This is a genomic window from Martinezella sp. CNPSo 3795 (genome assembly GCF_057784475.1).
In genome coordinates, this window is record NZ_JBXSOQ010000001.1 from 970,976 (window position 1) to 1,078,423 (window position 107,448).

At 58.6% G+C, this 107,448-nt stretch carries 99 protein-coding genes, 1 pseudogene and 1 riboswitch (1 of these 101 running past the window's edge); of the genes and pseudogenes, 43 read left to right on the top strand and 57 right to left on the bottom strand.

Annotated elements, in window-relative coordinates; genetic code table 11:
• From AC13QY_RS04460 to oiaX, 4 genes are all read right to left on the bottom strand, one after another.
• Positions 1-806, bottom strand: the 5' portion of a protein-coding gene (locus AC13QY_RS04460; protein WP_113351124.1) for a D-ribose ABC transporter substrate-binding protein. It extends 136 nt beyond the left edge of the window; 806 of the gene's 942 nt are visible here — the first part of the coding sequence; the start codon lies at positions 804-806; its stop codon lies beyond the left edge, outside the window.
• 80 nt (positions 807-886) lie between these two features.
• On the bottom strand, positions 887-1,714 hold the full coding sequence (locus AC13QY_RS04465) for a phosphogluconate dehydrogenase C-terminal domain-containing protein (protein WP_113351125.1): 828 nt from the start codon (positions 1,712-1,714) through the stop codon (positions 887-889).
• 90 nt (positions 1,715-1,804) lie between these two features.
• Positions 1,805-3,139 (bottom strand): four-carbon acid sugar kinase family protein, encoded by a 1,335-nt coding sequence (locus AC13QY_RS04470; protein WP_113351126.1) that lies wholly within the window; start codon positions 3,137-3,139, stop codon positions 1,805-1,807.
• A gap of 5 nt (positions 3,140-3,144) precedes the next feature.
• Entirely contained in the window at positions 3,145-4,404 is a 1,260-nt protein-coding gene (gene oiaX / locus AC13QY_RS04475; protein ID WP_113390155.1) for a 3-oxo-isoapionate-4-phosphate decarboxylase OiaX, read from the bottom strand.
• A gap of 186 nt (positions 4,405-4,590) precedes the next feature.
• On the opposite strand from oiaX, the gene AC13QY_RS04480 reads away from it, so the two are divergent.
• The 3 genes from AC13QY_RS04480 to AC13QY_RS04490 all read left to right on the top strand — a co-directional run bounded on the left by AC13QY_RS04480 (position 4,591) and on the right by AC13QY_RS04490 (position 6,684).
• Positions 4,591-5,295 (top strand): transcriptional regulator NanR, encoded by a 705-nt coding sequence (locus tag AC13QY_RS04480; protein ID WP_069615499.1) that lies wholly within the window; start codon positions 4,591-4,593, stop codon positions 5,293-5,295.
• Between the two features lie 103 nt (positions 5,296-5,398).
• On the top strand, positions 5,399-5,611 hold the full coding sequence (locus AC13QY_RS04485; RefSeq protein ID WP_113332702.1) for a hypothetical protein: 213 nt from the start codon (positions 5,399-5,401) through the stop codon (positions 5,609-5,611).
• A 200-nt stretch (positions 5,612-5,811) separates the two neighbouring features.
• Positions 5,812-6,684, top strand: a complete 873-nt coding sequence (locus AC13QY_RS04490) for an undecaprenyl-diphosphate phosphatase (RefSeq protein WP_113351128.1) — start codon at positions 5,812-5,814, stop codon at positions 6,682-6,684.
• A 78-nt stretch (positions 6,685-6,762) separates the two neighbouring features.
• Here AC13QY_RS04490 and AC13QY_RS04495 read toward each other — a convergent pair whose 3' ends face one another.
• The 4 genes from AC13QY_RS04495 to thiM are packed head-to-tail and all read right to left on the bottom strand — an operon-like array spanning position 6,763 to position 9,777.
• The gene (locus AC13QY_RS04495; protein ID WP_113351129.1) at positions 6,763-7,527 is read right to left on the bottom strand and encodes a 3-oxoacyl-ACP reductase; all 765 of its coding nucleotides are present in this window, start codon (positions 7,525-7,527) and stop codon (positions 6,763-6,765) included.
• Positions 7,524-8,345, bottom strand: coding sequence for a bifunctional hydroxymethylpyrimidine kinase/phosphomethylpyrimidine kinase (thiD, locus tag AC13QY_RS04500; RefSeq protein WP_113351130.1), 822 nt, complete (start codon positions 8,343-8,345; stop codon positions 7,524-7,526). Before thiD ends, AC13QY_RS04495 begins: the two co-directional genes overlap by 4 nt.
• A complete protein-coding gene (gene thiE, locus AC13QY_RS04505) occupies positions 8,342-8,977 on the bottom strand; it encodes a thiamine phosphate synthase (protein ID WP_113351131.1) in 636 nt (211 codons plus the stop codon). The genes thiD and thiE overlap by 4 nt, the downstream gene beginning before the upstream one ends.
• Positions 8,974-9,777: a hydroxyethylthiazole kinase gene (gene thiM, locus AC13QY_RS04510; RefSeq protein ID WP_113351132.1), complete on the bottom strand. Its 804-nt coding sequence runs from the start codon at positions 9,775-9,777 to the stop codon at positions 8,974-8,976. The genes thiE and thiM overlap by 4 nt, the downstream gene beginning before the upstream one ends.
• 51 nt (positions 9,778-9,828) lie before the next feature.
• Positions 9,829-9,925, bottom strand: a riboswitch (TPP riboswitch).
• Positions 9,926-10,153: 228 nt separating this feature from the next.
• On the opposite strand from thiM, the gene AC13QY_RS04515 reads away from it, so the two are divergent.
• From AC13QY_RS04515 to AC13QY_RS04525, 3 genes are all read left to right on the top strand, one after another.
• Positions 10,154-10,300 (top strand): DUF1127 domain-containing protein, encoded by a 147-nt coding sequence (locus tag AC13QY_RS04515; RefSeq protein ID WP_015342994.1) that lies wholly within the window; start codon positions 10,154-10,156, stop codon positions 10,298-10,300.
• A 563-nt stretch (positions 10,301-10,863) separates the two neighbouring features.
• Positions 10,864-11,739, top strand: coding sequence for a glutathione-dependent disulfide-bond oxidoreductase (gene yghU / locus AC13QY_RS04520; protein WP_113351133.1), 876 nt, complete (start codon positions 10,864-10,866; stop codon positions 11,737-11,739).
• 213 nt (positions 11,740-11,952) lie between these two features.
• Positions 11,953-13,563 (top strand): hypothetical protein, encoded by a 1,611-nt coding sequence (locus tag AC13QY_RS04525; protein ID WP_113395039.1) that lies wholly within the window; start codon positions 11,953-11,955, stop codon positions 13,561-13,563.
• A gap of 52 nt (positions 13,564-13,615) precedes the next feature.
• On the opposite strand, the gene AC13QY_RS04530 is transcribed toward AC13QY_RS04525, so the two are convergent.
• Positions 13,616-14,992, bottom strand: coding sequence for a sigma-54-dependent transcriptional regulator (locus AC13QY_RS04530; RefSeq protein ID WP_113351135.1), 1,377 nt, complete (start codon positions 14,990-14,992; stop codon positions 13,616-13,618).
• Positions 14,989-16,866: a sensor histidine kinase gene (locus tag AC13QY_RS04535; RefSeq protein WP_113351136.1), complete on the bottom strand. Its 1,878-nt coding sequence runs from the start codon at positions 16,864-16,866 to the stop codon at positions 14,989-14,991. The genes AC13QY_RS04530 and AC13QY_RS04535 overlap by 4 nt, the downstream gene beginning before the upstream one ends.
• Positions 16,867-17,085: 219 nt before the next feature.
• Here AC13QY_RS04535 and AC13QY_RS04540 point away from each other — a divergent pair, with 219 nt between their 5' ends.
• From AC13QY_RS04540 to AC13QY_RS04565, 6 genes are all read left to right on the top strand, one after another.
• On the top strand, positions 17,086-18,414 hold the full coding sequence (locus tag AC13QY_RS04540; RefSeq protein ID WP_113351137.1) for a dicarboxylate/amino acid:cation symporter: 1,329 nt from the start codon (positions 17,086-17,088) through the stop codon (positions 18,412-18,414).
• A gap of 294 nt (positions 18,415-18,708) precedes the next feature.
• A complete protein-coding gene (locus tag AC13QY_RS04545; RefSeq protein ID WP_113351138.1) occupies positions 18,709-19,242 on the top strand; it encodes an NUDIX hydrolase in 534 nt (177 codons plus the stop codon).
• A gap of 306 nt (positions 19,243-19,548) precedes the next feature.
• The gene (locus AC13QY_RS04550) at positions 19,549-19,794 is read left to right on the top strand and encodes a helix-turn-helix domain-containing protein (RefSeq protein ID WP_113332692.1); all 246 of its coding nucleotides are present in this window, start codon (positions 19,549-19,551) and stop codon (positions 19,792-19,794) included.
• 516 nt (positions 19,795-20,310) lie between these two features.
• Positions 20,311-20,862, top strand: coding sequence for a DUF982 domain-containing protein (locus tag AC13QY_RS04555; RefSeq protein WP_233790167.1), 552 nt, complete (start codon positions 20,311-20,313; stop codon positions 20,860-20,862).
• Between the two features lie 943 nt (positions 20,863-21,805).
• Positions 21,806-22,498, top strand: coding sequence for an outer membrane protein (locus AC13QY_RS04560; RefSeq protein WP_113351199.1), 693 nt, complete (start codon positions 21,806-21,808; stop codon positions 22,496-22,498).
• Between the two features lie 52 nt (positions 22,499-22,550).
• Entirely contained in the window at positions 22,551-23,741 is a 1,191-nt protein-coding gene (locus AC13QY_RS04565) for a Hint domain-containing protein (protein WP_113351139.1), read from the top strand.
• A gap of 217 nt (positions 23,742-23,958) precedes the next feature.
• On the opposite strand, the gene AC13QY_RS04570 is transcribed toward AC13QY_RS04565, so the two are convergent.
• On the bottom strand, positions 23,959-24,195 hold the full coding sequence (locus AC13QY_RS04570; RefSeq protein WP_488492754.1) for a hypothetical protein: 237 nt from the start codon (positions 24,193-24,195) through the stop codon (positions 23,959-23,961).
• 33 nt (positions 24,196-24,228) lie between these two features.
• On the opposite strand from AC13QY_RS04570, the gene AC13QY_RS04575 reads away from it, so the two are divergent.
• Genes AC13QY_RS04575 through AC13QY_RS04585 form a run of 3 tightly spaced genes read left to right on the top strand, consistent with a single transcriptional unit; the run spans position 24,229 to position 28,014 of the window.
• On the top strand, positions 24,229-26,217 hold the full coding sequence (locus AC13QY_RS04575; RefSeq protein ID WP_488492753.1) for a glycosyltransferase family 4 protein: 1,989 nt from the start codon (positions 24,229-24,231) through the stop codon (positions 26,215-26,217).
• On the top strand, positions 26,195-27,172 hold the full coding sequence (locus AC13QY_RS04580; protein ID WP_113351141.1) for a hypothetical protein: 978 nt from the start codon (positions 26,195-26,197) through the stop codon (positions 27,170-27,172). Before AC13QY_RS04575 ends, AC13QY_RS04580 begins: the two co-directional genes overlap by 23 nt.
• Positions 27,169-28,014: a tetratricopeptide repeat protein gene (locus tag AC13QY_RS04585; RefSeq protein ID WP_113351142.1), complete on the top strand. Its 846-nt coding sequence runs from the start codon at positions 27,169-27,171 to the stop codon at positions 28,012-28,014. The genes AC13QY_RS04580 and AC13QY_RS04585 overlap by 4 nt, the downstream gene beginning before the upstream one ends.
• An 8-nt stretch (positions 28,015-28,022) precedes the next feature.
• On the opposite strand, the gene AC13QY_RS04590 is transcribed toward AC13QY_RS04585, so the two are convergent.
• Positions 28,023-29,234 carry a KpsE/RkpR family capsule polysaccharide export protein gene (locus AC13QY_RS04590; protein WP_488492742.1) on the bottom strand — a complete coding sequence of 404 codons (1,212 nt, stop codon included), beginning with the start codon at positions 29,232-29,234 and terminating at the stop codon, positions 28,023-28,025.
• A 164-nt stretch (positions 29,235-29,398) separates the two neighbouring features.
• Here AC13QY_RS04590 and AC13QY_RS04595 point away from each other — a divergent pair, with 164 nt between their 5' ends.
• Positions 29,399-30,208: an ABC transporter permease gene (locus tag AC13QY_RS04595; RefSeq protein ID WP_113351144.1), complete on the top strand. Its 810-nt coding sequence runs from the start codon at positions 29,399-29,401 to the stop codon at positions 30,206-30,208.
• A gap of 28 nt (positions 30,209-30,236) precedes the next feature.
• Here the strand turns inward: AC13QY_RS04595 and AC13QY_RS04600 are convergent, their stop codons facing one another.
• From AC13QY_RS04600 to AC13QY_RS04615, 4 genes are all read right to left on the bottom strand, one after another.
• Positions 30,237-31,355: a hypothetical protein gene (locus AC13QY_RS04600; RefSeq protein WP_113351145.1), complete on the bottom strand. Its 1,119-nt coding sequence runs from the start codon at positions 31,353-31,355 to the stop codon at positions 30,237-30,239.
• Positions 31,356-31,417: 62 nt separating this feature from the next.
• Positions 31,418-32,530, bottom strand: a complete 1,113-nt coding sequence (locus tag AC13QY_RS04605; protein ID WP_233788764.1) for an FkbM family methyltransferase — start codon at positions 32,528-32,530, stop codon at positions 31,418-31,420.
• A 9-nt stretch (positions 32,531-32,539) separates the two neighbouring features.
• The gene (locus AC13QY_RS04610) at positions 32,540-33,907 is read right to left on the bottom strand and encodes a glycosyltransferase family 4 protein (protein ID WP_488492743.1); all 1,368 of its coding nucleotides are present in this window, start codon (positions 33,905-33,907) and stop codon (positions 32,540-32,542) included.
• Positions 33,904-35,946: a capsule polysaccharide biogenesis protein gene (locus tag AC13QY_RS04615; RefSeq protein ID WP_233788766.1), complete on the bottom strand. Its 2,043-nt coding sequence runs from the start codon at positions 35,944-35,946 to the stop codon at positions 33,904-33,906. Before AC13QY_RS04615 ends, AC13QY_RS04610 begins: the two co-directional genes overlap by 4 nt.
• Before the next feature lie 858 nt (positions 35,947-36,804).
• Here AC13QY_RS04615 and AC13QY_RS04620 point away from each other — a divergent pair.
• The 9 genes from AC13QY_RS04620 to AC13QY_RS04660 all read left to right on the top strand — a co-directional run bounded on the left by AC13QY_RS04620 (position 36,805) and on the right by AC13QY_RS04660 (position 47,154).
• The gene (locus tag AC13QY_RS04620; RefSeq protein WP_233788767.1) at positions 36,805-37,872 is read left to right on the top strand and encodes a KpsE/RkpR family capsule polysaccharide export protein; all 1,068 of its coding nucleotides are present in this window, start codon (positions 36,805-36,807) and stop codon (positions 37,870-37,872) included.
• A 62-nt stretch (positions 37,873-37,934) separates the two neighbouring features.
• A complete protein-coding gene (locus AC13QY_RS04625; protein WP_246661130.1) occupies positions 37,935-38,603 on the top strand; it encodes an ABC transporter ATP-binding protein in 669 nt (222 codons plus the stop codon).
• 734 nt (positions 38,604-39,337) lie between these two features.
• Positions 39,338-40,267 carry a helix-turn-helix transcriptional regulator gene (locus tag AC13QY_RS04630; RefSeq protein WP_229002144.1) on the top strand — a complete coding sequence of 310 codons (930 nt, stop codon included), beginning with the start codon at positions 39,338-39,340 and terminating at the stop codon, positions 40,265-40,267.
• 171 nt (positions 40,268-40,438) lie between these two features.
• Positions 40,439-41,497 (top strand): polysaccharide biosynthesis/export family protein, encoded by a 1,059-nt coding sequence (locus AC13QY_RS04635; RefSeq protein ID WP_488492744.1) that lies wholly within the window; start codon positions 40,439-40,441, stop codon positions 41,495-41,497.
• Between the two features lie 121 nt (positions 41,498-41,618).
• Positions 41,619-42,482, top strand: a complete 864-nt coding sequence (locus AC13QY_RS04640) for an FkbM family methyltransferase (RefSeq protein WP_246661131.1) — start codon at positions 41,619-41,621, stop codon at positions 42,480-42,482.
• Positions 42,483-42,516: 34 nt separating this feature from the next.
• Positions 42,517-43,848 (top strand): glycosyltransferase family 4 protein, encoded by a 1,332-nt coding sequence (locus AC13QY_RS04645; RefSeq protein ID WP_113351152.1) that lies wholly within the window; start codon positions 42,517-42,519, stop codon positions 43,846-43,848.
• An 18-nt stretch (positions 43,849-43,866) separates the two neighbouring features.
• Positions 43,867-44,922 (top strand): hypothetical protein, encoded by a 1,056-nt coding sequence (locus tag AC13QY_RS04650; RefSeq protein ID WP_113332672.1) that lies wholly within the window; start codon positions 43,867-43,869, stop codon positions 44,920-44,922.
• 238 nt (positions 44,923-45,160) lie between these two features.
• Positions 45,161-45,892: a response regulator gene (locus AC13QY_RS04655; RefSeq protein WP_113351201.1), complete on the top strand. Its 732-nt coding sequence runs from the start codon at positions 45,161-45,163 to the stop codon at positions 45,890-45,892.
• A complete protein-coding gene (locus tag AC13QY_RS04660) occupies positions 45,889-47,154 on the top strand; it encodes an ATP-binding protein (protein ID WP_113351153.1) in 1,266 nt (421 codons plus the stop codon). The genes AC13QY_RS04655 and AC13QY_RS04660 overlap by 4 nt, the downstream gene beginning before the upstream one ends.
• Positions 47,155-47,653: 499 nt before the next feature.
• Here the strand turns inward: AC13QY_RS04660 and AC13QY_RS04665 are convergent, their stop codons facing one another.
• The 7 genes from AC13QY_RS04665 to AC13QY_RS04695 form a co-directional block, all read right to left on the bottom strand.
• Complete coding sequence (locus tag AC13QY_RS04665; RefSeq protein WP_113332670.1) at positions 47,654-49,609, bottom strand: MacB family efflux pump subunit; 1,956 nt, start codon at positions 49,607-49,609, stop codon at positions 47,654-47,656.
• A gap of 3 nt (positions 49,610-49,612) precedes the next feature.
• Entirely contained in the window at positions 49,613-50,932 is a 1,320-nt protein-coding gene (locus AC13QY_RS04670; RefSeq protein ID WP_442966486.1) for an efflux RND transporter periplasmic adaptor subunit, read from the bottom strand.
• Between the two features lie 4 nt (positions 50,933-50,936).
• Positions 50,937-52,436, bottom strand: coding sequence for an efflux transporter outer membrane subunit (locus AC13QY_RS04675; protein ID WP_113351155.1), 1,500 nt, complete (start codon positions 52,434-52,436; stop codon positions 50,937-50,939).
• A 284-nt stretch (positions 52,437-52,720) separates the two neighbouring features.
• On the bottom strand, positions 52,721-53,335 hold the full coding sequence (locus AC13QY_RS04680; RefSeq protein WP_113351156.1) for a hypothetical protein: 615 nt from the start codon (positions 53,333-53,335) through the stop codon (positions 52,721-52,723).
• 267 nt (positions 53,336-53,602) lie between these two features.
• Complete coding sequence (locus AC13QY_RS04685) at positions 53,603-53,764, bottom strand: hypothetical protein (protein ID WP_186450319.1); 162 nt, start codon at positions 53,762-53,764, stop codon at positions 53,603-53,605.
• An 82-nt stretch (positions 53,765-53,846) separates the two neighbouring features.
• The gene (locus AC13QY_RS04690) at positions 53,847-54,698 is read right to left on the bottom strand and encodes a helix-turn-helix transcriptional regulator (RefSeq protein ID WP_113351157.1); all 852 of its coding nucleotides are present in this window, start codon (positions 54,696-54,698) and stop codon (positions 53,847-53,849) included.
• Positions 54,699-54,766: 68 nt separating this feature from the next.
• Positions 54,767-54,994 (bottom strand): DUF1127 domain-containing protein, encoded by a 228-nt coding sequence (locus tag AC13QY_RS04695; RefSeq protein ID WP_113351158.1) that lies wholly within the window; start codon positions 54,992-54,994, stop codon positions 54,767-54,769.
• 224 nt (positions 54,995-55,218) lie between these two features.
• Here AC13QY_RS04695 and AC13QY_RS04700 point away from each other — a divergent pair, with 224 nt between their 5' ends.
• Complete coding sequence (locus tag AC13QY_RS04700) at positions 55,219-56,364, top strand: M24 family metallopeptidase (RefSeq protein ID WP_145634143.1); 1,146 nt, start codon at positions 55,219-55,221, stop codon at positions 56,362-56,364.
• Positions 56,365-56,386: 22 nt separating this feature from the next.
• Here the strand turns inward: AC13QY_RS04700 and AC13QY_RS04705 are convergent, their stop codons facing one another.
• The 6 genes from AC13QY_RS04705 to AC13QY_RS04730 all read right to left on the bottom strand — a co-directional run bounded on the left by AC13QY_RS04705 (position 56,387) and on the right by AC13QY_RS04730 (position 62,469).
• Positions 56,387-57,445, bottom strand: a complete 1,059-nt coding sequence (locus tag AC13QY_RS04705; RefSeq protein WP_113351160.1) for an ABC transporter ATP-binding protein — start codon at positions 57,443-57,445, stop codon at positions 56,387-56,389.
• A 4-nt stretch (positions 57,446-57,449) separates the two neighbouring features.
• Entirely contained in the window at positions 57,450-58,280 is an 831-nt protein-coding gene (locus AC13QY_RS04710; protein WP_113351161.1) for a carbohydrate ABC transporter permease, read from the bottom strand.
• Positions 58,281-58,283: 3 nt separating this feature from the next.
• Positions 58,284-59,219 carry a carbohydrate ABC transporter permease gene (locus AC13QY_RS04715; protein WP_113351202.1) on the bottom strand — a complete coding sequence of 312 codons (936 nt, stop codon included), beginning with the start codon at positions 59,217-59,219 and terminating at the stop codon, positions 58,284-58,286.
• 90 nt (positions 59,220-59,309) lie between these two features.
• The gene (locus AC13QY_RS04720) at positions 59,310-60,569 is read right to left on the bottom strand and encodes an ABC transporter substrate-binding protein (protein ID WP_113332662.1); all 1,260 of its coding nucleotides are present in this window, start codon (positions 60,567-60,569) and stop codon (positions 59,310-59,312) included.
• A gap of 41 nt (positions 60,570-60,610) precedes the next feature.
• Positions 60,611-61,777: a PLP-dependent transferase gene (locus AC13QY_RS04725; RefSeq protein ID WP_113351162.1), complete on the bottom strand. Its 1,167-nt coding sequence runs from the start codon at positions 61,775-61,777 to the stop codon at positions 60,611-60,613.
• A complete protein-coding gene (locus tag AC13QY_RS04730) occupies positions 61,774-62,469 on the bottom strand; it encodes a FadR/GntR family transcriptional regulator (RefSeq protein ID WP_113351163.1) in 696 nt (231 codons plus the stop codon). Before AC13QY_RS04730 ends, AC13QY_RS04725 begins: the two co-directional genes overlap by 4 nt.
• A 194-nt stretch (positions 62,470-62,663) precedes the next feature.
• Between AC13QY_RS04730 and AC13QY_RS04735 the strand changes: the two genes are divergently transcribed.
• Both AC13QY_RS04735 and AC13QY_RS04740 read left to right on the top strand, forming a co-directional pair.
• Positions 62,664-62,927, top strand: coding sequence for a hypothetical protein (locus AC13QY_RS04735; RefSeq protein ID WP_113351164.1), 264 nt, complete (start codon positions 62,664-62,666; stop codon positions 62,925-62,927).
• Positions 62,928-63,290: 363 nt separating this feature from the next.
• On the top strand, positions 63,291-63,425 hold the full coding sequence (locus AC13QY_RS04740) for a hypothetical protein (RefSeq protein WP_257714007.1): 135 nt from the start codon (positions 63,291-63,293) through the stop codon (positions 63,423-63,425).
• A 134-nt stretch (positions 63,426-63,559) separates the two neighbouring features.
• Here the strand turns inward: AC13QY_RS04740 and AC13QY_RS04745 are convergent, their stop codons facing one another.
• Both AC13QY_RS04745 and AC13QY_RS04750 read right to left on the bottom strand, forming a co-directional pair.
• The gene (locus AC13QY_RS04745) at positions 63,560-64,762 is read right to left on the bottom strand and encodes an amidohydrolase family protein (protein ID WP_233788769.1); all 1,203 of its coding nucleotides are present in this window, start codon (positions 64,760-64,762) and stop codon (positions 63,560-63,562) included.
• A 60-nt stretch (positions 64,763-64,822) separates the two neighbouring features.
• Positions 64,823-65,536, bottom strand: coding sequence for a GntR family transcriptional regulator (locus tag AC13QY_RS04750; protein ID WP_113351203.1), 714 nt, complete (start codon positions 65,534-65,536; stop codon positions 64,823-64,825).
• A gap of 268 nt (positions 65,537-65,804) precedes the next feature.
• On the opposite strand from AC13QY_RS04750, the gene AC13QY_RS04755 reads away from it, so the two are divergent.
• The 6 genes from AC13QY_RS04755 to AC13QY_RS04780 all read left to right on the top strand — a co-directional run bounded on the left by AC13QY_RS04755 (position 65,805) and on the right by AC13QY_RS04780 (position 72,170).
• Positions 65,805-66,893, top strand: a complete 1,089-nt coding sequence (locus AC13QY_RS04755; protein WP_113351167.1) for an ABC transporter ATP-binding protein — start codon at positions 65,805-65,807, stop codon at positions 66,891-66,893.
• A gap of 31 nt (positions 66,894-66,924) precedes the next feature.
• Positions 66,925-68,223: an ABC transporter substrate-binding protein gene (locus tag AC13QY_RS04760; RefSeq protein ID WP_113332657.1), complete on the top strand. Its 1,299-nt coding sequence runs from the start codon at positions 66,925-66,927 to the stop codon at positions 68,221-68,223.
• A 69-nt stretch (positions 68,224-68,292) separates the two neighbouring features.
• The gene (locus AC13QY_RS04765; RefSeq protein WP_113332656.1) at positions 68,293-69,204 is read left to right on the top strand and encodes an ABC transporter permease; all 912 of its coding nucleotides are present in this window, start codon (positions 68,293-68,295) and stop codon (positions 69,202-69,204) included.
• Between the two features lies 1 nt (position 69,205).
• Positions 69,206-70,027, top strand: coding sequence for an ABC transporter permease (locus AC13QY_RS04770; protein WP_069615545.1), 822 nt, complete (start codon positions 69,206-69,208; stop codon positions 70,025-70,027).
• A gap of 4 nt (positions 70,028-70,031) precedes the next feature.
• Complete coding sequence (locus AC13QY_RS04775) at positions 70,032-70,775, top strand: aspartate/glutamate racemase family protein (protein ID WP_145317753.1); 744 nt, start codon at positions 70,032-70,034, stop codon at positions 70,773-70,775.
• A 108-nt stretch (positions 70,776-70,883) separates the two neighbouring features.
• Positions 70,884-72,170: a DUF763 domain-containing protein gene (locus AC13QY_RS04780; RefSeq protein WP_113351204.1), complete on the top strand. Its 1,287-nt coding sequence runs from the start codon at positions 70,884-70,886 to the stop codon at positions 72,168-72,170.
• Positions 72,171-72,217: 47 nt separating this feature from the next.
• Here AC13QY_RS04780 and AC13QY_RS04785 read toward each other — a convergent pair whose 3' ends face one another.
• On the bottom strand, positions 72,218-74,554 hold the full coding sequence (locus AC13QY_RS04785) for a glucose/quinate/shikimate family membrane-bound PQQ-dependent dehydrogenase (RefSeq protein WP_113351170.1): 2,337 nt from the start codon (positions 74,552-74,554) through the stop codon (positions 72,218-72,220).
• Between the two features lie 354 nt (positions 74,555-74,908).
• On the opposite strand from AC13QY_RS04785, the gene AC13QY_RS04790 reads away from it, so the two are divergent.
• Complete coding sequence (locus tag AC13QY_RS04790; protein ID WP_113332651.1) at positions 74,909-75,097, top strand: hypothetical protein; 189 nt, start codon at positions 74,909-74,911, stop codon at positions 75,095-75,097.
• A gap of 21 nt (positions 75,098-75,118) precedes the next feature.
• Here AC13QY_RS04790 and AC13QY_RS04795 read toward each other — a convergent pair whose 3' ends face one another.
• The 3 genes from AC13QY_RS04795 to AC13QY_RS04805 all read right to left on the bottom strand — a co-directional run bounded on the left by AC13QY_RS04795 (position 75,119) and on the right by AC13QY_RS04805 (position 77,443).
• The gene (locus AC13QY_RS04795) at positions 75,119-75,847 is read right to left on the bottom strand and encodes an esterase family protein (RefSeq protein ID WP_113351171.1); all 729 of its coding nucleotides are present in this window, start codon (positions 75,845-75,847) and stop codon (positions 75,119-75,121) included.
• Complete coding sequence (locus tag AC13QY_RS04800; protein ID WP_113351172.1) at positions 75,844-76,803, bottom strand: acetylxylan esterase; 960 nt, start codon at positions 76,801-76,803, stop codon at positions 75,844-75,846. The genes AC13QY_RS04795 and AC13QY_RS04800 overlap by 4 nt, the downstream gene beginning before the upstream one ends.
• An 82-nt stretch (positions 76,804-76,885) precedes the next feature.
• Complete coding sequence (locus AC13QY_RS04805) at positions 76,886-77,443, bottom strand: GNAT family N-acetyltransferase (RefSeq protein ID WP_113351173.1); 558 nt, start codon at positions 77,441-77,443, stop codon at positions 76,886-76,888.
• Positions 77,444-77,726: 283 nt separating this feature from the next.
• On the opposite strand from AC13QY_RS04805, the gene AC13QY_RS04810 reads away from it, so the two are divergent.
• The 3 genes from AC13QY_RS04810 to AC13QY_RS04820 all read left to right on the top strand — a co-directional run bounded on the left by AC13QY_RS04810 (position 77,727) and on the right by AC13QY_RS04820 (position 80,387).
• On the top strand, positions 77,727-77,948 hold the full coding sequence (locus AC13QY_RS04810) for a hypothetical protein (RefSeq protein ID WP_113332647.1): 222 nt from the start codon (positions 77,727-77,729) through the stop codon (positions 77,946-77,948).
• A 30-nt stretch (positions 77,949-77,978) separates the two neighbouring features.
• Complete coding sequence (locus AC13QY_RS04815) at positions 77,979-78,284, top strand: hypothetical protein (protein WP_113351174.1); 306 nt, start codon at positions 77,979-77,981, stop codon at positions 78,282-78,284.
• Between the two features lie 312 nt (positions 78,285-78,596).
• Positions 78,597-80,387: a GGDEF domain-containing protein gene (locus AC13QY_RS04820; RefSeq protein WP_152096576.1), complete on the top strand. Its 1,791-nt coding sequence runs from the start codon at positions 78,597-78,599 to the stop codon at positions 80,385-80,387.
• A gap of 52 nt (positions 80,388-80,439) precedes the next feature.
• On the opposite strand, the gene AC13QY_RS04825 is transcribed toward AC13QY_RS04820, so the two are convergent.
• From AC13QY_RS04825 to AC13QY_RS04840, 4 genes are read right to left on the bottom strand one after another with little or no spacing between them, the layout of a single operon-like run.
• Positions 80,440-81,402, bottom strand: coding sequence for a Csu type fimbrial protein (locus AC13QY_RS04825; protein WP_113351176.1), 963 nt, complete (start codon positions 81,400-81,402; stop codon positions 80,440-80,442).
• A 15-nt stretch (positions 81,403-81,417) separates the two neighbouring features.
• Positions 81,418-83,781: a fimbria/pilus outer membrane usher protein gene (locus AC13QY_RS04830; protein ID WP_113351205.1), complete on the bottom strand. Its 2,364-nt coding sequence runs from the start codon at positions 83,779-83,781 to the stop codon at positions 81,418-81,420.
• Between the two features lie 22 nt (positions 83,782-83,803).
• Entirely contained in the window at positions 83,804-84,523 is a 720-nt protein-coding gene (locus tag AC13QY_RS04835; RefSeq protein ID WP_113351177.1) for a fimbrial biogenesis chaperone, read from the bottom strand.
• A gap of 25 nt (positions 84,524-84,548) precedes the next feature.
• Entirely contained in the window at positions 84,549-85,046 is a 498-nt protein-coding gene (locus AC13QY_RS04840; RefSeq protein WP_113351178.1) for a Csu type fimbrial protein, read from the bottom strand.
• 705 nt (positions 85,047-85,751) lie between these two features.
• Between AC13QY_RS04840 and AC13QY_RS04845 the strand changes: the two genes are divergently transcribed.
• Complete coding sequence (locus AC13QY_RS04845) at positions 85,752-86,369, top strand: hypothetical protein (RefSeq protein ID WP_113332641.1); 618 nt, start codon at positions 85,752-85,754, stop codon at positions 86,367-86,369.
• A gap of 98 nt (positions 86,370-86,467) precedes the next feature.
• On the opposite strand, the gene AC13QY_RS04850 is transcribed toward AC13QY_RS04845, so the two are convergent.
• The 4 genes from AC13QY_RS04850 to AC13QY_RS04865 form a co-directional block, all read right to left on the bottom strand.
• The gene (locus AC13QY_RS04850; protein ID WP_113351179.1) at positions 86,468-87,241 is read right to left on the bottom strand and encodes a hypothetical protein; all 774 of its coding nucleotides are present in this window, start codon (positions 87,239-87,241) and stop codon (positions 86,468-86,470) included.
• A gap of 273 nt (positions 87,242-87,514) precedes the next feature.
• The gene (gene pepT / locus AC13QY_RS04855) at positions 87,515-88,747 is read right to left on the bottom strand and encodes a peptidase T (protein ID WP_113351180.1); all 1,233 of its coding nucleotides are present in this window, start codon (positions 88,745-88,747) and stop codon (positions 87,515-87,517) included.
• Between the two features lie 185 nt (positions 88,748-88,932).
• Positions 88,933-89,457 (bottom strand): DUF992 domain-containing protein, encoded by a 525-nt coding sequence (locus AC13QY_RS04860; protein ID WP_113332638.1) that lies wholly within the window; start codon positions 89,455-89,457, stop codon positions 88,933-88,935.
• Positions 89,458-89,708: 251 nt separating this feature from the next.
• Positions 89,709-90,956, bottom strand: a complete 1,248-nt coding sequence (locus tag AC13QY_RS04865) for an adenylate/guanylate cyclase domain-containing protein (protein ID WP_113351181.1) — start codon at positions 90,954-90,956, stop codon at positions 89,709-89,711.
• A gap of 223 nt (positions 90,957-91,179) precedes the next feature.
• Here AC13QY_RS04865 and AC13QY_RS04870 point away from each other — a divergent pair, with 223 nt between their 5' ends.
• Positions 91,180-91,761 carry a nucleoside 2-deoxyribosyltransferase gene (locus AC13QY_RS04870; protein ID WP_113332636.1) on the top strand — a complete coding sequence of 194 codons (582 nt, stop codon included), beginning with the start codon at positions 91,180-91,182 and terminating at the stop codon, positions 91,759-91,761.
• Positions 91,762-91,792: 31 nt separating this feature from the next.
• Here the strand turns inward: AC13QY_RS04870 and AC13QY_RS04875 are convergent, their stop codons facing one another.
• From AC13QY_RS04875 to AC13QY_RS04920, 10 genes are all read right to left on the bottom strand, one after another.
• Positions 91,793-92,608, bottom strand: a complete 816-nt coding sequence (locus AC13QY_RS04875) for a phosphate/phosphite/phosphonate ABC transporter substrate-binding protein (RefSeq protein ID WP_233788770.1) — start codon at positions 92,606-92,608, stop codon at positions 91,793-91,795.
• Positions 92,609-92,614: 6 nt separating this feature from the next.
• Positions 92,615-93,619 carry an ornithine cyclodeaminase family protein gene (locus AC13QY_RS04880; RefSeq protein ID WP_113351183.1) on the bottom strand — a complete coding sequence of 335 codons (1,005 nt, stop codon included), beginning with the start codon at positions 93,617-93,619 and terminating at the stop codon, positions 92,615-92,617.
• A gap of 113 nt (positions 93,620-93,732) precedes the next feature.
• Positions 93,733-95,250 (bottom strand): HAL/PAL/TAL family ammonia-lyase, encoded by a 1,518-nt coding sequence (locus AC13QY_RS04885; protein WP_113351184.1) that lies wholly within the window; start codon positions 95,248-95,250, stop codon positions 93,733-93,735.
• A 293-nt stretch (positions 95,251-95,543) separates the two neighbouring features.
• Complete coding sequence (locus tag AC13QY_RS04890) at positions 95,544-95,966, bottom strand: type II toxin-antitoxin system VapC family toxin (RefSeq protein WP_113351185.1); 423 nt, start codon at positions 95,964-95,966, stop codon at positions 95,544-95,546.
• Positions 95,963-96,220, bottom strand: coding sequence for a FitA-like ribbon-helix-helix domain-containing protein (locus tag AC13QY_RS04895; protein ID WP_113351186.1), 258 nt, complete (start codon positions 96,218-96,220; stop codon positions 95,963-95,965). Before AC13QY_RS04895 ends, AC13QY_RS04890 begins: the two co-directional genes overlap by 4 nt.
• A gap of 240 nt (positions 96,221-96,460) precedes the next feature.
• On the bottom strand, positions 96,461-97,207 hold the full coding sequence (locus tag AC13QY_RS04900; RefSeq protein ID WP_069615566.1) for an ATP-binding cassette domain-containing protein: 747 nt from the start codon (positions 97,205-97,207) through the stop codon (positions 96,461-96,463).
• Positions 97,200-98,264, bottom strand: coding sequence for an ABC transporter permease subunit (locus tag AC13QY_RS04905; RefSeq protein WP_113351187.1), 1,065 nt, complete (start codon positions 98,262-98,264; stop codon positions 97,200-97,202). The genes AC13QY_RS04900 and AC13QY_RS04905 overlap by 8 nt, the downstream gene beginning before the upstream one ends.
• A gap of 108 nt (positions 98,265-98,372) precedes the next feature.
• Positions 98,373-99,362 (bottom strand): substrate-binding domain-containing protein, encoded by a 990-nt coding sequence (locus AC13QY_RS04910; protein ID WP_113332629.1) that lies wholly within the window; start codon positions 99,360-99,362, stop codon positions 98,373-98,375.
• A 228-nt stretch (positions 99,363-99,590) separates the two neighbouring features.
• The gene (locus AC13QY_RS04915) at positions 99,591-101,003 is read right to left on the bottom strand and encodes an ROK family protein (protein WP_113351188.1); all 1,413 of its coding nucleotides are present in this window, start codon (positions 101,001-101,003) and stop codon (positions 99,591-99,593) included.
• Complete coding sequence (locus tag AC13QY_RS04920; protein ID WP_113351189.1) at positions 100,996-101,937, bottom strand: tagatose-bisphosphate aldolase; 942 nt, start codon at positions 101,935-101,937, stop codon at positions 100,996-100,998. Before AC13QY_RS04920 ends, AC13QY_RS04915 begins: the two co-directional genes overlap by 8 nt.
• A gap of 228 nt (positions 101,938-102,165) precedes the next feature.
• Between AC13QY_RS04920 and AC13QY_RS04925 the strand changes: the two genes are divergently transcribed.
• Positions 102,166-103,086 carry a sugar-binding transcriptional regulator gene (locus AC13QY_RS04925; protein WP_173004662.1) on the top strand — a complete coding sequence of 307 codons (921 nt, stop codon included), beginning with the start codon at positions 102,166-102,168 and terminating at the stop codon, positions 103,084-103,086.
• The gene (locus AC13QY_RS04930) at positions 103,086-103,748 is read left to right on the top strand and encodes an HAD-IA family hydrolase (RefSeq protein ID WP_113351190.1); all 663 of its coding nucleotides are present in this window, start codon (positions 103,086-103,088) and stop codon (positions 103,746-103,748) included. Before AC13QY_RS04925 ends, AC13QY_RS04930 begins: the two co-directional genes overlap by 1 nt.
• A gap of 7 nt (positions 103,749-103,755) precedes the next feature.
• Here AC13QY_RS04930 and AC13QY_RS04935 read toward each other — a convergent pair whose 3' ends face one another.
• From AC13QY_RS04935 to AC13QY_RS04945, 3 genes are all read right to left on the bottom strand, one after another.
• Positions 103,756-103,989: a tautomerase family protein gene (locus tag AC13QY_RS04935; RefSeq protein WP_113332625.1), complete on the bottom strand. Its 234-nt coding sequence runs from the start codon at positions 103,987-103,989 to the stop codon at positions 103,756-103,758.
• A gap of 460 nt (positions 103,990-104,449) precedes the next feature.
• Positions 104,450-105,691: an NAD(P)/FAD-dependent oxidoreductase gene (locus AC13QY_RS04940; protein ID WP_113351191.1), complete on the bottom strand. Its 1,242-nt coding sequence runs from the start codon at positions 105,689-105,691 to the stop codon at positions 104,450-104,452.
• Positions 105,688-106,005: a MocE family 2Fe-2S type ferredoxin gene (locus AC13QY_RS04945; RefSeq protein ID WP_113351207.1), complete on the bottom strand. Its 318-nt coding sequence runs from the start codon at positions 106,003-106,005 to the stop codon at positions 105,688-105,690. Before AC13QY_RS04945 ends, AC13QY_RS04940 begins: the two co-directional genes overlap by 4 nt.
• A 179-nt stretch (positions 106,006-106,184) precedes the next feature.
• Here AC13QY_RS04945 and AC13QY_RS04950 point away from each other — a divergent pair.
• Positions 106,185-106,899 (top strand): annotated as a pseudogene (locus AC13QY_RS04950) (LacI family DNA-binding transcriptional regulator).
• 181 nt (positions 106,900-107,080) lie between these two features.
• Here the strand turns inward: AC13QY_RS04950 and AC13QY_RS04955 are convergent.
• A partial coding sequence (locus tag AC13QY_RS04955) for a sterol desaturase family protein (RefSeq protein ID WP_488492745.1) occupies positions 107,081-107,448 on the bottom strand: 368 nt, incomplete at its 5' end.

Genomic DNA, 107,448 nt, shown 5'->3' on the forward strand with positions numbered 1-107,448 from the left:
GCCTGGGCGTAAGCCGGCTGCATGACCGTCGCCTTGATGCCGCCCGCCTTGATGGAGTCGCGCACATCGTTCGACCCGTCGAAACCAACGACGATCACGTCCTTGCGGCCGGCGGCCTGCAGAGCGGCAATCGCGCCCATCGCCATAGTGTCGTTGCCCGAGATCACGCCCTTGATATCGGGATTTGCCTGCAGGATGGTTTCCATCTTGGCATAGGCCTCGGTCTGGCTCCAGTTCGCCGACTGCTTGGCGACCAGCTTCAGGTCGGGATAGTCGTCGATGACGTCGTGATAACCCTGAGAGCGGATACCGGCATTGGTATCGGCTTCGCGGCCGACGAGCTCGGCATAATTGCCCTTCTCGCCCATCAGCTTGACGAACTCCTGCGCGCCGAGCTGTGCGCCCTGATAGTTGTTGGAAACGATCTGGGCGACGGCGATGCCGGTGACGTTGATTTCGCGATCGATGAGGAAGGAGGGGATGCCCGCATCCTTGGCCTTCTTCAAGGCGGCGACCGTCGCATCCGCACCAGCATTGTCGAGGATGATGGCCTTGGCGCCACGCCCGATCGCTGTGTCGATGACTTCCGATTGCTTATTGGCATCGTCGTCATGCGTCATGACGAGCGTGTCGTAGCCCAGCTCCTTCGCCTTGGCTTCGGCGCCGACGGCCTCTGCCTTGAAGAATGGATTGTCGAAGGCCGGCGTGATGATGGCGATTAGGTCGGCGGCGAAGGCCGGCATCGCCGTGCCCAGCGCCAGTGCGGCGGTAAAGGCTGCAAGTGTCAGTCTGCGTGTCAGTTTCATGGTCTCCTCCCAGTTATGAAACAGGCCCTGTTCCCGGCAGGGCAGCAAGGGGAGGGCATTGCCCTCCCGGGGGACGTCGATCAGGTGATGCGACGGATGCTTTCTGCGATCTCCTGCGGCTCGAAAACCTTCTTCCAGTCGTCGCGCATGAGGGCAGGAATGCCGAATTCGATCGCCTTGTTGCAGGCGTCGGAGAACACGCCGTCGACTTCCTTGAAGATGACCGCGCCGAGCACGTTCATGTGGCCGAGCAGGAAGTCGCGGGCGGCTTCCGCCGGAACGCCGCGGGCGACGCACTCATCCATAGCCTGACGCATGACGACGAGCAGCGAGGCGCAGACCGTTTCTGAAAGGCCCGGCTCCAGCATCGCCATCTGCTCGACGGTGACCCGGTGCGAACGCATGACCGGCGCCCAGATGACCTTGGCGATTTCCTCGCCGAGCGCATAGGCGCTTTCCGGACCTTGCATCAGTGCCGAAACGATATGCTGCTTGGCAAAGAGGCCGCCGAAATGGTCCTTCTTGGCCTGCATCTCAGTCTCGTCGTTGAAGATCGGCGGATGGCAGGGATGGGTGACGAAATAGGTGAGGTCCTCGCGCTGCGGCAGATGGCCTGCAAAGGGGGCGGCGGCGTCGAGCGCGACAACCATCGTGCCGGGCTTCAGCTTATCGACGATGCCGGTGGCAACCTTGCCGATCGCGGTATCCGGTACTGCAAGGATCACGACCTCTGCGCCGTCCAGCGCGGCATCGACGGGGACGCAATCAATAGAAAGGTCATTCTTCAGGCGGGCCTTGCCGGCATCGCTGACCTCGACATGGCGCACATCGAAGCGCGAGCCTTTCAGGTTCTTGGCGAGCCGGTAGCCCATTTTGCCGCCGGCGCCGAAAAGAGCAATTGCAGTCATCTTAGTACCTCGTTCACTTTCAATGTGTGGTATCGCAAGTGGTATGATGAGTCAATGAGTATGCCAATATCATACCGAAGAATGCCGCAGCTATGATCCCCTCCCGTCGCGGATCTGCGCGAAGTAATCGTCGGTGCCGACCTGCCCGCCTTTCAGCGCGATCTGCAGGCCATTGGTGGGCGCGTAGCTGCCATGGGCGGTGCAAAGCGGCGAGCCGGGGGTTTGCGGCAATGGAAGAAGCGTCGTCAGGGCCTCGACGCGCACTTCCTTGAGCGCGTGGCTCGACGTGTCGCCGCCGGCAATGACGACGCGACCGAGGTTTTCCTGCTCGATTAACTGCCGCAGGATCGTGCCGAGAGCCTGCCCCAGGCGATGGCGGGCGCCGGGAATGCGGTCGATATCGCCGCCGCGGTCGGCGGATGGGCCGAGTGCCGTATGAAGAATGACGCTGCGGCCGGCCTTGAGGCTGGCCACGCCCGCGGCGACGGCTGCGTCCAGAGCACGCTCGACGCTCTCGCCGACAAGCTCTATGGGATCGAGATCGATGCCGTCAAAACCGTCGGCTGTGGCACGCCGGATTTGCCGTTCGGTCGTCGGCGATACGCTGCCGGAGACGACCGCAAGGCGGTCGACCTTGCCGGGGCGGGCGAACTCCGGCTTTTCTCCGATCAAACCTTCGTTGCGCCAAGCATCGAGAAGGGCATATTCGACACCGGATGAGCCTGCGACAAAAGCATTGCCTTTGCCTGCAAGGCGCCACAGCTGATGTCCTGCGGCAGCCTGGGTTTCCGGGCTGTCGACATCAAGCAGCAGGACACCCTCCTTGCCTCTCGCCAGAGCATCGAGCCGCGCATCGGCATCGGCTGCCTGGATCGTGATGAGATCGGCGAGGCTGACGGGGAGGGACGTCTGCCTGCTCAGATGCAAGGTGAGATCGGCCTCATCCATTGGCGTAACGGGATGCCGGCTCATGACTGGATGCCGGTCGATGCGAAAGACTTCGCCTTGGTAGGCCGCGAAAAGGTGGCCGAAAGCGGTGTAGCGTTTCAGCTGCGGCGCTCCGACCACAACGGGCACGACGGGTTGTGCAAAGAGCGCTTTGCCGATCTCGATCGCCTTGCCGATGTTGCCGATGACGGGACTGGAATCGAAGGTCGAGCAGACCTTGTAATGGCATATCGCGGCATTGAGGCTCTTTAGCCATTCGATTGCAGGCGTCAGATGCTCATCCATCCATTGCGGCGTTTCGCTGCGGCTGGTGCCGGCAATGCCGATGGCGCGGCAATCCTTGAACCGCTCCAGCATGGCTTCACCTGGAATGCCGAGGAAGAGAGCCGTCGGCACGCCATTTGAGGCAAGCGCCTCCATGACGTCGGTGGAGCCGGTGAAATCGTCGCCGTAATAGCTGAGAAGAAGGTTGGACATTGCTGCTAGGCGTCCTTGCCATCACTGAATTTTGCGATCGAGGCGGCAAGCTCCGGATGATCCCTCGCATAGTCGGCAAGCGGTATGTCCGAAACCGCTGCCTGCCAGGCCTGCTGGATGGCGCGAACGCCGGCCGCCGGTCCGAAGGGATGGCTGACGATGCCGCCGCCGCAGAGATAGAGAAGGTTCGTTGTCCGGCCGGTGCGCTGGTAGGTTTCCGGCGCCTGGCCGCCCCATTGACCGGAGCCGGCGACAGGAAGCGGACAGTCTGTGGGATCGAAGAGCGGCGTACTGATGGCCTTGAAGGATTCGACGAAGCTATCGTCCGGTTCCCAATATTTGACCCTGATGCCGTTGATTTGGAACTGGTCGACACCGAGCAGGCGCCAGAACTGCTGGTACACCTTGAAATCCATGCCGGCGCCGGGATGGCGCGTCAGCACATCCCAACCATTGCGATGCGCATGCAGGACGAGGCTGGAGCGCTTGCGCAGGAAGCTCATGCCGCCGAACCCGATAGAGTTTATGTTGACAACAGCGCAATTGCCGCCGGCCTTCAGCACGAGATCGTGGTTGCGCATCATCTCGTCGGGATCGGCATGCGAAATGCCGAAGGCATACATGACCTTCTTGCCCGTCTTCTGCTCGTGATCGAGGATCAACGGCATGATGGCTTCGACGCGCTCTTTCAGCGGCGAATAGGCCGGGCTCATCAGCTTCTCGTCATCCTTGATGAAATCGACGCCCGAGCCGATCAGCTCGCCGACAAGCGCGGCCGTTTCCTCTGGCCGAAGACCGAGCGCAGGCTTGACGATCGTGCCGATGATCGGGCGACCGCTGACTCCGGTCAGACGCAAGCTGCCGGCAACCCCGAATTGCGGGCCGGGATGCGCATCACGGAAGGCCTCCGGCAGCTTCATATCGACGATGCGGATGCCGGTCATGCCCTTGATCGAGAAGACGCCACCGATCGCGATCGTCATCAACGCCGCAAGATCGGTGCCGATGGCATCCAGCGGGAAGGCGATGTCGACATCGGCGCGATGGATCGGGCCATGGCCCTCGGCCACCTCCGGCCAGGTTGGACGCTCGGCGTCGGCAAGGGGGCGGATCGCGAGGACACGCGCGGCCACACGCGCCTTGAGCTCTTCCGTCTCGCCCGGCACGGCGACGAAGGTGCCGGTCGATTGATCGCTGGCGATCTTACGAGCCATCGCCTCGATGCTGCCGGGCGTTTCGATACGGTAGGTGATGGTGATGATCATGAGTGGATGAATGCTCCTCTCGCCGACGATTTTTCGCGTGGCGCAAACTGGTGATCTGGTATAATGAGTATTCCAACTTCTGCAACGATTTTTTTGTCCGGTTGCAGATAAGGCGACTCGTATGGGCTTCCGCCATGGCGGCCAAAAATGCATAAGGGAGGAAAAGCTTTGGGAAAGCGGGATTCCATGAGCCAGCCAGTCGAACAAATTGTACGTCGAAAGCTATCCGATGAAGTATTCGACCGATTGGAGCGGTTGATCACGTCGGGAGAGCTCAAGCCTGGCGATGAGATGCCGTCCGAGCGTGTTCTTATGGAGCGCTTCGGTGTCGGGCGTCCGGCGATCCGCGAAGCCATGCAGGCGCTTGCCAATATGGGGCTGGTCAACATTTCCCATGGTGAGCGTGCCAAGGTGCTTCAGTTGACGGCGAAGTCGATCTTCCGGCAGGTCGATCTCACCGCAAAGATCATGTTGTCGCAATCGTCCGATTCGCTCGAACAGCTGAAAAGCGCCCGCATCTTCTTCGAGCGCGGCATGGCCCGCGAGGCGGCCCAGCGCGCGAGCAAGAAAGATGTCGCCGATCTCAATGAGATCATCGAGCGGCAGCGCGCGTCCCTCGGACACGCCGAGGACTTCATTTCTGCCGATATGCAGTTCCACACGCGCATCGCTCAGATTTCCGGCAATCCGATCTTCGCGGCTGTCAGCGAAGCGATGCTCGCATGGCTGAAAGCCTATCACACCGACATGCTGATCTGGACCGGCAAGGAAAAGTTCACCCTAGTCGAACATGAGGAAATCCTTGCGCGCCTGGCTGAAAACGATGCAGATGGCGCCGAGCAGGCAATGCTCAAGCATTTGGAAAGATCGCGCGCGCTCTACACAAAATGAACATCCGTTCTCGCCCCCGCGCCGGCACGGCGCCTGGATGCCCCTGTCGTAATTCCTCCCAAATCCCAATGGAATCTATTGGTACTCAAATGAGGTGTGCGTGATGATTGATTTCTTTCAGCGAAACATGGCGCTTTTCCTGGCCGCCCTGATGACAGCAGTGGCCGTAACACTTTACAATCTGAGCTGCCTTCTGCTCAGGCATCATCATGCGCTGCTGCACAATCTGCATCATGCGGCAGGCGCCCTAGTCCTCCTTGCAGGCTTCTACACCATGATCCGCTACATGCAGGCGCTGCCGGATGATGAAGGCTAGAAATACGCCAAACTCCGAAATTCGAGCCGGCAATTTCAGATAGAGTTCAGCCTGCGCGGCTATATCCTCGCCCTGTCCCGATGCGAAATCGGCGACGCCCTAACCAGGTGTTGCCAATTTCAAACCGGGAACCAGTTTCACAGCTAGTTCGTCGCACCACTCCGGTGCAAAGCCCCATGAACAACTGAGGATATCAAAACGTGGCTGATGTTTGTACGCAAGGCGTGGATACGGGCTTTGTTGCCTTGGGCTATGCCAAGATTGCAATTCTGGGCATCGTGCAGGGATTGACCGAGCTGCTGCCGGTTTCGTCCACTGCCCATATGCGCCTGGTGCCGGCCCTGCTTGGCTGGCAGGACCCCGGTTCTGCCTTCTCGGCTACGATGCAGCTAGCAGCACTCGCCGCGATCGTCTCCTATTTCTGGAGCGACGTTCGTTACGTCACATTTGGGTCGCTCGATGCCATCAGGCAAAGGGACTGGAGCTCTCCTTCCATACGGCTTGCGATCGCCATCGTGATCGCGACCGTACCGATCGTGATCGCCGGTCTGCTGCTGTCATCCTCCCTGAATGCCTGTGGCACCTCGCTCCGCAGCCTTTGGGTGATCGGTATCGCCTGCCTGGTCATGGGCTTGTTGCTGGCGATCGCCGAACTCTACAGCCGCCATCGGAAAGACATTGAGCAGATGACGCTGATCGATGCTCTGTTCGTCGGCATCACGCAGGTCGGTGCGCTTGTCCCCGGCGTTTCTCGCTCTGGTTCGACGCTGACCGGCGCGCTCTTCCTCGGATTGAAGCGTGAGGAAGCCGCCCGATTCTCCTTCCTGCTCGGCTTGCCTGCCATTGCGCTCGCCGGCTTGAAGGAACTGTATGAGCTCCATAAGGCGCATATTCCGATGGAAGCCTGGTCGGTTCTGCTCGTCGGCCTGATCGTCGGCAGCATATCGTCGTTCATCACCATCTGGGGGCTGATGCGCTTCCTGGAGCGCTTTTCGACCTGGCCTTTCGTCATCTACCGAATCGTGCTCGGCGCCGTCATTCTTTTTGGCGTGCTGACCATGGGCTGGGCCTGAGCAAACTGATTTTTAGCGTGCTGCGGACTTAAAAGGTGGCGCTGCTCTGGAGAGCAGCGCCTTTTCGTTGCGGAGCGACTATCCGAAGACCAGGCCGCCATCGACGATCAGGTTCTGTCCGGTAACGGCCCGTGCCCAGGGGCTTGCAAAGAAAAGAACCGCATCGGCAACCTCGTGGGGCGTGGTGACGCGTCGCAGCGGCGTATTCGCGGCTATGATGTCGAATACAGCTTCCGGAGTAGCGCCACTTGCATCCGTCGTGCGCAGAAGGCCGCCGGAGACCATGTTGACGGTGATTCCCAGTGGCCCGAGTTCGGCGGCAGCCGTGCGGGTGAGCGACAGCAATGCCGCCTTGGCGGCTGTATAATCGTGATAGGGCACGACGGGGTTTTGGAAGAGATTGGTACCGATCGTAACAATCCGTCCAAAGCCTGCCTGCGCCATCGCCGGCCGCGCCGCTTGTATGAGGTTCAAGGCGCCCTCCAGCGCGGTTTCCAGCTGCCTGGTCATCTCGGCCCAGCTCAAGGCATCCAGCTTCGAACGTGCGTCACCGTTGAAGCTGAAATCAGCCAATGCATTGTGGACGATGGTCGTCGGTACGCCGAAATGCCCGGTCACCTCGAAGACGAGCCGCTTGGTGTCGTCGAGGTCGCGGATATCGGCTTGAAAGGCCTTGGCATGATCGCCGAGCTTTGCTGCGAGCGCCTCCGCGCTCTCGCGGCTGGCGCGATAGTTGACCGCCACTTTCGCACCTTCCCGGGCGAAGGCCGTCGCTATGGCAGCACCAAGGCCGCGTCCCGCACCGGAAACGATGACAATCTGATCTTTGAGTGAGAGGCTCATTTCTCTGCTCCTTGTCTGTTTGGCCAGAGCGCATGGAAATGCTGCACAGGCCCGTGGCCACTTCCGACGGAAAGCTGGTCTGCGGCAGCAACCGCGGCGGCGAGATAAGTCTTGCCAACAGCGACAGCTTCGGGAAGCGACAGGCCCTTGGCGATCTCTGCCGCGATAGCGCTGGAGAGCGTGCAGCCTGTTCCATGCGTATTCTTGGTCGGCAGCCGCTCCGCCTCGAACCAAGTCACATGATCACCGCTTGCGAGCACATCCGGGCTTTCATCCCCTTCGAGATGACCACCCTTGACGAGGACTGCCGAAGGCCCGAGCATGGCCAAAGCAAGCGCCTGACGCGCCATGTCTTCGCGGCTTTTCGCCTCCACGTCATGCAACAGCGCAGCAGCTTCGGGCAGGTTCGGTGTAACGACGGTAGCCAGCGGCAGCAGCCGCGTGGTCAGCACGTCAACGGCATCGGCAGCCAGTAGGGCGGCGCCACCCTTGGCGATCATGACCGGGTCGAGGACGACGGGTACATCGCGATGTCGCGCCAGAATGTCCGCGACGGCACTGGCGATGGCGGCATTAGCGATCATGCCGATCTTGACGGCATCCACATGGACGTCGGCAAAGATCGCATTGATCTGGTCTGCCACGAAATGTGGAGGCACCGGATGGACGCCGGTGACGCCTTGCGTGTTTTGCGCGGTCAAGGCAGTCAGCGCTGCCATTCCATAAACGCCGCGGGCGGAGAAAGCCTTCAGGTCGGCTTGAATGCCAGCGCCGCCGGAGGGATCGGAGCCAGCGATGGATAAGACATTGCGGATCATTGGCGAGCCTCCTTGATGGCGTTCGCGATGACAGTTGTCGCGGCTTGCGGGTCCGGTTGGTCGCATATGGCCGAGACGACCGCGAGACCATCGGCTCCGGCCGAGTAAACGCTTGCGGCATGCTCTGCCTTGAGGCCGCCGATCGCGACTGATGGAACGGGGCATAGCCTGACGATGCGGGCAAGCCCGTCGAAGCCGATCGGCTGCTTGTGATCGGGCTTGGTGGGCGTGGCAAAGACCGGGCCGATCCCGGCATAGTCGACGATGCCGGGATCTATGGAGGAAGCGAGAGCTTCCGTTTCCACCGAGAGGCCGAGGATCATGTCCGGCCCGATCAGGCGGCGTGCTTCGGCGGCATTCATATCCTCCTGTCCGATGTGGAGGCCATCGGCGCCAATGGCGATGGCAGCCTCGACATTGTCGTTGACGATCAGCCGGACATTTGTTCCCTGCAGGATTTGCTTGAGGGCGCGGCCCGTCTCGATCATGGTGGCTGTCGGTGCATGCTTGTCGCGCAGCTGTACGATGGTTGCGCCGCCGGCAATGGCTGCACGGGTGGTTTCAATCATGCCGAGGTTGGCACATAGCACCGGATCGAGGACGAGATAGAGCGAGAGATCGAAGTCTTTCATGCCGCCGATATCCTTGCATTGCGATCCAGCACTTCCGGGCTAAGGCCGGCGAGGGCGTCGAGGAAGCGCCAGGAAAAGGAGCCCGGCCCGTCTGCAGCCGCTCCGGCCTGTTCGCCGGCGACGGCAAAGACCGCGAGCGCCGCAACGGTTGCATCGAATGGATCATCCGGCATTGCCGCAGCAAAGGCACCGACGAGGCAGGTCAGCGAGCAGCCGAGGGCCGTCACCTGCGGCATGAATGACGAACCGCCGGCGATGCGCTTTGCCCTCCGCCCGTCGGTCACGAAATCCGTAACGCCGGTAACTGCAACGACGCAGCCATGCTTTCCCGCCAATTGCCGGGCGGAATCTTCCGCGTGTTCGACGGCGTCGCGGCTATCGACGCCCTGGCCGCGGCTCGTGCCGCCGGCAAGCGCGATGATCTCGGACGCGTTGCCGCGAATGATCGCCGGCTTTAGCTCGATCAATTGCGCGACCGCCTTGCGGCGGAACGTGGTCGCATAATGGGCGACAGGATCGAGGACCCAGGGCTTGCCCGCCTCGTTTGCCGACCGGGCAGCCTTCAGCATGCCCGCAAGCCAGCCGGACGAGAGCGTGCCGATATTGATCGTCAGCGCGCCGGAGATAGCGGCAAACTCGCCGGCCTCCTCTTCGGCATGTACCATTGCCGGCGATGCCCCGGCGGCAAGCATCACATTGGCCGCGATATTCATGGCGACGAAATTGGTGATGCATTGCACCAGCGGAGGGTTAGCCCGCATGGTGCGAAGCAAATTGCCTGCAGTTGTCTGGTCTTGCATATCGCCCCTTTCAGGCGGGCGAGACGCACAGGGACGACGTGCTGGTGCTTTACGAGGTCCCGAGCGACTCCCTCCGCCAGCATGATCTGGTTCAGGTTCGAAGGGTGCTTCTCAGCCCGCCGGATGGCGGACGCCCCTGTCTCTCATCTCTCTTCTTTTCGCAGACAAAGACGGCGCTGTCACCAGCAAATCACAAAAGCCATGCTGGCGAGTGAGATTGCCTGCTTTCTCGGCGACCCATGCAATGGATGCATAGGTGGAGTGATCCCTTAGCTCTGCAAAAACCTGTGGGCTTCGACTATATGTTTCTCATCGAAGCGACGGGAGCGCCAAGCACGGCCGCTCAGCTTCGAAAGCCCAAGGAAAGGGGATCATCATGAACGTAGCACGCTCTTTCAATAACTGGCGCAAGTATCGTCAGACGGTCGCCGAACTGGGCCGTATGTCCACGCGCGAACTGCATGATCTGGGTATCGATCGCGGCGAAATCCGCAACGTTGCCCGCGCAGCGATCGCTCGCTAACGGCCGCACCGGCTCCTAATAAAGCTGAATTATGTCAGCGCCTGTTCCCCTTGAGCAGGCGCTTTTGCTTTATGAATATCACCGTTCCTTTTCGCCGCGCTTGCTGAAGATTGCATCAATTTAGCTCTCTGCTTTTCGCATGGCGCATAACTGCCTTGCAAAGAAATGCCTATGAACTGAGCAAAAGACTGGTATGTTCCTCTTATCGAAGGGATGCATCTCCTCCCGCATCCCTTCGCTTCGCAGACGTCCTTATCCTCCTCCCAGGGACGGCTGCAGGAATAGCGGAACTCCTCCTCCCATCCGCTGTTCGGTTCTTGTAAAAAGCCTGCCGCTCCTCCTCCCGCGGCAGGCTTTTTCGTTTCATGGACCTCCAGAAGATTGGCAATGACCTAACTCGGTCGAGAAGCTGGCGCTCCAACCCAAGCGGCAAGAGCGCTTCCGCATTAAAGTGTGCGCATTCTCCTCTCGCAAAAATGAAGAGTCGCCCCTATGTGCGACCTATGTAGCGCGCTACATCGAAGACCAACCCCAACGTGATTCCCCGAAACAGGAGGATGCCCATGACCGGTTCTGCCGAATATACGCCGCCGAAAATCTGGACCTGGAACAAGGCCAATGGCGGCCAGTTCGCCAATATCAATCGCCCGATTGCCGGCCCGACTCACGAGAAAGAACTGCCGGTGGGACGTCATCCCCTTCAGCTCTATTCGCTTGGAACGCCGAATGGCGTGAAGGTCACCATTATGCTCGAAGAGCTGCTGGCACTTGGTCACAGCGGCGCGGAATATGATGCCTGGCTGATCAAGATCGGCGAGGGCGATCAGTTCGGCAGCGGTTTCGTCGATGTCAATCCGAACTCGAAAATCCCGGCTTTGCTCGACCGCAGCGGTCCGAAGCCGGTCCGCGTTTTCGAATCGGCCTCGATTTTGATGTATCTCGCCGAGAAATTCGGCGCCTTCCTGCCTACCGAGCAGCCGGCTCGGGCCGAATGCATCTCCTGGCTGTTCTGGCAGATGGGCAGCGCGCCCTATCTCGGCGGCGGCTTCGGTCATTTCTACGCCTATGCTCCGACAAAGATCGAATATGCGATCGATCGCTTCGCCATGGAAGTGAAGCGTCAGCTCGACGTGCTCGACCGTCGGCTGGCCGAAAGCGAATATATCGCCGGCAGCGACTATACGATCGCCGATATTGCCATCTGGCCGTGGTACGGCGGCTTGGTCAAAGGCTGGCAATATGGCGCGGCCGAGTTCCTGCAGGTGCAGGATTACAAGAATGTTCAGCGCTGGGCAGAGCAAATCTACGCGCGTCCTACCGTCAAGCGCGGCCGCATGGTGAACCGCATGTCGGGCGATCCATCCGAGCAGCTGCGTGAGCGCCACGATGCCAGCGACTTCGAGACGAAGACGCAGGATAAGCTGGAAGCCGCTGGCTGATACGACAATTCCCTTTTGCTGAAATGAGCTCGCGTTCCTCCGGATCGCGAGCTTTTTATTGCTCTTGCCACCGGCGTTGCCGGTCTCGACAAGTCAGCCTCGCTCCACCTTGCGAAGCATAAAGTTCGGCTGCCGAGGGTCCGCCGCTCGGCATAGAGCGCGGCGCGATCCTGCGAAGCGTTTTCGAGTTCGGCGAAAGAGGAATGCTTCTCCATGCAGCAAATTGCTGACGACTGTACCCTGGATGAGAACGTGACCGCGGGTGCGTCGTCGCAGCAGCGAGGCGAGGCGAGGGGTGCGCTTCTGAAACATCTGGTGTCGGGCGGCGACGAACGGCTGGATTGCGATCCGGTCAGCGGGCTCAACATGTATGGCTATGGCCCCTCGCCCCGACCCGAAGATCTCGCTTTCGGTTCGTCGACGGCATCGACCATCTCCGCCGCCGCCTTTGTCGCGGTCGAATCCTATTACGCGGATTTGACGCAGGAGATGGAAACAAGCTCGCCGAAGGCTATCTACGACCGCGAAATCGGGCGCGTGCGTGACGATCTGCTGCGCTTGCTTGGCCTCAGCCAATCGTCGCAGCCGCGGATCGATGCCATCCTGGCCACATCGGGCACGGACATCCATCTTTTTTCGGCCTCGCTGTTGGCAGGCGAGGACGAACGTGCCCTGATGACCATCACGCTGATGGGGAACGAGACAGGCAGCGGCGTCATGACGGCGTCGGCCGGGCGGCATTTCATGAGCCGCGTCAGCAGCGAGCGAGCTGTCGTCAAGGGTGAGGAATTGCGGGCGGGCAACGCAACGCGCAACGCCACCATTGCTGTGCGCAACAAGGATGGTTCCCTCCGCGCCGAGAGCGAGGTGGAGGAGGAGTTGCGCGGCCTCATCGAACTTGCCCGCGCAGCCGGCCTCAGATGCCTGCTTGTGGTCACGGACGTTTCGAAAACCAGCCTGCTGGCCCCGGGCCTCGGGACCGTTCTGCGTCTGAAGCAGCGCTTCGGTACGTTGCTGGATATCATGATCGACGCCTGCCAGTTTCGCCTGTCGGCGGCGACGATCCACGCCTATCTCGCCCATGGCTTCATGGTTGCGCTCACGGGTTCGAAATTCCTTGCCGGACCGATTTTCAGCGGGGCGCTTCTCTGCCCGCCACAAATGTCGGAACGCTTCAAATCGTGCGCACTGCCGGCGGCCTTGGCGGATTATTGCGGAAAGGCAGAGTGGCCAGAGGGCTGGGCCGCCCGCGATATATTGCCGGAGCGTGCCAATCTCGGCCTGCTGCTGCGCTGGAAAGCCGCGCTGTTCGAGCTCGAACGCCTCGTCGGTATAGCTGAAGATCGTGTGGTCGCGGTCTTGTCCGCTTTTGCCGCGGCAGTCTCTGATCGTCTTGCGAACGATCCGGCTTTTGAGCCTTTGCAGAGCCGGCCATTGGACAGGCGTGAACTGTGGGGCGCATCATCGGCTCTTCGCTGGGACGAGATTCCCTCCATTTTCTCGTTCTACCTGCGCAATTGCACGGATGGCGCGATGCTGACTGCGACGGAAATGGCGGCGGTTTACAAGGCGCTGGCCATCGACGGTGACGGGGTTGCATCCGTGCGTCTCGGGCAGCCCGTTCGCTGCGCCGATTTTGGCGATGTACCGGCAAGTGCCCTTAGAATTTGTTTGAGCGCGCCGCTGGTCGTGGCTGCTTCCAAGAGCGATGAAGCGCTTGCGACGGTGATCGCGCAAGCGATGCTGGTTCTGGATCGCACCGCCGAGGCAGCGGCTCGACTAAGCGCCGGTTCCAACATCAAGGAGATGCGCCGCAGTGCCTGAAGCGCGTGGTGGAAACCCGCTTCAGCTGGCATAGTCCGCTCTTGGCGATGGATCACGAACCTCGGCGCTCGTCCCCGTCAAAACCAGCGAAATCGCCTCTGACGATGCCGTGCCGCTGGAGCTTGTCGTAGAAAGTCTTCCTGGGAATGCCGAGCGCTTCGATAGTACGGCGCACATCGCCATTGTTCTGCGACAGGGTTTCGCGGATGAGTTCGGCTTCGTAACGTTCTACTCGAACCGGCAAGGGCAAACCTTCGTCGGCCGCCGGCACCTCGTCGGATTTTGCCGTTGTTGCCGATTCGAGGCCGAGCACGAAGCGCTCGGCAAAATGCGAGAGCTCGCGAACATTGCCCGGCCAGTCGTGCTGTTGCAGATGGCGGCGCACCGCTGTGGATAGGGCCGGCACCTCGCGCTTGAAGCGTCCGGCGGCGCGATCGGCAAAATGGCCAAAGAGCAGGGGGATGTCATCGCGCCGTTCACGCAGTGGCGGAATAGAAAGTGTGACGACGTTGAGGCGATAATAGAGATCCTCGCGAAAATCGCCGCGTTGGCGAGGATCGGCGAGATCGACCTTCGCCGCCGCCACGACGCGAAGATCGACAGGACGGACTTCGTTGGTGCCGAGCGGCGTCACCTCGCGCATCTCAAGCACACGCAGCATCTGCACCTGGATCGCAGGTGGCATGCTTTCGATCTCGTCGAGAAACAGGGTGCCGGAGCTGGAATGCTCGATGCGCCCAACGCGCTTCTTCTGCGCGCCGGTAAAAGCGCCTGGCTCATGGCCGAACAGCTCGCTTTCAATCACGGTTTCGGGCAGGGCGCCGCAGTTCAGCGCAACGAAATTGCCCTTCGCGCGCCGGCTCCAGCGATGCAGCAGGCTCGCCACCACTTCCTTGCCGCTGCCGGTCTCGCCCGTGACAAGCACATCGACATCCGTATCGGCGATCTGCCGCAGCGTATAGCGCAGCCGCTCGATGGCGGGCGTCTGGCCAATCAGGGGCAGATCGCCCTGCGCCTGCTCCGCCGCTTGCCGCAATGCCCGATTCTCCAGGATGAGCCTTCGTTTCTCAGCCGCGCGTCGCACGCTTTGCACCAGCCGGTCCGTGGCGAAGGGCTTCGCGATGAAATCATAGGCGCCGTCCTGGATCGCCTGCACCGCCATCGGAATATCGCCATGACCCGTCATGAGAATGACCGGCAGATCGGCGTCGAGCGTCTTGATGCGGGCAAAGAGCTGCAGTCCATCCATCTGCGGCATGCGGATATCGGAGACGACAACACCCGCAAAATCGGCGTCGAGAACAAGAAGCGCTTCGGCTGCGGCAGAGAAGGCGGATACTGCGAAACCAGCCAATTCCAGCGTCTGTTTCGTCGCCCTCAACAGATCCTTGTCGTCGTCGATGAGGAAAACGGGGAAACTCTCATTCATGGTGTGGCCTTGCGCAAATGGACGGTGAAGCGTGTGCCGCTGCCATTGCTCTCGACATCGATCCGGCCGCCATAGTCGACGACGATATCTTTTGAAATGACGAGACCAAGGCCGAGACCCTTTTCCTTGGATGTATTGAAAGGGGTAAACAGCGAATCGAGGATCGTCGCTGGAATACCGGGGCCGTTGTCCGAAACTACGACCTCGACCTCATTCGAAGTTTCGCGCACCGACACCTCCACCTTGGCCTGATCGCAGCCTTCCAGAGCTTCAAGAGCATTCTGAAAGAGGTTGATCAGCACTTGTTCCAGTCGGATGCGCGTGCCGACAACACCAAGGCCCGTTGGCGGCAACTCGATCTTGAGCGCATCCAGGCGACCCGCAAAGCGGCTCCTCAGCAGAACCACGGCTCCTTCGATCACGCTTCTGAGGTCGACTGGCTCCGGTGCGGTCCTTCCCTTGCGGGCGAAGGCTTTCAGTTCTTCGGTGATCGTGCCGATACGCTCGGTCAGCGCCGCGATCGCAGAAAGGTTTTCCTTCACCGGCTCTGTCTGCTGCCGATCAAGGAAGACATTGGCATTCTCCGCATAGGCGCGGATTGTCGCGACCGGCTGATTGATTTCATGCGCGACGCCGGCGGCGACCTGACCCAGGATGGCAAGGCGATTGGCTTGCACGAGATCCTGCTGCACGCCTTGCAACTTGGCTTCCGTCGCACGGTGGTCGGCAATTTCCGCCTCCAGCCGGTCGCGGGCCTGGCTGAGATCCTCCGTGCGCTCAAGAACCCGGCGCTCCAGCTCCTCACGCGCGATCCTGTTGACAGCGATCTGCATGGCGGAAACATCGCGGCGACGCAGCAGGAAAGCGGCGAATGCGAGGATCGGCAGAAGGACGGTCAAGGCAAGGAAGCGCGTCTCGCGCACGGACGAGGCGATCGCCTGATCGGTCGGGATCAGGTAGCCAAGCTGCCAGGGTGTTGATGGAACGGCGACCGTCAGCCGCAAATATTCCGCAGCGCTGCTTCCAGGCAAAATGGCGCGCACGATGGTTGCATCCGGGCCGACTTTTTCGGGGTGGCTGACCGGAAGGGGCGAAAGCGGTGCCGCGCCGAACTGCAGGCTTTTTCGAATGGCGTCGGCTTCCTCGCGCGCAAGGGGGGTGGTCGTCATGAAGCGCCATGAGGGCAGGCTGGTGATGAGCACGACACCGCGTTCGTCGGTCACATAAGCGGGGCGGCCGGTCTCGCTCCAGTCGGCCTCCAGCTGATCGAATTCCATCTTCACCACAACGACACCAAGCGCAGAGCCGACATCGCCAACGCGTCGGGAAATGTAGAGGCCGGGACGATTGCTGACCGTGCCGAGCGCGTAATGCTCGGCGGTTCCCGTTTCCATGGCTTTGCGAAAGTAATCGCGGAAAGAATAATCATTGCCGACGAAGCTCAGCGGCTCGCGCCAGTTGCTGGAGGCCATAGCAACGCCGTCCTTGCCGGTGACGTAAAGGACGGATGCGCTGGTGCCGGTGACGAGACTTTCGAGCTTGCGATCCAAGGCGACGACATCGTCGATGTGCTTGTCGGCCAGCGCGTCTCGCACCTGCTGATCATCGGCCAGCAGTAACGGCAAAGCGCGCGGACGTTCGAGGACCGCGCGCAGTAGGGCAACCTTGAGGTTCGCATCCGTGTGCCCCTGCCGCTGCAGCCCTTCTATTGCCGAGAGCCGTCCATAGAAATTCGCGCCATAAAGGCCAGCCGCAATGATGGCCGCACTTAGAAACGCGAACACGAACCAGACCCGGCGGGAGCGCCGGCCCAGTTGCTCGGGCGTTAGAAATCGTTCGTTGGCCGGGCGCTGCAGCATTGCCGTATTGTGCATGATTTCGCGCGCACCGCAATTCGATCTGTGCGGATAGTCGCACAGATCGATGATCTTGGATCAGTGTCGGAAATTAAAATTTCAACAAAAGCAATATGTTAAAATCAAGGCATGCATCTGGCACAGTCATTGCAGAGAACGACGGAACAGTCGGAGGCTGTTGAATTCTAGTCGTCGCCCGGAGGGCCGAGAGATCGGTTGGGCTTAACGGAGGACATCATGATTGCTCCCATCGCTGCCGCGGAAGCGCGCGCCAAGGTTCCTTTTTACCGGCACCTCTATGTGCAGGTTCTGACCGCCATCGCCGCCGGCATTCTGCTCGGTCACTATTATCCGCAGCTCGGCACATCGTTGCAGCCGCTCGGTGATGCCTTCATCAAGCTGGTGCGCATGGTCATCGCGCCCGTCATCTTTCTAACGGTCACGACCGGCATCGCCGGCATGTCGGACCTGAAGAAATTCGGTCGCGTCGTCGGCAAGTCGTTCATTTACTTCCTGACCTTCTCGACCCTGGCGCTGATCGTCGGTCTTATCGTTGCTAACGTCGTGCAGCCGGGCGCAGGCATGCACATCAATCCGGCGACGCTGGATACCAAGGCCGTCAACAACTATGCGGCGCAGGCCCATGACGCGTCGGTCGTCGGCTTCCTGATGAACATCATTCCGGATACGATCGTTGGCGCTTTCGCCAAGGGCGATATTCTCCAGGTGCTGTTCTTCTCGGTCGTTTTCGGTATTGCGCTTGGCGCTGCCGGCGAACGCGGACGCCCGGTGACGGATTTCCTCCAGGCACTGACCACGCCGATCTTCCGCATGGTTGCCCTGCTGATGAAGTTCGCTCCCATCGGTGCCTTCGGCGCCATGGCCTTCACTATCGGCAAGTATGGTATCGGCACGATCGCCAATCTGGCCTTCCTGATCGGCACCTTTTACGCCACCTCGCTGCTGTTCGTTCTCGTCGTGCTCGGGGCCGTCGCCCGCTATAACGGCTTCTCGATCCTGGCGCTGATCCGCTACATCAAGGAAGAGCTGCTGCTGGTGCTCGGCACCTCGTCGTCTGAAGCCGCATTGCCGGGCCTGATGAACAAGATGGAGCGTGCAGGCTGCAAGCGCTCCGTCGTCGGCCTCGTCATCCCGACGGGCTATTCCTTCAATCTCGACGGCACCAATATTTATATGACGCTGGCAGCATTGTTCATCGCCCAGGCAACTGATACGCCGTTGTCGCTGGGGGATCAGGTCCTGCTGCTGCTGGTGGCAATGCTGAGCTCCAAGGGTGCCGCCGGCATCACCGGTGCGGGCTTCATCACGCTTGCCGCCACCCTTGCCGTCGTGCCTTCGGTTCCGATCGCCGGCATGGCGCTGATCCTCGGCATCGACCGATTCATGTCGGAGTGCCGCGCCTTGACCAATTTCGTCGGCAATGCGGTAGCCACGGTCGTTGTTGCCCGCTGGGAAAACGAACTCGACCAAACCAAGTTTGCCGCCGCCATGGCGGGGCAATTGAGCGAAGAAATCGAGGTGCCTGCCCTGCAGGCAGCCGAATAAACTTCGCATGTCCTCCCAAGGATGAAACGGCCCCTTCGGGGGCCGTTTTTTCGTTCGGTGCCGTTCGATCACAGTTTCGTGTAGCACTCTCAGATGGCTGATCCTTCCGCATCATCAACAGCCGCCTTCATAAAACTGTCACTGCAGCGGCTCACAGCATCATACGGACAGTTGTGAATTTCGACGAAACCCAAGCGAGCAGGAGAGCAGCGTGTCACAGACGATTTTTGTGAGCGCGAGCCGGCCAGTTTCGAGGGGCGTGTGCGTCGATCGACCGTGTCGCGAGTAGCGCGCATGGCTTTCTCACTTTCAGCGCAGCAAAAAGCCTTGCGACGGTCGGAGAGCTTTCTGTCCGAGCTTGCCGGTCATGCCGACGAGTTGCTGCACGGCCAGGTCCATGAGCAATATGCCGCCATTTGCTACAGGAAGGTGCCCGAAGGCGACGATGCCGAGATGCTCGTCGTCACAAGCCGGGAGAGCGGCCGATGGGTCGTTCCCAAGGGTTGGCCGATCAAGGGCAAGAAGCCGCATGAGGTTGCCGCCATTGAAGCTTATGAAGAAGCCGGCGTGCGCGGGAAGGTGAAGAAAAAGCCCTTTGGCTATTTTACCTATCTGAAGCAGCTTGCCGACGGCAGCCGCGTTCCCTGCATTGTCCAACTGCATCTGCTGGAGGTTGACCAAACGCTCCAGGACTTTCCGGAGCGAGGCCAACGCCGCGTCGAGTGGGTTTCCTTCATCGAGGCAGCCAATCGTGTGCGTGAACCGGAACTCAAGGGGCTCCTGCTTGCGGCCGGGCGGAAGGTGCGCAAGACAAAAGGCAAGAAATGATCTTCGTTGTTACAGGGTGACGTTCACAGCCGGGCGGGCGGCGGCTGACGTCGCAGGACGGCGTGCAGTGCCGTTCATTCCTCTGTAACCGTGACGTGTTGTCGCTATCACAGAATATTAAATCGCGACATTAGCCGAGAGCCAGGCGATTGGCAGCTATGCGCTTCCGTGCTTGCCCTCGCCGCATTGATGCCTATATTGACGCAGCGTTCGGCCGTGTCTGTTTAGGTCGATATGCCTCATGGCTGCAATAGCTGCCTTCACCCGGCAACGAATTGGCCGGCGGACTTTGGAAGGAGAAATTTCATGTCCATTACTCCGAATAATATCGATAGTTCAAAGGTTTCTACGGTTCCTGATGGTGAGATTGCTGCTGCTGTGCGGCAGGCGCGTGAAGCCATCGGTTACACGATTGACGACCTCTCGGAGACCTGTGGTCTGACCAGTGGGGAGATCACGGAAATCGAGGCTGGTGCCGAGGCCGATCCGGCGAAACTTCGCCGCATTGCGACCGCATTGCAGGTTCCGCCATCGACTTTCTTCATCGTCTGAACAAGCGGCGCACTTCGGTGCGCCTCTTCAATTCAGCGGCTCGCGTTTCGCATTGGCTTTCCATGCCGATCATCGCAATCGAAGAGCGCATCATCTCGCTTTCGCAGGCACATGCGTCTGCAACTGTATGAGCAACGTCTTGTGACGGGCTTGCAATGCTTCCGGCACCGAAAGCTGCCGGAATGGCAATCGCAGGTGGATTAGGCGACATTTGAAGTTGCCTATGCAGCTATAGATGTAGGTGCGGCTGCTGCATCGAAGAGATGCAGCTTCGATCACAGGACCGTTCGTTGGCCTTTTAAGCGAAAATTTCCATATTTATACATTGAAAATAAGCCAATATCGCCTGGTTTTATGAGTATTTTCGCTTTCTGTTGTCGCGATACTGGTCAAATTCGTTTCAAAGTTTTAATCTATACGGGTCAATTGCGTTTTATTAGTAGTACTTTTGCCGATACAACATATCGCTGCTATGCAGTGGGATGGGTTTGACGGCGTTTATTGGGACAGATCGGCATGGGGCGGAATGATAAGAGTTTTGGCGCCGACCTCGATAACGGCGCACAGCTTGTTAATTCGGTCCCTGATGATGTTTTCACTCCTCGAACGAATGTAGATAGCCGCCTGGCCTCGCCGCCGGAGCCGCAGGCGGGAGAGGGGGGGCAGGACCGAACGCCGGCCGAAGAAGACAAGCTCGCAGCCCTGGATAGGATTGCTCGGGATATGACCTTGCTGGCCACACTGGTGACGAGGCGCCGGCATGCAAAATCCGAAAACGCCGCCGATCAAGATCAATCAACCTCATTCGACGCCTCGGATGAACCCGCAGGGCTGGCATTCGCGCCGCTCGGAATTGCAGCGCAGGATGGGGATGAGATTCACTCCATCAATTCGATCGCACAGGCCATCGAATATCTGATGACGAAATGGCCGATACGCTACGGCGATGCGTTTGAAGAAGCACTGCAGGCTTGCGTCGACGGCGTCAAAGGCAGGGTTTCACCCGAACAGGTTCGCTCTGCCTTCCTCAAGGCGGCTGGCGCCGCCCGCATGCGTGTAATTCCCTGAGGCGATTAAAGCCTGTCGGTTTGTTTGAATTGGCAGCCATGCGAACAAGCAGGCGTCTTGGCGCATGCCGGGATAAAAGCAACTGCCTGGCGAGTTGCGCTTATGGCAAGCGAGGAGGCCCGACCGCTGCTTGAAGCAAGGCAACCAGGCCTCCCGACCATCGCAAATTGGCGGTTGCGATAGTTCCAAAGATGTGGCTTGTCGCCGCTACATCGTCCATACGGAAAGCGGCGCGGGAGGTCTGATTGCGCCCGGCGTCGGAAAGTCGATTTCACAGTAAGCCAATGCCTAATGCCATCAGGCCGCATGTTTCGGAATGCTCCAGCGGCAACATGATCGCTCTGCCTGTCTTCCTGGGCGCCGTTGCGGAGATTGACACACCAAATCTATGCAGGCCGTGATTTGCCAGCATGCTCTTCATCATATGTCCGTTCATAGGGAGAGGAGTTGGGCGCAGTTGGGAGGCCTGACGTTCCTTCTAGGGGTCCGCCCCGTCAGGCCTCCCAGCGCAGCAGATGAATATCTGCGGTAGCGATAAAAACTCGCAGAACGGCGTCCTGCCTGTCTATATCGAAAGCGACACATCACACCCGATTGCGTCACTTGGAAGCCGCCGCGGCCGGCGGCCTTTACGAACGAAGCGAAATTTCCGCGCTTCGTTTCATACATTCTGCGTCCCCGGCAGACGCGAAGCCATCCATCTCATTCTGGTTGTAATGTTTTTGCCGCCGCGATTCCGGCGTTTTGCGGTGCGTCAAAGTATAGAATCAATATGCTCTCAATACATATTGCGACAAAACTATACAAATAAAGCTTGTATCTCGAAAATATTTATTAGTGGCTACGTATTTACAGCTATAATCACGTCTATATTATGGCCTCAACGTGAACTTTCGCAAGTTACATGTTGAATCTCGTGAATTCCTTCGAGGAGAATTTTCGAATGCGCAAGTTTTTGGGGACTACGGTTTTCTTGTTGGCGACGGTTGCGGGAAGTACCGTCTATGCAGCAGATCTCGCAACTTCCACACCGCCTCAAGCTCCCGTCGAGGCGGCGCCAGTATTTTCGTGGACCGGTTTCTATGTCGGTGTGAATGCCGGCGGCGGTTTCGGTGGTAACGACGATGTCGGATTCCATTCCTTCGGAAGTTACCTTGGCAGATTTGGCAAGCTTGAAGGATCCGGTTTCCTCGGAGGTGGCCAGATCGGCTACAACTACCAGTTCGACCCCAACTGGGTAGTCGGCCTTGAAGCCGATTTTCAGGGTGCTGACATCAGCGATTCCTTCCGAAACGGCACCGCAAGTGCATCTTCCAAGATCGACTGGTACGGCACTGTTCGCCCCCGCATCGGTTACGCCTATGACAATACCTTGTTCTACGGCACCGGCGGTCTCGCCTATGGGCATGTCGACTACAAGGGTGCCTTGGCTGGCGTAAGCTTTGACGACGACAAGACCAAGGCCGGCTGGACCATCGGTGCCGGTGTCGAACACGCTTTCACCGACCATGTGACGGCAAAACTCGAATATCAGTATGTCGATTTTGGCAGCAGCAACGTGGGCGGGGATGCGCTCAACTCCAAAGCGAGCCTCGATTTCCATGCCGTCCGGGTGGGTCTGAACTACAAGTTCTGACGATAACTTTGCCTTGAAAACAACGTGTTAATCTAATGGAGAGGATAATAACATGGCTTTGATTGGCATCAACCTAATCAACAATGGCACTACTACGATCGACAGCAGCAATGCTGGCTCAGCAGGAGATACGATCCAGCTCAATCTGGTGTCCAATGGTACCGTGATTGTCGATGGCGTGGACGTCAATATCAGCAATCTTGTCGGTACTGGTGCGCTTTCGAGCACAACTATAGAAGCGATCAACGGCGCCAATGTTACGATCAATGCCAGCCTTGCAAATATCGGGGCTGGTTCAACCTATACATATGCGATCGGTGCCAATTCGAGTATCACGGTGGATGCGGGTCTTCTTACCGTCGGGCTTTTGAATGGTGTTACCGTGGATTTTGCCAATGCAAATGGTAGCGGGCTGTTCGCGTACAATCCGGGCGGCATCAACTTGAACCTCTCTACGCCGCCGAACGTCGTAAACGTTCAAGCCGGAGATAAGATCGAGGTTGTCGGTTCGAACGTTGTCTCCCAGTCTGGGAATACCATTACGTTCTTCGGCGGTCTGTTGAACGCCGTACCACTCGGTTCCTATACGATACCGGCCGGTGTCACCTACAGCTACGATGCCAACACCGACACGCTGACCTTCACGAGCTGCTTCTTGCGCGGTACGCTCATCCGGACGCCGGAAGGAGATATTCCGGTGGAGGATTTGCGGGTCGGCGATCTCGTGGTCACCCACAAGGGCGTCGCGGAAATCAAATGGGTCGGTCGCCGCCGGCTCGATCCGAAGGCTATCGACAAGCCGCGCGATACCCTTCCGATCCGTATCCGGATTGGGGCATTTGCCGAAAACATCCCGTCACGGGATCTCTATGTTTCTCCAGATCATTGCATGTTCCTGGAGGAGTCCCTGATCCCCGCCAAGTTCCTCGTCAACGGCACCACCGTTACCCAAGAGGCGACGCTGGCACCTTTCGAGTATTTCCATATCGAACTGGAGCAACACTCGATTATTCTTGCCGAAGGCGCTCCGACGGAAACCTATCTCGATCTCGGTGGCCGTCTGTCCTTCCTTGAGCCAGGTGTCCTGCGGTTCGGCGCGATGTCGGGAGCGGCGACGCGTAGCTGGAATGACTGGTGCTATCCTCCGGTCTATGCCGGTAAGGTGCTGGAGCAAGTCCGCGCAATCCTCGAACGGCGAGCCGAGGAACTGGGGTACATCATTCAGGACGCGCAGGCATCCTGATACACGAATGCGAAACGAATTGCGGGCGGTTAAGGTCGCCCGCAGGCAATTGGTGCGGAATGTTCGAGGTGTCGGTCCGATCCCACCTTTCATGTCACCGCAGAATTTTTGCCCCCAAATATCGTTCGTTCTTGTTTTCAGCGCCTGGGAGTACTGAATGCGCCATGACGATGCTGCCTCGCCTTATTCACTCGATGCAGGTCGCATCGATGAGCGATCACTGATCGAAAAGTTCGCCGGCAAGACAGTTTTCTTCGACGGGGTGTTCAAAGGCGATTACAGCCTGGCGATCGTCAATCGTCAGCTTGCGCAGGCCCTTATTGATTTGGGCATCAATCTCACTTGTCATACCGCCGAAGATGATTGGCAGAGCGATATCAATCTGGCGGCAGCACCGGATATCATCCGCCGGATGCGCGATGATTATCCGTTCAAAGAGACATTCGACATCCATCTTCGCAATACCTGGCCGCCGGTGACCCATAACATGGTCGGCCGGCAGAATGCCTATGTGGCTTTTGCTTGGGAAGAGCTCGAATTTCCGCAATATCTGGTCGACCGTTTCAACCGCGATCTCGACCTTGTGACTGTCATTTCAAACTTCGTCCATGAAAGTTTCGAGCGTTCCGGCGTCACGATACCGGTGGAAGTTACAGGAAATGGCTGTGATCATCTTTCGGCCATTGCGGACGATGTGCCACCTCCGCTGCCCGACGGCGGTCGCCGGCGCATTCTGCATGTATCTTCCTGCTTTCCGCGCAAGGGCGTCGATGTTCTGGTCGACGCATTCCTGAACAGTTTCCGCGCGGATGACCCGGTGGAGCTGGTCATCAAGACTTTTCCGAATCCGAACAATATCTTGGCATCTGTTCTGGCCGACCGGCGTGACAGGCTCGCCGAGGCCCCCCTCATCACCATCATCGAGCAACACTATAGTCCAAGCCAGCTTCACGCGCTGTATCGTTCGGCCGCAATGTTGGTGGCACCAAGCAGAGGTGAGGGCTTCGGCTTGCCGTTGGCGGAGGCCATGCTACTCGATGTTCCGGTCGTTACCACGAATTACAGCGGTCAGCTCGATTTCTGCCGTCCCGATACGGCGTGGCTCATCGACTGCCATATGTCGGCGTCGCAGGCTCATGTGGCAGGCTCTCATAGTCTGTGGGCGGAACCCTCCGTAGAACATCTGGGAATGCAGATGCGCGCCGTGCTCGATCGGCCCGATGAGGCTTGCAGCAGGACGGAGAGGGCGAAATCATTGCTGAAAGCGCATTTCAGCTGGAGATCGGTCGCTATCCGCACCTTGAGCGCTCTTACGAAATCCGCTCGGGCAGCGGCTCAGCCACGGCGCGAATGGACCATCGATCTTATCTCCTCCTGGCAACAGCAATGCGGCATCGCCACTTATTCGCAGCATCTCTATAATACGCCCGCATTCGAAGACAGGATCGATCATATTTTCGCCCGGCGTATCATGGACGATGCATTGCCCGAAGTGCCCGTTGACAGTACCGAGGCTGCGCCGCGCAGTTTGTCGCGGTTGTGGGGCTATGATCTTGCTTCGCTCAAACGTCTGGCAGGAAGGCTGGAGCAGGCACGCGGCGATGTCTTGTGGATGCAGCATCATCCGGGGCATTTCTCAACACCGGATATGGAATTGCTGGCTCAGCCGATCGCGGCCACAAGTCATCGACTACGCGTGCTGACCATGCACAGCGTGAAAGAGGCGCTACGCGGCGGAACACTCGGTTGGACCCGCGCGTTCGACATCGTCTTCCTGCATTCGGCAGAGGATGCCGCAGCTGTTTCTGCGGCTGGCCACCCGAACCCGATCGTCATGCCGCACGGCGTTCTCTTGGTGCCAGAAGATGCACCAGCACCCGACCCGTCACATTTCACTATTGGTTCCTTCGGGTTCCTGATGCCTCATAAGAATATTGATCGTCTGGTCTTGGCTTTTGCGGAGGCATTGAACTATGAGCCGAGACTTCGCCTCAAGCTGTTCAACTGTACCGTACCCAACGACGAATCGCGCGCGGCACGGGCCATGATCGAAAATCTGATCGCCTATCTTGGACTATCCGACAAGGTTTCCGCGCGCTTCGACTTCATTCCTGAAGGAGAACTGCGCCGTGAACTGATGACCTGCGATCTGCTTTCGTTCCTTTACGGCCATTCGACTGAAACGGCGACCGGGGCAGCGCGTATCGCAATGAGCGTTGACCGGCCGCTGCTTTGCTCTCGCTCGCCGGTTCTGCGCGATTTATGGCCATTCAGCCATGTCGTGAAGAGCACCGAGATAGAATGCATCGCCGAGGCTCTGCTCAGCCTTGCTCAAAATCCTGCGCTGCTCTCGATGCTGGATCGAGACCGCAGGCAGTCAGCCCATTGGTATTCCTATCCGCGCATCGCTGCGCGGCATGTCACAGCCATCGAGAAGATGTTGGGGGGCAATATTGACCATCGCCGAGTTGCATAGACAGCCTTTGAGCGTTCTGCCGAAAGACGTGTTCTCCCTACCCGCGGAATCCTTTGTCGATGCCTGGGCAAAAGCATTGGACCTGACAGAGATCGATCTACCAGCAGATGATCGCCTTTCGCTTGCGAACGCCATCCGCGGCGGCACCAATCGGCTGCGTATAGTTGACGCGCTGAAGGCTCGCCGTCCTATCCCGCAATCATTGAACAGCTTGTCCGGCCTGCATGCATTGCGTCGGGAACCAGACCAGTTCGCCATGCTGGAGAATTTCGTTCGCTTCGCAAGAGACGATGATGCCGCTTTCCTGCGCTATGCCTTTTCGCGGATTTGCGGCCGCGATCCGACATCAGCTGAGCGGTTGGGGATGGAGTTCGATCTCAGGCGCGGTGTCCTTACGCGAAACGCCGTCGTTAAGCGGATTGTCGCCATCGCGCGCCGGGATGGTCAAACCGCCTATTGGGATACGCTGTTGCCGGAGGACGATGATGGTGCGCGGGATGTACTCGATTCATCCAACGCGAACATCTCCCCGTCTGGATTGTTGGTCAATCCGGATGGTCAGGCAATGCTCGTCCTCGTGCGTGAGGTCGAAAACGTCGGCTGGATGATTGCTCCGGATCTCCTGTGCCAGCCGCTGCAGATCAATGACGGCACGTGGGCCGTGCATTCCGGCTGGCTGTTGACAGGTCCCAAGCGCAGCATGGCAGAAGGCGAATGGTTGCTGGATCTCGACATTATCCAGCCGCAAACGGCCAAACTCGATATCGAGATCGTCGCCAATTCGGGTCTCGATTTTATACAGGTCATGACGCTGGTTGGTTCGTTCACCGGAGCCGTGTGTGTGGCCATCAAGCGGGAGCATCGCTTCATCGAATTGCGCGTTCGCATTCACGAGCGCTCTCCAGAAGACCGCTGGCTGCGTCCCCGCAACATTTCCATGCGGCGGGTATCATGAGACGAGAGCTGAGATTTGCATCCACGCTCCTGCGGGTCGGCCAAGCAGAAAAAGCGGCAACCAGAGTCGATACACCGGTCAATGCTCTCGCCGAGGCGGATGCCGCGCGCGACCGGCGCGATTGGGCGGCGGCCGCCTTCTATTATCAACAGGCGCTGGAGCAAAATCCCGCGCGAATATCACTGTATGTGCAGCTGGGTCATGCTCACAAGGAGAATGGCGATTTCGATGCGGCGCTCGACGCATATCAGCGCTTCCTCACGGGAGAGCCAGACGACGTCGACATTCACCTGCAGCTCGGCCACCTCTACAATCGGATGGATGACTGGGAATCCGCGCTTCCATGGTACGAGCAAGCCCATGTGCTCGCCCCCGATAATGCTGATGTCGCCGCTCATCTGGAGTCGGCACGTCTCAGGCTTTCGCGCATAGACATAGAACGCAAACGCCAGAATGCGATGGAACTGCTTCAGTCGCGGTGTTGGCGTCAGGCGCGGGCGCAATTGCGCGATCTGGTCGAGACGGATGGCGAAATCGACCTGATTGCCGTCTACGCCAATGCGACGAAGGAAGCCGGCGATTTCGATGAGGCGCTGAAGCTCTACGATGTCTATCGCGAATATGCGCAAAATCTCGATGCAGCGTCAGTGATCGACGTCGAAATCCAGACTGCACACCTGTACAAGGCCATGCGGGATATCGAAGCGGCATTGCGGTATTACATCCGCGCACGCGATGCGGAGTTTGGCCTCTATGGCCATGTCACGCCGGATTCGGTCGCGAGCCGAGAAATCCGCGCCTGCATGGCGGAGATTTATACCTGCTTCTGGCATGCCGATTGATATCGGCATCAGCCGCTTTCGTGATCCCTGATGGCGGTGACCATGAGCCAGCCCAGCAGATAGCAAAGACTCAGGGACTGAAAAACGACCGTAACGTTCTTCAGCGCATAAGGCATCTCTGCCTCGTCAGGCATCTGCGGTGGAACAACGACCTCAAGATAGAGCTGTTGGCGGCGGGCATCGGCTCGGGCTGCTTCGAGCGCATCGAGCGCGGCAACGAGCGCCTTGTTGGAAAACTCCCTCATCAGGACGAGACTTTCGTAATCTGCAATTCTGGGCGCGACGGATTTGTCGGATCCGACCATTTTTGCTCGCTCATTCTCGATCTGCTGCTCCAGTGCCGCGACCTGGCTCGTCAGAAAGGGAATGGAGTTACTATCCGGCGCAGTCTTGCGCGTCTCTGCAAGGCGTGCCCGCGTATTGGCGAGAGCGGACGTCAGATTGCTGATGAGATCGATCATCGACATGGAGCTGGCATTCGGATCGACCATCAGCTCCTTGTTTCTGAAGTTTGTTATGTTTCTTTGGGCATCAATGACCCGCTGCTGCGCCTGCTGCACCTCGCCATCGGCAAAGCGAACCGCATCGCCACGGGCGCGATTGTTGAGCCTGTCAAGAAGATCGCCGCCAAGTGCCAGCAATGAGGCGTTCATATCCGCGGCATCCTGCGCGTGAAAGGCTGTCGTCCGTAGGACGGTGATGCCTGTGGTGTCGTTGTGAATGACAGACACCCGGCTCGAATAGTAATTAAAGAGCTGTTCCTCGCTGTTGTTTTCCCAGAAGCGGGGAAAACGCGTCAGCCAGTCCGCCTGCGGACTGCCAAAAATAGCACGTACGGGAAGCTTTTCGGCAAGTTCCTTCAGCGCCTGGCGGGAGCGGATATATTCCTGCACGGAAAAAGTATCGTCCTGCGAGCGCGTTATCCCGCTGTTCTGCAGCAGAGAACCGAAGACATTGGAGGATGGCGGCGCGGCCATGCGGACGACGAAAGAGGATTCGGACACATAGATTGGAGCGGCGATGAATGCGTAATAGGCGCTGACCGCCAGGGTAGGGGCAACAACCGCTAGCAGATAAACGCTTAGACGGCCGTAACGCTTGCGACGCTTTCGGGCTCTTGCAGGTCCGGCAATCGAAGTTGCAATCACGCGGTGGAAAGGCTGCCGGCGCTGATCTGCATCGACTTTCTTGTTTTGGGTCTCGGGGTTAATCAGAGCCATGACCATGCCCTTTCTGATGATCGGCTGTCGTTGCAGATCCGCGAGCGGACGTCACGGACGCTAATTGTCCGAGCCCGGCGCAATGAAGATTGAGCGGTTGCCCTTCGCCGGTATCGTTGACCGACCGTCCGATGGAGACGGGGTAGCGACCAGGAGGGCTTCGGATGCATCAGGTATCGGCAAACGCGCGCGGAGGGTCGCAGTTCATTGACGGGTTGAAGATTCAGGGGCGCGTCCTTGGTGCGCTGATCATGCGCGAAATGCTCATACGCTACGGGCGGGAAAACATCGGCTTCCTGTGGCTTGCGCTGGAACCGATGATCCTGACCACGGGTGTCATGATCATGTGGACGCTGCTCAATCATGAGGCGCACGGATTGACCGTCGCGGCTTTCGTTTTGAGCGGCTACATGCCGCTGACGCTCTGGCGCCACATAACCGGTCACGCAGTTTCTTGTCTGCGTCAAAATCTGCCCTTGATGTACCATCGCCAAATCCGCCTGGCTGACGCCATAATCGCCCGGACGCTTCTTGAGACTGCCGGCACGACTGCTGCGCTCATCGTCGTCTACACGGTTGCGCGTTTGGCAAACATCATTCCGCCGTTCCAGGATCTTGCTCTGCTTTTGACAGGCTGGCTGTTCATGGCCTGGTTTTCCTTCGGCATCGGCCTTGTCTTTGCGGCTGCTTCGGAGCGTTTCGAATTCGTCGAGAAATTCATTCCGCCGTTCCAATATTTGACGCTGCCGATCTCCGGCATGTTCTTCATGGTGGCCTGGCTTCCCAGCGGCGCCCAGAAGCTGGCGCTCTATGTCCCTCTCGTTCATTGCTTCGAGCTTTTTCGAGCTGGTGTCTTCGGCGATACAGTACAGGCGTTTTATGATGTCGGATTTCTTCTGAAATGCTGCCTGTTCACTACCGCCTTCGGCCTGTTTCTGATCAACGTGGCGCGTAGACACATCAAGTACGAATGATGCAGCGATTGCGCCGCAATTCATGATGCTACTGCTGGGGAGCATAATAGGGCACCTGGGTCTGGAATTCCAAGGAACGCAGCAACGTTTCACGCAACTCCCTGCGGTTGTGCAAAGCATAGTGATTAAAAAAAGTTTCCGCTGATTCCGGTTCCCGCCCAAGAATCCAGCGAAACGCGGCAACGACATCGTGGGAATCGATCGGATCGCCGAAATGACTGTGGGCCGGACTGCTAATTTTTGCGAAAAGATAGGGTAATGCTCCATGCAGAATATCGAGGCTGAACCTATGAAGGTTTGGGTTCGACACGGTTGTCCGCGTGAAAGCGTCCATAAGGCCAGAATAATTGGTGAGGATCGAAATAAGGTCCCTGGACCGCGGCAGGCCTTCAAAGCCGCCGGCGTCGTGAAAGCGCTCTGCCATCTCTTTCCATACCTCGACCGAATAGTGCATCGGTGCAGGTCCATAAAGAGCGGTGTCATCGGAATAGAGATTAATAGGAGGCGTCAGTACACGGCTGTTTTCAATTTGATCCAGGCAGAAGTCGACAAGCATGCGCGACATCGGATAGCGCATCTGCCAGCGACAGAAGTCGATCATATAAGTGTTGCTATCAAGAAGTGTGCCACGATAATCGGCAGTGGGCGGAACATCCAGTAAAATCAGCTTCGTATTGGGAAGTTCCTGGTTCAGGAAAATGCAGAATTCTTGCATTCCTTCGATTACGGAAACCCAAAATTCGCGGCAGCCAAAAGGGATAATCTTGAAGATACTGAAGGCTTCCCGCTGCAGGTCTGGTCCCGCCTCCAGAAGTTCGTAAGGTACCGTCAGCAGGGTGTCCCTATAGCGCATGAGCGGAGCGCGCGTGATGCGGCAGAAATCGACTACAAGGATTTTCGGACAGGCTCGCTTCAGCCGCTCCCGGAAGCCTTTGCATGCTTCGAAATTCAGCTTCTTCTTGATCGGCTCGGGCCATGCTTCTATGGCTCTGATGCTGGCTTTCCGCTCGTTCATGAAGCTGGCAATGTTGATACCGTAGCAGAAAAACGAAATCTTGCGGCCCGCAAACGCGTAACGGACGAACTCTTCGCTCGGGCAAGAGCCGTAGTAGGCGATCTCCGCTATGTCATTTATGCGCTTGCTCAATCACGAACTCCGTATATCATGCCCACCGGCGACGGAGCCGCACAGCGAGGCGCTGGTGTGAACTAGAGAGCCGGCTCCCGTTGACGCCGTTTCTTTTCCTTCATTAAGCCCAGCGTCAGTCCAAGCCTCTGAAGGTTTTCGCTGACGTTGTCGGCGCGCTCTTCATGAACGGCAAGAATATTGCCCACCGTCCCGACCTGATAATTCACGTCTAGTTCCTCGGCTGACGTCATGTGGGTCAGTTTGTTTTGGGCGCTATTCCAAATGCGATAACCACATTGCGTGAGTTGTTGATGGATTTCTCCGGGCGTAGTTTTCGACAGAACGGCGAGCATGTCCCGGTTTATTTCCATCAAGAGCGACGGCTTGTGCGATGCGAGCGTTTTCAGCGCTCCCGTGAGAAACAGCCCTTCAGCACCCTCGATATCGATTTTCATGACATCGGGACGCAAACTACCGATGATATGATCGAGAGTCTCGACTTTAGTCACACGGCCGACCATGGCGCCGGCCGAATTCGTCACCAGCCGCGTCGCTCCGGCGTTGACAGTATCCTCGGCATCATTGAGCTGTAGTTCCCCTGCCACATCAGCTAGCGCAAGCTGGCGAACGCTAACGCGATCTTCAAAGCCGTTTTCCAGGATTGAACGGTTGAATAGATCCCACAGTTTCGGAAGCGGTTCGAAGGCAAGGACCGTTCCCTTGAAGGACGGTTGCGCTGCGACGGAGAGCGAGTAGTATCCAACATTGCCGCCGACATCGACAAACTGACCGGTCTCTGGCAAAATGGCCTTGACCAGATCAATATCGAATTTTTCGTATTCGCCGCTCATTATGCCGAAGGATATATGATATTGGCGTAGGTCAAGATACAGTTTGAAGTTGTACTTGGTCTCGAACAGAACGATAAGCGATTTCGGCACGAAATTGTTGAAAAGCAGTTCGCTATGGCGATGATGGAATTCGTGAGAGCTGAGAAAACGCCGACGATGCTCTTCAAGAGAAATGTCGGTCAGCTGCAATAGATTCTGTCCGATAACGTTACGTTCGTCCTCGTTCATTCCGCGACCGAGGATGAATTTGTAGCAGTTCTCAATGTCGTAAAAGCTTGTCACTTCGCTGCTCCCAGATATTGGATCAACCGTCTTTATCTCTTTGCTGTCTTTCGCCAGCACCGCCGCCTCTCACTGCAAAATCGCCGAGGTAGGGAATCTCTCGATACGCCGCGAAGCGCGTTGAGCAGCATGGCGTCGTGGCGAAAAATCGACCTCAATCAACGCCTCCAGATCATCGAAATGCGTATCCCACCCGCTTGATGACCCGGGCTTCATTCGGCGTTGCGGAGAGGCTGCAATCATATCCAGCGCGGCTCTCCAGCTCAGCCCGTCTAGGGGGTCCAGAAAGATGGCGGGCTGTCCGGCGGCAGCTTCGCGATGGGCGCTGATGTTGGAGGCGATGACCGGTGTGCCGAGCGCGATAGCCTCGGCGACAGGCATGCCATATCCCTCCGTGAAGGAAGGCGCGAGAAGGGCGGCCGCGCCCGCCACCAGCCGCGCCAAGGCGGCATCCTCCAGCCCCGGCACTTCGATGACGAGGCCGGGCAGGGCAGGGCATCGCTCCAGCATTGCCAGGATGTGGCTGTTTTCCCATCCCCTCTTGCCGACGATGACCAGCCGTGGCGCCTTCGGCCCGTCACGCTCAGCCAGATATTGCCACAGATGCAGCAACAACATGTGATTCTTGCGCGGTTCGATCGTTCCGAGCGTCACGAAATATGGCTGCTGTGGGCGCGGCATGTCCGATGACGGCGACAGGAAGCATTGTTCGACACCGGGAGGCAGGACGGCGATAGAGGGTAACTTTCGATTGCTTTCCTGGGCAAAGGTGCGCAAAGCGCGTGCCGTTACCTGGGAGTTGCAAAGCACCAGCGACGCATGTTTCAGCACCGTCTCCATCCTGCGGCGATGCCGCTCCGGCTCCTCGGGTCTAACGAATTCCGGATGCGATAGCGGAATGAGATCATGGACGTAGAAGACGCCGTTTCTGCCGGCTTCTCGAAGCCAGGAGAAAGCCGATGTCCGCTCCAGCCGGCTGTGTGATACGTGGACAAAAGAAGCCCTGTCCGGCAACGCCAGGCCATGAGCGAAATGATTGGCGACGGCATGCGCAATCTTGCGCAGCTTTTGCGTATGAGCCTCGCCTGCTTTTACTTCCGACGCCGACTGCCACCTGATCTTGCCATCGATGGCGGCGAAAATCCGTTCGAGAAGGGCGGACTGTGCGGGCGATATCTCCGTTGCTGCCCAGCGGCTATTGAGCATGGAGACCAACTTGTCTGCCCGCTCGGACGGAACGGTGACGGCGCTGTTATGACCGGTTTCGACAAACCACGACGGTGGCGGAAACGCACCGAGATCGGTCAAGGCAGTCCGTTTGCGGCGCTCGTTCAGCCAATTCGCATAATGAAGCTCATAGCGATCGATGCCGGTGGGCGTCGGGCAATGCGACCGTTCCATCAATCGCGAGATGTCCATAACGACCGGCTTCATCATTTTTTTCTCGCCTCGAGCATGTGGATGACCTGTGCCAGCCAGCGCCGCCGCGACGGATTGGGAGCGATGCCCTGGCGGGAACGATAGAGTTCGGCGACCACGTCTTCCGCCTCGCACGGGAGATTGGTGATGTTCGACCAATATCGCGGATAGAGGATGAGTGTGCCGGCGACGAGGGCGTCGAGCGTTAAAGCGCGCTTTCGCCGCAACGAAACGACCGAATCCCGTGTGAGGCCCCAGCCGGCATAGAAGGGGAGACCGTGACACCATACCGGCTTTTCTCGCAGCAGGGCTTCGAACCCGATCTGCGATGTTGCGACATGAACCTCGTCGACAACGCCGAGGAGATTGTCCAGATCGACATTGCCGATGACGAGATCGGCAGCTTCCGCCTCCGCCGGTGGCCATGGAGACGGATGTCGGCCAGCTGCCTTCGCCAGAAGATCGGGGTGTTGCTTGTAGATGATGAATGCCGCAGGTCTTGCGCGCCGGACGGCTTTGAGCAGTTCGATATCGGATGGATGACTTGCCATGCCGAACCGCAGCGAAGCATCGTTCGGCACCTGCCCGGCCACCAGAACGATATCGCGGCCTTCGGCCAGAGCACGATAATCCGGCGCCGGCTGCGGCGGCAGATTGTATTTGGTGATGCCCATCGAGACGATGGCCTGCCGCAAGCGCTTTGCGCGCGCAAGAAGCGCATCGTCGAAATTCGCCCCGTTCAGGATCGTCTCCAGCCGGCTTGGAGCTGAGGCATCGAAATAGATGCCTTGGTCGTCGAAGCAGAGCGAAGATGGGGGCACCAGCGAGCTGCCGAGGCCGGAGGAGCGAATGAAGCCATCTTCAACCCGAATGATCGGCAATCTCTTGCCCTGCTTCCACAAAATGGATTCATCGGGAGGAGTGGCGTTCCCCCAAAGGACGATGGTGTCCGCACTCTGAATCTCCGAGGCGCTCGGATTGGTGGCGAATTGCACCTGCGACCGGGGGCTGCTTAGATAGCTGCGCATGACCGCGCGTTTGTGAAGCGAAAAATTGACGCAAAGGTAACGGCCGGAGAGCGATCGGGCGCGCGTGCGCCATTCCAGCAGCCGTTCGACTGCTTGCTCTGCCGTGATCGGGCTGCGCGAGACGGGATCGACATAACGGGAATATTGAAAGAAAGCAGCAGCAGCAAACTCGTCTATGCTGACATGGCGTGCACGACGCGAGCGCGCCGTCGTTGCGACCGTGCCTACGGCGCGGTCCGCAGTCAGTCCCCAGCCGGCATAGGCGGGCATGCCGAAGGTAACGACAGGTATTTCCCGCAGAAGCGCTTCCAGCCCGAGTTGGCTTGATACGGTCCAGACCTCATCCACCATATCCAGCAGGGAATGCGTCGAGACAGGGCGGTCCACAAGCTGCACGCCTGCCGTTCGGGCGAGGGGTTGAAGAAAACCCCGAGCCTGGCCTGCGATGACGTCGGGATGGCATTTGACGATGATATCGGCATTTTCCACGGCAAGAGCCGCCGTCCACATTCTTGCGAAAGTCGCGGCATCGGCACCGGCGCTTTCCACAGCGTGATTTCCCATCACCTCGTCTACAAGCAGGATCCGTCTGCGACGGCTCCGGCGAAGCGAAATGCTCTCGTCCCGCAGCTGATTGTCTTGGGATAACCGTTCGCGAATGATCCATCGCCGCAGGTCGCGGGCGCGCTGAATATCCGTGTCGGATGGCGCATTTTGAAGCAGCGCCTCCAATCGGGAGGGCTGGCGGGCAGAAGAATGAATACCGAGATCGTCGGCGACGATGGAGACCGGCGATGTGGCGTCCTGACCGGTCGATTGCAGGAAGCCGCCCGCCACCGTCCAGAAGGGCAGACCTTGCACCTGCGCATAGAGGCGCGCCAGGCGGGCAAGCGGTCCGTCTCCCCAACTGACGACACCATCGGCGGCACCCATCGTCAATTCGATCGGCTTGAGCGAGGCGGAGAAGGCGGGGCCGATGAGAGGAAACCGTTGACGTGTCGGAAGGAAAGCGAGCAGTCGAGCGTTCATGGGGGGCAACCAGGACGGCTGCTCGTCTGCCTTTGTCGAGGACCGCGCCTCCTGGGGAAAGATCGTCGAATCTATGTGCATATAAGTCCCCCCAAAAGATGTTCGCTAAAAGCGACGGCTCGCGCCTGAACGAAACAGCCTGCGATGTCTGCTCACGGCTGGTTGCATGAGCGGAACCGCTTTGGGGGACATGAAACGCAACGGTAACTGGAGGACATCTTCCGGTATCGAAAATGGGAGGTTGCGCCGCCTACCCAGGAGAAATTTCAAGAGGCTTCGGCAAAACCGGCCGATGAACAGGTCTGGACGGCCATCCCAGGCAAGGTTACTGCCGATATGCTGCAAGATGCCTCCGAACTTTCCCATTCCGAATTCCTTGAACCAGCAATGAGGGTAAAACGGCTGATCGAATGGCAGTTATTGCCGCCACAATTCGGCCTCGCCATACGGATCGCGTCGCCAAAGTATTAATTGCGACAGAAGCCAAATTATTCTTGTTTCCGTATGTAAAAATTTCGAAAACGCGGAAATATATTTGACTTTCAAAGGATATATGGGAATCTCTTGCTAAATAAATTGCCATCGACATCGTCGTGCCCGTTGGTTGGGATGATGAGCCAAAACGATGGAAACCGGCTGACTGCGGTTGCTCAATCGGAGCTCCGGAAGGGCAGCGGCGGAGTGGTCCTCACCATTCCAAGAGAGATTTGATGGTCCCAAATGAGCCGTATCGAGAATAACAAGGAATTCACTGATTTCGTTAGGCTGGTGAATGCACGCTCATCCGGCGCCGTCATAGGTCAACCGGTTTCCTGGCCGCGTTCTGTCGCGCAATGGGCTCGATCACAATTGCTGTTATTGCTGATCGTCGTCGTTCCCGGCTTGCTCGGGGCGATTTATTACGGTTTCATCTGCTCCGATCAGTATGTTTCCGAAACTCAGTTCGTCGTGCGCAGCCCGAACAGGAACGCCGCTGGCCTGCTTAGCGGGTTCCTGCAGAGCACCGGATTCGTTCGCGCGCAGGATGACAGCTACATCGTCACCGAGTTCATCAAGTCGCGCGCCGCTGTCGACGCCTTGGTAAAGAGGGACGGTCTAATGGAAATCCTCTCTCGCCCCGAGGGAGATCTCCTCAGCCGCTACCCGCTGCCTTGGGCGGAAGCCAATAATGAGGAGTTGTATCGGCATTATCTTCGTTTCATCAATGTACACACCGACAGCGGCAGCGGCGTGACGACACTGGATGCACGCGCATTTCGTGCCGAAGACGCCTATCGCCTGGCCAATGCCCTGGTTCAGCACGCGGAAGAACTCATCAACCGTCTTAATGATCGGGCGCGCGAAGATGCCATCCGTTACGCGCAGATCGAGGTGAACGACAGCCAGACAAGACTGTCCAACATGCAAAAAAGCCTGACGGAATTCCGCAATCGCGAAGCGCTTGTCGACCCAAGCAAGCAATCGTCTGCCGCCTTGGACATGATTGCCCGTCTTTCGGATGATCTGGCCGACAGCAAGGCGCGTCTTTCTGCGCTGCAAGAACAGGCGCCGCAAAGTCCGCAAGGGGAGGCGCTGAGCGCGCGCGTGGCGGCGATGGAACGGCAGATCAGCGATGAACGGGCACGTATCGTCGGGAGTGACGGCTCGATGGCACCTCGCATCGCGCAATATGAGCAGCTGCTGCTGGAGAGGGAAATGGCAGCGAAGATGCTAACATCGGCGACCGTTTCCCTGGAAAATGCCAGGATCGATGCGCAGCGGCAACAATTGTATCTGGAGCGAATCGCCGATCCGAATTTGCCCGATCATGCGCTCTACCCGAAGCGCCTCGGTTCGTTTCTGATGCTGCTTGCGGTTTGTTTTGCGACCTTCTGGATCGTGCGATTCTTCATGATCCAGGTACACGAGCACGCGGCTCAGCAATGACCGGTCTCCCTTCCAGTCTCACGCAGATCACGTCCCCGGGGACGCCGGCGCCGAAGAGCGAAATGCCCTGGCACGAAGATGGCATTGTCGGCGTGTTCGACCTCGTCAAGGAATATGAGGTGCATGGCCGGATGCGCCGCGTGGTCGATGGCGTGACATTCAAGATTGGCCGCGGTGAAAAGATTGCCGTCCTCGGACACAATGGGGCCGGCAAGTCAACGCTCGTACGCATGATCGCTGGGATAGAGGAGCCGACGTCGGGCAAGGTCGTGCGCAACATGTCGATGTCGTGGCCCATTGCCTTGAGCGGTGGCTTCGGCGGTTCGATGACTGGCTACGACTGCATGCGCTTCCTGTCGCGCATCTATGACAAGCCGTTCGATGAAATTCGCGATGTGGTAGAGGATTTCAGTGAGCTTGGCCGCTATCTGCGCATGCCTCTCAGGACCTATTCCTCAGGCATGCGAGCGCGGCTCGCCTTCGGCATGTCGCTTGCCATCGATTTCGATTGCTATCTCATCGACGAGGTATTGGCGGTTGGCGATAAACGCTTCCAACTCCGCTGTTTTGAGGAGCTTTTCGTTAAACGCAAGGATCGCTCGATGATCATTGTGGGACATAATCTCAATGTGATCGGCGAGCTGTGCAAGTCGGCGCTCGTGTTGAAGAATGGCCGCGGCCGCGTTTTCGACGACATCGAAGCGGCATTTCGCATTTACTCCACTTTGTAAGCCGGCCGATGGTTGGTTGTGTGGATCGGCAACAGTAGTGCACGCCATGTTTGCAAATTGACACAATATCGAGCGGCGGAATGCACCGCGTTTAAGCGCTTGCCGGGGCCTGGTCGTATATAGATAGCGGCATTCCGGGCGCTGACGCAGGCTCCCAGCTAAACCTCATCATGTATTAGAATAATTGAAATGAATGTAGCGGGCAGATTGTTTTAGCTGCAAGCCAGCGTGTCCGCTTGGCTACTCCATTTTACCGGCCGACCTTGTGCACGCAACAAACCTCCGACAATTCGATCGAGGTAAATTAGTAACTACTTCTGCAACCTGTGCCCGTAGACATGTCGAATATATTTGCCGAGAGCGATTATTTTGTCCGATATCGTCGCTCGGGATTTTCAACCTGTGGCCGCGCTACGAAGAGGTAGGAATCTGTATAACATCGTCACTATCTGTACTGTCGCGCTAAAATTCATCGTGCTAATTTAATTATAAGTAATGCAACTTGCGATGAATGGTCTTGCTTCTCGAAGTGGGCGCGAGAGCAAAGGAATGGAGTCGTCAAAACGAACGCTAGAAAAAAGTAGCCTAGATAGAAATCACGTGTTAGCGATGGCTAATATGCAACCTGAGATTTTGAGTAGGATTAGCGGATGGCGATGTTGGAAAGAGTTGTCGAGCAATGCGTTGGCACTTTCGAGGTGTATTCCCGGGATGCAATCATTCGCAACCTTGACATGCTTGAACCAAACTGGAAATGGGCGGTTCCTTCGGAAACCTCAGGCGATTATTCCTTCAAATTCAGCAAGCAACCGCTTCAGTCGGCCTCGATCATAAGCGCCGAGCATTCGGCCGGCCTCGAGGGAACCGCGAAGCAGGACTTGCCGCGCGTCAGCATCGTATTTGTTCTCGCGGGGGAAATAGAGATCAATCACCGGCGGATGCGCAAGTCCTTGCGCATTCCTGCCAATTATGTCGCCAGCATCAGCGATCGGGCGGGCAAGCGGCTGGAGATTAAGCCGCGCAGCTCCTGGCTGCTGTTTCAGATCCCGGAATCCGTAATCCGCCAGCATTTCGAGGAGCTGACCGGCAAGCCCTATGTGCAGGAATTTGCGCTGGCACCGGTGAGCTTCCGTCAAGGCGGCGCGCAAGGGCTCTATCAAACGCTGCGCCAGGCCGAGAAGGATTTGACGACCGCTCGCCAGACCGAACGGATGATGCTCGCCAAGGCTTACAGCGAACTCCTGCTGGTCAAGCTGTTTGCCAAGCTGCCGCACAATCTGTCCGATGCCTTCAATCGCGGCACGCTTGAAAACGCGCCACGGCAGCTCCTGAGGGCGGAGGCGTTCATGCGCGACAATCTGCACAACGCCATCATGCTGGAGGATCTCGCGAACGCCGCGAGCTGCAGCCCGCGAGCGCTGCAACGCATGTTCAAGACCTACCGTGGCGATACGCCCATGGGAATCCTCTGCAACTACCGGCTGGCTGCGGCGCATGGCGCCATCAAGGGTGGTCAGGCCGAAAGCATCACCGATCTCGCCATGAGCCTGCAATTCTCCAATCCCGGGCGATTCTCCGTGCTCTACAAGCACGCTTATGGCTCCAGTCCTTCGTCGATCCTTCGTTTTACCCGGGAGCGCAGCGACGATGCCGGAACGGCCTAGCCTGCCTCGCGCGAGAATACCTCGCCAAAACTGCCTCCATGCCATTCAGGATCGTCGATGCCGTTGAAGTTCGGATTATTGTGCGTTCTCGCCTGCGTTCTTACGGGCTGTGGACTACCGGAGGCCGGCCCCAAGGCCTCCCGCATATTGGAGGAAGCGGCCGCGCGCGCTATGCCACCATTCGCGGTTGTTGATGTGACGTCGACGGCGATGGTCAAGAGCGTCGCTCGACCGGTAGCCAGCTTCGCGGCATATTTCGGTGAGGGCGCACGCGATCCCGGCCTCAGGATCGCGGTTGGTGATGTCGTTTCCGTCAGCCTTTGGGAAGCGCCTCCGGGGAGCTTGTTCGGGATGGCTTCGAGCGCTTCGGGGCAGCAACAGGCGACGGGTAGTTCAGTGACGATCCCGCCGCAAACCATCAACAGCGATGGCACAATCAGTATTCCCTATGTGGGCCGGATCACGGCTGCTGGCCGCACTCCGGCTTCGGTCGAAAAGGCGGTGGTTTCCGGCCTGATGGGCAAGGCGGTGCAGCCACAGGCGTTGGTGACCGTCCAGCAAAGCTCGTCGAACACAGTCACGGTTACAGGCGAGGTGGCCGGCGGTGCGCGCGTCGCGCTTTCGCCCGCCGGCAGCCGAGTACTCGATGCTATTGCCGCCGCGGGAGGACTGCGCGCCGGCGTCAACGACAGCGTCGTCTACCTGACGCGTGGCGGGCGAACAATGCATCTGCCTTTTACCGCGATTGTTCAAAATCCGCGCGAAAACGTGAGATTGCGGCCCGAAGACGTCGTCACTGTCGTGCGCGAGCCGACTACTTACACGATTCTTGGCGCATCAGGTCAGAATGGCGAAGTCCCCTTCAGCGTTCAGCATTTGACCATGGCGAATGCCGTTGCGCGTGCGGGAGGCTTGCAGGATACCCGCGCCGACGCGTCAGGCGTCTTCCTCTTCCGCTACGAGGCGCTTGAGGTTGCCCGCCGCATCGTTGCACCGAGCAATCCGTTGCTGCGCCGTGGTGGACCTGTCCCGATCGTATATCGGTTCAACCTAAAAAACGGCTCGACGCTGCTTGCGATGCAGAACTTCGAGGTTCAGCCGCGAGATATAATTTATATCTCCAATGCCTCGTCGATCGATATCCAGAAGTTCATGGGCCTCTTCCAGGGGGTTACCGGAACGGCTCTATCGGCAGCATCGGTCGGGATATCCGCGTCGGCAGCAAACTGAAGACGACTGAGCAGGGCGGGGACAGGCCGGAGGCGGTTAAGCTCGCTGGATTCGAGGGAGTTTCCTGATGTTGCCCGGCCTGCGGAATGCGTTACGGGCATGCAGGAACGAGAGAGGTACAATGAGTTCTTCGGCACTGCTACATCTTCATGAATTGATGGCGTTCGATCGCCATCAGGCCGAAACGGCCATCTTGCAGCGCGTGAACAGCGCCTACCTCGGAAACCACACGGCTTTGGTGCGCGTGCTTGGCCGCTACAAGCTTTATGTAGACACCCGAGACAGAGGTTTCGGATCCCATGTTCTTCTGGACGGTTTTTGGGAGATCTGGCTGACATTGTTCTGCGCGCGCAACGTCAAGCGCGGTATGACAGCGATCGATGTCGGTGCGAATTTTGGCTACTACTCCCTTCTGCTTGCCGAGCTCGTCGGCACAAGGGGCGAATTGATCGCCGTCGAGCCCAATCCCCATGCCGCCGATTTCCTGCGTCGCAGCGTCGAGCTCAACGGGCTGCTCGGACGGACGCGGATCGAAACATCAGCGCTTGGTGCAACGATATCGGATGAAGCCTCCTTATATGTACCCCATAACGAGCCGAAGAATGCGCTGATCGTTTCGGAGTTGTTTCAACCTCGCGCACAGGACGGTGTCGTCATCAAGGTCCCCTTGACGACCCTCGACGAGATGAGCGCCTCCTGCTCGCGTGTCGACTTCATCAAGATCGACGCGGAGGGGGCGGAGGAGGTCATACTCGAAGGAATGGCCGAGACCATTGCCCGCCATAAGCCGATGCTCGTGGTCGAATTCAATCCTGCCCGCTATGCCGACGCATCCGGTTTTCTCGAACGGCTAGCCGGCATCTACGGAGCAATGCGGCGCCTCGATTTCAGCGGCGAGGCGGTTCCCATCACCAGCGAAGACCTGCTTTCGAAATACGGGGCCGACGATTCGCTGCTCGTCCTGTCGCGTGACAAGCCGGCTTGAGAGTGACGAGGGATTTCCAGATGCTGAAGGAGAGATGGGAGTGAGCCAGACGATCCTTTACGACGGCCTCAATCTTTCTCTGCAAAAGGGCACAGGTGTTGCGACCTATACCCGCAGCCTGCTCTCGGCTTCGCGTTCGCTTGGTTATCAGACCGGGGTTGTCTACGGAATTCCGGGGAGGGTTCCGAAAGACCCGGTATTGCGGGAGGTTGTTCTCTTTGATGCATCCGGCGCCCGCCCGCGCGGAGCATTATCCGAAGCTCGGCATTGGCTGCGCCGTCGCATTGCCGCGCCCTTCGGTGTGAGACCGGTTCCGATCCCACTCGGCGGGACGGTTATTCTTAAATCTCTTCAGGCGCAACTCGGCGATGCGGCCCTGGCCTATGCTTCCAGCGACTTGTTCCATCTCGCGCGCCATCATTTCAAGCGCTACGGCAATAATCTCACAATGAAGTTCGAGGCTCGGCCGGATCTTCTCCATTGCACCTATCCGATGCCGATCGCGGTTAGGAAGGCGCTGAATATCTATACGATCCATGACCTGGTTCCCTTGCGGCTGCCCTATCTGACCGAGGACGACAAGCGCTATCACTACAAGATGCTGCGCTCCCTGGTCCGGCGGGCGGATCATATCGTGACGGTATCCGAAACGTCGCGGGCCGATATTATCAAAGTTCTTGGTGCCGATGAGGCACGCGTCAGCAATACCTATCAGGCCGTTCACGTGCCGGAGCGACTTCGCGAGAAACCGGTCGATGTGGTTGCGGATGAAGTCGCCGGCATCTTCCATCTCGATTGGAAGGGCTATTTCCTTTTCTTCGGCGCTTTCGAGCCGAAGAAGAACATTTCACGGCTGATCGAGGCCTATCTCGCCGCAAAGACATCCAAGCCGCTTATCATCGTCGGTGCTCCGGGATGGAAAGGCGAGGAAACGCGGCAGCTCATCGATGATGACCGGTTTCGCTTCTATCTTCGCGCGGAAGACCGCATCTTGCCGCAACGGCAGATCCAGCGCTTCGATTTCGTATCCTATCCCTTGCTGATCAGCCTGATCAGGGGAGCGCGGGCGGTGCTGTTTCCGTCGCTTTACGAAGGCTTCGGCCTGCCGGTGCTGGAATCCATGCAGCTTGGAACGCCGGTTCTGAGCTCTACGGAGGGATCGATCCCCGAAATAGCCGGAGATGCCGCGCTGCTGGTCGATCCTTATGACACGGAGGAGATGCGCAAGGCGATCGTCAGTCTGGATCAGGATGACGGGCTGTGTGCCTCTTTTGCCAAGTCCGGCCCCAGGCAGGCCGCCCGTTTTTCCACGGATCGATATCAACAGAAGGTGAGCGCGCTTTATGACAGCCTCTTCAACGGATAACCGCAGAAAGAGCGGATCATGACCATCCTCTTTGCATTCGGGATGCCGGGCGTCATGTCCTCGTGGGGTGTTGCCGCGGTGCATGCCCTGGCCCGCGAAGCCTTCGGCGATTACGCGATCATCGCAACCGACACGGTGGAGGACCTCAAGCAGCATGTCGTAGCGCGATCCGGCATGCATGCGGTTCTCGTCTCGCAATTTCCGGAAGCCAGGCTTTCGGAGTTGATCCTCAGGGTCAATGTGCCGTTTCTGTTGTTTCTTGAGGATCCGCTCGACGCGGTCTCATATCTGGCTCGAGCGACCGAGCAGCGGGATATCGGCTTGGTCAGGGCCGTCTCGGCCAGCCTTGCCTGCCTCGAGCCCCTGGCGGGGGCTTCCGGAGGGCTGGTCTTGCGTCGCAACGACATCGGTCAAAAGGGCAGCATAGATCTGCTTTTGAAGACGATAGACCGGCATTTCAGTACTGATCTCAAATTTGAGCAAATCGCGAATGCGCTGCTGCATGTCGGAATGGCGCCTGCCGGACAGCCGTCGCATGCCGAGCCGCCGAAACTGGAGGAGGCTGCGGCGGCGGTGATCGCGGGATATCTGATGCCGCAGGAGGCTGTCCCGGAGGTTAGCGAGGCACTGCGCGAGACGGCAAGGAAGGTTCTCCGCCCTCTGGAATTCGACCGCCGGGAAAGCTCGCGCGCCACGATTTTCTGGCCGCAAGAGACATTTCTGTCAGGCGACAGCCTGGGGCAGGCACTGGACGATCTTGTCGACCTCACCGGAGGAGCCCGGTGCCTCATCTATGGCCCCTATCTTCACTTGCCGCCAGGCCGCTGGAATGCGAAATTTGCCTTCGATGTCGACGAAGATTGTCAGGGGCAGATCCTCACCCTGGAGGTACATGCTGCCGAATTGCTAGGGAGGCTGCGTGTCTGCCCGGAAGGCACTGGCTCTTTCGAGGCGGCGGTGCCGGTCAATATTGTTGACCCACGTACGCCGATCGAAATTCGGCTGATGATGGACAGCGGTGCCATTGAAGGGCGGCTTTCCGCCTGGAGCGTCGAATGGCTGCGGGCGGCTTGACAGCCGTGTGGCGGACTGGCTTTGACGACCGCGGGTGAGCAACGGCTTTCGACGCGTTGACGCGTCATCGGCAGCGGATTCCGTTTTCCGCGCATTATTTTGTTACCCAATATTTCCAGTACCGGGAATTTTGTAAACGAACGTTTCTCGTTCAGATTTTTCCGTATTGGCGCCGCAAAACCCTTCTTTTCAGGCAATCCATAGTTTGTATAAGAATTGAGAAAACGGAATGAATCCTATGAACGTGAATGCCGCACCCGATGTTCTGATAGTCGATGACGACCACGAAATACGCTCCCTCCTAAGCAGATACCTCGAGGAGCAGGGTTTCCGCGTATCGACGGCAAGCGATCTGCGCGGATGCAACGATGCGCTCAACCGACGTCATCCCGATCTCCTCGTCCTGGATGTCATGCTTCCCGATGGGTCTGGCCTCGATCTTTGCCGCGATCTGCGAAATCGCCGTCCTCGGGTACCGGTCATTCTCCTGACCGCCCTGAAAGAAGATATAGATCGCATTCTCGGTCTCGAGATCGGCGCCGACGACTACCTCGGCAAGCCGTTCAATCCGCGCGAACTGGCCGCGCGCATCCGTGCGGTCCTGCGCCGCACGAACGAGGATTCCTCATTGGAGCCCGAGCAGAGGCGCTATCAGTTCGCGAACATGATGCTTGATCCGCAGCTTCGTCGGGTCAGCAGAGAGAGCGGCGAGGTGATTTCGTTGACGGGCGCCGAATTCGACCTTCTGAAGGCATTCCTGGAACGTGCTGGCCGGCTCCTGTCGCGTGATCAGCTGCTCGACCTGACGCAGGGACGTGATCGCGATCCGGCCGATCGCTCCATCGACGTCCTGATGAGCCGGTTGCGCCGCAAGCTTGGAGAAACGGTAGAAGAGCCCATCTTCAGGACGATCCGCAATGGAGGCTATCAGCTCGTCGTTCCGGTAACGGCCATCAAAGGCGATTCATGAGGTCGCTCGGCGCGCGCTTAGCGCTACTTTTGATGACCGCCATCGTTCTGGTCGTCATTTCCTCGTCTTTCGTAGCAAGCCTTGTCATGCGCGGACCGCGGCCGGACATGACGATCGAACGGATGGCCCACCAGCTTTCCATTCTTGCCACGTTCGCAGAGAAAGACAGAACCACCGCAGCATCGGCGGGATTGGTCGTTACCTCCGGACCCGCTGAAGGCCAACGCGACGAGGAGCTGTCGCGCTTCCTAATGGAAGCCCTGCTTCGAATATCCGGCATGCGCGAGGCCGTCATAGTACGCCAGTCGACGGGCGAGATGATCGCGTCGCTGAAGCTTTCCGACGGGAACTGGCTGATCATGCCGATGCCGGACCATGGCCCGCCGCCGGGCGGGTGGAAAATCCTTGTGGGATGGCTCGGTCTTATCATCATCGGCAGCGTGCTCGTCTCCATCTTTGCCGCCTCGAAGATCATGAAGCCGCTGCGTCTGCTGGAGGAGGCGGCGGCGGCGATCAATCCCGACGGTACCCTGCCGCATATAGCGGAAAGCGGACCGGGAGAAATCCGCGCGACCGCGCAGGCCCTCAATGGCCTGTCAGCACGGGTGAAGGCCGCCACGGAAAGCCGTATGCGGCTCGTTGCCGCCGCCGGACACGATCTGCGGACGCCGATGACCCGGATGCGCCTGCGGGCCGAGTTCATCCAGGATGATGAAGAGCGGCGTAAGTGGTTTGCTGATCTCGAGGAGCTCGACAGGATCGCCGACAGCGCGATAGGGCTGGTTCGGGAAGAAATTTCCAAGGACAGTCTGGAGCAGGTCAGGCTCGACAAGATCGTTGGCGATATCGTCACCGAGTTGAAAGCGATCGATATGAACGTCACGAGCGGCGAACTGGAGCAGGCAACGATCAGCGCAGGCCCTCTCGCCGTCACCCGAGCCTTGCGGAATCTGCTCATCAATGCGGCAACGCACGGCCAGTCGGCGACGGTGACGGTGACGCATCTTGGCAATAGAGCCGTTGTGCGAATTGTCGATACCGGGCCTGGTATTCCAGAGGATCGGCTCAATCAGGTGTTCGAACCCTTCTTCCGGATCGACATTGCAAGGCAAAGGTCTTTTCCGGGAGCAGGCCTTGGCATGGCCATTGCGCGTGAAATCGTTACCCGATTCGGGGGGGAAATCACGGTCCGTAACCGTCAGCCGCGTGGATTGGAGCAGGTCGTGTCGTTCAAGAGCGCCGGGGCCAAAGTCGCAAGCTAGAGCAATTCCAGGAAAAGTGCGAAGCGGTTTTCCGTCCGGAATTGCGTGAACCAAAGAGATAGAGCGGTTCAGAGATTCCGTGAAGAGCTGAACCGCTCTAGCACGAGCGACGCGATTCAAGTCATCGTGGCATCGCGGCTTGGCCATCCCTTGCGGGGATGGGATCATCTGACGGAATATCCGTGCGATCAAACAGGCTTTACTTGCGTAGAACTCTCGAAAATTCTACATAAACCAATATTGAAAGTAAGATTATAGAACTTACCAAATAGTTCGTGCCGGCGGAAAAGCCGAGACATTAAATTTCGCCAAAATGCCTTGTTTCAGCAACATTCAGAAATGTCAGTGGCGGCAACTGATGTAAAATCGTGGTCGATCAGCAGCTTGGCTCGAGCAGGCTTTGGTCGCCCCGCATACCCGGCTTCGCCATGACGCCCCCAACACGAATGGCGAAGCCGGATTGCTTTCCGGCTCCGCCGTTGATTTTTTCCCCGAAATATCAGTCTCTTGATAATGCCGCGACAGGGTCCAGCAATGATGCGTTGCGGGCTGGCAGGTAGCCGAAGGTCAGGCCGATCGCGCAGGAGCATGCGAAGGCCAGAATGATCGAACTTGCGGAATAGACGAGCGTGAAGTTCGAGCCGAAATAGTTGAAAGCAAAACCAAAGCCAAGCGCCGTCGCGATGCCGAAAGCACCGCCCAGCAGACATACGAGGATGGCTTCGATCAGGAACTGCTGGAGAATGTCGTGACGTCTCGCGCCGACTGCCATACGCACGCCGATCTCGGCGATACGTTCCGACACCGAGACGAGCATGATGTTCATGACACCGATACCTCCGACCAGCAGCGATATGACGGCGATCGCCGAGACGAGCAGGGTCATCGTCCGGGTCGTGCTGGTAATGGTCTGACGAATATCGTCGGTATTGAGGATAAAGAAATCCTTGGTGCCATGGCGGAGCTCCAGAAACTGGGAGACGGCCGCCTCCGCGGCAACACTTTCGGTATTGTCGGCGACTCGTACCGTGACGCTGCGCAGCGACATATCGCCCAACAGGCGGGCTTGGACACCGGTATAGGGTAGATAGACGGAAAGATTATCACTTGAGCCGAAGCCGCCTTGCTGGGAGGCGATGATGCCGATGATGCGCGCGGGAACCTTGCCGACGAGAATGGTTTGCCCAAGCGGATCGAGCCCCTGATCGGCGAACAAGGTCGCCGCCGTGTTCTGATCGATTACCGCATCCTGCGACAAGCGTTTCACGCTGTCCGCGTCGAAGAATCTGCCCATGATAAGTTTCGATCCCTTCACGGAAAAATACGCGTCTCCCACACCATTGATGAGGGCGTTCGCCTCCATCGAGCCGAATCGCACGGTGCTGCTGGTCGAGACGGTCGGTGTAACAGCCGCGACATAGGTCAATTTCGCCAAAGCATCGGCGTCGGCGACCACCAGGGTCTTGATGCGGCCGGAGCGCGTATCGCCGAAGCTCTTGCCGGGAAAGATTTCCAGCGTGTTGGTGCCGAGGCTATTGATATTTTCCAGAACCTTTCGCTGCGATCCCTCGCCGAGCGCGACGACGCTGACGACCGAGGCTATGCCGATGATAATGCCGAGCATGGTCAGGAACGTGCGCAGCCGATGGGCCTTGAGTGCAAGGACCGCCATTCGGAAGGCTTCCGTCAGCCGGCCGGCCATCTCCCGCCAGCTGGATTTGCCGAAGCCGGCCGCGGTAGCGGAGGCTCGCAATGCTGGAGCTTTGCAGTCTGCACGTCGATCGGCAACAATCCGTCCGTCGGAGATCTCGATGATGCGATCGGCACGCGCGGCGACATTCATGTCGTGGGTGACGATGACGACCGTGTGGCCCTCGCCATGGAGCTCGTCAAGAATACGCAGAACTTCCTCGCCGCTCTGCCGGTCAAGGGCGCCCGTGGGCTCGTCGGCAAGAATGACGTTGCCGTTATTCATCAGGGCGCGCGCGATCGAAACTCGCTGCTGCTGGCCGCCCGAAAGCTGGCCCGGGCGATGGCTGTTTCGTTCACTCATGCCGAGCCGCTCAAGAAGCGCTGCCGCGCGCGCTCGTCTTGTTTCACCTGACTGCCCGGCATAGATGGCCGGTACCTCGACATTGCCGATCGCCGTCAGCTCGGAAAGCAGATGATAGCGTTGAAAGATGAAGCCGAAATGCTCTCTGCGCAGTTTGGATAGCGCATCGCTGTCTAGGCGATGCGTCTCTTCGCCGGCGATCGCATACGTGCCGGAGGTCGGGCGGTCCAATAGACCGATGATGTTCATCAGCGTGGATTTCCCCGAACCGGAAGGCCCGACGATCGCGACCATTTCGCCTTCGGCGATAACAAGATCAACATCCTGCAAGACTGCGATCGTGCGGTCCCCGGATTGATATTCGCGACGCACGCGCTTCAGTTCGATAATCGGAGAAGGCATGGGTCAGAACCCCATTGGAGGGGGAGGGCCGCCACTGTTGTTCTTCGTGATCGCCGTGCTTGCCTCGCCGACCACGACATTCTCTCCTTCGGAGAGACCAGAGAGGATTTCGGCGGAGACGTTGTCGTTGAGACCGACCATGACGTTGCGGCGGATCCTCTTGCCGTTGTCGCTCAAGACCTGAACAGCGCGGGATCCCTCGGCGGATTTGGCGCCCAATGCGGAGGAAGGGATGGTGAGCACATTCTTGGCCTCTCCGAGAACAATGTGAACCTCCGCCGACATGTAGGTGCGAAAGTAATTATCGGGGTTCGGCACTGCAAACACACCGTTGTAGTAGATCGCCGAGGTGGAGGATGACGATGTCGTGCTGCTGCTTGATGACGCTGTGGTCGAGGACGAGGTAATGCTGCTGTCGCTGGTGATCGATTCAGGTGCCGGCTCGATCGACTGCAATGTGGCCTCATACCGGGTATTCGGATCGCCAAGGATGGTGAAATAGATCGGTTGCCCCACCTTGACCTTGACGACATCGGCTTCGGAGATCTCGGTGCGAACGATCATCGTATCGACTTGTCCGAGGATGACGATCGTCGGCGCCGATTGCGCCGCGTTCACCGTCTGGCCCTGCTGGTTGACGATGGCGAGCACCGTGCCGTCCATCGGCGCCGTGATGTGCGTGTAGGAAAGATTCGCGCGCGCGGTTTCCACCGCGACTTCAGCGGATGTGATTTGCGCGTCGAGAGCTGCAATTTGGGCGGTAATCTTCTTGACGTTCGCTTCCGCACTGTCGAGGTCCGCCTTGGAGCCTGCCTGGTTGCGGAATATCGTCTGCTGGCGAACGAGCGTCGTCTGTGCGTTTTCAAGATCGGCCTCGCTTTCCTGACGCTGTGCCCTAACGTTCGCGAGGGAGGCTTGAGCGGTCTTCAGGTCGTTGCTCTGTGTGGTCGAGTCGATTTCGGCAACAAGGCTGTCCTTCTTGACGGTATCGCCAAGCTTGACATGAAGTGCCGTGATCCGACCGGAGACCTGCGCACCGACCGCAACCAGCTTGATCGGCCTGAAGGTGCCGGATGCGAGCACGGCTTCCTCGACATTGCCCCGCATCACCGGCGCCGTGATGGCCGATGTCGTCTGCCTGCCGAAATAGCCGTATCGGAAAGAAAGGAGGCCGATTACGGCAAGGGCAAGGAGACCCGCATAGAGCATGTGCCGCGGTCTGATGCTCCGCTTTGGCAGCGCTCTGGCGGGAAGAGGGCTTGCGTCCTTGGCCCGTTTCGGGTTGACGGTCGGCGGTGTCTTATGTTCCAGGGTGTTCAGCATGAGATTATTTGACCTTGGCCAGATGGGGACCCGTATCGGCGTCAACGACGACAGGCGTGGAGACATCGACCTGTCCGTCCCAACCTCCACCCAGCGCCTTGTTGAGTGCAATATAGTCGGTAGCGATCGATGCTCTGCTCTGGATCACGTTTTCTTCAGCGCTATAGAGCGAGCGTTCGGCATCCAGCACGTCGAGAAAGTCGATAACGCCGGCCTTGTTCATCGTATGCGAGAGGTCCGAGGCCCGGCGGTAGGAGCTGCTGGAGGAGACGAGCTTGCCGTACTTCAGCCGTTCCTGGGTCAGCGATACGATAGCATTCTCGACATCCTCCATGGCCGAAAGAACAGCCGATTGGTAGGCGATAAAATACTGATCCCGTTCGGCCTTGGCGACGTCCACGGCGGCCTTGAGCTGTCCGCCCTGGAAGATCGGTACCGTCAGAGTCGGGCCGAATGTCCATCCGATGGAGGACTTCTTTGCAAGATCGCCGATACTGGCTGCCGACGATGAAATGTCACCGGTCAGGGAGATCGAGGGATAACGATTGGCTTCGGCCTGACCGATCTTCGCGGTATATTGTGCAAGCTGCCGTTCTGCCAGACGAACATCCGGCCGCGAAATCAGAATATTGGCGGGAATGCCGACGGAGACATTCATCTTCGGGCTCGGAATCGGACCGCCGCCCTTGAGCCTGTCCTCAAGCGTGGCCGGAGGCTTGCCCAGCAGCACACCCAGGCGATGGACAGCTTCCGAATAGGAGATTTCGTAGGTTGGGATATCAGCCTCCGTGCTGTTAGCGAGCGCGTCAGCCTTGGCGGTATCGACGCCGGTGGCGCTGCCTGCCTGATATTCTGCATGGGTAAGAGCAGCACTTTCGCGCTGCGATGCGGCGGTGCGCTTGGCCAGATCGCGTAGCGCTTGATATTCACGCGCCTGGACATAATAGGATGCGACATCGCCGATCAGGGTCAGCATGGTGTCGCGCAGCTGCTCATCCGCAGCATCGACGCCGTATTTCGCCGCTTCCGCGGCGCGCTTGTTGCCGCCGAAGAGATCGAGCTCCCAGCTGGCGTCGAACCCCCCGTCATACAATGTGGAAAAGGTTGCATCTGTCGTGCCGCCTTCTGCAGCCGACGTGCGTGTGCGTGCCGCGGAAGCCGTTGCCGATGCCGTTGGCAGCAATGCGCCCCTCTGCTCCCGATAGGTGGCGCGCGCTTCACGGATCTTTGCCTTGGCTGTCGCAACGTCAAGATTGCTGGCGATCGCCTCCGCGATGAGCGCATCAAGGGTCGGATCCTTGAGCTGTTTCCACCATTGCGACAATTGCGGGGTTTGCGAGGGCTTGCTTGTGGCCTTGCTGTCCCAATGCGTCGGCACGGCAAGGGCGGGTGTCTTATAATCCGGCCCTACGACACAGCTTGTCAATGTTCCGACGAATATGGCGGCAATGGCAATATTCGACGGTCCCGTGTTTGAGCGCAAACATATCGGCAAGATTTCCATCCCTGGCTTGTTGATGCAATGCACTGGCCTCGATTGGGGCCAGGAAGACGTGGAGCGTGAGGGAGACCATCGCTTTTCCTCTGCGAAGAAGGAATGGCGGTGCTCACACGCCATTGGTCCGGGAGCGCCGGGCGGGGCGTTCCCGGACCATTCGGCCCGGCGAAGGGCCGCTCCTTCCAACCAACAGGGGCGTCCGGGGGGATCTCGATTGGCTGGAAGCGGAGAGGAAATGGTCTGTCGTGGTGAGGTGGAGGGTTTCGCCCAGAAAGACCCTCCATTGATGATCAGTGGAACGGATGCGGGCCGGGAACGAGCGAGCGCTCCGCGTCCGCCAGTTTGGTGAGCTGATCGGCGTTCAACATGTTGCGCAGAGCCACAGCCTTGTCCTTGAGAGCCTTGGCCTTCGCGGCACGATCCAGTACGCGATCGGCTAGGCGCTCTCCGAAAAGTTGAGCTTGCCCGTCGCTCTGATGAGCAGCCTGGGACGCGGCATCGTCGTCGGGCGCCGGCAGGTCCGGCAGCTCGTTCTTTGCGGGAGTCAGGAGATCGATCAGGGCGCTGGTATAATCCCGCCAGGCGTCGAGCTGGTTACTGCGGACGCCGATCAAGGTTTCGAGCGCTGACAATTTTTCCGCGATCATCAGGGCCGGGTTCGGTCTATGCGGAGGCCCCGGGGGCATGGGCATACCCCCGCCAGCGGCCATCATAGGCCCTTCGGGATGACGGTCCTGGAAATACCAGCCGTCCGATGGCGGGCCGACCGGACCCGGTTGCGCGGTCTCTGCGCCTGCAGGCTTTTGCTGCTGGGATTCGATTTCTGCACCGGCTGCATAAGCTGAAACGGTTGCACCGCCAATTGCCGTTACCAATAAAGCCGCGACGATAAGTCGTTTGTTCATAATCAATGCCTTCGCTACGAGTAACTGCAGCAAAAGCTAATGCGACCTTATGAATGCAATACGTCGATATGTTTCCTAACTTTTCCCGCAAGGGGAATATTGCGAACGAAGTTTGCTGATGGCCTGGCAGCAATGCTTCATTACAATTTCCTCTATTGTCGCCTTAAAGTTCGACTTCCATTGTAACAGCAAGCGACATTCGGGATCGATCGCAGGTCGCAGATAGAGAGAGCTGTCGCTTGGCGACGGCTCTCTCCACAGTGTTCGCTATTCCTTGCTTCCGGAAGCAGCAGATGTCGATTGCTCCGCCTCCTTCAACGCGGCCGCACATTCCTCGCAGCACACTTCCACCGATTTGCCGCCGAGATTGACCTTGATGGTCTCGGTGCCGAGTTCGCAATCGCAAGCGGCACATGTGGTTCTCTTCATCTCATGATCCTTTCCTGATCGATCCCCTTGCCAGGGCGGGATCATAAGAGCCCTGATCATCATGTCGGCGCTGTCAGAATCTTTAGCGAACCGCATAACGCTTGGGCTTCAATTGTGCCGAACGCTGAAATTCCGCCGGTGTCTGCCCGTAGGTCTGTTTGAATGCTGCACTGAAATGGCTGTGGCTGGAAAAGCCGAGATCGAGCCCGAGCATGGTCAGGTCGTCATAGACGCCGAGGAGATCTAGCGCTCGGGCCAGCCGCAACCGCAGCTGATAGCGATAAAGCGGAATGGCTTCTACCTGCTGGAAGACCTGTGTCAGGTAGACGGGCGAGACGCCGACATCCCTGGCGATCTCTGCAAGCGTCCAGCGCCGTGCAAGATCGGACGACAGAACGAGCTTTGCCCGGTCGACGAGCTTCTGCCGGCCGGAACTTGCGCCGGCCGCATGCGATGTCCGCTCGCCCAGAGAACGGCGCACCAAAGTCAACGCCAGTGTTTCGCCTTCAAGGCTCTCGGCTATATTGCGGCTGAGCCCATGGCGAAGCATAGCCACAAGCGCCTGTGCGCGCGGATCGATGCGTCGGCGCTGGCGGCGAAAGATAACGCTTTCACCGGATTGAACCTGTTCCTTCGGTGCAAGCTCCTGAAGAACGCTCTCGTCTATACTAAGATCGAGACAGGAATCACCGCCGTCAACAGGATGACTGATTCGATATTCCTGTCCGTTGTTAAAGAACAACACCTGGTTTGCTTCCGCAACAGTATCAATCTGGCCGACGTGGCGCTTGAAGACGCCACGATAGGGATAGACGAGGCTCGTCTTGTGGGCGCATTCCTCTCCGCTCTTATGCCGGCATTCGCCGTTACAGACGATATCGCGGATGACCACGGTTTTCGTCTTCAGCAGCAAGGCGGTCGAAATTTCTGACATGCCGAACTTCCCCATCCCGGCGTTAACGCCCGTCGCACCAGCGGAGCTTAGCACATCCTGCGCCATTTTTAGTAGCGACTATAAATATGAACATCGCTCCCCTTCTGGCCTCGGGAAAGGCCAATGTCCTTCAACTGATCGTCCGACAGTTCCAGAAGCGCATTGCGGTTCCTGCGCTCGACCATCTTGCGTGCGAGCGTGCGTGCAAGGTCCTGCAACGCCGAAAAAGGCGAGCGTCGAGCCTTGCGGAAAGCGCCGGCCGGTTCGGAAGAGGTGATGATGTTTGTGGCTTGCATGGCGATACTCCATCGGTTGCTTCGATGAGAGCAGTGAACCACTGGAGCCGTGTTCGCGCTGTCAGATAATTTAGCAATCGAACGCGGCTGCAGCCTTTCGGGAAAGTGATTATATTTGTATTTTCCTTGTCGACATAAGTCTTGCAGCAACGATAGTGTCGGCTCTGCTCCGCATGTTGCGACAATCACACTATGCAGGGCGACGATCATTAAGGAGAGTAGGAATGTCGTGGCAACATCCAGTACCCCGGATCACCGCGGAGGAAAGACAACAGCGCCTTTCGAGTCTTCGAAAGCTGCTCGATGCAAAGGGATTGGCCGGCATGTTGCTCGGGCCGACCGAAAGCCTCCGCTACTTTACCGGTCTGGTCTGGCACGCGAGCGAGCGGTTTCTCGGCGCATTGGTGACGCCGACAGAACTCTACTACATCGTACCGGGCTTTGAGCGTAGCAGGGTGGAAACCCTGCCGCATCTGCCGGCGGAAATTGTTGAATGGCAGGAGGAAGAGAGCAGCGCGGCATTGATCGCCCGCTTGCTCGGGAATGCCGGCATCTTGGCGCTCGACGACAGCATGCCGCTTTATTTCTACAACGCCCTGGCGACCGAGCTTGGAGCTGAAAGGCTTGTGAATGGCGGGCCGATCATCAACGGTCTGCGCCGCATCAAGTCTCCGGCCGAAATTGCGCTTATTCAATATGCCATGAACCTGACGCTGGACGTACACAGACAGGCTCATGCCTTGCTCAAGCCGGGAATTCGCGCGTCGGAAGTCGTCGAATTCATCGACCGGCGGCATCGCGAGGCAGGTGCCGATGGTGGCTCGACCTTCTGCATCGTATCCTTCGGCGAAGCCACGTCCCTGCCGCACGGCGCCGACGGCGATCAGACGCTTGGCGAAGATGACGTGATTCTGGCGGATACCGGTACCCGCATCGACGGCTATCATTCCGACCTGACGCGGACCTACAAGCTGAAGAGCGGCGATAGCGCCTTCGAGGATGCATGGGCGATCGAACGGGAGGCGCAGCAGGCCGTTTTCGACGCGGCAAAGCTGGGCGCTGCCTGCTCCAGCCTGGATGATGCGGCGCGCGCTGTACTCGCCAGACACTCGCTTGGCCCCGACTACAAGCTGCCGGGACTGCCGCATCGCGCCGGTCACGGCCTTGGCCTCGAAATTCACGAAGAGCCTTATATCGTGCGCGGCAACACGACCGTGCTGCAGGCGGGCATGTGCTTCTCAAACGAGCCGATGATCGTCTTTCCGAAGAAATTCGGCATCCGGCTCGAGGATCATATCTATATGACGGCGGACGGCCCGCGTTGGTTTACGCAACCATCCAGCGGACCGACGAAGCCGTTTGCAAGCTGAGAATTTCCAGACAGGGCGGCCGTCAAGCCGCCCTTTTTCCATCCTCATCGAAGACATGCAGATGCTGCGCCGGGAAGGAGACGTTCACTTGCGTTCCCGTGCTCAGGGCGGTGCGATCCAGGGTGAATACCTTGAACGGGAGGCCGTGCAGCGAAAGATGCAGGATGATGCCGAAGCCGGTGGGTTCGATGAGTTCAACATTGGCCGTCATGTCGGACGGGTTGGACGATAACACGACATGCTCAGGCCGAATGCCGAGCGTGATCTTCGCAGCGGTTACTAATTTAAGCGGCGCCGGAAGCGAAACGAGCGTGCCATCCCTGAGCTTGACGGCATTGCCCTCGTAAGTCGCATCGAGAAAGTTCATGCCGGGCGAACCAATGAAGCCGGCCACGAAGAGATTGGCGGGGCGGTCGTAGAGTTCGAGCGGGCTGCCGACCTGCTGAACCACCCCGCCATGCATGGCAACGATGCGGTCCGCCAGCGTCATCGCCTCGATCTGATCGTGAGTCACATAGATCGAGGTCGCTTTAAGATCGCCATGCAACTTCTTGATTTCCGCTCGCATCTGCTCACGCAAGCGGGCGTCGAGATTCGACAGCGGCTCGTCGAAGAGGAAGGCTTTCGGCTGGCGCACGATCGCGCGGCCCATGGCGACGCGCTGGCGTTGGCCACCGGAAAGCGCCTTCGGACGGCGCTCCAGCAGCGGATCGAGGCCGAGCTTGGATGCCGCACTGGCGACAGCCTTGGCAATGCCATCCTTGGCCACCTTCCGCAGCCGCAGGCTGTAGCTCATATTGCCGGCGACATTCATATGCGGGTAGAGCGCATAGGACTGAAAGACCATGGCTATGTCGCGGTCCTTCGGATGCAGCTCGTTGACACGATTGTCGGCAATGCGGATTTCGCCGCCGCTGATGTCCTCAAGGCCGGCGATCATGCGAAGCAGGGTGGACTTGCCGCATCCCGAGGGGCCGACAAGAACGACAAACTCCCCATCCTTGATCCTGAGATCGATGTCATGCAGCACCTGCACGTGGCCGTAGGCTTTCTTGACGTTCTGAATATCGATCGATGCCATATGACTAACCCTTGACCGCGCCGGCCGTCAGGCCTTGCACGAGATAGCGTTGGATAAGCAGGAAGAAGAGCGCGGCCGGAATGAGCGCCATGACGCCCGCCGCCATCATCTGCCCGAAATCCACCGAGAATTTCGAGACGAAGGTGAGAAGCCCGACCGGGAATGTCGCGGCTTGATTGCCGTTGATGAGCATCAGCGCGAAAAGCAGCTCGCTCCATGCGGCGGTGAAGACAAAGCCGAGCGTTGCGGCAATGCCGGGTAAGGTCAGCGGCAGGATGATCTGCCGGAAGGCGGTGAACTGCGTCGCGCCGTCGATCATGGCAGCCTCCTCCAGATCCTTCGGAATGCCATCGAAGAAGGATTGCATCAGGAAGGTGGCGAAAGGCACGTTGAAGGCCGTGTAGACGATGACAAGGCCGGTCAGGCTGTTGGTCAGGTGCAGCGGCGTTAGGATCTTGAAGATCGGCGCCACCAGCATGACCAGTGGAAACATCTGCGTCAGCAGCATCAGCGCCACGATCCAGTATTTGGCGCGGAAATTGAAGCGCGAGAGCGCATAACCGGAGAGCGACGCACAGATGGTCACCATGATCGCCGTCGAGGCAGAGACGATCAGGCTGTTCTTGAAGAAGGTCGGAAAGTCACTGTGCTGCAGCACGAAGGCATAGTGTTCCCAGGTCGTGCGCGACGGCCACATGCGTACACCCTCGGTATAGAGCAGATCATTCGGCGTCACCGAGACCTTCAACAGCCAGAAAAGCGGGAAGAGCGCGAAGACCACGTAGCAAAGAATGGCCAGACGATGGGCGATGGTGGGAAGGACGGATCGTCTCATGGCTCAATCCTTGTTCAGCAGGGTCTGCCGCAGCAGGATGATCAGCATGGAATAGGCAAGCAGGAGGACCAGCAGCACCAGGGCAATGGCCGAGGCATAGCCGAAATCCAGCCGCTTGAAGGCTTGCGTGAAGATATAGCTCGCGACGATCTGCGTGCGGTCCGCCGGCCCGCCTCCGGTCATAACGACGATCAGATCGGCGAAATTGGAGATCCAGACCGTTCGTAGGAGGATCGTGATGGCGATGGTCGGCGCCAGGAAAGGAAGCGTGATCGAACGAAAGCGCTCGAACCAGCCGGCGCCGTCGATCGAAGCCGCCTCATAAAGATCGCGCGGGATCGCCTGAAGGGCTGCCAGGAGCGTGATCGCGAAAAAAGGAATACCCCACCAGACATTGGCGACAATCGGCCCCCACATCGCGTAGTTCGGATCGGAGAGAATATTGCCCGGCTCGCTCATCAGGCCCATAGCATAGAGCCAATGCGGGATCGGTCCGATGACCGGGTTGAACAGCCAGGACCAGTTGAGGCCGGCGAGGAAAGAAGGAACGGCCCAGGGCAGGAATACCAGCGCCTGAACGATCGATCTGCCGAAAAACGGTTTGTCCAACAGAAGTGCCAGGATCAGCCCGAAGATGAACTGCAGCACCACGGAGGCACCGGTCCACCAAAGTGTATTCTTCAGTGCCCAGTAGAAGGCCTTATCCTTGGAGAGCTCGCGAAAGTGTTCCAGGCCGATGAAGCCGCCGGAAAACGGATTGAGCAGTTGAATATCGCGAAAGGCGTAGGATATGCCGATTGCCAGCGGCACCAGCATCACGGCGATGATGAGGATGAGGGCAGGGGCGCTGTAGAGATAGGGCTCCGAGGCGTCGGCGAGGCGCTTTAGCCACGGCCTGCGGTCGTGGCGCCTCTCGAGCGTGTCGGTGATCGAAGTCATCTGCAAGAGTTCCCATTCGCGGCGTTCGAACGCCGTCTGTTTCAATTGGGCAGAGATGGCGGCGGATCGCTCCGCCGCCGCATGTACGTTCTATTTCTTGGCCAGGAATTTCTGCTGGGCCTTGGTCAGATAATCGGCCCATTGGTCGGCCAGATCCTTCGCCGAGATATCGCCGAGCAATGCCTGCTGCGAGGTCTTGATGGCGAGGGAATCCTTGAAGAAGGCGAATTCCTCAAGATAGGTCGGCATGACGGTGGGAACGGTGTCCTTGTCGGCCAGTTCCTGGAACCAGCCCTTGAACTGATCGCCGGCATAGAAAGGGTCCTTTTCCGCGGCCGTATAGGCCGGCAAGGCGCCGATCTTCTTGTTCCATTCCAGGTTGCCTTCCTTACCTTCAAGGGTCGCGATCAGCTTCCAGGACAGATCCTTGTTCTGGCTTGTCGCGAACATCGACCAGCCGGCATAACCGATGGTCGGGAAGGACTTGCCATCCGGCCCCTTCGGCAGCGGTGCGACGCCGAAATCATCCTTTTTCATGCGTTCGGCGACGGCAATCAAAGCGTCCGGGTCCTGGTCGAGGAAGGCGCAGGTGCCGGAGTAAAAGCCGGCGACGACTTCGTTGAAGCCCCAGTTGACGCTATCCTTCGGCGCATAGCCCTTCTTGTAGAGATCGACCATCCACTCGATGCCCTTGGCCCAGCCGGGGCTGTTCATCGTCGATGTGCCGTCATCCTTGAAGTACTTGTTGTCGCCGGCCATGGAAGCGGCAAAGATCATCCAGCCGTTGAGACCGCCCGGACCGCCGCGCATGCAATAGCCGTACTTACCGGGCAGCTTGGAGATCGCCTCGGATGCCTTGACGAATTCGTCCATCGTCTTTGGCGGCTCGGCGACGCCGGCGTCCTTCAGGATCTTCTTGTTGTAGAACATGGCGCGCAGATAGAAGCCGTAGGGCAGCATATAGGCGGTGTTCTTGACATCCCGGCCGAGCTGAAGCGCTCGAGGCGTCAGTTCGCTCGTATGCTCCCACTTGGCGAGGTATGGCTCGAGGCTTTCGAGCATGCCATTATTGCCATAGAGCGAGAGCCAGGTGTCCGGCATTTCCATCACGTCGGGCGTATCGCCGGCAGAGACCATGGTGGCAAATTTCTGGAAGGCCTCGTTCCAGGGCAGGGAGATGATGTCGACCTTGGTGCCTGGGTTCGCGGCTTCGAACTTTGCGACGATCGACTTGAGCGTCTCGGTGCGCTCCGGGCTGGTGATGACTTCCACGAGCTTCAGAGTCGTATCGGCAAAAGCGGTGCCGCCCATCAAAGCGGTAAAGAGTGCTGCCGTTATCAGTCTTTTCATGTTGGTTCCCCTTTTTGGATTTTCCTCTCAGATTGACGATGTCACGAGGCGGCGGCGATTGCCTCCTCGAGTTCCTTCCACAGGGCCTCGGTTCCTTCGAGGCCGACATGGAGACGTACGGAGCGCGGATTGATGCCAAAAGTATGCGCCGAATTCGGCTGCGCCTTCTGCTGCAGCACGACTTCGCCCGGCACGATCAGACTCTCATGTCCGCCCCAGCTCACACCCAGCTTGAAGAGCTTGAGGCGATCCACGAACGCACGCACGTCGACGCCTTCGCGGAAGATGAATGAAAACAGGCCTGAGGTGCCGTTCAAGCCGGCCGGCAACCGATTGGCGAGACCCGGATGGCAGACCTGTTCGACGACATCGAGCTCCTGCAGCCGCTTGGCGATCGTCAAGGCCGCTGCCTCGTGTGCCTTCATGCGGATCGGCAGCGTGCGAAGCCCGCGGATCAGGAGCCATGCGTCAAAGGGTGAGAGCTTGCCGCCGAGGTAAGGATAGGCTTCTGCCTTCAGCCGCGCGATCATCTCCTTCGACCCGGCAACGACGCCGGCGACCACGTCGCTGTGCCCACCGAGATATTTCGAGGCGGAATGGATGACGAGATCGACGCCGAGCTTCAGCGGCTGCTGGAAGTAAGGCGTTGCCCAGCTATTGTCGATCATCGAGACGACGCCGTGCTGCTTGGCGAGTGCGGCAAGCGCACCGACATCATGCGCTTCCATGACCCAGCTCGTCGGGCTTTCCATGTAGAAGACCTTTGCGCCGGGAAGCGCCTTGGAGACGGCTTCCTCATCGCGGCCGTCGACATAGGTCACCTCGACCTTCATGCGTTTCAGAACCGTGCCGAAGAGACGGAAGGCATCGGGATAGACATGCTTGACCGCAACGATACGGTCGCCCGGTTCGACAAAGCTTAAAACAGCCGACGATATCGCGGCCATGCCGCTGGCAAAACCGAGCGCATCTTCTGCGCCTTCGAGTTTTGCCAGCATCTCCTCGAACAGGCGCACCGTCGGATTGAGGCCGCGCGTATAGGTAGGCCGCACCTTTTCGCCGCGATAGGAGGCGATCATCTCGTCATAGCTGGAGAAGGTAAAAAGCGAGGTCTGGAAGATCGGCGGCACCACGGCATCGGCGAAGTTGCCGTCATCATGAGCGGTGATGAGGGAGGCAAGTTCGAACGGCTCTAACCCGTCAGTCATTTGGACATTTCCTTGATGTCTTCCTCGACCACGTCGAGAATTTTCAATGTTTCGGCGCGCGCTGCCTCGGGATCTTGGTCGACGATCGCGTTGAACAGCGTGCGGTGATAGGGAAAGGAGCGGCGAGCAAAATCCTGCCGATCGAAAGGATGCTCCCAGAAGCGCTCGAAGGTTTCTCTCATCTGTTCGAGAAGCTGCCGGAACAGCGGGTTATGCGTGGCGTCATAGACGGCAAGATGGAAGGCAAGATCCTCAGGCCCGGATGTGCCCTTGGCCATATGGACGCGCTCCATCTCGTTGAGTTTCTCTTCGATGATGACGAGGTCTTCGTCGGTGCGCTTTCTCGCAGCCACCATGCCGGCCTCGCATTCAATGCCGCGGCGGACCTCCAGCGTCTGCAGCAGCGCATCGCGCAGATGTGACGGGTTGAAGGAAAGCGGCATATGGATCGTCGCCTTCGAAACCGGCTTCAGCAAATAGGTGCCGCTGCCTTTGCGCGTCTCCATGACGCCGAGCGCCTGGAAATAGGTGATCACCTCGCGAATGGTGGAGCGCCCCACGGAAAGCGCGGTCATCAACTCGCGCTCGGTCGGAAGCCGGTCGCCTGCCTGCAGCTTGGACGATTCGATGAAGGTCGACAGCGCCTCGATGACTTGCTGCGTCCGGTCGATGGAAGGAAGAGGGGTAAGCATGGGTTTTGTCATGGGACAGTAAATTGGTCTGACATCTGCCATCAGGTCAATATCTTTTTCTTGGCACGGTCATTTTTCCAGCCCTCAAATTTTTAAGGACGGAAAGCGAGCGGTAACGAAGGTTGTTTGCGGCCTTCAAGAGCACCGGCAGCACTGATAGAAGGAACGTGTTGTGAGTCCCGGGCTGGAAGAGAATGGCCGCAAGAGATCGATATTCACGGAAGCTGGAATGCGCGAAATGCGACCATACCGGCTTCGCCGAAGTGTCCGAAACTGACGATCGGCGGGCGACGAGCCGCGATTTCAAGATAGACGAGATGCCGCGCGGCTTTTCCACGGAACGGCCATCGACCGATCCGCGCAAGCATATGGTGCGCTGCCGGTGCGGCTCGGTATTTCCTTTCGAGCAGGACACGATTTATGCACCGGGCGGCGAGCCGCGGCGCAGCAAAGCATAGGCCGAAAAGAAAAAAGCCCCGCACAGGCGAGGCTAAGCTTGTGCCGCTCCGGGGAAATCGGAAGCGACGCGGCATTGTCTAACGGTCGTCTTCTCTCCCGGCTAGGTCAGTTTTGCCGATAGCGGTACGCTCAAGTAAAAAAGCTCTTCATTCGTGAAATGAGATTGGTTTCCAGGCTCTCTCCTAGTGGCTGCAAAGATGCGAGGAAACTATCGTGCCGTGCAATATATTCAGCCAGCGTTCATTTTCCCACGGGCAAAAAGGCAATCACCGCAACGCCTTGCGGTCGTCGAGGCCCGGCTTCTATTGGTTTTCGAGCCTGGCTGCCGGGCCTCGCAGATACTGAAAAACTCGGATACCCACATGCGATTGCTTCGCGCCTTCATCGATTGGATACGCCGCAGACGGCGGCCGGAACAGGAAACGATCCAACATTCCGCCGACGACCCATGGGTTCTGCAGCAGATCGAGAAATTCGAGAGAGAGCTAAAGCGCTAGAGCGGTTCGGGTTTTCACGGAATACCTGAACCGCTCTAACTCTTTGTTTTCACGCAATTCCGGACGGAAAATCGCTGCACACTTTTCCTGGAGTTGCTCTAGCAGGCTCACCGATTCGTAGTCCTGGTGCCTGATCAGCGCCGCAGGACGGTCCCATCTTTGGCGACGAGTTTGCCCGCCTTGTAGACCGCGCGTCCTTTCGGCACCGCGACGACCGCCTCGGGAATATGCTCCGCCTTCAAGGTAACGAAGTCGGCTTTGGCGCCGATCTTCAAGCCATAACCCTCCAGGAGCAGGGCCTTGGCGCCGCTTTCCGTCACGACATCGAAGGCAACCTTCAATTCTTCGTCGGTATAGAAGCCGGACCGATAGCCGATCATCATGGCGCGACCCAGCATGTCGCCGTCGCCATACGGCCACCAGGAGTCGCGAATATTGTCACTGCCACTGAAAACAGTGACGCCGGCAGCCCGAAGCAGGGCGACGGGCGGGAAGGTATGGGCGCCGGGTGCGTTGGTCATGATGGAGACACCGCTCTCGGCGATCAGGGCCGCAGCGCGCTTGGCCGCTTCGATCGAGAGATCGCCAAGTCCGTAGGCGTGGCTGATCGCGACGTGCCCGCCCATGTAAAGCTTACGCGTGCGGGCGCAGATTTGCTCGATGGTGAAGAGGCCGAGCGTGCCGCCGTCATGAAGATGGATGTCCACATCGACGCCATGCTTCTCGGCGACGCCGAAAACCACATCGAGATGTTTTTCGACATCGCGGTCAAAGCTTGCCGGATCGAGCCCGCCCACAAGGTCAGCTCCCAAGGCGATCGCCTCGTCCAAGAGCTTCGGCGTGCCGGGGCTCTTCAGAATGCCGCTTTGCGGAAAGGCAACGAGCTGGATGTCGATCAGGTCGCGGTATTCTTCGCGCACGGCAAGCACGGTCTCCAGCGATTTCAGTCCAACGGAACCGTCCACCATGACATGACTGCGCATATGCGTGCTGCCGTTGGCAATGCAGAGTTCGAGCTGGTTTCTGGCCCTTTCGTCCATCGGCGCGGCCTGCGCCATGTTTTGCGCCTGGAAGGCAACACGTTCGTGGACGTCGAAGCCGTTGGCGCACGGCTTGTGCGGTATCCAGGCATCACCGTAAAAACTGGTGTCGAGATGAATATGCCCTTCGACGAAGCTCGGCACGACGAGGGCACCTTCAAGGTCGATGAGCTGGAAGGCAGAAATCGGTGCTCCAGTCTCGGTCATCGACACGATCCGCCCGCCCGTGACGCCGATGTCCTTGATGGAACCGTCGGCAAGTTTGGCCCGGGTAAAGAGAGTTTCGATCGTGCTCAATTTTTTCTCCATGAATCGATGGCCACCAGTCGCGCGCGAAATGCCTGGGCAGCGGATGTCCTACCGCTCGAAAGCCTCTTTCAGGCCGAAGCTTTTGCGCTCACGTAGGTCAAGATCGGCTTCGATATGCGCGATATGATGCAGCATGAGATGACAGGCCGTGTCGACATCCTTGCGCTCCAGCGCGGTGATGATGTCCCCATGCTCGGAATGGCCGCAACTGGAGGCGCTTGACTGTCCATAAAGTGCAATCACCAGCGAGGAGCGAGCAACAAGCTCCTCCATGAAGCGCTGCATGATGAGATTGCCGGAAATGGCCGCCAGCATCAGATGGAAGTCGCCCGAGGCCTTGATCTCGGCCCGGCGCGCGGATTGACCCCGCTCTCCCATAAGGCGGCCTTCTTCCACGAGGAGCTGCCGGAGCTGTGCGAGCTGGGCCGCGGTGATGTGTTCGGCCGCCGATCGCACTATCCCCGGTTCGACCAGGCGGCGCGCGGCGAATATCTGTCGGGCTTCCTCTGGCGATGGATAGGCGACGAAAGCGCCTCGGTTTTTCTCGACGCTGACGAGCCCTTCATAGGAAAGAGCCTGCAGGGCAGCACGTGCCAGTGTCCGGCTGACGTTGAAGAGAGCGCCAACATCGCTCTCGGACAGTTTCGTGCCCGGTGCGAGCCGCCGCTCCACGATCGCGTCGCGAATGGCCTCGCGGATTTGTTGCGCGCCGCTATCGGTGGCGTCGCTGGGCGTCAAAAGCGCATCTGTTGAAGAGTTCATGATCGGTAGCCTGAGTAACTGGCTGCAATGATAGACAGGTTTCGCGCGGAAGTTAAACGAAATCTGATGCAAATAAGCCGATAAAATGTATACAATATTTTGCATAAATCGCGCACAATAGCCTATTTCCTGTGCAGATTCCTAATTGCCTATCAGAAGGCAAAATTTCTTTGCGGAGAAAAAATTCAGAAATTCCAGCCGGTTAGTCAACCTCCGACAAAACTGGCACGATTGATGCAGTGTCTTTCCCAAACCAAAGGGGAAGATGATGTCGAAAGCGGCAGAGATCGATATAGTGTCCGTTTCGAAGGTCTACGGCACGACCACGGCTGTCCATGCGATCAGCCTGAAGATACCGGCGGGTTCCTATTGCTGTTTCCTCGGCCCCTCCGGCTGCGGCAAGACATCGACCTTGCGCATGATTGCTGGTCACGAGGGGATTTCCTCCGGCGATATCAGGCTCGGCAATACCGTAGTTACCGATTTCCCGCCCGCCAAACGCGGCACGGCGATGATGTTCCAGTCCTATGCGCTGTTTCCTCATCTGGATCTTATCGACAATGTCGCCTTCAGCCTGAAGATGAAGGGCGTTGCCAAGGAAGAGCGCCGCGCAAAGGCGCTCGAAATGCTGAAGCTGATGCAGATGGAAGCCTACGCCACACGCCGTCCGGCCCAACTTTCAGGCGGCCAGCAACAGCGTGTCGCGCTTGCCCGCGCCCTGATCACCGATCCGGAAGCGTTGCTGCTCGACGAGCCACTTTCGGCGCTCGATCCCTTCCTGAAGATCCGCATGCGCGCAGAACTGAAGAAGCTGCAGAAGTCGCTCGGCATCACTTTCGTCCATGTCACGCATAGCCAGGAAGAGGCGATGGCGCTTGCCGATATCATGGTCATCATGAATGACGGCCGGATCGAGCAGGCAGGATCGCCGCGGGAGGTGTTCGAACACCCCGCAACGGCCTTCGTTGCCCGCTTCATGGGTGATCATAATGTCTTGTCCGGCCGCGTAACGTCGAGCGAAGAAGGCTTGATCACCATGACCGTGCCTGAAGGGCAGGGCTTCTCGGTAAACGGGTCAGGTCGGGCCGTCGGCGAAGCCGTCGATATCGCGGTCCGCACCGACCGCGTCCGGCTTTCGCCGCCATCGGACAAAGGGCTGGGCTTCAACGGCGTCGTCTCCAATATCGAATATCGCGGCGCAACGCTGAAGATCACCGTTATCGGTGCTGGCAGCGACGATTTCACCGTCATCGCAAGCAATGACGACGATGCGACTAAATCGCTCACCGTTGGCGATGCTGTCTCACTGAGTTGGGCTCAGAAGGATGCAATCCTTCTCGGCCGTATATCCGCATGAAAATCCGAAGCATTAAAAAAGGGGAACTGACATGACGACTGAAACCAGGACTGAGAAGACCACGAAGGGCATTTCCCGCCGCTCGCTGCTGAAGACCGGCGCTGCCGCTCTCGGCGCTATGGCCGGCTCCGGCGTAATCACCGGTTTTCCGACCATCTGGGCACAATCGAACATCACGCTGCGCCAGTTCGGTACCGGCGTTTCGAACATCAATGCCATTGCGGAGAAGTGCAAGGCCGATCTCGGCATCACGCTCGAGATGACCGCGACCGATTCCGATGCCGCCGCGCAGCGTGCGGTGACGCAGCCGAACAGCTATGACATCGCCGACATCGAATACTGGATCGCCAAAAAGGTCTTCCCGACCGGCGTCTTGCAGCCAATGGACGTCAAGAAGCTGAAATATTACGACAAGATCGTGCCGCTCTTCATCACCGGCAAGCTGAAGCCGGATAGCGTCATTGCGCAGGGCACGGCGCCGCACACCGTCGGCTTCGTCGAAGGACAGGGCTCCAAGAAGTTCGCCAAGGAGCCGACGCAGTGGATGACGATGGTTCCAACCATCTACAACGCCGATACGCTCGGCATCCGCCCGGACCTCACCGGCCGTCCGATCAACAGCTGGGCCGATATTCTCGATCCTGCCTTCAAGGGCAAGACCGCGATCCTCAACATCCCGTCGATCGGCATCATGGATGCCGCGATGATCATGGAAGCCGCCGGCAAGATCAAATATGCCGACAAGGGCAACATGACGAAGGCGGAAATCGACAAGACGATCGACTTCCTGATCAAGACCAAGGGCGATGGCCAGTTCCGTGCCTTCTGGAAGTCCTTCGACGAAAGCGTCAACCTGATGGCATCAGGCGAAGTGGTCATCCAGTCCATGTGGTCGCCCGCGGTTGCTGCCGTCCGCTCCAAGGGCATTGCCTGCACCTTCCAGCCGCTCAAGGAGGGCTATCGCGCCTGGGGTGGCGGTCTCGGCCTTGCCTCGCATCTCAAGGGTGCGCAGCTCGACGCGGCTTATGAATATATCAACTGGTACACCTCCGGCTGGGTCGGCGGCTATCTCAACCGCCAGGGCTACTATTCCGCCTGCATGGAAACGGCCAAGAACTTCATGTCGGCCGATGAATGGGGCTACTGGATCGAGGGCAAGCCGGCGCAGGGCGATATCCTCTCTCCGGAAGGCAAGGTCATGGAGAAGGCCGGCGCCGTTCGCGACGGCGGTTCCTTCGAAACCCGCATGGGTGCGGTTGCCTGCTGGAACTCGGTCATGGACGAGGACCGCTACATGGTTCGTCGCTGGAACGAATTCATCGCTGCCTAAGCTGCGATCGATCATTTCCTCTCCCCGTCCGATACGGGGGGAGGATCCTATCAATGGAGAAGCCGGACTATGGCGACAATCGCTTCCTCGGATGCGGAGCAGGAAACTCAAAAGGCCCGACGCGGCTTCGCCGTGCCCGGCTGGACCGTTGCTTATCTGCAGGCAACGCCGCTGTTTCTCATTCTCGGCTTCTTCTTCCTGTTACCGATCGCCATGATCGGCGTCGTCAGTTTCTGGGATTATGATTTCGCTGGCCTTTATCCGGCATTCCTGACCACGAATTATACCGATACGCTCGGTTCGTGGGTTACGTGGAAAACCTACCTCAACACATTGAAATTCACAGCAATTGTCTGGGCGCTGACGCTCTTCATCGGCTTCTGGGTCGCCTATTTTCTTGCCTTCCATATTCGCCGCACCTCGACGCAGATGATCCTTTTCCTCGTCTGCACCGTGCCCTTCATGACATCCAACATCATCCGCATGATCTCGTGGATACCCGTTCTCGGGCGCAACGGGCTGGTCAATTCGACGCTGATCGAGATGGGCCTCATCCCGCAGCCGATCGAATGGCTGCTCTATTCCGATTTCGCCGTCGTGCTCGCCATGGTCCATCTCTATACGCTCTTCATGGTCACTCCGATCTTCAACACGCTGATGCGTATCGACCGTTCGCTGTTTGAAGCCGCGCGCGATGCCGGCGCCAGCGGATGGCAGGTGTTGTGGAATGTGGTGATCCCGCTTGCCAAGCCCGGAATGGCGATCGGCAGCATCTTCGTCGTCACGCTCGTCATGGCGGATTTTTCCACCGTGCAGGTGATGTCGGGCGGCCAAAGCGCATCCATCGCGCTGATGATGAAGAACCAGATGTCGCTGCTGCAATATCCGGCCGCAGCCGCCAATGCGGTCGTGCTGCTGATCGTCGTGCTGCTGATGGTTGCCGCCATCCTGCGTATCGTCGATATCCGCAAGGAGCTCTAGGATGAACCGTGAAAAGCGCAGCCTGGAATTTTATGTTCTCGCGATCTTCTTCACGATCTTCGTGTTGTTTCTCTATGGCCCACTGTCGGCGGTCATCATCCTGTCTTTCCAGGGGCCGGATGGCGGCTTGACCTTCCCGTTGAATGGCGTCTCACTGCATTGGTTCGCCAATCTTTTTGAGAAGCAGGCGGTCGGCGATTTCGGCGCCTCGTTCCAGCGCTCGCTGATCCTTGGCGTCATGGTCATGATCGTCACCGTCGTTGTGTCGCTGCTGGCAGGGCTAGCCTTTCGCCGCCGGTTCCGCGGATCGACATTCCTGTTCTATGCGACGGTTGCGAGCCTCGTCGTCCCATCCATCATCATCTCGCTCGGGATCGGCGTCGTCTTCCAGCAGGGCGGCATTGCGCCGGCCTGGTATTCCTCTGCCTTCGGCGCGCATTTGACCTGGACCTTGCCTTTCGGCGTGCTGATCATGTTTGCAGTCTTCAACCGGTTTTCGCCGGCCTATGAGGAGGCCGCTCGCGATCTTGGCGCCAGCTCCTGGCAAACCTTCCGTCATGTCGTGCTGCCGATGATCGCACCGAGCCTGATCGGCGTCGGCCTCTTCGGCTTCACGCTGTCTTACGACGAGTTCGCTCGCACCCTGATGACATCGGGCACCTACAACACTCTGCCGCTCGAGATCTACGGCATGACGACGAACGTCACGACGCCGGTGCTCTATGCGCTCGGGACGGTGACGACGCTCTTTTCCTTCACCATCATTCTGCTGGCGCTTGCGGTCATGACCATGCTCGGCCGCCGTCAAGCCAAGAAAAGTTGAGATCATGCGCCTGCTGCTCATCAATCCGAACACCACCGTTTCCATGACGGAGAAGGCGGCCATCGCTGCGCGTGCCGTAGCAGGCCCCGGCACCGAGATCATCGCCGCCACCTCGCAGATGGGGCCGGCTTCGATCGAGGGCTATTACGATGGAGCTATTGCCGTGCCCGGCATGCTGCGCGAGCTGAAGGAGAGGCAGGCTGAAGGTTATGACGCCGCGATCATCTGCTGCTTCGACGACACCGGCCTGGAGCCCGCACGCATGTTTTGCAACGTTCCGGTCGTCGGTCTCTGCGAGGCGGCCGTCGCGACGGCCGGCTTCCTGGCACAGCGCTTTAGCGTGGTGACGACGCTCGAGCGGTCACGCATCCTCATCGACAATCTTGTCCATCGTTATGGCATGGGCGCGCGGGCAAAGGTTCGCGCCTCCGACATCCCTGTGCTCGAGCTTGAAGATTCGTCTTCGGGTGCAATCGGAAAGCTGAGGGCGGAAATCGAGCGCGCGCTTGCCGAAGACGGAGCAGAAGCCATCGTCCTCGGCTGCGCCGGGATGACCGATCTGGCAAGAGAACTACAGTCGATTTACGGCGTCCCGGTCGTGGATGGTGTCGCCGCAGCGGTCAAGCAGGCCGAAGCTTTGGTGTCTCTGGGACTATCCACCAGCAAGCGCAGTTCCTACGCCTCGCCATTGCCAAAGCCCTTTTCGGGGGCAATGCAGGATTTTGCACCGGCACCGGTATTGGCCTAATCTCATCACAATCCAACAGTACCACCTCCAATGATCGCTAAGCGTTGCGATTGGCATATCTTCGCTGCCGGGACTACAATGTCTCGGTAAAGAACGAGAGTCGTGGATTTGGCACAGAGAGCCGGCAAAGCTGATCTTCCCCTGCATGGTGGACGCGTACCGCGCTGGCTTGGCGATCGCATGACGCGCCTGGGCGCTGTCATTACCGAAGCGATCGTGCAGCATTATGGGCGTGACGAGCTGTTTCGCCGTCTCGCCAATCCCTTCTGGTTCCAGTCCTTCGGCGCCGTCATGGGCATGGACTGGCATTCCTCGGGGATCACGACAAGCGTTCTCGGTGCCTTGAAGCGCGGTCTGACGCCGCTTTCCGGCGAACTCGGAATCCACGTTTGCGGCGGCCGCGGTGCGCAGTCGCGCAAGACGCCGGACGAGCTCATCCATATCGGCGATCGCGTCGGCCTCGACGGCGCGTCCCTTGCCATGAAAAGCCGGCTGATCGCGAAGGTGGATAGCGCGGCCGTGCAGGATGGCTTCGATCTCTATCTGCATGGTTTCATCGTCGCCGATGACGGCAAGTGGGTCGTCATCCAGCAGGGCATGAACGATGAACGGCGGCAGGCGCGGCGGTATCATTGGCTATCGGAGGGTTTGACGAACTTCCTGGATTCGCCACACTCTGCCATCGAGGGGCGCGAGCAGGGCGAGATCATTAATCTCGCCGATCGACGCGCCGGCCACTCCCGCGACGGTCAGCTGGATTTGCTCGCTTCCCTGGGGCCGGATAAAATCGTCCGCGAATTCAACGCTCTGGAAGGGAAAGTTCCAGCAATCGGCAAACAAGAAGCGCAACCGATGCTGCCATATCTTATCATGCCGGCACATCACGACGTGCGTCAGGAAGATGTGAACATGCGGCGCCTGCACGGAAATCTTGCTGCGGCTGCCGATCGTGGTCCGGTGGATTTCGAGGATCTGCTTCTGACGCCCGGCGTCGGCGCACGCACTGTAAAAGCTTTGGCGATGGTCGCTGAAGTCGTTCACGGCGCACCTTGCCGCTTCTCCGATCCCGCGCGCTTCTCGCTCGCCCATGGCGGCAAGGACCGGCATCCCTTTCCGGTGCCGCTGAAGGTCTATGACGAGACCATCAATGTGATGAAATCGGCGGTCAGGAAAGGGCGTCTCGGTCGCGACGAAGAATTGTCTGCGCTGAAGCGCCTGGATGACCAATCGAGAATACTGGAGCGCTATGTCACCGGCCCCGATCTCAAGGAGATCGTAGCGGGCGAATTCGACCGCTCCTTCTCCTATGGCGGCCGCAGCGTTTTCGGCTGGGAGCCTCCCGTGGACGCCGAGGACGATGGTGCCGAGGGCGGCCTCCGCTCTTCGAAGAGCTAAGCCGGGTACGGCAGAAGGGAGCGGCTTAGCGCCGCTCCATCATCGACTCATGGCAGCGTATAGCCGATCACATAGTCGCCTGGTTTTGTTCCCACAGAACCGTGACCACCGGCCACCATGACGACATATTGCTTGTCGTCGCTGGCGGTATAGGTCATCGGCGTTGCCTGGCCACCCGCCGGTAGACGCGCCTGCCAGAGTTGTCTCCCGGTCGTCACGTCATATGCCCTGAGATAATCATCCACGGCTGCCCCCAGGAATGCTACTCCGCCCTTGGTGACGATCGGCCCGCCAATGCCGGGAACGCCGACCTTGAAGGGAAGGGGCAGCGGCGTCATATCGTGAACGGTGCCGTTCTTATGCTTGTAGGCGATCTTGCCGGTCTTCAGATCGACACCGGCGACATAGCCCCAAGGCGGTGCTTGACAGGGGATGCCGAGCGGGCTGACGAACGGCCCCATATAGACGCCATAGGGTGAACCTTCGTTTCGGTTCAGCCCCTGTTCGCTACCCTTGTCGCCGGCTCCCTTCGGCGGGATCTCGGCGCGCGGCACGAGTCTCGAGGTGAAGGCGAGATAAGTCGGCATGCCGAACATGATCTGCCGTTCGGGATCGACGGCGACGCTGCCCCAGTTGAAGGTGCCGAAATTGCCGGGGAAGATGATGGAGCCGCGCAGCGACGGGGGCGTGTAGCGGCCTTCATATTGATGCTGATGGAAGGCGATACGGCAGGCGAGCTGATCGAACAGCGAAACGCCCCACATGTCCTTTTCCTGTAAGGGCGGCGGCGAGAAGGTCAGATCGGAGATCGGCTGTGTCGGTGAGGCGTGATCTTCCGGAATGGTGCCGGCGGGAGCCGGAATTTCCTTGAAGGGAATGATCGGCGCGCCGGTACGGCGGTCGAGCACGTAGATATCGCCCTGCTTGGTCGAGGCAACCAGCGCAGGAACCGTGCTGCCGTCGGCCTTGGTCAGATCGACGAGCACGGGCTGGGCCGGCACGTCCATGTCCCAGAGATCGTGATGGACGAATTGCTGCACCCATTTGAGCTGGCCGGTATTGATATCGAGCGCCACAACCGAGGAGGAGAAGCGTTCGACATTGGCGCTGCGGCCCATGCCAAGCTGGTCGGGCGTCTGGTTGCCAAGCGGAACATAAACCATGCCGAGCTTTTCGTCGGCGCTTGAAACCGACCAGCTATTCGGTGAGTTGGTCGTATACGTCTGCCCGGCAGGCAGCGGCGCCGTCTGATCGGGATTGCCCGAATCCCAGTTCCAGAGCAGTGCGCCCGTCCGGGCATCGAAGGCGCGGATGACGCCGGATTGCTCCTGGGTGGAATAGTTATCGTTTACCGCGCCGCCAATAATGATCTTGTCGGCGACGATCACGGGCGGCGAGGTCGAATAATAATAGCCCGCCGGATTGTATTTCATGCCGGTTTCAAGATGCAGGGTGCCCTGATTGGCAAAACTCGGACAAACCTTGCCGTTGGCGGCATCGAGCGCGATCAGCCTGGCATCCGAGGTCGGCAGATAGACGCGATCGGCACACGGCGCTCCCGCGGCAACTGCCGTGTCATGGTAATAGGAGACGCCGCGGCAGGTCTGATGCTGTCGGTTGGGGTTCATGCCGGCATTGGCATCGTAGCGCCATTTTTCCTTGCCGTCCGTCGCACCGATGGCGATCGCCAGGCTATGGGGTGTGCAGATGTAAAGCGTGTCGCCGATCTTCAGCGGCGTGACCTGATAGGTCGTCTCGCCAATGTCGTCGGGACGCTTCACATCGCCGGTCTGATAGCGCCAGACTTCTTTGAGGTTCGCGACATTCTGCGCATTGATCTGATCGAGGGGCGAGTAACGCTGGCCGAAGGAGGTTCTGCCATACTGATGCCATTCACCATCCGGCACATCGCCGCCCATCGGGGCATTCGCAGCCATTGTCGTTGGCAGATTACCGGAGAGATCATGTGGATCTGTCGTCATCGAATAGACGGCTACTAGGATGGCGATGATCAAGGGGATCGCGAGCGGCCAGGGATTGGCCCCGTAGTGAACGCCGTCCAGGCTGCGAAAGCCCAGCGGGCGCCGGACCCATGGTATCAATAGCCACAGACCGATCAGAATGATCAACCCGCCGCGCGGGCCGAGTTGCCACCAGTCGAAACCGACCTCCCATATCGCCCATCCAAGCGCTGCCAGCACGAAGATCGCGTAGAACCAGAGCGCGGCGGCTTTCCGCGTATAAAGCAGGATGGCGGTTACCAGGAAGGCAAGACCGGCCAAAAGATAAAAAAGGCTTCCACCGAGCAGTGCAAGCCACAGCCCACCGCCGCCGAGCGCCAGACCGATAAGTGCGAGGATGATCGATGTGATTACGAGGGCCATGATCTGCTCCAATCTAACCGTCGATGAGACAGTGATTACTCGAAGGCTTGCAAACTCGCGCGAAGTCCCTCCGGACCTCGACGGCTGGCTATAACGAAATCGGTGTCTGTAGTTTCGCCGGCAACGAGAGGAGCCACGCCCAGGGCGATTTGGATCGGTTCATCAATCCCCCTAATCAAATCAGAGACTGAACGTCACGATTGCGAGAATGTTCCAATCCACTCACCCGTTCAAGCTTTAGGATCTGTGGACTGATTTGATTAACGAACGTAGTTAATTTTTTAACAATTGTTGAGATACTAATGGAACAGATATTGGAATCAAGGGTTTCCGTGCAGAGCCGGAGGACTATAAATGAATATGAAGATCGTGACTGCCCAATCGGAAGTAGCAACCGAGGACACCGGCACTTATCCGGATGGCATGATGGAACGTATTCTTGTCGAGTTTTCCGCAAGCTCCGAACGGCAGCATCGCAAATCTCACGAGCGTGATTACGGCACGCACAAGGTGCTACGGCCGATCCCGGTCGGGCTTGCTTGAGCGACCGGAAACGCGCTTTCGCTAGATGTAGAGCGGCGCCATTCGCCGCCATGCGCCTGCCTGATGGGCGCGCCCATCCCATACATGCAGCCGATGATCGATCCGCTTGTCGGCTAGCAAGTGGCTCAGATACCGATTGTTGTCGAGGAAGGGATCGGCATCTCCGATCGCCATCACGATGTCGATCTGGCGCAGGCTCTCCAACCGCCATTCGCAGGCAAGTCTCGGCAGAAAATGCGTCGGGGTGTGAAAATAGATATCGTCGTCGTAATAACCGTCGAATAGATCCGTGAAGGATTCGACATTCGTCGTCAGGTCGTAACGGCCGGAAAAGACGACCAGCTTGCGGAAGAGGTGAGGGTGGCGAAAAACCAGACTCGCGGCTTGGAAAGCGCCGAGGCTGCAGCCGTGAACAATGGTGCACTCGTGCCCGTTCTTCTGCGCCATCAGCGGCAGGACTTCGTTGAGAATATATTCCTCGAAAGCGTTATGTCTGCGAATGCGCTCGGCCGGATGGCGATGGAAACCGTAGAAGGTTTCGGTTGCCAGTCCCTCGATGCAGTAGAGCTGAAGCTGTCCGGCATTCAGCTTGTCCGCGAGGCTGGCGACGATGCCGACCTGCTCATATTCCCAGAAGCGACCGTCGCGGGTGGGAAATACCAATACCTTGGCGCCGGCATGGCCGAACACCAGCAACTCCATGTCGCGATGCAGCCGAGGACTGTACCAGCATAGGTATTCGCGGTTCATAGCACCTTGAAGAATTGCCCGACCTTGTCTCGCAGAATTGCGTTCTGCTGCTCGCCGCCAGTATAATCGAAGTGACCGGCATCCAGAATGAAGATTTCGTTAAATTTCTGCAGCGCATTTGCGACAGAGAACTGGCAGGGTGGCGCGACGGCGGGATCGAAAAGCGCGGGTGCGACAAGCATCGGCACAGTGATACGCTGAGCGGCGATCGCAGCATCGAAGAACCGCAGTGTCTCAAGAACGGTGCCGTGCTTTTGCTGATAGGCCTGAACCGATTGGGCGCTGCCGACTGTTGGCAGTGTCAGCCATAGCTGCCGGTGGCCAAAAGTCGGGACGATGAGATGGCCGCGCCTGATCCGCGCATCGAAAGGAATTGCCAGGGCACCGATGCCGCCACCGAAACTGATGCCGCTATAGCCGATATGGCCGGCAAGCCAGGGATAGAGGGTCTCCAATGTCGAGACGGCGAGCCAAATGTCTTCCACGCAGCCGCCGATGACATAGGTATCGCGGCTTTCGATGCCGCAAAGGACATGGCCCGACGCATCCGAGGGGATTTTCGGGCTGGCGCTGAGGGAGAGCCCGCGGCAGCAGGGAAAAAGGATCGCCGTTTCTTCTACCGGCCAATCGAATTCCGGTTGGTCTCTTCCGCCATATCCGTGTCCGACAACGAGGCCGCGCCGCACCTGTCCGCTGCGGGGAATGAGCAGCCAGCCATTGATCTGAAATAACCCTGTCGACGCGTAGCTGATATCAAAGACGTGCCAATTGTCGTGGCGCAGCTTGCTGTGGCGAAGCTTGGGTTGCGGATCGACGGCGAGAGCCGCCCTGTAGCGCTGCTGCCAGAAATCGTCGAAGCCCGCCGGGGCTTCCGGCGTCTCTATCGCCTGCAACTGTGCAAGCTGCATGCCATAGGTCGGATCAAAATCGAAGGGGTGGGATGTCGGTATGCTCATGGCAAATATTTCGCGTGAGAGGACGGGGAACGCAAGAATAGGGATGGCCGATCCGCAGGCTTTCGGAGCGGCTTACTCCTGTTCATTCATGGATTTTCTGCTTGGGACGGTCGATGCGATAGAGCACGTGCGGTCGCAGAATATGGCCTGGCGGCACGGTGATGTCATCGAAATCACCGCCCTCGACATAGATCATGCCAATTTTCTCCATCACGCGGCGGGAAGGAATGTTGATCGCCGAGGTATAGCCGATCACACAATCAGCCTGCAGTTCCTGCCAGGCGAAATCCAGGCAACGCCGGCTGATTTCCGCCGCGTAACCCTGCCGCCAGTATGCACGCCCCAGAATCCAACCGATCTCCAATGGAAAATCGCCCGGAACTTCCGGACCAGGGCGTGAAAGACCCGCGCCGCCAATCAGTGCGCCATCGGCTTTCCGCTCGACGGCCATGAAGCCGAAACCTTCGTTGGCCAACTGCGCGTTGGCTTCATCGATCAGTTCATCTGTCTCGGCAGCCGTGAGCAGGCTCGGATAGTAATATTGCCGAACCTGCGCATCCGCGTTTACGGCTGCAAAAGGAGCGCGGTCGCTATCCTGCCAAGGCCTGAGAACGAGCCGGGAGGTTTCCAGAGTAAGCATCGTTCTCCCAGGGACGAACGGATTGATCTCGATGGCGCGATCGCGCCCAATCTTTGACAGGGCGGCAGGCTGCGCCGCATCTCCATCGATGAATTCATCATGAAAGTCTATATCTGCCTACCGATATTAGCCTCTGTGCTTTCTGCCGCACAGCTGGAAAGATGACGCAAATAGACTTGGTTTGTTGCGAACTGCTGTCGCTTCCTTGCCTTCGTTGAGGTATAGTGTAAGCATGATCAGGGTCCTAACGATACTTGCGGGAATTTCGATTGCAGGTTCCGCAATGGCGGGTCAAATCACTCAAAGCACCTACAATGTTCAGGATTGCTCGAGTGCGGTGGATCAGGTTCTGTCGACGACCAAGGGACGCCTCCTATCCGTCAAGCCACGTGAGAATCGTTGTATCGTGACTGTGATCGTTCAGCATGGCGAGCAACGACCGGAAAAGGTCGTGGTTCGTGTCGACTACGGCAATAATGACAACAGCCAGGAAAATGGCCAATAACCGAAAGCGGTGAAAGGGACCGCGTGAGAAATGGGCGAAGTCATCCAGTTTCGGCCCGCAGCGAGATACGGCAAGCACCTTGATGCGCAGGCTCGCATGGAAAGGGAGCTGCAGCTTCCCCTTGCAATGGCGAATCAAACCACCCGAAAGGCCGGCCGCGCGAATCCGCCGGATACGTCGACGGCTCCCAACTCAAAAATTGGGCTTCCCATTAGCGGCATCGTCATCGTAGTCGGCTCTATCCTGGTCTATGCGCTGGTGATATCCCATGTCGTCGGCCAGCCACATTATTCGGCTCGGGCCAACCTGATGCCTTCGATTTTTCTGCAAAACTAGACTTGCCCGGCAAGAACCGCTTGATGAAGCAGGTCCGCTATCAAGCAGTTGCGATACGCGCCGCGAACGCATTTTCGGCACTATTCTTTCCTATCGCATGCGCGGAGCACGACGCCGGCAACCAGCCGCAATATAATTGCGGCTCAAGATCGACAAAACTGTCATCCCGCGCGCGGAAGACTGTCATATCAGGCCGACTGTTCGGATATGCGGACTTAAAGAACATGAGAAAGATTTAAGCCTGTTCGTTAAGTGAAGATTCCATCAAATCTGATGTAATCCGCAATAGACGGTGATTTTGGAGAGCATTTATTGTCGCGGCTTAAAATTCAACAGCTACAATGGATCGGCGCAATAGCTGTTATCATGGTTTGCCTGATGATGGCCGGCTCGACGATTGCCTTCAGCCTGTCGGATTACCTCAACTACAAACGCGGCGTGATCGAATTCGGTCGTTTTCATACTGCACTGCATGCGGCCGCGACGATATCGAGAGAGCGCGGTCCTGCAAACAGTCTCATGGGCGCTTCGGAGCGTGAACAAGCGCAATTTGCCGCCGATCTGAAAGCAAGCCGCGAAGCAACCGATAGGGATATCGCCAAGCTTGAAGCGCTCTTTAAAACGGAAATAGACCAGTCCGCTGAAATGCGCAGCGCATTCATGGCGCTTAAGGCTCAGCTGGAGAGCGGCCGCCAGGCGGTCGATGCAGTGGCCGCCTTGCCACGCGGCGAGCGCAGCGGCGTAAAGATCGCAGACGCCATACAGGCGATGTTCCGTGCAGCGGATCGCGCCCAGGATTACCGGGATGTCGCCGGCCGATCGGTCATCGCACTGGCGCCTGAGACAGGCGCCGAAGTCATGCTGACCTCGATGGCCGGAACGCTCAGAGAGCGTGCCGGAAGGCTGGGCTCCTATGTCGTCATAATGCTGGCCTCGCAGGGGCAAGCCCGTTCCCACTATAGAGCTGCGTTCGACAACGAGTTAAACCGGCTTTTTGAAGTGAATGCGCTGCTGAAAACCTATGCGCCCGTTACATTGCAATCGCAGGCTTTGGCAAGGCTGTTGGATCAGGTGACGGTCAGTTACTTTGCCGGAGCGCTGCCTTACGCTCAGCGCGTCGCCTTTGATCCGAATGCGAGCGATGCGCTCACACCCGGAGAGTTCACAGCGAAATACGTGCCTGGAATGAAATCGACCGAGAACCTGCGTGAACTCATCGAAACCGCGGCATTGAATTCTCTTGGAGAAGTACGGCAGAAATCCCTGAGAGCCATGCTGATCTCCGCGCTGCTTGCCGTCATGGCGGTATCGGTTGTGATTGGGTTGGCCTACGTGCTCAGGCGTTCGCTCTTTCGGCCGATGCTGGCCGTCATGCGACAGATCGACGAGATTGCCGTCGGCAACCTTACGACGCCACCACCGATACCTCACGCCGGACGTGAAATGCGGGAGCTGTTCCTGCGTCTTGACCTTTTGCGTGAGCAGCAACGCTTCAAGCGGCACCTGGAAATGGAGCGCAAATCGATGACGGAGGAGTTGAGGCGTCTCTCCCAGACGGATGCACTCACTGGCCTTCTCAATCGGCGCGCATTGGAGGATGCGGTGGAGGAATTGCTCGCGACCCCGACAGCGGGCTCCCGAGGCTTTGCAATCATCATGTTCGATATCGACCATTTCAAATCGATCAATGATCGGTACGGTCACGCCGTCGGCGACATGGTGCTGCAAAGAACGGCGCAGATTCTAGGCCCGTGCCTGCGCGCCGCCGATCTATTCGCCCGCTACGGCGGTGAGGAATTCATCGTCGTAATGGGTGACGTCACCGAGGCCTCGGCGCGTTCAACGGCCGAGCGATTGCGGGAAACATTAGCGCAAGCCGTCGTCAGCGATGAGCATGGCTTGAAGGTGACTGCGAGCTTCGGCGTCGATTGGCAGGCGCAATGCATGTTCGAAAATTGGGAAAAGCTGGTCGTCGTTGCGGACAACCGGCTCTATCAAGCCAAGCGCAACGGGCGCAATTTGGTCTGCTCATCCGAGAAGACGACTGGACAGACGGCAATCTCCGCCTCGAGACGCGGCCAGAGCGGCGCAAGCGCGGCCTGACACGCTTCGCTATGACCGAGATCATCCGAACCTGCTCGTTGGAAGCTCGTGGTCAGTAGGTAAGCGTCACCACGACCGTATCGGTGTAAGTGCCTGAGGATGGCGTGGTCTGCGGTGGCACTCGGCCGTAGACCGTCAGCAGTTGAGCACTGCCGGTTCCCGTTCCGGCGACGGTGCTGCCCGGCGTATTGGCATCGCCCCAGGGCTGCGACCGGTTGGTATCCTTGTAGAGGCCGTAGGTCACCGTCTCCGATCCTTTCGCCATTTTTCTCGCCGTCGGCGGAGCATTCGCGCCACCACCGCCCAAGGAGATCGTATAGGTTGTGCCCGGCGTACAGGTTGCCGTGACGGAACCCGTGGCATCGACATTCGTGCTCAATACGCCCTGTGTCCCGAAATCGATGTTCTGGACAGTGACGAGGCAATTGGCGGCGACGGTTGCATTGACGCTGAACGACGCGGTTCCAATCGTTCCAGAGGGAGCTGAACAGGTAGTCGCACTACTGTAGCTGTAATAGAAGGAGGTGTAGGTCGATGTGAAGCTGGACGTAAACGACCCCGGTACTGCCGTCGACGGAGAGCCGAGCGCAGCTCCATAGACCGTCATGCTGCCGGTTGCGCCGATCAACGAGCCATTCAGCAGGGCCATTGTCAGCGCATAGACTGGTGCGCGTGATGGATAGGACCAGCTACTCGATCCCCACACCACGCTTCGGCCGTTGTCGGAATAGAGCTGATAGTTCAAAGAACTGCTGCCGTTCAACATCTGGCGCGCCGCGGCCGACGATGCTCCTCCACTGCCGGCGCCGATGTCGGGGCAAATCAGAAGCCGCTTGCCCAGGTCCAGGAGCCCGCCGGAACAAGATACACTTATCGTAGATGTCGAATTGACCGGGGTGCCCGATAAGGTATCGACCGCGCCAAAGTTCATATTGGTAGCCGAGAAGTTGCAGCTTTGTGCAGCGCATAGCGAAGGAAACAGCAGTGTGAGCAAAAAAGTGAGCGAACGCAGCATCTTTTCAACTCCCTTTTAAAGGCACCTGACGTCATCGATGACGACCTGTTCGCCTCGCTGCGGCTTGTAGGCGAATTCGGCATGGCACTTCGTTCCGTCTTCAAGTGATATGTCGATCGCGTTCCTTGCGTGCAGTCCGCGAATGTAGGCCTGTCCGTCATAGCCGATGACGAAATCCTCGCTTGATCCTTGTAAGGTGCCGCCGAGCCCGGCACGCAGCGGCACCCCGTTCTTGTCCTTGATCGTAATCAGAGCGGCTTGCGGTGCTTCGGATACACCGAACTTGACGACAACGCCGCTGCGATCCGCCGGCACGACGATTTTCTTCGTTGCCGGCACGTCGGCGTCGACGGGTAGGTTCTTGGGATCGATGGATAGGGTATTCGGTTCATAGGAATTGAGATTGGGCACCAGGATGCGGCCGCTCGAATTGGTCTTGCCGGCAGGCCGGTTCTGCTGCTGAACTTCAACATCGGGAGCGCCGACGTCGACGACGGCAAAGGCATCGTCAATCCTATTGGTGGCAAAGACGCCACCGCCTGCAACAGCGATGGCACCATCGACGCGAGCCGTGGCGTTGGTCCGATGATCCTGCTGTTGAAGACCTGCCTCGACCTGCGCGAAGGGAGCCCGATAGCCGATTGCCGCCTCGCGATACGTGTCTTCGCCTTCGGAGGTGCGTAGGCGCCAGCCGAAGCTGTTGTCCTCCTGCTGCATCGACTTGGAAACGTCGGCCACGACGCCGAGGCCGTTAGGCCCGCCTTGTACGCCCGTATTGGCCGTGACGTTGCCGCCGAAGGGGATGGAGAGGCCGGCAAAGAATCCGAAATTGCTTCGGTCGTCGAGATCGGTGAAGGCGCTCGCATAGACTGTCGCACGCTTGAAGGTCTGACTGTAGGAAAGACCGGCGATCTTGCTCCTGCTGCCATCGGCGCTTTCGAGGTTGGTGTAGGAGAGGTTGAGGCTGGAAAGATCGAGTGGCGTTGGCACGCTCAGCGTGACCTGATCGATGGCTCGCGGTACACCAGCGCTGAGAATGCTAACATCTCCGGCAGTGCTGGTTGTCGGCCGCGCGGAGACCGAGGCTATGTCGTCATAATCGCCAAAGGTCCGCTGCACGCGGGCATAAAGAGCCCATCTGTCGTAACTGAGCTCGAATGCGGCATTCATCAGCGCGCCGGAACGCGACCCGCTTTTGCTTGCCGCGCCCGCTATTGACGCTACACCGAACGAGCTCACCGGAAAGGCGGCTCCCGCACCGCCATTCAGAAGATCGGCACCGCCCTCGAAGTGGCCTTCCAGTGTCAACCAATCGGTCAGGCCGTACCTTGCGGTGGCGGCGCCCATGATACGGCCGTCATAATCATTGGAATCCGTTCCGAAATTTAGACGCGGAGTGCCGAGCTCGGCGGAAAAATCCAACAGGCCTCGGCGCAGAAGCCAGTTGGAGGAATAGAAGGGCAAGGTCTGCGTCGTTTCCCGCCCGAGGCTGTCACGCAAAACGACGGTCGCTTGCCCGCCTCCGGAAAAGACCGGCAGGTTGGTCACCTCGAATGGTCCGGCAGGGACATCGCTCGAATAGGTGCGAACGTTCTGCGTATAGATATCGAGTGTCGAAGGGACGGCGGCCGTCCCGGTAAAGGAAGGCAGCGGTTCGGTCACCAGGTCGGAGCGCAGCGCAAAATTGCGCTGAAACTGAATGCCGCCAAAATAAACTGGCCGTGTCCATGACAGGCCACCGGTCGTCAGGTCGCCAGCACGATAGGTAACGAGATTCTTTGGATCGGAGTAGCTCCAGGTCGTGTTGAGGCGAGTTATACCGTCGAGGCTGCCTTCTGAATATCCGGCGAGGAAGGACTGGCTTAGCGTGCCGTACGGGCTGAAGAGCCGGACATCGAAGGATCCGGATATTCCCTGGAACAGATTTGAACTGCCTTGGAAGAGACCGTTGGAACTTGCGTAGAGGGAATAGTTCAAGACGGCGCCGTAGCCGGCCTGGGGTGCCGGGATCGCGTTTTCCTGCTGCTGTCTGACATTGATGACGCGGGGTGCGCGCCCCTTATCCGTCGTCTGGACATAAAGGCGCTGCGTTTCATCGTCGACCTGATAGGACAAGCCGGGCAAGGTGTTGAGCTCGACCAGCTTGTCGTCGGCCGCGCCGGCTGGCGGCTTAATGCCGACTTCGCGCAGCTCTTCCGCGGTTGCCGCGAGGGAACCGTTCGGACGCTGTTTGAAATTGCCAATCATCTTCATCGATGCATTGTTGATGAATACTTCGAGGTAGACGTCCAGTGTGGCCGCCGGTTGGCCCGCCATGGCTGCGTTTGCCGGCAGATCCGGCACTTCCTGAGCACGCAGCGCCGAAACTGAGAAAAGCATGCATATGAGAACGGTGCCGGCACTACCGTTGATTAACGGCGACTTCAGCATCGAACGGCCCAAGATCGCTCTGGCCATGGAGTGTTACGACGCTGCCGGTGAGGGATTTTGCTGTTCCCATCGGCCATTGCATCGTCGCGCCAGCAAGTACGTATCCAACCAGCCCGTTGCGGCTGCCGATCTTCGTTGTGCCCTGCGCCAGGGTTACGTTCGACAGACGGAAGCGGCTACCGCCATTGTTCCTGCCGGTCAGAGAAAGGTTGTTGCCCTGTCGTTTGAGGCTCCAGACGATATCGGCGGGTTTTACGTCCGGCCGTTTGAAGAAGGCTGGAATGGACTGGCGCATGATGAGGGTGACCGTGCCGGCGCGCGCGCGGGCAGGGTCTGGCAGCTCATCGACGATAACACGATAAGTCTCTTCGGCCCTGACAGGCGCCTTGCTCGTACGAACCACTCTGACTACATACTGAACATTGGGATTCAGTCTCGCCGCGGGCGGGCTGGCAACGACATCCCGGGTCGGCTCCAGGGTTTCTATGCCGCCCGCCTGGCTCCACTTGAAGACACGTATCTGGACGTTGATCGGATGATCTCCGTCATTGGCGAGGTTCAAGACCGTGGCAGCGGCCGGCGCCGTGAGCTCAAGACTTGTGGGAGCCACTCGCAGAGATGCCGCGTTCAAGCCGTAAGCACCGAGCAGCAAAAGCATAGTCGCGGCAATGCATGGCAACATGCGTTGCATGACGGCCTCCTGAATCTGTGAGTTTTCAGTAGGTGACGGTAACCGCCACGGTATCGGTGTAGACGCCCGCGGCTGGGGTGGTCTGCGGGGGTACCCGGCCATAGACATTTATATTCTGGACTGCGCCATTGCCTGTGCCTGAGACGGTATCGGTGCCTATTGTGGTGCCCCAAGTCTGCGTTCGGTTGGCATCGCTGTAGATCGCATAATTGATCGTCGCACTTGCCGGGCCTGTCATGACACGGACAGCTGTTGTCGCTCCCGCACCAGCGCCGGCACTCAGGCCGACATTGTAGGTCTGCCCGGATGTGCATTGCACACCGATGGTGGTTGCCTGATCGATATTGCTGGTGATGACACCGATGGTGCCAAAGTTGAGATTATTGGCGCTCTGTACGAGGCACTGCGCCTGGATGGTGATGGTGACCGTCATATTGGCGGTTGCAGTGGCAGCCATCGCCGGCGATGCTGCCATGGTCATTGCGATACCAGTCAGGACGGCACCGCAGAGCATTCTCAGCATTCACATTCCCCCTCGCATATGCTTCAGAAAATATCAGAATATAATAAAATAAGCACATATATGCTTCGCTGGCAATCAGGCGGGAATGCGCTTGGACGGACGCGACAGCATCGAAAGAATACCCCTAAAGTATAGTTTGATTTTACTCAGCGAATACCCATAGATAATTAATAGTTTTAAAAAACATGGTTAATAATATTCGATGCAATCCACCTGCAGCCAGGATAAGTGCGGCGAGAATATGAGATTCAATTTAACCGAATCAGCGACTTTGAGGAGCCATCCGCCCTGAATGATTCGCCATTTCGATCACATAGCTGCAGCAGAAACATCAATTCTTGCCGTATGTTCGCAGCCGTTTGACTTATACTCGCCATCCGCGAACTCCGACCGACCATCGAGCCCGGGCCTATTTTTCATCACAGGTCTTCCGATGGTCTTATGAAGCGGAATGTTAGCCTGATCTCCAGCGTGTCGAAGAAATCATGCCGGCATTGATGCATACGAGCCGCAGCAAAAGTCACCGGATTTACGGCAGGCTGAATGGCGGCCCTTGAATGCGGCTCATCCATACCGTCCGGATACGCAAAGTGCGTTCGTCAACATTTCTTTGCAAAAGGTCTGCAATTGGCCATGTTTCGGTAAAAGCCGCGCCACAGTTCACATGAAGATGGCTATCCGGGATTTTGTCAAAAGGAGCGGTCGATGGATACGCAGCCTATGAGATGGTGGAATGGTCAAAGCGAGACAACCCGAAGGCTGGGTTCCGGGCTTGCTGTTTGCGGCACCGTTGTCGGTGCTCTTTATGTCATTGTTCAAACCGGCCCCGTCGACCGCACCATACAGTTCATCGACGACAGCGGCCGCATCGTTATCAATCGCCCAGCACCCGCACCGCAGCTTGCCGTGAACCATTTACAGTTAGCGATTGATGCGAGCCCGGCAAAGCCGCAGATGGCAGTGCCAATTCCGCAACCTTCGCCGCTTGCTGCCATGACCAAGACCAATTTGCCGGTAAAGCGCATTGCGTCGCATTCCGATGCTGCAAAGACCAGGATCGCGTCATCCGGTGACGTGGAACATTTCGACCGCTGCCTGCCGCAATGCGAAACACAGGATCCGCTGATAACAGGTCACCCGGAATATGCTGAGGCAACTCCACCGCTTGCAAACGACGATCCGCCTCCCGTGCTGGAGGAAAGGGTCGGATTTCATCCGCTTGCCGGCGCGCGCAACCTTTTGAACAGAGCGGTGGATGCCCCTGGCATGATGTTGCGCCGCAGCCGGCAGATGATCGACAATGTGGCCCGCGTAGATTGGTAATTGGGACGCATGTCCGCGCCCATTGCCGATATCAAGACAACGGGCGCAGACTTTTATTCTCGAGCGAAGGGGTGTTGAGACACCCGACGAAAAGCCGCCTATAGGCCGCCGGCGCTCGCCGTACTGCGCAGCAGCCGGCAAAGGCTGACAAGACCAGCATCGAAATTGCCGGATGCCGTCACCTGACGACAGGCAATCAGCATACGTTTCTGCTCAGCGCTCGACATGGTACGGAAAGCGGCAAGTGTGCGCGTGCTCGATCCCCTGCCGGAATTGCCCGAGCCCAGCCCGAAGCCGCTCGTGCCGCCTGTGCCTCCGGTTGCCATACCCATTCCACTGGATCCGGTACCCCCAGTCGAGCCAGTCCCGCTGCCGGTTCCACCGCCGCTGCCGCCTGAATCGCTCCCACCGATACCAACACCCACGCCGACGCCCACTCCGGATCCGCCGACGGAGACACCAGCGCCAGCATTGACACCACTTGAGCCTCCAACCGAAGCGCCGAGACCAGCGTTGACGCCGTTGCTATTGGCCGATGCGCCCACGCCGGCATTCACTCCGTTGGAACCGCCAACGGACGCGCCGACGCCCGCGTTGACACCGCTCGTTCCGGATACGGAAGCACCCGCACCGGCGTTGACGCCGTTCGTGCCGCCGACCGATGCACCGACGCCGGCATTAAGCCCATTGGAGCCAAGCCCTGCGCCCAAACCAGCGTTGATGCCGCCGACCGATACGCCAACACCCAATCCAGTGCTTCCGGATCGGCTGCCGCCGTGATCCGTCCCGCCGCCGGGCTCTGCATAACTTGTCGAGGTCAATAGAAGAAGAGCGGATGCAGCGATTGCCATCCGTGAAGATTGTATTCTCATGACTAAACTCCGTTTCAGTTTAGGCTTTTGTCAGCCTGTTTCTGATTGCCGGAGCGCGCGCACCGTAGAGTTGGAATGAAGGGGCCCGTTTATTCTCCTTTCCTCCCAAGACTACACTACAGAATAATCTAATTTAGTAATGCTTCAATATAAAAATTCACGGATGGCTTGCATAATGACAAGGAGATTGGTTCCGAACAGGCCAAAGTGACCTATTTCGCGACAGGGTTACTAGGCTTTTATAGGATGAACGAGGTTTTTTCTCGAAAGCTTTCAGGAGCGCTCCGCCCATACCTTGGCCAACTCTACGAGCGTCTTCACGGCTCTTTCCATATCCTGCCGGCTTACCCATTCCAGCGGCGAATGAAAGGCATGCCCGCCGGCAAAGATATTGGCGCAGGGCAGCCCCATGAAGGAGAGCCTGGAACCGTCGGTACCGCCGCGAATGCTGCCGCGCACTGGCGTCATGCCGGCACGGCGGATGGCCTCGACAGCATTTTCGACGATTTCCGGATGACGATCGAGAATCGTCTTCATGTTGCGATACTGATGCCGAACGGTGAAGGTGTGCGAGGAGCCGGGATAGGCTTTCATGACATCCTTGACGATCGCCTCCAGCATAGTCTCCTTGTCGACAAGGCCTTGCTCGTCGAAATCGCGGATGATGAAGCCGAGTGAAGCCTTCTCCATCGAGCCGCTGATGCCGGTAGGGTGGATAAAGCCGTCGCGGCCGTCCGTCGTCTCTGGAGCTATGTTCTTCGGCAGCCTGTCGATGATCGCGCCGGCAATCCTGATGGCATTTTCCATTTTTCCTTTGGCGAAGCCTGGATGGATGGCGACGCCATGGATGATAACCTCGACACTGTCGGCCGAGAAAGTCTCGTCTTCTATATGCCCCGCCGTTTCACCATCAACCGTATAGGCGAATTGCGCTCCCAGCTTCTTCAAATCCACCTTGTCGACACCACGCCCGATCTCTTCGTCCGTCGTGAACAGAAGCTTGATGGTGCCGTGACGGATATCAGGATTGTCGACGAGATATTTGGCGGCTGCGACGATTTCGGCAAGACCGGCCTTGTCATCCGCGCCAAGCAGCGTCGTACCGTCCGAGGTGATGATGTCGTTGCCGATCTGATCGCGCAGGGCAGGGTGTTCTTCAAGGCGAATGACCTGCTGCGGGTCGCCCGTGAGGCGGATATCACCGCCGGAATAGTCGCGCACGATCTGCGGCTTGACATTCGTGCCGGTAAAATCGGGCGCTGTGTCCATGTGGGAACAAAAGCAGATGACGGGAACCGGCTTGTCGATATTCGATGGAATGGTCGCATAGACATAGCCGTGCTCGTCTAGATGTGCATCGGCAAGCCCGATCGCCAGCAAATCCTCAACCAGGATGCGCCCGAGATTCTTCTGCTTCGCAGTGGAAGGCTGCGTGACCGAAGACGGGTCCGATTGCGTGTCGACGACGACATAACGAAGAAAACGATCGGTGACGGTATCGGTCATGAATTTGGCTCCGAAGAATCTCTAGGGTTTACATAGCTATAGCGCCGCGAGGGTACATGGATAGACCGATTTTGCGCGGAAGGCGCCGGTCTGCGAAGCTCGCTGTCACCGCCCCGACAGAAAAGGCCGCTCCAGCGCCAGGCAGGAGCGGCCATATTCAATGGTCAAGACTTTAAGCAAAACACTCAATCGACCGACGTCAGCGTGACCGAGGTACCGGTAGCCGCAACGTTCAAGCCGAGCTGACCCGTAACGCTCACGGTCTGAAGGTGGATGGAGCCGGCGGTGCCACCGACAAGGATGTTCGTGCCCACGCCGGCACCGACAGTGGCTTCAACGGTAGCGCCCTGGTAAAGGCCGCTCAGAGAACCACGATGGTAGCCGGCTGTCGGCGCGAAGACGAGCCAAACGAGCCGGCTGCGGGTCGTAAAGCCGAGATCGACGCCCATCTTGCGGATCGCGCCGGTATAGTGATCGACACGACGCGAATGCCCGACTGTCGAATGGAAGGTGCAATCCATTTCCTTGGCAGAGCCGAGGACGTAGCCGACGCCGCCGCCGATATCGCATTCGAGATAGCCGATTTTCACGCCATTGCGGTCATCCGGCTCCTCGCTATAGGTCGCCGGCATGTCGGCTGCGCGCGCCGCAGCGGTGCCCGCAACGATCAACGCCGCCGCTGAAAACGCCAGGGTCAGGATTTTTCTCATCTGTTTTCTCCTTGTCAGAGTATTATGGGTGGCAAACACCCTCGTGGTAGAGCCGATAGAATCAACCCTCATTTAACGTTCGTACGCGCAGAACGATCCCCAAATTAAGGCGGCTATCGTCATGATCCACTTCACAATATAGGGAAGTCCTTCCGCCACGGCACCCTTTGGGCATTTCACGTTTTGCAACCGACTGAATCGCGCCGTACAAAATCGAGGATTTGCAGGGCAAAGCTCGCCCTGCCTACCCGTCAACCGTGTTGAAGCAAGACTTCCTTGGCGGCAAAGGCGAACACATCGACCGGTTCTCCAAGCCCCTTGAGAGGGAAGGAGCCGAGGCTTTCCATATCCCGCCTGCAGCCGGCCATGTCGACGAAGGCCTTGGACAGAAGTACCGGCCGCTTGACCTCCTTCGTCAAGGACTCCAACCGTGAAGCGATATTGACGGCCGGACCGATGACCGTGAAATCAAGGCGAGTGCGTGAGCCGATATTGCCATACATTACGTCACCGACATGCACGCCGACACCGTAGCGCAGAATTTCACGGCCATGCTTTCGGTTTTCCTCATTGAGTGCGGCAACGCTTGCCTGTGCCTCGCTGATGGCAAGAAGCAGATTGTGACAGGCATTCGGATCGCTCAACGGGAAAATGGCCAACAGGCCGTCGCCCATGAATTTGAGGATCTCGCCGCCATGCTTTTCGATCGGGTCGACCATCGCGTCGAAATAACCATTCAGCAATTCGATGACATCGTCACGCGGCCACATGTCAGAGATGGTGGTGAAGTCGCGCAGATCGCAGATGAGGATCGCGGCTCCGACCGTGGTGCCGCTGCCGCGCGTCGTGGCGCCAGCCAGGATCTTCTCGCTGGCATGCGGTCCGACATAGGTCCGCAGCAGCGTGCGGGCCATGATGTTCTTCAACCGGATCTCGGTCACCATTGTCAGGGCCGGCAACAGGTCCTTCAAGAAGGTGATGTGCTGTTCGGTAAAGCCGCCCGGAGCATCCGAGGCAAAGGTCACGATATGGCGCTTGCCGAGCGTGTGGTAGATCGGCCAGGCGATATAGTCGGTCAGTCCTTCCGCCTGCATTTCTTTATATAGTGGATATTTCAGCTCCGACTTTTCACAGACCTCGAGATTTTTCCGGACTTCCGTCGCGCCATTGAAAATCTCATTGATAGGGCTTGCCAGAAATTGCGGCGTGTTCTCGACCCCATAGCTGAATGTCGCGATATCGGCCTCCTTCATGCCGGTGCGCCAAAGAATTCTCGCCCCTAGCCATTGCGGATGCAGCGTTCGGAAGTGCATCGTCGCTCTCGCGACTGGAACTCCGATTGCCCGCATTTTCTCGCAGAGTTCCACGAGGATATTGTCGATGAAACGCTGGTCGCGGACATCATTCATAAGCCAATCGAGGATCTTGCTTTGTTTCGTCGGCCAATTGCCCTGGTCGTCCTGTGTCGAGGCGGCAACGGCCTCAAGAGAAGATTGCATTTTCTATACCCCACAAATTCCGTCACCTATCCTGGACAGAGAGCACCATTCGGTCCGAAGGGAACTATACGCGTCTCGTCGTTGACCGGGAACGGCAATCGCCGTTATTTCGCGATTTCGTAAATTATGCGCCCAGCTATGGCGGTTGCGCTTTGAATCAGCCATAGGCTTCATATGGTTCCGCAACTGCTGCGGTGCAAGATTTCATTAAAGAGGTGAGGCATTGAGAGCATATCTGGCAGGCCCGGAAGTCTTCCTCCCGAACGCTAGGGAAATCCTCGATCGCAAGATCGCGCTGGCGCGCAGCTATGGTTTTACGCCGGTTTCTCCCGGTGACCTTGCCGTGCCTGAGACGGAGACGCGCCGGCAGCGCGGCCTTGCCATCAGTTCCATCAACGAGAAACTGATGATGAGCGCCGATCTCATCATCGCCAACCTGACGCCGTTTCGTGGTGTCGCCGCCGATATCGGCACGGCCTTCGAACTCGGCTTCATGTGCGCCCGCGGTTGCCCGGCGTTTGCCTTTTCCAACTGCCTCGATAACCACTTCGAGCGTGTGAGCAGGCTTTATGGCGGCGAAGTGCAGCTCGGTGAGGACGGACGTCATCGTGGCCCCGACGGCATGGCGCTGGAAAATTTCGATATGACCGACAATCTGATGCTCGATGGCGGCATAGCGGCACGTGACGGCATCATCGTCACGCGCCAGGTCGCGGCTGACCAGCTCTTTCTGGATCTGACGGCCTTCGAGGAATGTCTGGGTCTCGCAGCAAAGAAATTATTGATACACGTCGCCAGCGCATAATGTGCCGGCTATTGATTGGCGCGTCCGAACTTCACCATATTCCGAGAGCAGCATCGATGGCGCGCGCTCTTGCGGGAAGCTGGTCATAAGCGGCAGCATCCGGCTCGGCAAAGGCCAGCAGTCCGAGCGATGCGAGGATATCGCTCCCTTGCCGATCTTGGTGGGCCTTGAGAAGAACGGTGCGTAGCGCGTCGACGATATCCGGCGATTGCTGCCTTGCAGCCACCAGCAAAGGGAAGGGAGCCGGCTTCGTGGTGCCGACGATGTGCAATGGCGCAATCATGTCCGGCTCGTGCATTGCCATCAGCTGAAAGGCATAGGCGTCAATGGCGCCGACATCTATGGTATCTGAACGAATGGCGTCGACTACGCCGCGTGGATTGAGAAGTGGGCCGACGATCTGCGCCGCTGCAGGCCTATTCGCAAGCGTGGCAAAGAATTCCCTCGGCGCATTATAGCCGGACTGAGAGTCCCGCACGGTCCAGCCCCAGCGTGCGGTTGCGAGATCGGCTTCAGTCAGCGCTCTATCACGAGCGGCGACGATATGGCTCGCATAGACTGGCTGCCCGTTTGCCCAGTCCGCCAGGGAAACCGGCGCGGCCAATGGCTCCGGACGCTCCGCCGGCGATAGCCGGGAGAACGGAAAGCCGCACATGAAAACGGCACCCATGTCCGGACGTCTCCATAGGTCGGACAGAGGTGCCGGAGCCGCATGCGCAATGATTTCGAGCTCGACGCCTGACCGGTCGGCAAGCCAATGAAAGAGCTCATCCCAGAGACCGGATATTTTCGGGCTCAGATTGTACATTCGTGAGCAGGCAATGGCCACGGCAGGGGATATCGTCATGACGCGTCACGCAAACCGAAGGCGCTGGCCGATATTCATGCGCTTTGCTTTTTCGACCATGGCTGCGCCGAGCGCGACGTCAGTGGTGCTCAGGCCCCGATGCCAGAAGAGGATGGTCTCGTCATCGCTTTCGCGGCCCGGCTTCGTGCCGCAAACGATCTGGCCGATTTCGGCATGCAGCGTCTCCGCCGTCACCTTACCCTCATCGACATGGCGACGAAGGGCACCGAAGGGACGCCCGGGTCCGCATTGTCCCCAGTCATCCACGACGACCTTGTCCATGATGTCGGTCAGGTCGAATTCGAGTGCGCTCATCGTGCCGTAAGGCACGACGAAGGCGCCTTTCTTGACCCAGGCGGTCTTGAACAGAGGCGTCGGCTCCGGCAGGCGGCTCGCCTCGATCATGATATCGGCGCCTTTCAGGCAATCCTCCCAATTGTCCGTCACGATGATCTTCTTGCCGAGATCCTTTTCCAGCCGGGCGGCAAAGGCGTCGCGGCTTTCCGGACGGCGCGAATGCACGCGGATCTCATCGAAGTCGAAGAGGTGATCGAGCAGCCGCACGTTCCAGTAGGAAGTGCCGCGTGCGCCGATATGGCCGAGGATCCTGCTGTTCTTGCGGGCGAGATGGCGCGCGCCGATAGCCGTGACCGCGCCAGTGCGCATATCGGTGATGGCAGTCGCATCGATGATCGCCTTCGGTACGCCGGTGCGCGGATCGAAGAGATTGAGAACCGCCAGCTCCGAGGGCAGGCCCTGCTTGTAGTTGTCGACGAAATCGCCGACGACCTTGACGCCGGCATAATCGAGCGGCTTCACATAGCCGCGCAGCACATTGAAATGACCCTTATCGGAACTCTCGGGCACGAGATGAACGCGAGGCTCGATGACCGTCTCGCCGCGCCCCTGAGCATCGAGCGCCTTGGTCACGGCGTCGAGTATTTCGTCGTTGGAAAGGGCCAGCGCCTTGGCGTCGATGGCGTTGAGATAGTCGATCCAAATTTCCTGCATTACCGTTCTCCAGGCATGTCACCGGCCGTGCCGGTCTATCGGATGATGCAGGCCGCCAGACGGCCTGCGAGAAAGCGAGGCAACGGGCGTGGACCGCCTTGCCGCCATATCGATCAGGAAGCCATCTCCATCATGTCGGCGTTCTCAATGAACTCCGACAGCCTCTGAAAATCTGGTCCCTGCGCACGATCTTCCTCTAGCGGCGGGACAATTTCGCGCACCTTGCGATAGGCGCGCTGCGTTCCGCCGCCGAGCTCGCCCGCCACACCGCGCAGATCAACGGCCTGGGCGGACGCGACAAGCTCGATCGCAACCAGATAACGCATCCGCTCGATCATCGCCTCGATCTTCGTCAGGACACTCGGCGCCATCGACGCCTGATCCTCGACGCCGTCCGCGACCGGGATCGGCGTGAACGAAACCGGATTGGCCAGATGGCGTATCTCGGCTTCAAGCGCCGAGACCGTTTTCTGCACGGTGGCAAATCCTGTCCTGCTCTGACCGAGCGGGGTCAGGAAGCGCGGCAACTCCGACACGCCCGGAGACATGATTTTCATCGTTCTATAGACGGTCGCCGCCGCACAATGGGCGATGGCCTGGCCAAGGCGCTCCCATGCGAGAACGAAGGCGGTCATGTCGAAATTGCCATGTGACAGGATAAGCCCTTCCTCGGCCAGTACGACAGGATTGTCGCCGGAACTCGCAAGCTCGATCTCGGTGGCGGCGCACGCTTCGCCGATCGCGTGGAGCAGGGCACCCCAGACCTGCGGGGCACAGCGATAGCTTAAAGGATCCTGCAAGCGCCGTGCCGCACCGTCGATAAAAAGAGAGCTCCCGGAAAGCAGCTCGCGAAGTCTCGCCGCGGTTTCGCGTTGGCCGAAGGCTGGTCTTGCCGCCAGCGCGCGGTCATCGAAAGCCGAGACATTGGCGCGGAATGCCTCGAAATTCAGTGCGACGGCTGCAAGCGACCAATCGAACAGGCGCACGATATCCTCGATGCAGAGGCAGGCCTTGCCAACCGACAGGCTGTTGGCGACCACGAGGACGTGGCCATCCTTCGGGGCGATCGGCAAAGGTTTCAGACCGACTTTCGAGAGGGCATCCCGCGCCGGCATGATTGCGCCATCAAGCTCCGCCTCGCCGTCGCCCAACAAGGCCCGCGCCATATGCGCCAGAGGCGCAAGATCGGCTGCACCGATCGAGCCAAGCGAGGGAACCACCGGATGAAAGCCTGCATTCAGCGCGGCGACGAGACCGGCGAAAACCGGGAGCGATACGCCGGAGCCGCCAGCCGCCATGCCAGCAATACGAGCGGCCATCATCGCCCTGACGGTTTCGCGTGGCAGCGCCGGCCCAACCCCGACGGCGCGGGCTTGCGGTACACGTAACTGAAAGGCGATCAGGTCCTCCGTGGCGAGCCGTGTGTCGACACCTGCGCCCAATGCCGTCGTCAAACCATAAACAGGCTGGTCGGCCGCCAAATAGCGTTCGACGACGGCGCGCGCAGCGGCGATTTTGTTTTCAACGCCAGTCGAAACCTCGATCCATGCACTACGGCGCGCTATCGAAGCAATGTCGCTTATCTTCGGTGCGCTACCGGTGAAACGCACGGTGGGTACGGCTTCGGTCATGCCTGCTTGCCTCCAGGAAAAGCACTTATAGCCCGGTGGCTCTTCCTCGATCCAGCCTCCAGATTGCATTTGTTGCCGGGATGGCTGAGGAGTCGCACATCCCGTTTGAAGATTACGAACATTTCCTGATTAGCTCCCCGATTAAGGATCGAATGCATTCGGTACCGCGAGAGTAGGGAGATCAACGGGTGCGGTCACGCGGATCGTCGGGCGATGCTCAGCGTGAACAAGCTGTTGCCATTTGAATATTCGGATTGTTCGGCAGACTTATCACGCGACTGCCTTAACCGCCTTCATTTCATGTTCCAAGGGTTGATGACGCTTAAACCGCCAGCCTCAAAAGGGCTAGTATCGCGCGTCGCTACCATAAAGCCATGTGAGGCAGCCGTGGCGGCAATATAGCCGTCTGCCGTGCCAATGGACTTGCCTGCCCTCCTCGCTAACGCCATCAAATCGGCATAGGCTTGCGAGGCATCCAGGTCAAAAGGCAGAACCCGGTTGGCAAAAGCCGGTAAAACCTCCCTTTCCAATCGGTCTTGATAGATCGTACGCCGCTTGCCCTCAGGCATCGCAGCCAAGTCGAAGCGCAGTTCGGCAACGGTGATGATCGAGAGGTAGAGTGTTTCGATCATCTGCGCATCGATCCACGACAACACATTCGGATCGGGCGTGATCTTCCACAGCTCGGAAATGACGTTGGTGTCGAGAACAATCATTCGAAGCTAATCGGCCCGACCGGGGTCTTCTCGCGAAGCTGGTTGAAACCCTCAGCTTCGGCTTCGGTTAGCCCTCCCGCTTCACGAGCAATGGATGTCAACAGCGAACCCAGCTTCAGCCGGCCTTCTGGTTTTGCTGCCTTTTCCAGAATATCGCGGATCTCGGCTTCAGTGCTGCGACCGTGCATAGCAGCTCGCACTCGGATCGCACGATGCACCTCGTCTGGCACATTGCGAATGGTGATCGATGCCATTGCTTCACGCTCCCATATTTGATTGCATTGATAGCAATATATGAGAACGCAATCAAAGCAAAGCAAGCGGAAATGCGCTTGCCGGCTTTCTACGCGCTCCAGCATCAACTGCCGGCCTCTTGGTTCTTGCTACGGCTCTGGTGAATCCAAAATGAGCGCCTTTGATTGCTGACAACGAAACGGCAACGGCGACGAAACACCGTTGCCGCTCTCGGCTCAAATCATGTGCCGGCGATCCTGCTAACCGCCGACCATGAGCCGCACGACTTCCTCATGATTGGTGTCGGCGATGTTGCGTTCACCGGCAACGATCCCGCGGCGCAGGACGACGATGCGGTCGGAGACCGCGAAAATATCCTGCAGATTGTGCGATATGAAGATGACGCCGCGCCCCTGCGCCTTCAGCGACTTGATGAGAGCCACGACCTTGCGCTGTTCCGGCACGCCGAGTGCTGCGGTCGGCTCGTCCATAACGAGGATGCGGGCATTCCAATAGACGGCACGCCCAATCGCGACGGCCTGCCGCTGACCGCCGGAAAAGTTGCTGACGGGCGCATCGAGCCTCTTCACGTGGAAATCCAGCTCCGCCATCGTCTTGCGCGCCGCTTCGGCCATGGCTTTCCGATCGAGCACCGGCAGGAAGCCGAAGAGCTTCTTCATCGGCTCACGGCCGAGGAAAATATTGGCGCCGATCGGCAGATTATCGGCAAGCGCCAGATCCTGATAGATCGTCTCGATGCCTTTCTCGCGCGCATCCTGCGGCGATGAGAAGGTGACAGGCTTGCCTTCGATCAGGATTTCGCCGGCGGTCGGCGGATAGACGCCGGAAATCGCCTTGATCATCGTCGTCTTGCCGGCGCCGTTGTCACCCGCAAGTGCCACGACTTCACCGGGCCGCACGACCATGGAGCAATTGTCGAGGGCACGCACCGCACCGAAATAACGCGAGAGATTGCGGACCTCGAGGAGGGGAGTTGCACTATTCATCCTGTTTTGCTCCGCTGAACCGACGCTGCGCCTGGTCGATGAGCACCGAAATGATGATGACGACGCCGACGGCGATGAACTGCCAGAACGGCTCCACATTCATGAAGACGAGACCATACTGGATGACGGCGATGACGAGAGCGCCGGCAATGGTGCCGATGATCGTGCCGGAACCGCCGAAGAGGCTGGCGCCGCCGATAACGACAGCGGCCACGCTATCGAGCAGCAGGGGCTCGCCCGCCTGGGCGGCGCCTGCAGTGAAACGGGCCGCATAGAGCGCGCCGCCCAGGCCCGCACAGACGGCCGAGAGAATATAGAGCCGCAGCAGATGGGACTTGATGTCGATGCCGGCGCGGCGCGCCGCCTGGGCATTGGCGCCGATGGCATAATTATGCTGGCCGAAGCGGGTCTGGCTCAGCAAATAATGCATGATCACCACGAAGACGAGCGTGACAATGACGAGATAGGGCACGCCATAGAATCGTCCGTTGCCAAGCTCGGCGAAATAGGAATTCTTGACCGGCACCGTCGTACCGCCGGCGAGCAGGAAGGCCGTGCCACGCGCCACGCCGAACATGCCGAGCGTACCGATGAACGGCGGAACCTTGAGACGGGAGATCAGGAGACCATTGATGAGGCCGGGGACTGCGGCTGCCAGCATGGCGACGAGGATGCCGAAGACCATTGCGACGGGCAGAGGCATGGAAAGACCGGCGATATTGGCAATATGCGCGGCGACGACGGCCGCAAGGCCCATGATGAAGCCGGTCGACAGATCGATACCGCCTGAGATGATGACGAAAGTCTGCCCGATTGCCAGCAGCAACGGTGCTACCGCGAAGATCGCAACGGACTGCCAGTTGAAGCTCGAGCCGATGAACGTGCCACCGAAGTCGATCCGCGCCCAGATCTCGAAAGTCACGATAAGCGCAGCAAGAAAGAGCCACGCACGCAATTGCGCGATGCGATTAAGAAGTGTTTTTGCCTGGTCGCCGTGGTCTGCCTGTGGCGCCACGTGCTGATCCGCCTTGCGGACCTCTGCATTGTCGATTGTCATGGATCGGTCCAAACTGGAGCGTTGGAAGCGCGAAGATTAGGGCGCCGTCGCTCTATCATCGTTGGATAATGTGCCTCGCCGATGGGCGAGGCACAGACTATCTCCGCATCAATCGGAGTAGATGAACTTCGCGATCTTCTTGTCGGCTACGTTCGACTTGTCGATGACCGTGAAGCCGGTCCCGATCGCTGTCGGAATCGAATTGCCGGTGAGATGCGCATAAGCGGCCATCACTCCGAAATAGCCGATCTCGGCCGGATGCTGCGCAATCGCCAGATCGACGAGACCGGAGTTGATGTTATCAACGATAGACGTCGGCGCATCGAAGGCCACCACGCGGATCTTACCCGTCTGGCCGGCCTGCTGCACGCCGTTGGCGGCACCGAGAGCGGAGAACAGATTGGCCCCGAAAACGCCATCGAGATCGGAGTTGCGTGCGAAGACGGCCTGCAGCTGCGATGCTGCCTTGTTGGCGTCGTCATCGTTATATTGCGTCTCCAGAACGGTGATGTTCGGATACTTCTTCATCTCCTCCTTGAAACCCTGCTCACGCTGGTCTGTGGTCGAGACGCCGGGCTTGACGTTGGAAACATAGACCTTGCCCTTTTCGCCAACGGCCTTTGCCAGTGCGCGGGCGGCAATCGCCCCGCCGAGCAGGTTGTCGGAAGCGATATAGGCCAGCGGGAAATCGGCATCACCGCTGCCGGTCTGGTAGACGCCGTTACCGATGAAGGTATCGACGGTGATGATCGGAATGCCGGCATCAGCAGCCTTCTTCAGAGGCTGGATGAGCTGATCCTTGTCGGTCGGCGCAATCAGAATGAAATCGGGCTTCTTGGCGATCACTGCGTCAAGAACCGGAACCTGGGTCACCGGGTTGAAATCGGGGCCGCCCTGAAAAACGAGCTCGGCACCGACAGCCTTGGCTGCCGCTTCGGCACCCTTGCGCATGGTAATATAGAAGGCGTCGGTCGTCAGACCCGGAATGAGGGCAATCGTAAACTTCTTGTCTGCGGCTTTGGTGCTGCCGGCAACTGCCGCAACACCGGTAGCGAGCGATGCCACGGCCGTAGCCTTGAGAAATGAGCGGCGCTCCATAATTTTCCTCCTCTTGAAGCCGAACCTCCCCTGTCCGGCAAAGCGATAATCAGTGGGTTACTGCGGCACGTCAAGCAATTTTTTTCTGCAAAGAATTTCCATCATCTTGTTGATATAGCTACACAATTCTGCCATGCACACAATGCCGGCATCTGCCGGGGACATAGCGTCGCACGACAGTTCAGGATTATTTCGCATTTATGCCGTCTGCCCGGACGGCGGCGCTTATCATTCGCTCTCGAAGACCTTTGAAAGCCAGGCCATAATAGCCGCCATATCCGGTTCCTCCGTCTGGTCGACCGTCATTACGGCACCACATCCCATAGGCTCGGCCCGATCGGCAAGCGCTACCAATTCCGGCACATATTCGGCACCTGGATGTCCAGGTAATCGGTCCTTCAACCGACTGGCGTAACGCTCGCCCGCAACCGATCCAGGCACCTTGCACCAGAGTTCGGCGACATGGCCTATCTGCGCAGCATTGAGATAACTCTCTAGCTGAGCCTTCGGCTGAAAGCCGAACCATGCATCGACAATGAAGGTCGAGCCCGTCGGCGCCTCCGCCATAAAGGACCAGATCGCCTGGTAGCTTGCCTTTCCCAGCGTCCGATTGAAGTCGCGGTCGACGGGGCCGATATGCTGCAGGAACGGGTTCTTGATGCCGTCGAGAGACAGGACCGGCCAGCCGGTCCGCAGCGACAAAGCTTTGGCCAGGCGGCTTTTGCCGGAAGCCGGCACGCCGTTGACCATGACAACCCGCTTTCCTTGCGGCGCGGCATCAGCGCCGAAAATCGAAAGTCCGGCGCCGATCACGCCGGCATCGTCTGAAAGCTTCGCTGGCAATATGGCGGGGCAGAACCAGGGAGCGCTTGCTGGCAAATCGGCAAGAGCCCGTGCGGCATCACAGCCAAGCCCGCCGCCGAGCAGGATAATCTCCGGATCCATGGTCGCTGCGATATTGTCGAGTGCGGCACGCAAGGGTGTTGCCCATTGGCGCAGCACACGGACTGCCGTGTCGTTTCCTTCCGCCGCCATCTCGAAGATTTCACGAATTGTCGTGACGGATAATCCGGATTCGGCGATATGCCGGCGCAAAGCGGTTCCGGAACTGAAGGTCTCGACGCAGCCGCGTCTGCCGCAAGGGCAGGGCGGGCCATCCTGCGATACACAAATATGGCCGAGTTGTCCGGCCGCCTTGTGCCCGTGGTAGATGCGCCCGGCATGGGCGACAGCGCCGCCAATGCCCGTCCCGATCGTCAGCATCGCGACGTTTTGATAGCCTTTGGCGCCACCGATCCGCATTTCTGCGATCAGCGCCATGCTGCAATCATTCTCGATGACAACAGGTTTTTGCAGCGCTGTCTCGAGCCGCTTTACGAAATCGAGGCCAGAGAGGTTGAGGATGCCGCCAGACAGAATCTCGCGTCTGTCGACGTCGACCCGCCCTGGTATGCCGACGCCGATCCCCAAAACTTCAGGAGTGTCGAGCGAGCGCGCCATCGCAATGACGCGCTCCAATGCCAACAGGGGATCTGTCGGGGTTCTTTCCGACAGCTTGGAAAGAATCTCGCCTTGAACGGAGACGAGGGCGGCACGAATATTCGTGCCGCCAATATCGACGCCGATGGCGATGTCAGCCATGGGCGCGCTGCCTTTGATCAGCGCCGTTAGAGCCTGCGCCCTTGAAGTGCGTCGCAATGACGGCCTGAATTTCCCGAAGCCTCGGCACCGCGACCGTCTCCAGACGATCCTTCGTTACCGAACGATCGAGCGAGATGCAGTCTTTCCACAGCGAGCGACCGGCGATGACGCCCGAAGCGCCGTTGCGCATGGCATCCTCGACCTGGCTGAGGAAGGTGGCGTGGTCGACACCGGCCGACAGCACCGCCCACGGCACATCGCCGGAAAGGCGCGTGACTTCGGCGCAGGCTTCCGACGAGCCGGGATAAGGGATTTTCAAGACTTTCGCACCGAGATCGAGGCAGATCTTGCTGCCGCCGACGATCAGAGAGGGCAGCTTCGCCTTGTAATCTGTCTCATCCTCGTCTTCGAACTTGTAGGTCAGGAATTCAACGACCAGCAGAAGATCCTCATGCGCGAAATCTTCGATGCACTGCTTCAGGATCTGAATATTGTGGGCGTTCGCCGCATCCCGATCCGAGCGCAGATAGACCATGATCTTGCCACCCGTTGCCCCCAGCTGGCGCACGCGGCGTGCGGAGATGCCGGCAACCAGCTTCGACAGACGATAGCCGTCCGCCGATGTATCCCAGCCGGAAGCATCGAGGCCGATCAGCAGTGCGGTATCGCGCTGGAGGACACGATCATCGACCAGCGCCGGCACGGCGCAGATGGGATCGACGAGAACACAGGACGCCTTGCTCGCGAGGAAGCGGGCGATATCGGCCTTCGTGTCCCCCAGCACCTTATCGGAGATCGCCGCCTGTTCGGCCGGGTCCTTGGCTAGAAGGCTGCGCATGCCGCCGCGCTGATCGCAGGCAATCACCATCATGGCACCGTCGCTGCCGCAAATCTGCTGGTAGCCGCGCATCTCCGCTGTCGTCAATTTCGTCATGTGATCCTTCCTCCAGCCGTTGCGAAACGGCACCCATACGAGCAAGCCTTCCCCACTCCTCGAAGAGGGCAATACTCTTGAAATTGAGGACTCTCATGCGCGGTATAAACGTTGCGAAACCGGGCTTTTTAAGCGATAACTCCTCAAGTGTCATACGTGTAACACATTGCAGAAAGGAATTTCAATCTGAATTCGTCTCAATCGCAGGAGGCTGCGGCAAATCGCGCGTTGCTGCACACGGTCGCCAAACTGCACTACCAATCCGATATGGCGCAGGTGGATATTGCCAGGAAGCTTGGTCTGTCGACGGCGACGGTTTCGCGGTTGCTGCAGCGAGCGCGGGCAGTCGGGATCGTCCGGATCGAGGTGATCGATCTCTCATCTGCTGAAGAGCTGAATGCTGCACTGATCGACGGCCTGAAGCTGCGCACCGCTGCCGTAATCGATACGCCGTCATCAAACGTGCTGAGCGCGCTTGCCGCGCCTGTCGGCTCGCTTCTGCAGCAGGCGAGCCTGCGTTCGGGTTCGACGCTCGGCATCGGTTGGGGGCGGGCGGTGCGCGAGGTGACATTGGCTGGTCTGCCGCAATTGCCCGGTATCGTCACGGTCGCGCTGAACGGTGGCATGCAGCACGCAGCGCCTCACTTTCAGATCAACGAATTCGTGCGCCAGGCGGCGGTCCAGATGGGTGGCGTGCCGCATTTCCTGCATGCGCCTTATATCTCTTCGACCGAACTCCGGGATGCGTTTCTCGGAGATCCCACGGTCCAACAGGTGACGTCTCTCTGGGACAGGCTGGACGCGGCAATCGTCGGTGTCGGGCTGACACATGCGGCCAACCCTTCGGAAACAGCGTTGCCGGGCGAAAAGGCGCTGAGCCATGCAGCCGGCGATGTGCTGCGCCACTACGTCACCGAGGAGGGCGAGATCCTGCACTGGGATGGAGAGGAGGGGATGATTGCAGCCTCTCCCGCACAATTGCGGAAGGTGCCGCTCTGCATCGCCGTTGCTGCTACTCCCGGCAAAGCTAGCGGCATTATCGGCGCGGCACGATCGGGAATGATCAATGCTTTGGTCACCGATGCCAATACCGCACAGGCTATCCTCGATCGTCTGTCATCCAACCCAAAAGTCGAGGATCGATCCTGATGCCCTTTGACGACCGCTCCTTCGGCGCCTTCCTGTTCGATATGGATGGAACCGTCCTGAATTCGATAGCGGTCGCCGAACGGGTCTGGACCTCGTGGGCGGAAAAACGCGGTGTCGATGCCATCGCCTTGCTGGCGACCATTCATGGTCGCAAGGCGATCGAGACGATCACCCGCCTCGGCCTTTCGGGGATCGATCCCGCCGAAGAGGTCAGGATACTCACACAGGCCGAAATCGATGATGTTGCCGGCGTTGAACCGATCACGGGCGCTATCGGCTTTCTGAAAAGCCTGCCGTTGGATCGCTGGGCGATCGTCACCTCCGCTCCCCGTGAACTCGCCAAGGTCCGCATTGCGGCAGCCGGTATTCCCTGGCCGGAGATTCTGATCGCCGGCGAGGATGTGCAGCATGGCAAGCCGGCGCCGGATTGCTTCATGTTAGCTGCAAGGATGTTGGCACAACCTATTGAAGAATGTCTTATTTTTGAGGATGCACCAGCGGGAATAGAGGCGGCGGAGGCCTCAGGTGCTTCCGTGCTTGTGATCAGCGCGACCCATCGGACGCCGTTATTCACACGGCATCCGACTATTGAGGACTATGATCGCGTGAGTGCGGGCATCGATGCAAATGGTAATCTGCGTCTCTCTACCAGACCCGATTGACTAGCCCTCACCGAAACGGATCGTAGCCCGGCTTTTTATAGATCGTGTCTGACTTGTCCTGGATATCGGGGACATAGACCTTCCCAGCCCAATCGGACATCGCGACATCCTCGATCGCGACCGATACCGAGCTCTCGTCAACGCCGAGTGTTTCGATGACCGCCTTGGTCAGATTTTCAGCCACGGCATGTTTCATTGCTTCGGTTCTTCCTGCTGCCATTTTCAAAATTATATGGGGCATCGGGTCATTCCTGTGCTCGTCGGAGGATGTCAGACCAGTAAAAGTCTCCGTCGGGGCTTTGCCACCGTGCGGCGGCCCGCCGGACCAAGCTCCAAGCTCTTTGCTTATTCGCACAGGAAAAGCACTGCGAGGATGAAGCTTGCTGCGGAAGGGTGCGTTCCATGGCTATCCTTCATTTGGTCTGGCGTTGCCTGCGGACGTTGCTCATGGGGCTTTCGGCTCCGGCCCGACGTCTTTGCGGAGCAAGGCAGATATCCACATCGGATCTCATAGCGATACGAACGAATTACCGCCGCTGCTAAGTCCTAGGGAACTGCAGAAAGAATGTAGGACGATCCGGATGCCGGATTAGCACCTGAATGCTGCAAACACTTATGGCATCTGCTCATGAATGCACTGCTGCAGCCTGCCGATGATACCGGCAGGCTGTCGCGTGAGGCCAACGTATCTTGATAGCCTGTCAGGCCGCTCGAGGCAGCATGGATTTCAGGTTCGCGTTGCCAGCCAGCGCTTCGGTCGATGGCGTGACGCGTCCGGCAATCAGCATCTCGCTGAGTTTGATATCCTTGGCGACCCTGTTGCCAGGGCCGACGCCGCTTGCGGCCACTAGCCGCTGCTGGTCGTCGAGATGAAACAGGATGAAGGCGCCATCCCCGAGGTCTCTGTGAACGACCGAGCGGCCTTCATCGACGAGTCCGGCGATCTGCAGCGTATGATCGAACTGGTCGGACCAGAAATAGGGAACGGCCTGATAATTGCGCGCCGCGCCCATCAAATTTGCGGCCGCGAGAATGCCCTGATCCTGCGCGTTGCGCCATGCTTCGAGACGCAGACGGCGACCGTCATAAAGGAGATGCGGAAACGAGCAGCAGTCTCCGGCGGCATAAATATCGCGCTCCGATGTTTCCAGGCGCTCATTGACCGCAATGCCGTTGTCGATTGCGATACCGGCGCGTGCAGCAAGCTCGGTGCGCGGCAGCGCGCCGATCCCGACGACAAGCACATCGGCCGAAATCGCATCGCCATCGGAAAGAGAAATATCGACACGCTGCTCATCCGCTTCGAGCCCGAGAACCGCTACACCGCATTTCACGACGACGCCATTGCCTTGGTGCAGGGCAGTAATCGTTTCGGCGATCGGTTCGGGGACACCGCGCTTGAGGATACGCTCCTGGGACTCGATGACCGTAACCCTCGCTCCGCGGCCGCGTGCCGAAGCGGCGACCTCCAGGCCGATGAAACCGCCCCCAAGCACTGCCACATGCATATCGGCTCGGACGAAGCAACGGAGTGCAAGCGCATCATCGATCGTCCGCAGATAGACTATGCGGCTGCTGACGGGCGCGTTCGGCAATCGCCTTGGTGCCGCGCCGGTCGCCAGTAGCAGTTTGTCATAGGGCAGCGCCCGGCCATCGGAGAGGAGCAATTGCTTTCCGGACGTGTCGATGGTATCGCCCGAAGTGCTGCCGATATGACGGATTGCCTGCTCCGCCAGCACGAAATCATTGAGAACGGTTGGCATCCGAGGCTCCATCTCGCCAAGCAGAACTTGTTTGGAAAGAGGCGGCCGCTCGTAAGGAAGGTGAACCTCATCGCCGATGAGGGTGATCGCCTGCCGGTAACCGCTCTCCCTCAGGCTCAAAGCGGCGCGCGCGCCGCATTCACCGGCGCCAACGATGATGATGCCCGCATCGCTGCTCATGCGCCGATTCCGATCAGGATGCGATCGCCTTCCACTCTGACCGGATAGGTTTTCAGATTGATGCAGACCGGAGCGCCTCGCGCTTCACCCGTCTTATAGCTGAAGCGGCCATTGTGCTTCGGACACTCGATGGTGTCATCCATGACGAGCCCATCGGCCAAATGGATTTTCTCATGAGTGCAAAGCCCATCCGTAGCGAAATATTCGTCATCGGGACTACGATAGATCGCAAAGGTTCGCCCGGCGTGATCGAAGCGGACAACATCCTCCTGATCGATTTCATCGGCAGCGCAGGCATCAACCCAGTTCATCATTTCATCCTCCTCATTGCAGTCACCGCAAGGCGCGAAAGGTATCATCCAATCGTGGGAGCAGGTCGACGTTGCGCTTTGATAGCGCATCGTTTTTTCCTCCCGGCTGGTTCCAAGCATGCGCGAAATGCGCCTTCACATTCCACGCCGATTATGATCATTTTTCATCAGGGAGGAGCGGCATGAAGAAGGCACGTCTCGTGGACATCGCCGCCGCCGCTGGTGTCGGCCTTGCGACTGTGGAGCGCGTTCTCAACGAACGCGGCAGCGTCAGGCCGCAAACGGCGGAGAAGGTGGTGCTGGCAGCAAAGCGCTTAGGCTACAAAAGGATCATCCCAAGTCTTTATCGCGGCACGATCCGCATCGAAGTCATCCTAGTCAGGCCGGAGTCGCCGTTTTTTCAGCCGGCTCAACCATGCCTTCGAGCGAATCGCCGCCTCGCTGGACAGCTCGATCACCGTCCACCGGACCTTTGTCGAAGAGAGCGAGCCGGAGAAGTTCGCTGCGCATGTGGCCGATAGCAGCATTCGCCGGCATGGCCTGATCGTTGCCGCGGAAGTGATGACGCAGGCGTTGCGTCGCTGTTCGGATATTATCGGTATCTACAATGCCGGCGGTGCCAATCTTGGGGTCGGCTCGGTGCTTCAGCGCTTTCAGGAACGACAGGGAAGGGATTGCGTCTGGATAGGGCACGAACTCAACGACGAAACGCGCCGCTTCATCGCCTCGGGGCTGATGACGCTCGTTCTCGATCAGGCACCCGAAACCCAGGCAAGGCGCGCACTGGAGACGATATTATCGCGTATGGGGATTATTGATGTGCCCGTTAGCCAAGAGCCGGTTCCGTTCCTGACCTATACGACGGAGAATGTTGGCCCGGCATCCAGTCACCACTAGGTGACAAGGCCGGAGCCTGCAGAAGGAGGACCGCAGGCTCCGGCATTTCCCGCCATCAACGGCCGATTGAACCGGTGGCGGGGGGAGAGCTCAATACGCGCATATGGAGCACATAGCGCCTTTGGCAAGTCCTTGAGATCATTGTCCTGGCTGGAAGAACCCAGCCAGGCTCGGCTCTTTGCTAGCTTGGCGTGCCGGAGCGGCGGGCCTGCTTTTCTGCGTATTTCTTGGCGCGCTCCATGAAGCGCTTGTTCATGCGGTCCTCGGCCTCTTTCGAGCCGTCGTGAAAGGTGCCGAACCATTGGTCGAGCGGGATGACGCCATCGGCATAATTGCACTCGAAGAATTTGTGATGGAGATAGTGGTCGTAGGCATGGGTATCGATCCCGGCTTCCTCGCCGATCACGATCTTGTCGAAACCGGCATGGCCTGGCGCCGGTGCGAGAGCGGCATGTGTCAGATGGAACAACGCATGGACCGGGTTGGACGGTACGATCCAATGGATGAGGACACCCGAAAAATACAGCAGATGTTCGACCGGATGCATGG

What these genes read in the sequence shown, in the direction of transcription:
- AC13QY_RS04465 (WP_113351125.1), bottom strand. Translation starts at nt 1,714, where the DNA reads ATGACTGCAATTGCTCTTTTCGGCGCCGGCGGCAAAATGGGCTACCGG.
- AC13QY_RS04470 (WP_113351126.1), bottom strand. Translation starts at nt 3,139, where the DNA reads ATGTCCAACCTTCTTCTCAGCTATTACGGCGACGATTTCACCGGCTCC.
- oiaX (WP_113390155.1), bottom strand. Translation starts at nt 4,404, where the DNA reads ATGATCATCACCATCACCTACCGTATCGAAACGCCCGGCAGCATCGAG.
- AC13QY_RS04480 (WP_069615499.1), top strand. Translation starts at nt 4,591, where the DNA reads ATGAGCCAGCCAGTCGAACAAATTGTACGTCGAAAGCTATCCGATGAA.
- AC13QY_RS04485 (WP_113332702.1), top strand. Translation starts at nt 5,399, where the DNA reads ATGATTGATTTCTTTCAGCGAAACATGGCGCTTTTCCTGGCCGCCCTG.
- AC13QY_RS04495 (WP_113351129.1), bottom strand. Translation starts at nt 7,527, where the DNA reads ATGAGCCTCTCACTCAAAGATCAGATTGTCATCGTTTCCGGTGCGGGA.
- thiD (WP_113351130.1), bottom strand. Translation starts at nt 8,345, where the DNA reads ATGATCCGCAATGTCTTATCCATCGCTGGCTCCGATCCCTCCGGCGGC.
- thiE (WP_113351131.1), bottom strand. Translation starts at nt 8,977, where the DNA reads ATGAAAGACTTCGATCTCTCGCTCTATCTCGTCCTCGATCCGGTGCTA.
- thiM (WP_113351132.1), bottom strand. Translation starts at nt 9,777, where the DNA reads ATGCAAGACCAGACAACTGCAGGCAATTTGCTTCGCACCATGCGGGCT.
- AC13QY_RS04515 (WP_015342994.1), top strand. Translation starts at nt 10,154, where the DNA reads ATGAACGTAGCACGCTCTTTCAATAACTGGCGCAAGTATCGTCAGACG.
- yghU (WP_113351133.1), top strand. Translation starts at nt 10,864, where the DNA reads ATGACCGGTTCTGCCGAATATACGCCGCCGAAAATCTGGACCTGGAAC.
- AC13QY_RS04525 (WP_113395039.1), top strand. Translation starts at nt 11,953, where the DNA reads ATGCAGCAAATTGCTGACGACTGTACCCTGGATGAGAACGTGACCGCG.
- AC13QY_RS04530 (WP_113351135.1), bottom strand. Translation starts at nt 14,992, where the DNA reads ATGAATGAGAGTTTCCCCGTTTTCCTCATCGACGACGACAAGGATCTG.
- AC13QY_RS04535 (WP_113351136.1), bottom strand. Translation starts at nt 16,866, where the DNA reads ATGCACAATACGGCAATGCTGCAGCGCCCGGCCAACGAACGATTTCTA.
- AC13QY_RS04540 (WP_113351137.1), top strand. Translation starts at nt 17,086, where the DNA reads ATGATTGCTCCCATCGCTGCCGCGGAAGCGCGCGCCAAGGTTCCTTTT.
- AC13QY_RS04545 (WP_113351138.1), top strand. Translation starts at nt 18,709, where the DNA reads ATGGCTTTCTCACTTTCAGCGCAGCAAAAAGCCTTGCGACGGTCGGAG.
- AC13QY_RS04550 (WP_113332692.1), top strand. Translation starts at nt 19,549, where the DNA reads ATGTCCATTACTCCGAATAATATCGATAGTTCAAAGGTTTCTACGGTT.
- AC13QY_RS04555 (WP_233790167.1), top strand. Translation starts at nt 20,311, where the DNA reads ATGGGGCGGAATGATAAGAGTTTTGGCGCCGACCTCGATAACGGCGCA.
- AC13QY_RS04560 (WP_113351199.1), top strand. Translation starts at nt 21,806, where the DNA reads ATGCGCAAGTTTTTGGGGACTACGGTTTTCTTGTTGGCGACGGTTGCG.
- AC13QY_RS04565 (WP_113351139.1), top strand. Translation starts at nt 22,551, where the DNA reads ATGGCTTTGATTGGCATCAACCTAATCAACAATGGCACTACTACGATC.
- AC13QY_RS04570 (WP_488492754.1), bottom strand. Translation starts at nt 24,195, where the DNA reads ATGGATGTCGAATGTCTCTTTGAACGGATAATCATCGCGCATCCGGCG.
- AC13QY_RS04575 (WP_488492753.1), top strand. Translation starts at nt 24,229, where the DNA reads ATGGTCGGCCGGCAGAATGCCTATGTGGCTTTTGCTTGGGAAGAGCTC.
- AC13QY_RS04585 (WP_113351142.1), top strand. Translation starts at nt 27,169, where the DNA reads ATGAGACGAGAGCTGAGATTTGCATCCACGCTCCTGCGGGTCGGCCAA.
- AC13QY_RS04590 (WP_488492742.1), bottom strand. Translation starts at nt 29,234, where the DNA reads ATGGCTCTGATTAACCCCGAGACCCAAAACAAGAAAGTCGATGCAGAT.
- AC13QY_RS04595 (WP_113351144.1), top strand. Translation starts at nt 29,399, where the DNA reads ATGCATCAGGTATCGGCAAACGCGCGCGGAGGGTCGCAGTTCATTGAC.
- AC13QY_RS04610 (WP_488492743.1), bottom strand. Translation starts at nt 33,907, where the DNA reads ATGATGAAGCCGGTCGTTATGGACATCTCGCGATTGATGGAACGGTCG.
- AC13QY_RS04615 (WP_233788766.1), bottom strand. Translation starts at nt 35,946, where the DNA reads ATGAACGCTCGACTGCTCGCTTTCCTTCCGACACGTCAACGGTTTCCT.
- AC13QY_RS04625 (WP_246661130.1), top strand. Translation starts at nt 37,935, where the DNA reads ATGCCCTGGCACGAAGATGGCATTGTCGGCGTGTTCGACCTCGTCAAG.
- AC13QY_RS04630 (WP_229002144.1), top strand. Translation starts at nt 39,338, where the DNA reads ATGCTTGAACCAAACTGGAAATGGGCGGTTCCTTCGGAAACCTCAGGC.
- AC13QY_RS04635 (WP_488492744.1), top strand. Translation starts at nt 40,439, where the DNA reads ATGCCACCATTCGCGGTTGTTGATGTGACGTCGACGGCGATGGTCAAG.
- AC13QY_RS04640 (WP_246661131.1), top strand. Translation starts at nt 41,619, where the DNA reads ATGAGTTCTTCGGCACTGCTACATCTTCATGAATTGATGGCGTTCGAT.
- AC13QY_RS04645 (WP_113351152.1), top strand. Translation starts at nt 42,517, where the DNA reads ATGGGAGTGAGCCAGACGATCCTTTACGACGGCCTCAATCTTTCTCTG.
- AC13QY_RS04650 (WP_113332672.1), top strand. Translation starts at nt 43,867, where the DNA reads ATGACCATCCTCTTTGCATTCGGGATGCCGGGCGTCATGTCCTCGTGG.
- AC13QY_RS04655 (WP_113351201.1), top strand. Translation starts at nt 45,161, where the DNA reads ATGAACGTGAATGCCGCACCCGATGTTCTGATAGTCGATGACGACCAC.
- AC13QY_RS04660 (WP_113351153.1), top strand. Translation starts at nt 45,889, where the DNA reads ATGAGGTCGCTCGGCGCGCGCTTAGCGCTACTTTTGATGACCGCCATC.
- AC13QY_RS04665 (WP_113332670.1), bottom strand. Translation starts at nt 49,609, where the DNA reads ATGCCTTCTCCGATTATCGAACTGAAGCGCGTGCGTCGCGAATATCAA.
- AC13QY_RS04670 (WP_442966486.1), bottom strand. Translation starts at nt 50,932, where the DNA reads ATGCTGAACACCCTGGAACATAAGACACCGCCGACCGTCAACCCGAAA.
- AC13QY_RS04675 (WP_113351155.1), bottom strand. Translation starts at nt 52,436, where the DNA reads ATGGAAATCTTGCCGATATGTTTGCGCTCAAACACGGGACCGTCGAAT.
- AC13QY_RS04680 (WP_113351156.1), bottom strand. Translation starts at nt 53,335, where the DNA reads ATGAACAAACGACTTATCGTCGCGGCTTTATTGGTAACGGCAATTGGC.
- AC13QY_RS04685 (WP_186450319.1), bottom strand. Translation starts at nt 53,764, where the DNA reads ATGAAGAGAACCACATGTGCCGCTTGCGATTGCGAACTCGGCACCGAG.
- AC13QY_RS04690 (WP_113351157.1), bottom strand. Translation starts at nt 54,698, where the DNA reads ATGTCAGAAATTTCGACCGCCTTGCTGCTGAAGACGAAAACCGTGGTC.
- AC13QY_RS04695 (WP_113351158.1), bottom strand. Translation starts at nt 54,994, where the DNA reads ATGCAAGCCACAAACATCATCACCTCTTCCGAACCGGCCGGCGCTTTC.
- AC13QY_RS04700 (WP_145634143.1), top strand. Translation starts at nt 55,219, where the DNA reads ATGTCGTGGCAACATCCAGTACCCCGGATCACCGCGGAGGAAAGACAA.
- AC13QY_RS04705 (WP_113351160.1), bottom strand. Translation starts at nt 57,445, where the DNA reads ATGGCATCGATCGATATTCAGAACGTCAAGAAAGCCTACGGCCACGTG.
- AC13QY_RS04710 (WP_113351161.1), bottom strand. Translation starts at nt 58,280, where the DNA reads ATGAGACGATCCGTCCTTCCCACCATCGCCCATCGTCTGGCCATTCTT.
- AC13QY_RS04715 (WP_113351202.1), bottom strand. Translation starts at nt 59,219, where the DNA reads ATGACTTCGATCACCGACACGCTCGAGAGGCGCCACGACCGCAGGCCG.
- AC13QY_RS04720 (WP_113332662.1), bottom strand. Translation starts at nt 60,569, where the DNA reads ATGAAAAGACTGATAACGGCAGCACTCTTTACCGCTTTGATGGGCGGC.
- AC13QY_RS04725 (WP_113351162.1), bottom strand. Translation starts at nt 61,777, where the DNA reads ATGACTGACGGGTTAGAGCCGTTCGAACTTGCCTCCCTCATCACCGCT.
- AC13QY_RS04730 (WP_113351163.1), bottom strand. Translation starts at nt 62,469, where the DNA reads ATGCTTACCCCTCTTCCTTCCATCGACCGGACGCAGCAAGTCATCGAG.
- AC13QY_RS04735 (WP_113351164.1), top strand. Translation starts at nt 62,664, where the DNA reads ATGGCCGCAAGAGATCGATATTCACGGAAGCTGGAATGCGCGAAATGC.
- AC13QY_RS04740 (WP_257714007.1), top strand. Translation starts at nt 63,291, where the DNA reads ATGCGATTGCTTCGCGCCTTCATCGATTGGATACGCCGCAGACGGCGG.
- AC13QY_RS04750 (WP_113351203.1), bottom strand. Translation starts at nt 65,536, where the DNA reads ATGAACTCTTCAACAGATGCGCTTTTGACGCCCAGCGACGCCACCGAT.
- AC13QY_RS04755 (WP_113351167.1), top strand. Translation starts at nt 65,805, where the DNA reads ATGTCGAAAGCGGCAGAGATCGATATAGTGTCCGTTTCGAAGGTCTAC.
- AC13QY_RS04760 (WP_113332657.1), top strand. Translation starts at nt 66,925, where the DNA reads ATGACGACTGAAACCAGGACTGAGAAGACCACGAAGGGCATTTCCCGC.
- AC13QY_RS04765 (WP_113332656.1), top strand. Translation starts at nt 68,293, where the DNA reads ATGGCGACAATCGCTTCCTCGGATGCGGAGCAGGAAACTCAAAAGGCC.
- AC13QY_RS04770 (WP_069615545.1), top strand. Translation starts at nt 69,206, where the DNA reads ATGAACCGTGAAAAGCGCAGCCTGGAATTTTATGTTCTCGCGATCTTC.
- AC13QY_RS04775 (WP_145317753.1), top strand. Translation starts at nt 70,032, where the DNA reads ATGCGCCTGCTGCTCATCAATCCGAACACCACCGTTTCCATGACGGAG.
- AC13QY_RS04785 (WP_113351170.1), bottom strand. Translation starts at nt 74,554, where the DNA reads ATGGCCCTCGTAATCACATCGATCATCCTCGCACTTATCGGTCTGGCG.
- AC13QY_RS04790 (WP_113332651.1), top strand. Translation starts at nt 74,909, where the DNA reads ATGAATATGAAGATCGTGACTGCCCAATCGGAAGTAGCAACCGAGGAC.
- AC13QY_RS04795 (WP_113351171.1), bottom strand. Translation starts at nt 75,847, where the DNA reads ATGAACCGCGAATACCTATGCTGGTACAGTCCTCGGCTGCATCGCGAC.
- AC13QY_RS04800 (WP_113351172.1), bottom strand. Translation starts at nt 76,803, where the DNA reads ATGAGCATACCGACATCCCACCCCTTCGATTTTGATCCGACCTATGGC.
- AC13QY_RS04805 (WP_113351173.1), bottom strand. Translation starts at nt 77,443, where the DNA reads ATGCTTACTCTGGAAACCTCCCGGCTCGTTCTCAGGCCTTGGCAGGAT.
- AC13QY_RS04810 (WP_113332647.1), top strand. Translation starts at nt 77,727, where the DNA reads ATGGCGGGTCAAATCACTCAAAGCACCTACAATGTTCAGGATTGCTCG.
- AC13QY_RS04815 (WP_113351174.1), top strand. Translation starts at nt 77,979, where the DNA reads ATGGGCGAAGTCATCCAGTTTCGGCCCGCAGCGAGATACGGCAAGCAC.
- AC13QY_RS04825 (WP_113351176.1), bottom strand. Translation starts at nt 81,402, where the DNA reads ATGCTGCGTTCGCTCACTTTTTTGCTCACACTGCTGTTTCCTTCGCTA.
- AC13QY_RS04830 (WP_113351205.1), bottom strand. Translation starts at nt 83,781, where the DNA reads ATGCTTTTCTCAGTTTCGGCGCTGCGTGCTCAGGAAGTGCCGGATCTG.
- AC13QY_RS04835 (WP_113351177.1), bottom strand. Translation starts at nt 84,523, where the DNA reads ATGCAACGCATGTTGCCATGCATTGCCGCGACTATGCTTTTGCTGCTC.
- AC13QY_RS04840 (WP_113351178.1), bottom strand. Translation starts at nt 85,046, where the DNA reads ATGCTGAGAATGCTCTGCGGTGCCGTCCTGACTGGTATCGCAATGACC.
- AC13QY_RS04845 (WP_113332641.1), top strand. Translation starts at nt 85,752, where the DNA reads ATGGATACGCAGCCTATGAGATGGTGGAATGGTCAAAGCGAGACAACC.
- AC13QY_RS04850 (WP_113351179.1), bottom strand. Translation starts at nt 87,241, where the DNA reads ATGAGAATACAATCTTCACGGATGGCAATCGCTGCATCCGCTCTTCTT.
- pepT (WP_113351180.1), bottom strand. Translation starts at nt 88,747, where the DNA reads ATGACCGATACCGTCACCGATCGTTTTCTTCGTTATGTCGTCGTCGAC.
- AC13QY_RS04860 (WP_113332638.1), bottom strand. Translation starts at nt 89,457, where the DNA reads ATGAGAAAAATCCTGACCCTGGCGTTTTCAGCGGCGGCGTTGATCGTT.
- AC13QY_RS04865 (WP_113351181.1), bottom strand. Translation starts at nt 90,956, where the DNA reads ATGCAATCTTCTCTTGAGGCCGTTGCCGCCTCGACACAGGACGACCAG.
- AC13QY_RS04875 (WP_233788770.1), bottom strand. Translation starts at nt 92,608, where the DNA reads ATGACGATATCCCCTGCCGTGGCCATTGCCTGCTCACGAATGTACAAT.
- AC13QY_RS04880 (WP_113351183.1), bottom strand. Translation starts at nt 93,619, where the DNA reads ATGCAGGAAATTTGGATCGACTATCTCAACGCCATCGACGCCAAGGCG.
- AC13QY_RS04885 (WP_113351184.1), bottom strand. Translation starts at nt 95,250, where the DNA reads ATGACCGAAGCCGTACCCACCGTGCGTTTCACCGGTAGCGCACCGAAG.
- AC13QY_RS04890 (WP_113351185.1), bottom strand. Translation starts at nt 95,966, where the DNA reads ATGATTGTTCTCGACACCAACGTCATTTCCGAGCTGTGGAAGATCACG.
- AC13QY_RS04895 (WP_113351186.1), bottom strand. Translation starts at nt 96,220, where the DNA reads ATGGCATCGATCACCATTCGCAATGTGCCAGACGAGGTGCATCGTGCG.
- AC13QY_RS04900 (WP_069615566.1), bottom strand. Translation starts at nt 97,207, where the DNA reads ATGAATAGTGCAACTCCCCTCCTCGAGGTCCGCAATCTCTCGCGTTAT.
- AC13QY_RS04905 (WP_113351187.1), bottom strand. Translation starts at nt 98,264, where the DNA reads ATGACAATCGACAATGCAGAGGTCCGCAAGGCGGATCAGCACGTGGCG.
- AC13QY_RS04910 (WP_113332629.1), bottom strand. Translation starts at nt 99,362, where the DNA reads ATGGAGCGCCGCTCATTTCTCAAGGCTACGGCCGTGGCATCGCTCGCT.
- AC13QY_RS04915 (WP_113351188.1), bottom strand. Translation starts at nt 101,003, where the DNA reads ATGGCTGACATCGCCATCGGCGTCGATATTGGCGGCACGAATATTCGT.
- AC13QY_RS04920 (WP_113351189.1), bottom strand. Translation starts at nt 101,937, where the DNA reads ATGACGAAATTGACGACAGCGGAGATGCGCGGCTACCAGCAGATTTGC.
- AC13QY_RS04930 (WP_113351190.1), top strand. Translation starts at nt 103,086, where the DNA reads ATGCCCTTTGACGACCGCTCCTTCGGCGCCTTCCTGTTCGATATGGAT.
- AC13QY_RS04935 (WP_113332625.1), bottom strand. Translation starts at nt 103,989, where the DNA reads ATGCCCCATATAATTTTGAAAATGGCAGCAGGAAGAACCGAAGCAATG.
- AC13QY_RS04940 (WP_113351191.1), bottom strand. Translation starts at nt 105,691, where the DNA reads ATGAGCAGCGATGCGGGCATCATCATCGTTGGCGCCGGTGAATGCGGC.
- AC13QY_RS04945 (WP_113351207.1), bottom strand. Translation starts at nt 106,005, where the DNA reads ATGATGAACTGGGTTGATGCCTGCGCTGCCGATGAAATCGATCAGGAG.